The sequence below is a fragment of the Parenemella sanctibonifatiensis genome, from assembly GCF_002250565.1.
In the GTDB taxonomy this organism is placed as follows: domain Bacteria; phylum Actinomycetota; class Actinomycetes; order Propionibacteriales; family Propionibacteriaceae; genus Parenemella; species Parenemella sanctibonifatiensis.
In genome coordinates this window covers 57428-172770 of the sequence record NZ_NMVJ01000008.1, presented here as the reverse complement: position 1 = coordinate 172770, position 115343 = coordinate 57428, and the positions used below count along the sequence as shown (strand labels likewise).

The following is a 115343-nucleotide window of genomic DNA, read 5'->3' as shown; positions in this document are numbered from 1 at the left end:
CACGCATCGCCAGGTCCTGCACCACCAGCTCGGCACCCAGCGCCGTCGCGTACGCCTCCATGTGGCGCCGCTCGGAGGCGACGAATCCAGAATCGGCCAGGACCACGTCGAGCCGGAGCTGCGGTGCATGCTCGGCCAGGATCTCGAGGTGTTGGGCGGGGCTGACTCCCTGGGTCTCACCGGCTGGTTCCAGGTTGAGGACCAGACACCGATGGGCCTCGGTGGTGATGATGGCATGGGCCAGGTCGGGCACCAGCAGGTGCGGGATGACCGAGGTGAACCAGGACCCCGGCCCCAAGGTGACCCAGTCGGCCTCCATGATCGCGGCGATCGACTCCGGCGTCGACGGCGGCGAGTCCGGCATCAGGCGTACGGCAACGACCTCACCTGAGGTGGTGGCGACGGTGGCCTGCCCGGTGATGGTGACCGGGTCGTCGGGACGGTCCGGATCGTCGCCGATCACGTCCGCCTCGATCACCAACGGCACCGAGGACATTGGCAACACCCGGCCGCGGGCGCGCAGCAGCCTGCCGACCATGTCGAGGCCAGCCACCGGATCCAGTTGCTGCCACAACCCGGCGATCAGCAGGTTGCCGATGGCGTGGCCGGCCAACGGGCCCTCGCCGCCGAATCGGGACTGCAGCACCTTCGCCCAGGTGCGCCCGGTGTTGTCATCACCACACAACGCCGCCAGCGCCATCCGTAGGTCGCCGGGGGGCAGACAGTCGAGCTCGTCCCGCAGCCGTCCCGACGAGCCGCCGTCGTCGGCGACGGTCACGACGGCGGTGAGTTGGTCGGTGACCCGGCGCAGCGCGCTCAGATTGGCGTGCAGGCCGTGCCCGCCGCCCAAGGCCGTGACCCGGGGCAGCTCAAGCATCCCCTCGACCCTCATGCGCGCTCCAGGTCCCGGTGGATCACCGAGGTCGGGATGTCCTTGGAACGCAGCATCTCGGCGATGGCCTCCGACATCGCCACCGAACGGTGTCGGCCACCGGTGCAGCCCACCGCCAGCGTGACGAACCGTTTGCCTTCCCGCACGTAGCCTTCATGGGCGATCTGGATCAGGTCCTCCAGGCCGCGGAGGAAATCGCGGGCGCCGGGTTGGGCCAGGACGTACTCGCTGACCGGAGCGTCACAGCCGCTGTGGGGTCGCAACTCAGGCACCCAGTGCGGGTTGGGCAGGAAGCGGACGTCCACCACGGTGTCGGCGTCGATGGGCAGCCCGTGCTTGAACCCGAAGGACATCACCGCAACCCGAAGTCGATCCTCGTCGGGGCCGCCGTAGGCGTTGGTGACTCGGGCACTGAGCTGGTGGACGTTGATCGAGGACGTGTCGATGACCAGGTCGGCCGACGCTCGCATCGAAGACAGCAGAGCGCGTTCTCGGCGCAGCCCGTCGAGCAGGGTGTCATCGGCCTGCAGCGGCAGCGGGCGGCGTACCGACTCCTGCCGCCGCACGATCACCTCGTCACTGGCCTCCAGGAACAGAATCTCCGGGTCGGCGCCGGCCTCGGCCAGCGCCCTCAGACCACCAGCCAGGTCCTCGAACATCGCCCGGGTGCGGACGTCGGCGACCACCGCCAACTGGCGGATCCCCTTGTCGCTGACCACTTGGGCCAGTTCCAGCAGCATGCCTGGCGGAAGGTTGTCCACGACGTACCAGCCGAGGTCCTCGAGAGCGTGTGCCGCGGTGCGCCGGCCGGCACCCGAGACGCCGCTGACGATGACCACGCGCAACTCCGAGGGCAGTTCGCCCCCGGCGTCCCAGGTGTCGTCACCCACGTTCATCTCGGCTCCTTCCCTGACAGCCTCAGTCCTGGTCGACCTACGACCACGGTAGAGCGCAGCCTAGTTGGCTTGCTCCCCCGCGGTCAGTCCAGCACCTCACCGGTGGCCATGTTGACCGCTTCACCGGCCGGCTGGTCGCGCAGCGCGTCGACCACTGCTTGGGCGGTGGCCGGCCCGAAGCCGGGCAGCTCGGCAATCTCGGTCGCGGTCGCGGCGCGCAGCTTCCTCACCGAGCCGTAGCGGCGCATCAGCGTGGTGCGGCGCACCTCCCCCAGCCCCGGCACCGAGTCCAGCACGGACTCCACCATCGCCTTGGTGCGGCGGCCGCGGTGGTGGGTGATGGCAAACCGGTGCGCCTCGTCGCGGAGCCGCTGCAGCAGATAAAGGCCCTCGCTGGTGCGCGGCAGGATCACCGGGTGGTCGTCGTCAGGGACCCAGACCTCCTCCAGTCGCTTGGCCAGGCCACACAACGGGATGTCGATGCCGAGCTCGGCCATCGCCTGCTGGGCGGCCGCCACCTGGGGTTGACCGCCGTCGACCACGACCAGCCCCGGGGCGTACGCGAACTTCTTCGGCGCACCAGTGTCGGGGTCGCGCAGTTGAGGGGCATCGGCGCTGCCGTCGTCGCGGGCCTGCGCGGCGCTGTCCTGCTCGGCGAGCATCCGGCGGAATCGGCGGGTGATGACCTCGTGCATCGACTTCACGTCGTCGGAGTGATCCGTGCTGCGGATGATGAAGCGGCGATACTCGCTCTTGCGGGGCAGGCCATCCTCAAAGACCACCATCGATCCGACGATCTCCTGGCCTTGGGTGTGGGAGATGTCATAGCACTCGATCCGCAGCGGCGGCTCGTCCAGGTCCAAGGCGGTGGCGATCTCCTCGAGAGCCCGGTTGCGCGTGGTGAGGTCCGCGGCCCGTTTGACCTTGTGTTTGCTCAGGGTCTCACCGGCGTTGCGGGTGACGGTCTCGAGCAGGATCCGCTTGTCGCCGCGCTGCGGCACTCGGACCTTGACCGCCGAGCCGCGCAGTTCGGTGAGCAGTTCCGCCATCGCGTCCTCGCCACTGGCCGGAGCGTGGGAGACCAGCACCTCGCGGGGCACGGTGGGGCCGTCGGTCGCGTCCGTCTCGGCGTACAACTGGAGCAGGAAACTCTCCATCAGGCTGCTGGTGTCTGCGTCGTCGACCCGGTCAGCGACCCAACCGCGTTCGCCCCGCACCCGGCCACCGCGCACGTGGAAGATCTGTACGCCGACCTCCAACGGGTCATCGGCCAGGGCGACCACATCAGCGTCTGTGCCGTCAGGCAGCACGATCGCGTTCTTCTCGGTGGCCTTGCGCAGGGCGGCCAAGTCGTCACGCAGCACGCCGGCGCGTTCATACTCCATCGCCTCGGCCGCTCGGGCCATCTCCCGTTCCAGGCGGCCGATCATCGCCTTGCTGCGCCCCGACAGGAAGGCGACCATGTCGGCGGCAATCTCGCGGTGCTGCTCGGGTGACACGCGGCCGACGCAGGGGGCCGAACACTTGTCGATGTAGCCGAGCAGGCAGGGCCGGCCGGCCGCCTTCGCGTTGTTGAAGACGCCCTTGGAACAGGAGCGCATCGGGAACACCCGCAGCAGCAGATCGACCGTTTCGCGGATGGCCCAGGCCTGCCCGTAGGGACCGAAGTAGCGGGTGCCCTTGCGCTTGGCGCCGCGGCCCACGAAGATCCGCGGAAACTCCTCACTCCAGGTGATCGCCAGCCAGGGGTAGGACTTGTCATCGCGGTACTTGACGTTGAAGCGGGGGTCGTACTGCTGGATCCAGGTGTATTCCAGCTGCAGCGACTCAACCTCGGTCGCGACCACGGTCCATTCGACCCGTTCGGCGGTGCGCACCATGGTCTGGGTACGCGGGTGGAGTCCCGCGAGGTCGCCGAAGTAGGAGTTCAGGCGTTGTCGCAGGTTCTTCGCCTTGCCGACATAGATGACCTGCCCGGTCCCGTCGATGAAGCGATAGACGCCGGGCTCGGTCGGGATCGTGCCGGGCGCCGGACGATAAGTTGCCGGATCCGCCATTGCTTCAGAGTAGTTCGTCGCTGTGACATGGCGGACCTGAACGAGGTCGCCGGACCATCCTCGGATGCAGGATCAAAAGCTGCTGGTCAGGGCGGCTAGGTTTGACTCCGACCACAGGAGGAAGACATGACGCCGAGCCGCCGCATGATTCTCGGGAGCGCAGCCGCTCTCACCGCCGCCGTCGCCACGGGCTGCCAGCGCGGAGTGAAGCAGCCCGCCGAGGTGGCGCCGCTGACCATCAAGAAGTCCGACATCCCGGTCGGCCAAGCCGTCATCTTCACCGAGGGCTACGTCGTCTCCCAGCCCGTTGAGGGCGAGTTCCACGCCTACTCCAACATCTGCACCCACCAGCACTGCCCGATCGGCCGCATCATCGACGGCGTCGCCGAATGCAGCTGCCACGGATCCCGCTTCGACCCAACGGACGGATCGGTCGTCCAAGGACCCGCGACTGTCGGCCTCACCGAGGCACTCATCACCGATCAGGGCGAGGAGCTCAAGCTGCAGCTGTGAGGCTGCAATCGGTCCGACCACTCGCACGCCACCTGCACCTGGCTCGACGCTGCCGTGGCGCCGCGCCAGTGGAGTCGGCCGCGCAATCAAGGCCACGGGGCTCGGCGGCCGCATTCACCGACGGTCGACTCACCTCACGAGCAATCTGCACACGTTTGTTCGATTGCACACCCGAGGCTCTCGTTTTTGTCGGCGCCCCCAGGTAGACTGAAGGCATTCAATCGAACATCAGTTCGGCGCATCGATGGAGGTGAATCCCGTGACCGATCCACACACCGCAGCAGCGCTCGAGGTGATCTCTGAGATCCGTGCCGCTCGGCAGGAGAGGTTGGAGGCGGAGGCGCGGGAGTTCATGAAGGTCGCCGAGTTTGCCGACCTCTACGACGCCGACTGGTACGCCATCGAGTACCCGAACGGCCCCGGCCCGGTCGGGGAACGGTTGGTGCGTCCTGGCGGTGAGGGGACGCCGTTGGTCGGCGAGTTCTGTGTTCTCGAGTTGGGTGCGGCGCTGGGGATCTCGGGTGACGAAGCACACCTGTTGCTCGCGGATTCACTCGCGTTGCGGGGTCGGTTCCCGAAGACGTGGACAGTGCTCGGTGAAGGGAAGCTGCGGGTGTGGCAGGTACGCCGCCTCATCGGCGAAACCCGCGAGCTGCCCGTCGAGCTGTGCACCAAGATCGACGCCCAGGTCGCGGAGTTCGGGACCTCCATGGGCAAACAAGCCCTCAAGAACCTGATCGAAGCCATCGTCCTCGAACACTCACCCGAAACCGCACAGACTGCGCACGAGGCGCAGCTCGCCGGCCGGCATGTATCGATCGACCACCGCGGCGACGGCGTCGTCCGTGAAATTCATGCCAGCGTCGACGTGACCACCGCGATCCACCTGGACGCGCAACTGAATCGGATCGCGACGATCATCGGCCAGAGCCAACTCCGCAACCGCCAAGCCGACACCACTACAGGCGATGTGCCAGCGACCATGGACCCGCGCGAGATCCGCAGGGCCCTCGCGTTGGGGATCCTCGCCACGCCGGCCCGGGCCCTGCACCTGCTGCAGGACTCGCTGATCGACGAGCTTGATGACGCCGAGCTGACCGCCGCGCCAGGGGATGCGGATCTGAACCTTGGCGGTGGAGCTGCAGAGGGACAGGGCACTGGGTGCCCGATGGCGAGTTCACCCGCTCACACCTGCGGGCAGATCACTGTCGACCCGACCAAGCTCCTGCCGAAAGCCCAGTTGATCGTCCACGTGACCGATGCCAGCCTGAAGGACGGCGGCGTTGCCCGCGTTGAAGGCGTCGGCCCGGTCCTCACCAGCTGGTTGAAAGACCTCCTGGCTGACTCCCACGTGACCGTCCGGCCGGTGTTGGCACCGGACCAGGCCTGGGCGACCGAGACGTACGAGATCCCCGAAGCCATGCGCGAATGGGTGACACTCAGAAACCCGAGGTCGATGTTCCCGTTCTCGAACCGCAACAGCGGCCACCTCGACATCGACCACACCCAACCCTGGATCCTCCCGCCGCTGGCAGTCCTCCCCGACCCAGACACCCAAGACGGGGACCCGCCGGACCGGCATCCACCCGACGGCCATCCACCTGAAGATCTGCCACAGACCCGGCCCGGCAACCTCGCACCCCTCACTCGTAAGGAACACCGCGCCAAAACCCACGCCAGCTGGCATGTCGTCCAACCCAGCCCAGGCATCCTCCTGTGGACCTCACCACTCGGCTTCCACTACCTCGTCACCGCCAGCCACTGCTGGCTCATCCACGACCCCCACGACACCATCAACGAAGACGCCACAGCAGCCGCGGCCTGAACACCACCACCTGACAGCCCCCGCCCCACCGGGGCCATCAGGCTGCCCAGTCCACCGGCCAGTACTCTCCGTCACCGGCCATGGGGTCGGAGCCAAGCCGTTTCACCTCAGGCCACCGCGATGGCGTCCAACTCGACCAATTGGCCCGGCACCGCGAGTCCGGCGACGCCGAGCATCGTGGTGGTGGGCGCGACCCCTGCCTGAGCTCGCCCAAGGCGAGGAGGTCGGCGAGGTCGACCACACCCCGTACCCGGCGAGCAAGCTGGAGCTGGCCCTCCTGCCACCGGAGCTCATCACCGCGCCTGGCCCGGAGTACCACCCGTCACAGCTGGACTACGGCATGCAGCTCAGCCTCGAGGTCACCGCTGGCGACCGCTTGTGGGCGGCGTGGGCGGCCGGTGGCGACAGTGACTGGGCCTTCACCCTGCTGGCGCGCAGCGATGATCGCGGCGACACCTGGTCCGACCCGATCCTGGTGATCGACCCGAGCAATGGGCCCGAGCTGCGCCGCCGCACATTGGTGGCGAATCTGTGGTGTGACCCTGGCGGCCGGCTCTGGTTCTTCTTCGATCAGTCAGTCGGCTTCTTCGACGGGCGAGCTGGCGTGTGGGCCATCCACACCGACATCCCGGATGCCACGAAGCCCACTTGGTCGAAGCCCCAGCGGATCTGGCACGGCGCGGCCCTCAGCAAGCCTACGGTCGCCACCGACGGCACCAGGCTGCTGCCGGTGTCCCTGTGGAACCGCAGCAAAATCCACGACCCACGCATGGCCGACGAGCAGCATGAGCTCGACGAACTTCGAGGAGCGCATGTGCTCGCCTCCACAGACGAAGGACTCACCTGGCACCGCCGCGGTTGCGTTCGGTTCGAGGAATCCGCCGTCGACCGCGCTGAGGTTCGGTGCCCTACTTCGACGTCGCCTTGGCTCGCGCCTTCTTCGCAGGAGCCTTCTTGGCGGGCCCCTTCTTCGCAGGAGCCTTCGTGGCCGGCGCCTTCTTCTCCGCTCCCGCCTTGCTGGAACGAGCCGCCCGGGAGGTGGCTGAGGCAACCTGCTCACCGACCGGCACCGGCTGCTCATTGAGCACCTCAGCCAGGAACTGGCCGGTGTACGAGGCCGGGATCGCAGCAATCTGTTCGGGGGTGCCCTCGGCGATCACCTCACCGCCACCCGAGCCGCCTTCGGGGCCCATGTCGATGACCCAGTCGGCCATCTTGATGACATCCAGGTTGTGTTCGATCACCAGCACGGAGTTGCCGTTGTCGACCAGCCGGTTGAGCACGCCGAGCAGCTTGCGGATGTCCTCGAAGTGCAGACCCGTGGTCGGCTCGTCCAGCACGTACAGAGTGCGGCCGGTGCTGCGCCGCTGCAGTTCGCTGGCGAGCTTGACGCGCTGCGCCTCGCCACCGGACAGGGTCGGCCCAGCCTGCCCCAGACGTACATAGCCAAGACCCACGTCCACCAGCGTCTGCAGGTGCCGGGAGATCAGCGGCAGCGCAGCGAAGAAGTCGAGGGCCTCCTCGATCGGCATCGCCAACACCTCGGCGATCGACTTGCCCTTGTAGTGCACCTCGAGCGTCTCGCGGTTGTAGCGCGCACCGCCACACACCTCACATGGCACGTAGACGTCGGGCAGGAAGTTCATCTCGATCTTGATGGTGCCCTCGCCCATGCAATTCTCGCAGCGACCGCCCTTGACGTTGAAGCTGAATCGGCCGGGTTGGTAGCCACGCACCTTCGCCTCAGGGGTCTCCGCAAACAGCCGCCGCATGTGGTCGAACACGCCGGTGTAGGTCGCCGGATTGGACCGAGGTGTACGCCCGATGGGCGACTGATCAACGTGGATCACCTTGTCGAGCTGGTCGGTCCCCTCGATCCGCCGATGCCGGCCCGGCACGGTGCGGGCCCGGTGCAGTTCCTTGGCCAGCGCCCTGTGCAGGATCGAATTGACCAGGGTGGACTTGCCGGAACCAGACACGCCGGTGACCGCCACCAGCTGGCCCAGCGGCACGTCGACCGACACATTGCGCAGGTTGTTCTCCTGGGCCTCGACGATGCGCAGCGCCCGCTCCGGATTGCGACCGCGGCGAGCGGCGGGCAGCGGGATCGAGCGGCGACCGGTCAGGTACTGCCCGGTCAGCGAGTGCTCACAGGCCAACAACTCCGACACCGGACCACTGACCACGACATTGCCGCCGTGCTCGCCAGCACCGGGGCCGATGTCGACGGCCCAGTCGGCGACCCGGATGGTGTCCTCGTCGTGCTCCACCACGATCAGCGTGTTGCCGAGGTCCCGGAGCCGCACCAAGGTGTCGATGAGGCGCCGGTTGTCCCGTTGGTGCAGGCCGATCGAGGGCTCGTCCAAGACGTACAGAACCCCGACCAGGCCCGACCCGATCTGGGTCGCGAGCCGAATCCGTTGCGCCTCACCACCGGACAGCGTCGCTGCCGGCCGGGAGAGCGTCAGATAGTCCAGACCGACGTCCAGCAGGAACTCCAGCCGGATGTCGATCTCCTTGACCACACGCTGGGCGATCGCCGCCTCGCGCTCGCTCAGCTCGACTGTCGCCAGAAACTCACGCGCCTGCGCGATCGACAGGTCCGCCACCTCGGCGATGCTCTTGTCCCCCACCGTCACCGCCAGACTGGTCGGCTTCAGCCGAGCACCCTGACAGGTCGGACACGGCACTTCGCGCATGAAGCCACCGAACCGCTCCCGCGCCGAGTCCGTCTCGGCCTCACCGTGACGACGCTTGACGTAAGGGATGACGCCTTCGTACTTGGCGTTGTAGACCCGGGTGCGCCCCCAGCGGTTCTTGTGGCTGACCGTCACCTTCTCCGGGATTCCGTGCAGCAGCAGGTCCTGTATCGAGCGGGGCAAGTCCCGCCACGGCGTGTCCAGGCTGAAGTCATGCTCCTTGGCCAGGGCGCCGAACAGGTTCTGGAAGTAGCCAGCGATGTGAGCATGGGCCCACGGCGCGACCGCGCCGTCATTCAGGCTCAACGAGTCGTCGGGGACGATCAGGTCGAAGTCGACCTCCATCGTGGTGCCCAGGCCCGTGCACGCCGGACAGGCGCCCCACGGGCCATTGAAGGAGAACTGACGCGGCTCGAGCTCCTCCATCTGTACGTCGTGGCCGTTGGCGCAGGCGAGCCGCTCCGAATAGCGGCGTTCCCGCTCCGGGTCCGCGGCAGGCAGGTCGACGAAATCGATCGCCACCACACCGTCGGCAAGTCGAAGGGCGGTCTCCACCGAGTCAGTGAGTCGGCGTTTCGCAGACGGCTTGATCGCCACCCGGTCCACGACGACGTCAATGTTGTGTTTACGCTGCTTGTCCAGCGCCGGCGGATCCGTGAGCGGATGGACCTGATCGTCGATCCGGACGCGGGCGTACCCCTCGCTCGCCAGCCGTCGCAGCAGGTCGACGTGTTCGCCCTTACGGCCCCGCATCACCGGAGCCAGCACCTGCAATCGGGTGCCCTCGGCCAGTTCGAGCAGCCGGTCCACGATCTGCTGCGGGGTCTGTCGGGTGATCGGCGCACCACATTCAGGGCAGTGTGGCCGGCCCGCCCGCGCGAACAGCAACCGCAGGTAGTCGTAGACCTCAGTGATGGTGCCGACCGTGGAGCGCGGGTTGCGGTTGGTCGACTTCTGGTCGATCGACACTGCCGGCGACAGGCCTTCGATGAAGTCCACGTCAGGCTTGTCCATCTGCCCCAGGAACTGGCGGGCGTACGCCGACAGCGACTCGACGTAGCGTCGCTGCCCCTCGGCGAAGATCGTGTCGAAGGCGAGTGATGACTTCCCCGATCCCGACAGGCCGGTGAAGACGATGAGGGCGTCCCGGGGCAACTCCACCGACACATTGCGGAGATTGTGTTCCCGGGCACCACGCACGACGAGTTGATCAGTCACGGCGCCATCCTAGAACCCACCCACGACAGAAACTGTCCGGATCTGTGACGGCCCCGGTCGCGGTGGGTGGTCACGACCGCGGGCAGGGCCTAGGTTGGACCCATGTCTGCCCCCGACAGCCCCGGCACCGAATTCCCCGGTCCCGACATCGTCCGCCACCGTGTCCAGGAGGCGACCCAACGCCTGCTCGGGGACACGATCTCGTTGTCCGACGAGGACTGGCAGGCACCATCGGCGCTGCCCGGCTGGACCCGGGCCCACATCGCCAGCCATCTGGCTCGTAATGCCGAGGGCCTGGCGGGCTTGTTGGAACAGGTCCGGGCCGGCGAACCCGCGGCCGTCTACGACTCCGCCGACGCCCGCGACCTCGCCATCGAGCGCGGGTCGGAACGGTCCGGGCTCGACCTCCAGATCGACCTCGACACCAGCGCCGGTCAACTCGCCCAGGCCTGGAGCAACGTGCCCGCCGAACTGTGGCAGGAAGAGGTGACCATGGGCACCCGCCGGGTTGCGCTGGGTCTCGCCCCGCTGGCACGACTCCAAGAGGTGTTGGTGCACCACGTCGACCTGGCCTGCGGTTTCAGCTTCGAGGACATCCGCGCCGACACCGCCGTCTGGCTGCTGCGCTGGACCGGCCTGCAGCGGCGAATGCCACCCACCACCCTCACCACCGACGATGGTCAGACCATCGTGCTGGGTGGGACCGCTGACGACTCCGAGCAGCCGGTGGACGACAATGATGAACCACGCCGATTGGTGGGTCATCCGGCTCGGTTGCTGGGCTGGCTCACCGGTCGCGTCGATGCCAACGCGGTACAGGGCGCCGGCCCCTCCGGACGGCCTCTGTGAGGAGTGAGGAGCAGCTGTGACCTCGGAACACCATCCGGCTTTCCACACCGAGCCCGGCGCGGGCCCGGTGACCTTGGTCGAGTCTGCCGAGCTCACCGTCCGCAAAGTGGCGGTCGGCCCCATGGACAACAACGCCTACCTGCTTCGTACGCCGCGCACCAGCGCCCTCATCGATGCGGCGGCCGAGGCGGACACCATCGCCGCCGAGCTTGCTGGACGTCCGGTGGCGGCGATCATCACCACGCACCAACACCACGACCACATCGGCGCTCTCTCCGAGCTCATCCTGGCGACCGGAGCCGAACCGGTCTGTGGCGAAGCCGACGCGGATGCCATCCGTGAACAGACCCGGGTGCTGTGCCGGCCGGTGGTCCACGGCGAACGAATCGCGATCGACGATGGCCTCGAACTCGAAGTGATCAGCCTGGTCGGCCACACGCCTGGATCCATCACCTTGGTGCTGCAGACCCAGGACCGCACGCTGTTGTTCACCGGCGACTCGCTCTTTCCCGGCGGCCCGGGCAAGACCGGATCGCCGCACGACTTCGCCTCGTTGATGGACCATCTGACTGAACGCATCTTCGACCGTTTTGAGGACGCCGAAGTCCATCCGGGACACGGTGATTCGACCACGCTGGCCGCGGAGCGGCCACACCTGCACGAGTGGCGCGCCCGCGGTTGGTGAAATCAGGCCGCAGCGTCGCTCAGGCCACAGAATCGCGGAGGGCAACCGCCGCACGCAGCACGTGCCCAGCCTCACCGACATACCAGTTGTCCCCCCCCCCAGCCGGTCCCGTACCGCTCCCGCAGCGCATCGAAGAACCGCAGCACGTCAGCGCCGTCCCCCATCAGCACCGCGGAGCCGGGTCGTAGTCGTACACGAACACGGTGCCGGGGATGCCGTACGGATCCTGCTCTGCGGTGTTGAGGTGGTCCAGGTACCACTGAAGGTAGTTGGCCAACGTCGCCGGGATCTGTGGGTCGGACACCTGGGCGAGTCCCATCGGCCCCCAGGACACGAAATAGGGCGTGATGGTGGTGTCGTTCGGGGCCAGCAGCGCGCCGCTGGGCAGCCGCTTCGACAGGATGAAGTCGGCTTGCTCGTCGATCATGCGGTCGACCGATGAGGAAGTCGGACGCGGCGCCGCGTGAGCCCCGAGGGTTGGCGGGACCGCTGCGGCCACAGCCGCAAGTCCGGCCGCGCCGAGCACGCTGCGACGGGTGAGAGTTCGGCTCTCACGGCGCCATGGGTCGGGGTGGTGATTCATCAGGAGCTCCTTCGCTGGACGATGAACTGCTGACGACCCTAGCCTGCCTTCGCGCGTGTCGGAACCCTGCTTACTTCGTCGCCTCCACCATCTGTCGCAGCTCCTTCTTGAGGTCGGAGACCTCGTCACGCAACCGCGCAGCCAGCTCAAACTCGAGGTTCTGCGCCGCGGCATGCATCTGGTCGGTCAGCTGGTGCACCAGATCGGCGAGCTCTGCTGCGGGCAGTTCGGACCGGGCAGCAGAGTTCGGCAGCCCCGGCGTGGGCGCCACCGGCTTGTCCGAAGTGCGGGTCCGCTTCATCAACTCGTCGGTGTCGGCATCCTCGCGGGCCAGCATGTCGGTGATGTCGGCGATCCGCTTGCGCAGCGGCGTCGGGTCAATGCCGTGTTCCTTGTTGTACGCGATCTGGATGTCGCGGCGCCGGTTGGTCTCCTCGATCGCGCGTTCCATCGAATCGGTGATCTTGTCGGCGTACATGTGGACCTGACCGTTGACGTTGCGGGCGGCACGGCCGATGGTCTGGATCAGCGACCGATCACTGCGCAGGAAGCCCTCCTTGTCTGCGTCCAGGATCGCCACCAGTGACACCTCAGGCAGGTCCAGGCCCTCCCGCAACAGGTTGATGCCGACCAGCACGTCGTACTCGCCCATCCGCAACTCCCGCAGCAGCTCGACCCGACGGAGGGTGTCGACCTCGGAGTGCAGATAACGCGTCTGGACACCGTTCTCGAGCAGATAGTCGGTGAGGTCCTCGGCCATCTTCTTGGTCAGCGTGGTCACCAGCACCCGCTCGTTGCGGGCGGTGCGCTGCCGGATCTCGCCCATCAGGTCATCGATCTGTCCCTTGGTCGGCTTCACGACCACCTCGGGGTCGACCAGGCCGGTGGGTCGGATGATCTGCTGCACGACGCCATCGCTGCGGGCGGTTTCGTACGCCCCTGGCGTCGCTGACAGATAGACCGTCTGGCCGATACGTTCGGTGAACTCCTCGAACCGCAGCGGCCGGTTGTCCATCGCGCTCGGCAGTCGGAAACCGAAGTCGACCAGGGTGCGCTTGCGGGACATGTCGCCCTCATACATGCCGCCGATCTGCGGCACGGTCACGTGGGACTCGTCGATGACCAGCACGAAGTCCTCGGCGAAGTAGTCCAGCAGACAGTTCGGGGCCGACCCGGGCGCGCGGCCATCGATGTGGCGCGAGTAGTTCTCGATGCCCGAACAAGTGCCGATCTGACGCATCATCTCGATGTCATAGCTGGTCCGCATCCGCAGCCGCTGCGCCTCCAGCAGCTTGTTCTGGGTCTCCAACTCAGCCAGCCGCTCCTCGAGCTCGGCCTCGATGCCCGCGATCGCGCGCTCCATCCGCTCCGGCCCGGCGACGTAGTGGCTGGCCGGGAAGATGTACATCTCGGAGTTCTCCCGGGTCACCTCACCTGTGAGCGGGTTGAGGGTGGACATCTGGTCGATCTCGTCGCCGAAGAACTCGACCCGCCACGCCAACTCCTCCCACATCGGAAACACCTCGACCGTGTCGCCCCGGACCCGGAAGGTGCCACGGGTGGCAGCCAGGTCGTTGCGGGCGTACTGGATGCCGACCAGCTGGTGCAGGAAGTCGTCACGGTCCAGTGTCTCCCCCACCTGGAGCCGGATCATCCGGTCGACGTACTCCTGGGGCGTGCCCAGACCGTAGATCGCTGACACGGTGGCGACCACGATGCAGTCCCGCCTGGTCAATAGTGAGGCGGTTGCGGAGTGCCGCAGCCGCTCCACCTCCTCGTTGAGGGAGGAATCCTTCTCGATGTAGGTGTCGGTCTGCGGGACGTACGCCTCAGGTTGGTAGTAGTCGTAGTAACTGACGAAGTACTCGACGGCGTTCTCCGGGAAGAAGTGACGCAGTTCGTTGGCGAACTGGGCCGCCAAGGTCTTGTTGGGCTGCATCACCAGCACCGGACGCTGCAACCGCTCGGTGAGCCAAGCAACCGTCGCAGTCTTGCCGGTGCCGGTCGCACCCAGCAGCACCACGTCCTGTTCGCCGGCCCTGATCCGCTCCTCCAGCGCGTCGATCGCGGCCGGCTGGTCACCGGCGGGCTCAAAGTCGCTGTGGACGCGAAAGTCGGCCACCTTGCGCTGCAGATCGGTCACGGGTCGCATGACCAACAGCGTACGCGGGCTGGCCGACAGTTTTCGCTGGTAGCGCAGCGGCTCAGCCTTCGGCCAAGTCCTCGAGACCGGTGCTCACGATGCCGGCCCACTCGGGGCCGTACTCCTGGGTCTTGTCCGGGGAGGCGATGAGCACGCCGAGCAGGGCCTTACCGGTCTCCTTGTGGACGAAATAGACGGCGCTGACCCGGATCTTGGACGAACCGCCGCCCGTACTCGAGGTCCCGACAAGGTGACTCTCGGTGCCATACAAGGCCGGATGGATGTCGAGCGTGAGCAAGTCGCCCCGCTCGGCGTTCTGGACAGTCCCACGCTCCTCCAGCTGGTCGAGGTAGTTCGTCATTGCCTCGTCCGAGGTGTGCCCCGGCGCGAATCGGCCCGGCTGGATGTAGATCTGGGTGCCGTCCTTGGCCAGCGTCACCGATCGGTCGTCCTGCTTGACGATGTCCCAGTCCCTCGGCACCGTGAAAGTGATCCCGGAGATCGTGACTTCCTCGTCACCGCTTTGCGGCGTCTGGGTCGGCGGCGCCGATGTCGGCCCCGACGAGGTCGGCCCACTGGTGGGTTCGGTGGTCTGCGGAGCCGTGGTCGGCGGCATCTGCGGCGGTGGCGGATCCTCCTCCTTGGTGAGGAACCATGCCGCGCCTCCGATACCGGCGACCGCGATCAGCGCTGCCACCACGATGCCCACGATCATGGTGGTGGAGGCCCGCTTGGGGCCGGACGGCGGCCGCTGACCGTAGCCGCCCTGCGGGCCGAACTGCTGCTGCCCGTAGCCGCCCTGCTGGCCGTACTGCTGCTGGGGCCCGAAGCCCTGCTGCGGCTGTTGCTGGCCCCAGCCCCCCTGGTCCTGCTGGGGCCCGTAGCCCTGCTGGGGTTGCTGCTGGCCGTAGCCACCCTGACCCTGCTGAGGTCCGTAGCCCTGCTGGGGTTGCTGCTGGCCGTAGCCACCCTGACCCTGAGGTCCGGGCTGACCACCCTGGTTGTATCCGCCCCACTGACTCATCGGTCGCCTCCCTCAGTCGTGCTGTCCTGCGGGTTGTCCTGATCGCGCTGCTGCGACGGCGGGGCCGACTCGGCGGCTCCCGGGGATGCGTTCACGCCCACCGCTTCGGCGACCGGCGCAGCCTTCTTGTCCCGGTGTGGTTTGACCGCCGTACGCGTGTTCGAGCCGCAGGCATTGCAGAAGACTGCACCCTGGACCAACGGCATCTCACAGCGAGGGCAGAACTCCAGTTCGCCGTCGCCGACACCACCGCGTCGGGCAGCGCTCTCCAGCGCGGCCTCCATCAGGCCGTGGTGGAGGACGTTGCGGATCCGCAGGATCAGCACGCCCAAGATCGCCATCCCCCACAGCACCGCGACCATCACCGAGAAGGTCCGGCCATAGGGCAGGAAGGCGAACAGGTAGACACCGCCCTGGTAGAGGATGACCGCGAGCAGCGCCTCCGCGAGGCCCCGGAAGTACCGCGGCGTGAAACCGTCGTAGCCGCGCCCCAGCCCGGAAAACTCCGCACAGGCGATACCGCTGGCGGTGCCGTAGATGAGGGGCTTCACGAAGCCCTCCAGGAACATCAGGGTGGCCCACTGGGCCGGCTCCTGGATGCCGACGAAGCCGCCGGTGACCAGCGGCCAGTGCAGCACGATCGTCTCGAAGCAGGCGTACGCCACACCCGAGATGACACCGAAGGTGAGACCGTCCATCAGGTCGTCGAACTCGGGGCGGCTGGCCAGGATCAACGGACCGACCTGACGGATTGCCTCGCCGACGATCGGCACCAACAGCGCCGTGACCAGGAAACCCTGCACGGTCGGGCCGGCCGACAGGCCGTCGATGCCGGGCAGCACTGGCGCGTCGTTGCGCAGCATCAGCCAAGCCAAGGTCCAGGCGACGGTGAGTGCACCGGTCAGCACGAAGGTCAGTGCGGTGACCGGAATAGGCTCGTCCTCCCACAGGTTCACGTCGTACATGTAGACGATGTAGACGATCGGGATCGAGAAGGCCGCCAGCATCACTGCGAAGGGCAGCGCACCGAAGATCGCCGTCAGCAGCGCCGCTGTCAGGGCGACCAGCAAAGCGACCCGATAGGTCTGGGGCCGATCACCCGCACCGCGCGGCATGATCGAGGACACAATGGCAAAGGACGCCACCGGCTCATCCGGCTTGACGGCGAAAGTCTTGCGTCGGGCCAGATCCGGTGTCCGGACATCCTGACCACAGTTGTGGCAGAAGTGGGACACCTCCGGCATGGTCGCGTGGCAGCGTGGACATTCCACGGTTTTCTCCTCCCCTACGGGTCTGGCGACGAGTTCGGGGGAATCGCCAGCTCCGACCACTTACATGATGGCTCAGAACGCCGGCCCTGTCCGCTCCTGCGGGTCAGAATTCCTACCGCTGGGCCTGACGCTGCGCCAGCGGCGCTCGGTTCCAGTACCGACGGAGCACCTCGACTCTGGGCTCAGACAGACCACGGGCCGCCGCCCGAAGGCGACGACCCGTGGTCTGTGGGCCCGATGGGCCGGGCTTTCAGTCGGCGATCAGTTGCCGCCGCCGGTCAGCTTGTCGCGAAGCGCCTGCAGCGCCTCGTCCGACGCCAGCGAACCCTCGCCCTCGCTGGTGGAGCTGGAGGCGGAGTACGCCGAGCCGGCCTGCGCCGACGGAGCGGCAGCGGCCTCCTCGACGGCATTCTCGGCATCCTCGACCTGGCGCTTGTGAGCTTCCCAGCGAGCCTGGGCCTCGGCGTACTGCTGCTCCCAGGCGGCCTGCTGCTCCTCGTAGCCGGGCTTCCACTCGTTGGTCTCCGGATCGAAGCCCTCGGGGTAGATGTAGTTGCCCTGGTCGTCGTAGGAAGCGGTCATGCCGTACAGCGCCGGGTCGAAGTCGTCGGCGGTCACGTCGACGCTCTCGTTGGCCTGCTTCAGCGACAGCGAGATCCGGCGACGATCGAGATCGATGTCGATGATCTTGACCATGACCTCGTCGTTGACGGTGACGACCTGCTCGGGGATCTCCACGTGGCGCTGGGCCAGTTCGGAGACGTGCACCAGACCCTCGATGCCTTCCTCGACGCGCACGAAGGCACCGAAGGGCACCAGCTTGGTGACGCGACCGGGAACGATCTGGCCGATCTGGTGCAGGCGAGCGAACGCCTGCCACGGGTCTTCCTGGGTGGCCTTCAGCGACAGCGAGACGCGCTCGCGGTCCATGTCGACGTCCAGCACCTCGACGGTGACCTCATCGCCGACCTCGACAACCTCGCCCGGATGGTCGATGTGCTTCCAGGACAGCTCGGACACGTGGACCAGACCGTCGACGCCGCCGAGATCCACGAACGCACCGAAGTTGACGATCGAGGAGACGACACCCTTGCGGATCTGACCCTTCTGGAGCTGGGTGAGGAAGTTCATCCGCACCTCGGACTGGGTCTGCTCCAGCCAAGCGCGGCGGGACAGGACCACGTTGTTGCGGTTCTTGTCCAGCTCGATGATCTTGGCCTCGATCTCAGCGCCCACGTAGGGCTGCAGATCGCGGACCCGGCGCATCTCCACCAGCGACGCGGGCAGGAAGCCACGCAGACCGATGTCGACGATGAGGCCGCCCTTGACCACCTCGATGACGGTGCCGGTGACGACGCCGTCCTCTTCCTTGAGCTTCTCGATCGTGCCCCAGGCGCGCTCGTACTGAGCCCGCTTCTTGGACAGGATGAGGCGACCTTCCTTGTCCTCCTTCTGCTGGACCAGGGCCTCGACCTCATCGCCGACCTGGACCACCTCGAAGGGGTCCACGTCGTGCTTGATGGAGAGTTCCTTGGAAGGGATCACGCCTTCGGTCTTGTAGCCGATGTCGAGGAGAACCTCGTCGCGATCGACCTTGACGACGGTGCCGGTGACGATGTCACCGTCGTTGAAATACTTGATGGTCTTGTCGATGGCCTCAAGAAGGGCTTCGGGCGAGCCGAGGTCATCAACAGCCACCTGAGGGGCAGCCTCGAGGGAGGAGGTCATGTAGTGGGTGCTCCGGTTTTTTGGTGTTGTCGACGGTGCACCGTGACCCCTGACTGGATCACCCATCCCGGCCCTGGCGAGTTGAACTTCCCCTCGGCCGACTCGGCGGGAGAGAATTGAGACTCAACACAAACCCCGGCCCATGGATCGGGCCCAGTCACTGCGCAACCTGCTCGGTCCGAAGTCGCACAGGTCACAGCGCTCAGCTATCGTAACGATTCCTTGCCAGCCGGGTCAATCCGGTTCCCCGATCGCCTGTTCCCGGTTCGACTGGGGGTTGTCGGCATCGCCCCCTAAGATGGTCGCGGCGGGATCAATCTGAGCGGCAGATGAGAGGCGATCGTGAACGCAACCGAACTGTGGCAACGCAAAGGTGTACGCATCGGCACCGGCGTGGGTGTGATCGTCATCTGCCTGGCGTTGGCCCTGGGCTGGTTCCTGACCCAGAACAACAACCAGCCCTCCACGCTGCCGCCGCCTCCCACCACCACGGACACCCCGAGCAGCTCCGCGCCGGCACCGAGCCCGACCCCCGAAGAGCCCGAGCCCTCGACGCCGCCGGCGCCCGCCCCCACCGAGGAGCCCAGCGGCCCCCCGGAAGGCTGCACGGTCGGCGAAATCAACAACCCCAAGCGCTTCATCGTCGAGGACCGCGGCGTCAACTCCCCGGTGCTGTCGCTCGGACTGGACGAGAACGGGGCCGCGGCAGCCCCACCCAAGAACGCCTCCCACACGGTTGGCTGGTACAACGGCGGACCCAAGGTCGGTAGCGAGCAGGGCAATGTCGTCCTGACGATTCACACGTACCGCAACGGCGGTGCCCTCGGCAACGCCTTGGAGGACGGTCTGCTCAAGGCGGGCGACCGCATCGAGATGTCCGGAGACGGCGGCAGCACCGCGTGCTACGAGTTCCGCGAAATGGTGCACCTGAAGGTTTCAGACTACGATCCCGACTCGGACGTGCTGTACACTAACAGCGGCGATCCGCAGCTGGCGATAGTCATCTGTACTGACTTCAACAACTCCACCGGCGAGTGGGATGCGCGCTACATCCTCTATGCAGACCTGGTGACTGACTGAACGGCAAACTGAATGAACCGATTGGCCGCCGCCCTCGGAACGCGCCCCCGCCTCAGTGCGGGGGCGCTGTTGCTGCCCATCCTTGTGGTGGCGGTCGCAGGCTGGATCCAGCGCTGGGTCAGTGATGACGGCTGGATCAACATGCGCGTCATTATGCAGCTCCAGGCGGGCAACGGACCCGTGTTCAACATCGGTGAACGCGTCGAGTTGGGCACCAGCACCCTGTGGCTGTATTTGGTCTGGCTCTTCGACACGGTGGCGCCCTTCGGGTCGCCGCAAAAGTGGTCGATCGGCCTCGGCATCCTGCTGATGGTGGCGGGCATGGCCTTCGCCACGCTCGCCGCGCTGCGGCTGCACGACATGGTTCGCCGCGGCGGCCGGGGCGCCGGCGATCCTGAACTGAGCACCCCGCGCGGCGTCGTGGTCCCCTTCGGTGCCCTGGTCTTCGCGGTGCTGCCGCCGGTGTGGGACTTCACCACGTCCGGCCTCGAGACCAGTCTCACGATGGCCTGGATCGGCGCCAGCGCGTGGCTGGTGGTCCGCCGCTTCGACCGCGACCCGGACACGGTGCTGGAGGTCTGGCAGCCGTGGCCGGTCGCCCTGGTCATCGGGCTCGGCCCGCTGGTCCGCCCCGACATCACGGTGCTGGCCGCCACCTTCGCCATCGTCGTCCTCATCGACAGCCGCTTCTCGGTACGCAGTTGGCTGGTCGGTGCCGCCGTGGGCCTGGGCCCGTTCCTGGCGTACGAGATCTTCCGGATGGGCTACTACGCCGCCCTGGTGCCGAACACTGCCCTGGCCAAGGGCGCCTCGGAGAGCCGGTGGGGCTCGGGCCTGAAGTACCTGTGGGACTACGTCGGCACGTACGCCCTCTATGTCCCGCTGCTGATCGGCGGCACCGTGGCGGTGCTGTGGCTGCTGCGCCGGGTCGCCCCGATGCATGACTGGCGCACCTGGGCGATGCTGCTGGTGCCGCTGGCGGGTGCGCTGATCCACGTCGTCTATGTGGTGCGGGTCGGCGGCGACTTCATGCATGCCCGGTTCCTGCTCCCGGCGACCTTTGCGCTGCTGGTGCCGATGTTTGCCATCCAGATCCCCGAGCGCACCCTGCGCGTCACCTTTGCGGCCGCGACCGGCGCCATGGTGGCCTGGTCGGTGACATGTGGCGTGGTGCTGCGCTATCCCTACGTCGACTTTCCCAGCCCCTGGGGTATCGCCGACGAGCGCGGCTTCTACACCTCCCGGGTCGCCGACACCACCACCCCGAAGGGGTGGAAGGGCTACGAAACCTACGAGATCGGCACCCGCATGAAGGCGATGCAGGAGGCCGGTGAGTACCGCTACGTCGTCCAGCAGGACGGCGCCCCCTACCTCGAGATGCCCGGCACCATGGACCGGGTGGTGCTGGCGCACCACTCGATGGGGATGCCCAGCGTGGCTGCCGGGACCGAGGTCTTCCTCGCTGACCGATATGCCCTCGCCGACCCGATCACCGCTCGTACGGTCATGCCGGAGGGCTTTGAAGCCCGCGCCGGTCACGCCTACCGCGACGAGGCCTGGCGGGAAGCTCGCTATGCGCAACCGAACCCCGACGAGCCGCAGCAGGTCAAGGACGCCCGGGTGGTGCTGCAGTGCGAGCCACTGGTGGAGTTGCAGGCCGCCGTCAGCGAACCGCTGACCTGGGATCGGTTCTGGCGCAACGTGACGCTGGCACCCAAGCTGACGTCGCTGCGGTACTCGCACGACCCGGCGACCGCGATCACCGAGATGTGCTGAGCTGGGCCCGGACCGGGCTGGTTCAGCTCAGTGGGCGGCGTCGAACCAGCTCCGGCCGGCGCCGACCGACACGTCCAACGGCACGTTGAGGTCCATCGCCGAGGTCATCTGGGCGACCAGCAAGTCCTCGACCGCCGCCCGCTCCCCCGCGGCGACCTCAAGCACGAGTTCATCGTGGACCTGCAGCAGCATCCGGCTCGCGAACCCGCCCTCGCGCAGCTCCCGGTCGACCGCCAACATCGCCAGCTTGATGACGTCAGCGGCCGAGCCCTGGATCGGCGCATTCAGCGCGGCCCGCTCAGCCATGTCGCGCCGCTGGCGGTTGGAACTCATCAGGTCGGGCAGATAGCGTCGGCGCCCCAACAGGGTGGCGGTGAAGCCTTCCCTGCGGGCCTCCTCGACAACGCCGCCCAGGTAGTCCCGCACGCCACCGAACCGCTCGAAGTATTCCTCCATCAGCTCCTTGGCCTCGCCGGTGCTGATGCCGAGCTGCTGGGAAAGGCCGTACGCACTCAGCCCGTAGGCGAGACCGTAGTTCATCGCCTTGATCTTGGCGCGCTGGGCCGGGGAGACCTCCGCCGCATCGACGCTGAACACCCGCGACGCCATCTCGGTGTGGAAGTCCTCACCGGACACGAACGCCTCGATGAGGCCCTCGTCGGCCGAGACGTGGGCCATCAGCCGCATCTCGATCTGGGAGTAGTCGGCCGTCAGCAACTCCTCATGCCCCGCGCCGACCACGAAGGCCTGCCGGATCCGTCGCCCCTCATCGGTACGGATCGGGATGTTCTGCAGGTTCGGGTCGGTCGAGGACAACCGGCCCGTGGCCGCGATGGTCTGCAGATAGGTGGTGTGCACCCGGCCGTCGTCGGCAACTGCCTTGAGCAGCCCCTCGACCGTCTGCCGCAGTCGAATGGCGTCCCGGTGCGCCAGCAGATGCTGCAGGAAGGGGTGCTCAGTCTTGGCGTACAGGCCGGCCAGCGCATCGGCGTCAGTGGTGTAGCCGGTCCGGGTCTTGCGGGTCTTCGGCATCCCCAGCTCGTCGAAGAGCACCCCCTGGAGCTGCTTGGGCGAGCCGAGGTTGATCTCCTTGCCGAGCACCTCGTACGCCGCCTGCGCGGCCTGCTGGGTCTTGGCGTCGAAGTCCGACTCGAGCGAGCTGAGGTGGTCGATGTCGACGGCGATGCCGACCCGCTCCATGCCGGCCAGCACCCGCGCCAGCGGGATCTCGACGTCGTGGAGCAGTTCCAGCTCCTCCCGTTCGGCGAGCTCGGCGTCCAGAGCCGGCGCCAGGTCGATCAGGGCCCGTGCCCGGACCATGGCTGCTTCGGCGGCGCCGTCGTCGGCCTCCTCCTGGCCGAAGTCCAGCATGTCCTGGTCGGCCGGGCTGTCGTCGACCACGACGGTGTCGTTGGCCAACTCCCGCTGCAGGTGCCGCACGGTGAGGTCGGCCAGCGAGAAGGAACGCTGATCAGGACGCAGCAGGTAGGCCGCCAACAGCGTGTCGTTGACCACGCCGGCCAACGTCCAACCGCGTTCGGCAATCGCCAACAGTGGGCCCTTGACGTCGTGGATGACCAGGTGCACCTCAGGGTCGGCCAGCCATTCGGCGAAGACCCGATCGTCCTCGGGATCCAGCTCGGCGACGTCGAACCAAGCTGCCGCGCCCTCCTCGTCGGCGATCGCCACGCTGGCCAGGTCGCCCGTGCCGCCACGCCAGGAACCGGCGAAGTCCACGCCCAGCCGGCCGGTGCGATGGTCCGTGAGCCAGCCGGCGATCTCACCGCTGTGGAGCACCTGGCCTACCACCTCGAAGCCGCCCTCGGGCAACTGTTCGGCGGCCGGCAGCGCCTCCAACATCCGGTCGCGCAGGGTCCGCAGCTCCAGCGCCGCGAAGGTCGGATCGATCTGTTCCCGGGTCCAGGAGCGCCGTTCCAGGTCCGCCAGCCCGACGGGCAGCTCGAGATCGCGGCGCAGCCGGTTCAGGCGGCGGTTACGGCGTACGTCATCGAGTCGGTCACGCAGGTTCTGCGCGGCCTTGCCCTTGAGGTCATCGGCATGGCTGAGCAGGTCTTCCAGGTCCTCATACGCCGTCAGCCACTTCGCTGCGGTCTTCGGCCCGACTCCGGGCACGCCGGGCAGGTTGTCGGAGTCCTCCCCCACCAATGCGGCCAGCTCGGGGTAACGGGCCGGCGGCATCAGGTACTTCTCCTCCACTGCGGCCGGCGTCATCCGCGCCAGGTCGGAGACCCCCTTGCGCGGGTAGAGCACCGTCACGTTCTCGTCGACCAGCTGCATGGTGTCGCGGTCACCGGAGCAGATCAGCACCTCCATGCCGGCGTGCTCGCCGATCAGGGACAGCGTCGCGATGATGTCATCGGCCTCGAAGCCGGGCATCTCGAGGTGGCGGATGCCGAGCGCGTCGAGCACCTCCTTGATCAGCGGCACCTGACCGCGGAAGGTCTCCGGAGTGGCCTCGCGCTGGGCCTTGTATTCGGGGTACTCCTCGCTGCGGAAGGTCTGCCGAGAGACGTCGAAGGCGACCGCGACGTGGGTCGGCTGCTCGTCGCGCAGCACGTTGATGAGCATCGACGTGAAGCCGTAGACCGCGTTGGTGACCTGGCCGGTCCTGGTCGCCAGGGTGTCCGGCAGCGCGAAGAAGGCGCGGTAGGCGACGGAGTGCCCATCGATCAGCAACAGCCGGGGGCGCTCCACACTCTCGGATTCGTCGGTCGACCGGGCGGGGGTGTTCGATGCTTGTGCCACATCCGTGAGCCTATCGGCACCGGCCGACAATTCTCAGCCCGGCGGCGTACATCACCCTCAGGCAGTACGCGGGGTCCCGGAGAGCTGGACCAGCTGGCAGGTGAGTCGCCCGGACGCCACCAACTCATCCTCGTCGTTGCGCAGCCACACCTGGTAGGTGACGGTGCGACCACCCAGCCGAAGTGCCTCGGCAACGCCGTGGACTCGGCCCCGGGTGACGGACCGGTGATGGGTGACGTTGAGGTCGACGCCGACCCCAGCACGATCGGGGAATCCGTACGCCGCAGCGCCCAGCGAGGCGAGGCTCTCGACCAGAACGCCGCTGGCGCCGCCGTGCCACATCCCCATCGGTTGGGTGTTGCCGGCAACCGGCATCGAGCCGACGACTCGCTCCGGGGTGATCTCCTCGATCTCGAGACCCATCCGGACGTCGAGCTCGCTACGGAAGTCGTTGAGCCAGGCCGGCAGGCCCGGCCCGGTCGAGTCCTGGCTCACCTCAGGAACGCTTCTTGGGCATGCCGGACTGCTCCTGCAGCGCGTCATCACCCTTCTTGGACGTCTCGATGACGCCCTCGGCCACCTCACGCATCGACTTGCGCAGGTCCATGGCCGTCTTCTGGATCCACCGGAAGGCTTCCGGCTCGCTGAGGCCCAGGCCCTTGATCAGCAGCGCCTTGGCCTGGTCCACCTTGCGGCGGGCGAGCAGCCGCTCCTCGAGGTCGGCGACCTCGTCCTCAACTGCGCGGATCTCGGCGTGACGGGCCATGGCGACCTCGATCGCCGGGACCACGTCGGAGGCATCGAAGGGCTTGACGACGTACGCCATCGCACCCGCTTCACAAGCCTGCTGCACCAGGTCGCGCTGGCTGAAGGCGGTCAGCATGACGACGGGGGCAATGCGCTGATCGGTGATCTTGTCGGCTGCCGTGATGCCATCCATCTTCGGCATCCGCACATCCATCACGACCAGGTCGGGCTCCAGATCCTCGGCCATCTGCACGGCAGCTTCGCCGTCACTGGCCTGTCCGACAACCTCGTAGCCGTTCTCGGTGAGCAGCTCGACCAGGTCCAAGCGGATCAACGCCTCGTCCTCGGCGACAAGTACACGCGGCTTGGGAGCCGTCTCGGCTCCATTCTTCGTCTCGGTCACTCCCCTATCCTGCCGTGCGCGGCCCGGATCCACCAAGCCCGTCGGAAAATCAACACCAGCTCGACCGCCCGCTGCACAACTGGCCACCTCAATCGCGCAGGCAGTTGGCCAGTTGTGGCACAATGCTGGACGGCCCTTCAGCACTGCTGGAAGGCCCGACACCTGCCGGGGTGGCGGAATGGTAGACGCGGACGGCTCAAACCCGTCTGTCACGAGAGTGATGTAGGGGTTCGACTCCCCTCCCCGGCACAACTCCGAAACACACCACCAGCACGACAACGGGCGGCCTCCTGTGGGAGACCGCCCGTTGTGATGGCCAGAGGACTCTGGACCTGAGTGTCAGATCACTGCCCGGACTGCAACACCTTGTGCACCCGCAGGGTGTTGGTCTTACCAGGAACCCCGACCGGGCTTCCAGCCACGACCACCACCCGGTCACCGGGCTGGACACGACCGGTCTGCCCCAGCGCCTGGTCAACCTGGACGATCATTTCGTCGGTGCTCGCGGCATCCGGCACCATCTCGCACTCGATTCCCCACGACAAGCACAGCTGCTGCTGGGTGGCGTGCTCCGGGGTGAAGGCGATCATCGGGATCGGGCTGCGCAGCCGCGCCAAGCGGCGGGCAGTGTCACCGGACTTGGTGAAGGCAACCAGATACTTGGCTCCGACGCGCTGGGCCACCTCGGCAGCCGCCTTGGCGATCACGCCACCGGTGGTGTGCGGATCCCAGTCGATCGGCGCCATCTTGTCCAGGCCGTGTTCCTCGGTGGTGTCGACGATCTTGGCCATCGTCTCGACTGTCACGACGGGATAGTCGCCCACGCTGGTCTCGCCCGACAGCATGACCGCGTCGGCGCCGTCGAGGACGGCGTTGGCAACGTCGGAGGCCTCGGCGCGGGTGGGCCGCGGGTTGGACACCATCGACTCCAGCATCTGGGTGGCCACGATCACCGGCTTTGCCCACCGGCGGGCGGCCGCCACGATGCGCTTCTGCGCCAGCGGCACATCCTCCAGCGGCAGTTCGACACCGAGGTCACCCCGAGCGACCATCACGGCGTCGAAGGCGTCGACGATCTCTTCAAGATTCTCCAGCGCCTGCGGCTTCTCCAGCTTGGCGATGACGGGGAGCTTGCGCCCCTCCTCCTCCATGATCTGGTGGACCTGCTCGACGTCGGCAGCGTTGCGTACGAACGACAACGCGATCAGGTCGATGTCCTGGCCCAGCGCCCAGCGCAGGTCGGCGATGTCCTTCTCGCTCATCGCCGGCACGCTGACGGCCACGCCCGGCAGGTTGATGCCCTTGTTGTTGGAGCAGGGGCCGCCCACCAGCACGGTGGTGTGGACCTCGGTGTCGGTGACCTCGGTCGCCTCCAGCATCAGCTTGCCGTCGTCAATCAGCAGCCGGTCGCCGGGCTTCACGTCCTGGGGCAGGCCCTTGTAGGTGGTGGAGCACCGGTTCACGTCACCAGCGATGTCCTCGACAGTGATGGTGAACTTCGCACCGTTCTTCAGCTCAACCGGTCCGTCGGCGAAGCGCCCCAGACGGATCTTCGGTCCCTGGAGGTCAGCCAGCACGGCGACCGCACGGCCGGCGGCCTTGGCTGCGGCGCGAACGTTGGCGAGGCGCTCGCCGTGTTCGTCATACCCTCCATGACTCATGTTGAGGCGCGCAACGTCCATTCCGGCCTCGACGAGTTCTGTCAATCGCTCCAGGTCCGTCGTAGCCGGGCCGAGCGTGCACACGATCTTGGCTTTTCGCACACGGCGAGGGTAGCGCTTCTGGCCCTCAGGTCGAAGTCGGACCCCATTGGTGGAAGGCCGGACCGGAGCGCTACTGCTGCACCTGTTGCCAGGCGCCCGCGAGGTCGGGCGGATACTCGGATTGGAAGCGCACCTGTTCGCCGCTGCCGGGGTGCACAAAGCCCAGCTCGACCGCATGCAACCACTGCCGTTCCAGACCGAGCCTGCGGGCCAGCACCGGATCGCCTCCGTACATCGGGTCACCGACACAGGGATGGTTGATGGCCTGCATGTGGACCCGGATCTGGTGCGTCCGGCCGGTCTCCAGATGGACCTCCAACAAGGTGGTGGCCACCGATGCTTCCAGTACGGCGTAGTGGGTGATGCTCGGCCGACCGCCACTGGTCACCGCCATCTTCCAGTCCGAGCCCGGGTGGCGGCCGATCGGCGCGTCGATGGTGCCCACGAACGGGTCGGGATGTCCCTGCACCAGTGTGTGGTAGACCTTCTCGACCTCGCGGTCCCGGAAGGCTTGCTTCAACACGCTGTAGGCATGTTCGCTCTTGGCGACCACCATCAGACCCGAGGTGCCGACGTCGAGACGCTGCACAATGCCCTGACGTTCGGGCGCGCCGGAGGTCGAGATCCGAAAGCCTGCACCGGCCAGGTGCTCCACCACCGAAGGCCCCTGCCAGCCGAGGCTGGGATGGGCGGCAACGCCGGCCGGCTTGTCCACCACGACGATGTCGGCGTCGTCGTGAACGATGCGTACGCCTTCCACCACTGCCGGTTTCACCTGGGGGGTGGCCGCCTCGGTCAACTCCACCTCGAGCATGGCCCCGGCGCGTACCGGGTCGGACTTGGCCAGCACCTGACCGTCCATGAGGATGTTGCCGGCGGCGGCCAGATCTGCGGCCCGGCTGCGGGAGATCCCCAACATCCGGGCCACGGCCGCATCAGCCCGTTGACCGGCCAACCCGTCGGGCACCAGGTGGATGCTCACTTCTTGGGCTCCTCGTCCTGCATCCGCTCCCCGGTCCAACTGCGCTGGAAGATGACGCTGAGCACACCGACCAGGATCGCGGCGCCGACGATGCACATGTCAGCCACGTTGAAGATTGCCCAGTAGGGCAACTGCAGGAAGTCGATGACGTGCCCGTGCAGTGCACCCGGCGGCCGGAACAACCGATCGATCAAGTTGCCAGCCACCCCGGCCAGCAACAGGCCCACCGCGACCGCCCAGAAACGGTTGCGGGTCCGCGGCGCCAGCACCACCGTGACCAGCACGAAGACGGTGGCCGACAGCAGCGTGAAGACCGGCGTGATCCCTTCACCGAGGGAGAACGCGGCGCCGGAGTTGCGTACCAATTGCAGCCGCAACAGGCCGCCCAACAGGACCGGAGGGTTCATCGGGTCCAGATTCTCGACCGCCCAAGCCTTGCTGACCTGGTCGATCGCCACCAACACCACCGTCAGGCCGGCGATGATGCCACGCGCAAACCAGGGTGAGAGTACGCCGCGGGGCCGGTCCGGATCAGAATCCGCCGGCTGGTCCGCTCCGGACGGGTCCTGAGGACTCAGCGCCGCTCCAGTCGCTTCTTGCATGTCACACACATGGTCGCACGCGGGAACACCTGGAGCCGAGCCTTGGCGATCGGACCGCCGCAGTTCTCGCAGGTGCCGTAGGTGCCCTCGTCGATCATCCGCAGCGCGGCCCGAGACTGTTCCAGGGTCTCGCGGGCATTGGCGACCAAGGAGATCTCCTGCTCCCGCTCGAAGGCGCTGGAGCCGATGTCGGCGGCGTCGCCGACACCTGCCGTCCCGTCCTCGAGGAGGCTCTTGAGGGCCTCCTCGTTGGCCTGGAGACGCTCCTCGAGGTCGGCCACATCCCTCTCCAGTTCGGCTCGTACCTCGTCGAGCTCTGCCTGGGTCCACGTCTCCGACTCGGGCTGGGACGCGTCTGCTGCGGCATTGACGGCCGTGGACATGGTGCCTCCTCCTGAAGCGCATCTGGGGGCGGGCCTGATGGCCCGCGCCAATTGCCACCGACGCTGCGGGACAGTTCCGTCCCCCGGTGGTCCGGACGAGGGTACAGCAGGAGGGCCCTGTTGCCAGGGCCCTCCCGAAAGTCGTGCCATATTCTCAGCCAGCCGTCAGGTTCACCTGCGCCGGTGAGGCCTGACGTCACTGCTGCTGGCCGCGGTTCTCCCCCATCAGCGCATCCAGTCGCGGCGTACGCGAACCGCTGTCGGCCTGGTGCTGTGCGTTGCCACTCTGGTTGGAACCCTGCTGGTTGGAGCCCTGCTGATCGCCGTCGGCAGCGCCTCGGCGCGGCTGATCCAGCAGTGCGGGCTTGCTGCCGGGCTTGATCGGACCGGCATCGAGCTTCTCGACGTGTTCGCGCAGCTGGCTGGCGAAGCTGGCGCGGAACTCCTCCTCGTAGGAGCGCAGTTCCTCGACCGAGTCGAGCAGTTCGTCGCGCTCGGACTCCAGCTGGGAGAACAGCTCCTTGCGCTTCTCGCTGACCTCGCCGTCGAGCCGGTTGGCGCGGCCCTGGGCCTCGCTGGTGACCCGTTCGGCGTTCACCCGCGCCTCGGAGGCCAGTCGGTCGGACCGGGTCCGGGCATCCTCGCTGACCTCCTTGGCGTGGCGCTCTGCCTCGGCGATCTTGTTCTTGGCTTCCTCGTCAGCGTCGTTGACCAGACGCTCGGCCTCCTCGGTGGCCCACTGGACCAACCGGACCACGGCCGGGCTCGCCTCGGCGCTGGTGGTGACGACGATCTTGCCGCCGTCGGCGGCCGCACCCGAGGTCTGGCTCGGCGTAGCGGCCTGCTGCGGGGCGGCGGCATTGCTGTTGCTGGCCTGCTGCCGGGCCTGGCTCAGCTGCTGATTCAGGTCGTGATTCTCACGGCGCAGCCGCTCGAGTTCCTGACGGTCCTCGTCGCTGTCCTGCTGCTGTGCCCCAGCGGCGCCCGAGGGCGCCGAGGACTTGAGTGCATCCACCTGGCGACGGAGCATCTCGTTCTCCTCGCCCAGCTGCTGCAGGGTGGCTTCAACCTTGTCGACGAAAGTGTCGACCTCGGTCACGTCGTAGCCAGCCCGCTTGGCCAAGTGGAAGCCGGTTGCACGCACCTCATCCAGAGTCAGCGTCATCAGTTCACCTCAGGGGTCAATGTCGGTCAGTAACTACCGGCATGCCGGTAGACGGTGACCCACAGGCTAGTACAGCGTCGACGGTGGTTCTAGGAGGGGACCAAAGCCTCGACCTCGACTGGAGGGACGACTCAGACCAGCTGCAGCAGCATCACGACGCCCTGCATCGCAACCATGACGAGCACAAACAGCACCAAGAAGGCCACATCGAGTGCGATGTTGCCGATGCGTACCGGCGGGATGAACTTCTGGAGCACCTTCAGCGGCGGATCGGTGACGGTGTAGACGGCCTCGAAGACCACCAGCAGCACCCCACGCGGCGTGAACTGGGGCACAAACATCGGCACCCAGGACATGATGACGCGCGCCATCAGGATCCAGCTGTAGACCTGAAGCGTGTAGAACAGAATGATCAGTAGAAGTGCCATCAGCTCTGGTTGAAGAAGCCGCCTGCGATGCGTTCCTTGTCCTCGGCTGTGACGTTGACGTTCGCAGGTGAGAGCAGGAAGACCTTGCTCGTCACGCGCTCGATGTTACCGTGCAGCCCAAAGATCAGGCCGGCGGCAAAGTCGACCAGACGCTTCGCGTCGGCGTCCTCCATCTCCGACAGGTTCATGATGACGGGGACGCCGTCACGGAAGTGCTCACCGATGGTGCGGGCCTCGTTGTAGGTACGCGGGTGCACCGTGATGATGCGGGCCAGCGCCTCGGCTGCCGTCATCGGCTGCACAGCCACCGGGGCCTGTGGACGGCGCTGCGGGTCGCGGCCACCGCGACGCGGTTCCAGCGAGGTCACCGTGCCACGTCCATCGCGACGCTCCTCCAGAGCCTCAGGCTCATCATCGTCGTCGGGGTACACACCTTCGGTGAGTTCCTCGTCCTGGTCATACTCCTGGTAGTCCTCGTAGCGGTCGTCCGGAACGATGCCAATCCACGCCGCCGCCCTGCGCAACTTCTCGCCCATGGCCGTCCTTCCTCTGCTCCCGATTCCTGTGCTCCCGAATCCTCGGGTCGAGGCTACCTTCTGGCCGACCATCACCCGGGGGCGACACGCGCTGCCCGACCCCGGCCACTCAGTTCATCCACACGAAGCCGGCCAACCGGCCGGACCGGGCGCCGTCCCGGCGATAGGAGTGCAGTCGCGGTTCGGTGCGGGTGCAACCCTCGACATCGACGCTGACCACGCCCGCGTCGGCGAGCTGGGCTCGGGCACCGGCGGCGAGGTCCAGGGCCGGCGTACCCCAACTGGTCCGGCTCGAGGTCACGGGGATCTTCGCTGCGCAGTCGTCGTGCATGTCCTGAGGCACCTCGTAGCAGTCGCCACAGACATGGGGCCCGATCCACGCTCGGATCGACTCGGCACCCAACCGGCGCATCGCCGCAACGGTGGCGGGCAGTACGCCCGCGTACAGGCCTGGTCGACCGGCGTGCGCCGTGCCGATCACTCGCGCCTGCTCATCGGCCAGCAACACCGGCAGACAGTCGGCCACGCGCACCGCCAGCGCCACCCCGGGCTGGTCCGTGACGGCGGCGTCAGCTTCGACCAGCGGTCGGCCCGCGACAGCCCGACTGCCCAGATGACCATCAGCCGACCAAGCCGCGGCGACCTCGGCGTCGACGACAAAGACGTCGGCACCGTGCACCTGACTGGTGGTGATGATCACTGCGGGCAGGTCGAGCGCCTCGGCCACGGCACGGTAGTTGCCGGCGCTGACGGCGGGGTCCTCGGTGTCGAGGTGACCCAGGTTCAGCTCTCCGTAGCGCGACGACAGCCCACCGGCAGCAGCCGTGAAGGCCATGCCGATGCCGGCAAGCTCGCCATCAGGGTGGGCACGAACAGCAGTGGCGCCGCTCCCCTCGGTCGGACCGGGGTCGCGGCGCCACCAGAACTCGGCTGGCTTCACTTCAGGAAGTCGGGCACATCGAGGTCGTCGTCGCTACGCGGCTGCTGGCGTGGCTGGCTCCCAAACGGGTTGTTCTGCTGGCCGCCGGGCTGCGAGGGCTGCTCGGGGCGCGACGCGGGAGCGCTGGGACGCTGCCCGAACGGCGAGGACGGGGAGTGACCCTGCGACGACTGCCCCTGCTGGGACTGCCCCGACGCCTGCCCGGGCTGCCCGAACGGCGACTGCGGCTGGCTCTGCTGGGGCTGGCCCTGCTGCGACTGCTGCTGCGGCTGCTGCTGCGGCTGACCCAGAGAGGGCTGCTGCGACTGACCCTGCGACGACTGCGTCTGAGCGGGCTGCTGACCTCCGAAGGCCGGCTGCTGGGCCGGCCGCTGCGAGGACTGCTGGGCGGGTTGTCGGCTGACACCGGGTTGGCGTAGCGGAGGCTGACCACCGTCGAAGCCTGCGGCGATGACGGTGATGCGCACCTCATCGCCCAACGCATCGTCGATGACCGTGCCGAAGATGATGTTGGCGTCCTCGTGCGCGGCGGCCTCGATCAGATTCGCCGCCGAGGAGACCTCGAACAGACCCAGATCCGAACCGCCAGCGATCGACAACAGCACACCGTGCGCGCCGTCAATACTGGCCTCCAGCAACGGTGATGACACCGCCATCTCGGCCGCTTCCCGGGCCCGGTCCTCACCGCGGGCACTACCGATACCCATCAAGGCCGAGCCGGCATTGGACATCACCGACTTCACGTCGGCGAAGTCCAAGTTGATCAGACCCGGCGTCGTGATCAGGTCGGTGATGCCCGAGACACCTTGCATCAGCACCTGGTCGGCCTGCTTGAACGCATCCAGGATCGCGACCTTGTGGTCGGTCATCTGCAGCAACTTGTCGTTGGGGATGACGATCAGGGTGTCGACCTCTTCACGCAGAGCGGCGATGCCCGACTCAGCTTGGGTCGAGCGACGCTTGCCCTCGAAGCCGAACGGCCGGGTGACCACACCAATGGTCAGCGCGCCGAGCGCACGGGCGATCTTGGCCACGACGGGAGCGCCGCCGGTGCCCGTGCCACCACCCTCACCTGCGGTGACGAAGACCATGTCAGCACCCTTGAGTGCTTCCTCGATCTCGTCGGAATGGTCCTCGGCGGCCTGCCGGCCCTTGTCCGGGTCGGCGCCGGCGCCGAGCCCGCGGGTCAGCTCACGACCAATGTCCAGCTTCACATCGGCGTCGCTCATCAGCAGCGCCTGGGCGTCGGTGTTCACCGCAATGAACTCAACCCCGCGCAGACCCGACTCGATCATTCGGTTGACGGCATTGACGCCGCCACCGCCGACGCCCACAACCTTGATGACCGCCAGGTAGTTCTGAGATGCCGTTACCACCGACTACCGCCTTCTGATGTATCTCCCTGATCCGTGCCGATCAGGGGTCAAGTTCGGGTGCTTTCCCTGCCTTGTCTTCACACGTTGGCCTCAGGCTATGCAGTCGGCGTATCGAGTGTCCACCGACCCGCCCGAACAGGGTTCGACCCTCAACCTCGGGTGGAGAGTCCGACCAGTCGGCGGTTCAGCGGGTGCTCGGATGCCCCGGAGCCGTCACATTGATCCACGTTGCCGGGGTCCTGATCAATGCGGTGGCCACCTGGGACTTCAACTCCGAATCAGCCGCGCTGCCCCACTCCACGGTGCGCTTCTCCCTCAGGTTGAGGGTGATGCCGTCGGGAGATTCCGCCGTGATCGTCTCCACCTCAGCGCGCAACTCCGGCGACAACGACTGCACCACTGTGACGACATCGCTCAGCACCCGAGAATCCCCCAACGCGGCGTCCACCACGATCAGATCCGGTTCCGGATCACCCTCGACGGTGGTGTACGCCACGCCTTGGTCGTCGACATATCGGTCGACGTCGTCGGTGCGCACGATGAAGACCGGCTGCCGCTCCACCACCCGGATCCGGACGGTGTCGGGCCACACCACATCCACCTCGGCCTCGCGCACCACCGGCAGGTTCTGCACCCGAGCTGCGATCGCTTCGGTGCGCACTCGCACCAGCGGAACGTTCATCGGCGCCGCTGCGACCTGCTCGATCTCTTCGGGGCTCAACGCGTCGGTGCCTTCGACCGTCACCTTCTTGGTGACGATCAGGGGCGAGAATCCCACCAAATAGATCAGCCCACCCAGCGCCACCACGATCGCGGTCGCGATGGCGGTGATCTTCAGGACCCGACGCCGAGACCTGCGCCGCTTGCGCGCCCGGGCAAAGCTGGCGTCGACCGGCACCCGACGTTCAGGCATGCGGTCCCCCACCTGACCAGCGCTGCAGCGCGTCACGCAGGAGCGGCGCCAGGGCGGTCACATCACCGGCACCCACGGTCAGCACCACCGTCGGCACGCCGGGTTCCACGGCAGCCACCAGGTCCGCCAGTGCCTGATTCGAGTCGGGCTCAAACCTGACCCGATCATCAGCGAGGTCGGCGATGGTGGCGCCGGTGACGCTCGGATCAGGGTCCTCACGGGCGGCGTACACGTCGAGCACCCACGCCCGGTCGGCGAGTTCGAGCACCCGCGCGAAGTCCTTGGCGAAGTCGCGGGTCCGGCTGTAGAGGTGGGGCTGGAAGATCGCCAACACCCGACCGGTCGGTCCGACCTCAGCTCGGGCTGCGGTCAGGGTTGCCGCCACCTCAGTCGGATGGTGGGCATAGTCGTCGACGATTCGGACGTCCGCCACCTCGCCGATGGCCTCGTAGCGACGGCTGGTGCCGGCAAAATCCGCCAGCGCGGCGACCGCGTCGGCGGCCGGGATCCCCAGCCGGACCGCGCTCAGCACCGCCGCCTGGGCGTTCAGCAAAGAATGGTGGCCGGGGGCCGGAGCCCGCAGCACCACCCCCATGCTGGGCCAGTCGGCCTGCCAGCGGCCATCGACCACGTGGGCGTCGAAGAGCCGCTCGTCTGCCTCGGCGCTGGTGCCGTAGCTGGTGACCTGCTCCGGATCGAGCTGGCGCAGCCGTCCTGCGAGCGCCGCTGTCCCGGGGTCATCGCTGCACAGGATCACGTGTCCGGCGGCGGTCGCGAAGTCGAGGAAGCCCTGCCGGTAGGCCTGCGGGGTGCCCCAGTTGTCCAGATGGTCAGCCTCGATGTTGGTGATGACCGCAATCTCGGACTGGAACACCAAGAAGGAGCCGTCGCTCTCATCGGCCTCGACCACGAAGGGGGCAGTGGCGTCGCCCACATCGGCGGCGCGCCCGGCACCCGCCAGGGTCGCGCCGAGCGCATAACCGGGCCGTGGACCACCTCTGCGAGCGGCGTCGGAGCGCAGCAGCGCCGCGATCATGCCGGTGGTGGAGGTCTTGCCATGGGTGCCCGACACCGCGACGGTGCGCCGACCCAGGGTGAGCGCGGCCAGTGCGGTGCTGCGGTGCCAGACCTGCAGCCCACGCTCCCGTGCCGCGGCCAGCTCCGGATTGGACTCGCGGATCGCGCTCGAGACCACCACGGTCCGGGCCGCTCCGAGTTGCTCAGCGGCATGGCCGACGTACGCCCGGATGCCCCGGTCGCGTACCCGCTGCAGGGCGGCCGAGTCGGACCGGTCCGACCCGGTGACCGCAAGTCCGAGGTCGGCGTACAGCTCGGCGATGCCGCTCATCGAGGAGCCGCCGATCGCAATGAAATGGAAGGGCCCCGCCGCACGGGGGTCACTGGGCGCCGGGGGCTGCTGCAGTGCCATCAGCTCTCACCGCCCGCGATCCGCAGCGCCTCACGCGCCAGTCGGGTGGCAGCGTCGGCCGGGACCAGCTCGCGGGCGGCCTGGGACATCTTCGCCAACCGTTCCGGCGACCCGACCAACTCGGGCAGCAGCTCCCGAAGCCGGTCGGCCGTGCAGTCGCCATCGGGCAGCAGCACCGCGCCTCGGGCGCGCACCAGGCCCTCGGCGTTGCGAGCCTGTTCCCCGTTGCCGTGCGGCAGCGGGACGAAGATGGTCGGCAGTCCGACCGCAGCGGTCTCCTGGACCGTGCCGGCGCCGCTGCGGCCCAACATCAGGTCGGCAGCAGCGTACGCCTGGTCCATCCTGTCGCAGTAGGCCATCGGCCGGTAAACCGCGCCGCTGTCGTGGCCGATCGGCTGGTGGTCGTCGCTGAAGTTCTTGCGGCCGAGCACGTGCAGCACACTGACGCCGGCTGCCAGCAACGAGTCCAAAGCGCCGGCAACAGCCTGGTTGATGCTGCGGGCACCCAACGAGCCGCCGCTGACGAGCACCACTCGCCCCTCGGCGGGCAGGCCGAGCGCGGTCCGGGCCGGGATCCGCTCGGCGGCCCGATCCAAGGTCGCAATGGAGCGGCGCAGCGGAAGGCCGATCAGGTGGGCACCCGGCAGTGGGGTGTCCGGGAAGGTGGTGCCGACGAAGGCGGCCCGGCGGGCGGCGATCTTGTTGGTGATGCCCGGCAGCGCGTTCTGCTCGTGCAGCAGCAGCGGAATGCCGGCGGTCAGCGCCGCGAGCGAGACCGGCAGTGCGGCGTAGCCACCGAAACCGATCACCGCATCGGCGTGGCGTTCCTTGAGGATGGCGCGTGCCTTGGCAACCGCATTGCCCAGACGGAAGGGAACCGTGAAGAGCTCCGGCTTGATCTGGCGCGGCAGCGGCACGGCCGGCACCAACGCCAGCTCCAGGCCGGCCTCGGGAATCACGGTGGTTTCCAGCCCCTTGGCGGTGCCGACCGCGACCAGTTGCACCGACGGGTCGAGCGCTTCCAACTGCTCGGCGGTGGCGATCAGCGGAGAGGTGTGCCCAGCGGTGCCACCGCCGGCCAGTACAAGCGAAACCATGCTGCTCCTGTCAGGAACGGCTGCCGATGACGGTGGTCATCTTCGGCCGAGGTCGATGCGGATCCCGGGCGTGCTGGATGGCTCGGCGGGCGGCAGGTTCGTTGCGGGCACAGGCCAACAGCACCCCCAACGCCAACAGATTCGCCAGCAGGGCCGACCCACCATAGGACAGGAAGGGCAGCGGGATGCCCATCACCGGCACGAGTCGCAGCACGACGGCGATGTTGACCAAGGATTGGAAGCCGAACCAGATCGTCACGCCCGAGGCGGCGTACCGGCAGAACTTGTCGGTGCTGCGTTGGGCAACCCGCAGACCGCCGAAGATCAGCGCCAGGAAGAGCGCCAACACACCCACCGACCCGATCAGTCCGAACTCCTCACCGATGACGGCGAAGATGAAGTCGGTGTGGGCCTCGACCAGGCTGCCCCACTTGCCGCGGGACTGCCCCAGACCTTGTCCCCACCAGCCACCGGAGGCGAGCGAGTACATGCCTTGGAGCGCCTGGTAGTTGCCGGCCAGCTCACCCTCGCTGGGATTGATGAAGGCCAGGATTCGGCGCAGTCGGTTCGGCGAGGCGATCACCATTGCCGCCACTCCCGCGGCGCCGACCAGTCCGATTCCGAACAGCACCCGCTTCGGCGCACCGACCACCCACAGCAGGCCGACCATGATGGCGCCCATCACCAGGGCGGTGCCGAGGTCACGCTGGGCCACCACCAGTCCGGTCAGCACCGCTGCCACCGGAAGGTAGGGAAACAGCAGATGCTTGGGCTGGTCCAGCACCTTGTCCTTGCGGGCCAACACGTCGGCGCCCCACATGATCATCGCCAACTTGGCGAATTCGGAGGGCTGGATGCGCAACAGGCTGGTGCCGAACTGGACCCAGTTGCGGTTGCCGTTGACGTTGACGCCCAGTGGGGTGAAGGTGAGGATCAGCAGTCCGATGGCGGCGAACAACGCCAGCCACGCCAGCACCCGCAGCCGTTTCACCGAAGACTGGGACAACCACCACATCGCGACCAGGCCCACCACCAGGAAGACCAGCTGGCGCTTGACGAAGTAGTAGGCATCGCCGTAGTTGACCATCGCGAAGACGCTGGAGGCGGACAGCACCATCATGGTGCCCAGCGCCAGCAGCAGCACGGCGGCGCCGAGGATCAGGTAGTAATCGGCCAGCGGCTTGGCGAGAGCGGCTGAGACGAAGCCGCCGCGTCCCCGAGATGACTGATCTGTGCCGCGACGGGCGGCAGCCTCAGTCGTCCTGCCCGTCCGGGCCGACGTCACCTCGCCTGCGCTCATCCTGACCTTCCTCGCCCTCGTCGTTCCATTCCGCCACGTCGGCCCGCCACGCCTGCACCGCTGTCACGAATGCATCGCCGCGAGCGTCGTAGCCACTCCAGATGTCCTTGCTGGCGCATCCCGGTGCGAGCAACACCACGTCACCGGGTTGTGCCATCTCGACGGCCCGAGCCACGGCTTGGGCCATGACCCCAGTTTCCGTGCTCTCGAGCACGATCACCGGGACCTCGGGCGCGTGTCGGGCAAGGGCATCGGCAATGACTTGCCGGTCCACCCCGAAGAGCACCGCTCCCCGCAGCGTGTCGCGGTGCCGGCGTACCAACTCGTCGAAACTGGTGCCTTTGGCCTGACCACCGGCGAGCCACACCACCGACTCGTACGCCGCCAGCGAGGCCTCCACCGCGTGCGGATTGGTGGCTTTGGAGTCGTCGACGAATCGGATGCCGCGGACCTCCGCGACGGTTTCGATCTTGTGGGCGCCGACCTGGACCGCGCGCAGGCCGTCGCGTACGGCGGTCGGCGGCACCCCGAAGGAGCGTGCCAACGCAGCCGCGGCCAGGGCGTTGGCGACGTTGTGGGGCGCATTAGGCTGGACGTCAGAGACCGCTGCCAGTTCCTGGGCGGAACTGCGTCGCTCCGCAATGAACGCCCGGTCGACCAGATACTCGTCGACGACGCCCAGCATCGACAGTCCGGGTACGCCGAGGGTGAAGCCGATGGCGCGGGCGCCCTCGACCACATCGGCCTCCTCGACCATCGCCTCGGTGGCTCGGTCCTGGACGTTGTAGACGCAGGCGTGGCGGACCTGGTGGAAGATCCGGGCCTTGTCGTCGGCGTACGCCTGGTAGGGATCCTCGGCCCACTGGTACCACTCGAGGTGGTCGGGCTGCAGGTTCAGGACTGCGGCCGAGTGCAGCCGCAGCGAGGGGCTGTGGTGCAGCTGAAAGCTGGACAGCTCCACCACGAAGACGTCGTGGCTCACTTCGTCGGCCAGCGCCTCCAGCGGCGGCCGACCGATGTTGCCGACCTCCGCGACGCTCAGCCCGGCGGCGGTGAGCATCGCGGTGAGCATCTGAGTGGTGGTGGTCTTGCCGTTGGTGCCGGTGATGCCGAGCCACGGCACCACCCGGTCGGGATGCATGAAGCGCCACGCCAGCTCGACATCGGTCCAGATCGGCAGTCCGCGTTCGGCGGCCTGCACCAAGATCGGTGCATCTGGCTGCCAGCCGGGTGAGGCGATCACCAGGTCAACGTCCTGAGGCAATTCAGCTGTCGCATCCGGCCCCAGATGGACCGTGCCGTCGAGGGTGCGCACAATGGTCGCACGTTCCTCGAGCGCCGCACTCTGACCGCCGTCGACGACGGTGACCCGGGCCCCGACTTCCAGCAGCGCATCGGCCGCGGCCATGCCGGAACGGCCCAGCCCCACCACGAAGGCGTGCACCTCTGGCCACGGGCTGGAACGGTCGGCACTGGCGAGCCAGTCCACGCTCACGACCCCACCACCCATTCGGCGTAGAAGATGCCCAGACCGAGCGCCACACAGAGCCCGGCGATGATCCAGAACCGGATCACGACGGTCTCCTCCTTCCACCCCAGCAGTTCGAAGTGGTGGTGGATGGGCGCCATCTTGAACAGGCGTTTGCCTCGGCTGATCTTGAACCAGCTGGTCTGCAGGATCACCGACAGGGTCTCCATGACGAACAGGCCACCGATGAGGATCAGCAGCAGTTCGGTGCGGGTGGTGATCGCCAGGCCGGCGACCGCACCGCCCAGCGACAGCGAGCCGGAATCGCCCATGAAGATCTTCGCGGGTTTGCTGTTCCACCACAGGAAGCCGAAACAAGCCCCCGCCAACGCGAGCGCGACCACGGCCAAGTCGTGCGGGTCGCGTACCTCATAACAGCGTGGCCCCACCATCGAGGTGTTGGCGCAGTTCTGGTTGTTCTGCCACAGATTCACCAACGTGTACGCCGCGAACACCATCGCGGCGGCACCGGTCGCCAAGCCGTCGAGGCCGTCAGTGAGGTTGACCGCGTTGGTCGCTCCGGCGATCAGCAGTACCACCCACAGCACCGCCAGGACCACCGGCAACGTCAGCCAGGGGATGTCGCGCAGGAAGGAGATCGCATTCGACGCGGGCGTCACTCCCCGCTCGTCGGGGAAGTTGAGCGCCAGGACCGCGAAGGACACTCCCACCAAGGTCTGCAGGCCGAGCTTGGCCTTGGCGTCAAGCCCCAGCGAACGCTGCTTGGAGATCTTGCTCCAGTCGTCCAAGAAGCCGACCAGTCCCATGCCGGTGAAGAGATACAGCACCAGCAGCGCTGACAGCGTGACCGGGGTCCAGGTGATCAGGTGGGCGCCGAAGTAGGCGACCAGCACCGAGATGATGATGACCAACCCGCCCATGGTGGGCGTACCACGCTTGGTGTGATGGGAGGTCGGGCCGTCGTCGCGGATGAACTGGCCGTAGCCCTTGCGCACCAACAGGCCGATGGCCAACCGGGTGCCGAGCAGGGTGCCGATCATCGCCAACCCGCCGGCGAACAGGATCGCCCTCACCGCTCGACTCCCCTCTCCTGATCCACTCTCGCCTCGGCCAAAGTCGCCTCGTCCAGCCCAGTGACCACGGTTTCCAGGGCGAGACCGCGGGAAGCCTTGATGAGCACCACGTCCTGCGGTGCCACGCTCTCGGCAACGATACGGGTAGCCGCGTGTGGATCGGTTGCGGTACGCGCCGACACGCGCAGACCGACTCCGGCGACCATGTCCTCGGCATACTCCCCAACGGCCACCATCAGGTGCGCGCCAGCGGCATCAGCGAGTTCACCGAGCCGGCGGTGCTCGGCCTGGGCGCCCTCCCCCAACTCGAGCATGTCACCCAGCACGAGGATCAGCCGGCCGGCACCGCGGCGTCGGTGGATCGCCGCCGCGCTCGCGATGGCGGCCGCCATCGAGTCGGGGTTGGCGTTGTAGGCGTCGTTGACGATGGTCGCGGCGCCGCCGGCCAGCTGCAGTTCGCTGATCTCCATCCGCCAACGCGACTTCAGCTCCGCGTCCGCGAGCCCGGCCGCCACCGCTTCCAACGGCATTCCGAGCAGCCGTGCGGTGGTCGCTGCCGCCAACGCGTTGTCGACCTGGTGTCGCCCGCTGCTGGCCAGCTGCACCGCGGCCCGGTCATGGCTCTGACCGTCATGGGCATGAAGGACGAAGTGGTGCCGATCCCGGTCGTCGGCGCCGATCTGGTCGGCCCACAGCTGCAGTTCGGCCTCGGGCGCTGGCTGGTCCGAGCTGCGCCACAGTGCCGTTCGTACGCCGGCACCGCGCCGCTCGCGCATGCCCAGCACACGCGGATCATCGGCGTTGAGGACCACCCAGTCCGACGCGGCCTCGACCAATTCCCCCTTGGCCTGCGCGGTCGCGTCCAGACCTCCGAACTCACCGGCATGGGCCTGTCCGACATTGAGCACCATCCCGATGTTGGGTGGGGTGACCTGGCACAGCCAAGCAATGTGGCCCCGGCCACGGGCGCCCATCTCGGCCACCAGGAAACGAGTGGTGGCATCAACCGACGTCGCGGTCAGCGGCAGCCCGATCTCGTTGTTGAAGCTGCCGGGCGGCGCAATGGTGGCGCCGAGCCGCGGCAGCAACTGGGCCAGCAGGTCCTTGGTGCTGGTCTTACCGGACGACCCGGTCAGGCCCACCACAGACAGGCCGCGGCTGCATTCCTGGGCGACCAGCTCGCGGGCCAACCGGACCAGGCCTTCGGTCGGTTCGCCGGGCACCACCAGCTGCGCGACGGAGTCCGGCAGGCCCGGGATCGGCTCATGGGCCATCACACCGGCCGCACCTGCTGCGACGGCGGCGGCAGCAAAGTCGCGGCCGTTGACGCGCTCACCGGGCAACGCGATGAACAGCGCCCCCGCGGTGGCCTGACGGGAGTCCAGCACGACGCCGGGGCCCAGCGGCACGTCGGCGCCGAGCAGGTCCGCGCCGATCCGCGGCGCCAGCGCTGCTGCTGAGGTGACCCTCATCGGCCTGCTCCGGGATCCAACTGGGCCCACTGGCGTACGACCTCGATGGCGTCGTCGAAGTCGATGGTCTCCTCGGCCAGGATCTGTCCCGTCTCGTGGCCCTTGCCCAGAATCGCCACCGTGTCGCGTACGCCGGCCCGTGCCAGCGCCGCCCCGATGGCCCGGTCACGGCCGCCGACCTCGACCACGGTGATGACGCGGCCCCGTTCAGCCGAGCTCTGTCGCACCTGCTCCGCACCGGCCAGGACCGCTGCCCGGATGGCCGCGGGGTCCTCGCTGCGGGGATTGTCATCGGTGACGATGACCACCTCGGCCCATTCGGCCGCAGCCTCCCCCATCGGGCCCCGCTTGTCCGGGTCCCGGTCACCACCGGCGCCGAGAACGGCGATCAGGCGACCGCCGGGCACCGACAGTGCGGTCAGCGCCGCCGCGACGGCCTGTGGAGTATGGGCAAAGTCGACCACCACACGGGGGCCGCCGGGGACCTCGACCAGTTGCATCCGGCCCGGCACAGTCGCGGTCGCCAAGGCCTGGGCGGCCTGCTGCACCGGTTCGTCGAGCACCTCCCACAAACCCACGGCAAGGCCACTGTTGACCCGGTTGAACGTGCCGGGCATCGCCAACGGCACCGCAATGTCGCCGCTGGGGGTGTGGAGTCCGAGCTGTTCGGGATCCTGCGCGGTCGGATGGTCCACGTCATCGGTCAACGGATGGATGTCAGTGTGCGCATCGGCGAATCCACTGACGCTCAGAACCGGTACGCCGGCGGCGCGGCACTCCCCAGCGAGCCGGGCGCCCCACCCACCGTCGACCACGATCACCGCGGTGCCGGCCTGCTGGAAGAGCGACGCCTTCGCTTGGAAGTAGTCCTCCATGGTCGGGTGGAAGTCGAGGTGGTCCCGACCCAGGTTGGTGAAGCCCGCGACATCGAAATGAACCCCGGTGACCCGTTGCAGCGCCAACGCGTGGGAGGACACCTCCATCACAACGGTGTCGGCGCCGCGCTGCAGCATCACGGCAAACAGCGCGTGCAGATCACAGGACTCCGGCGTGGTCACCGTCGTCCGGTCCGAGGTCAGTTCCTGATCGTCCAGCCAGAAGCCAAGCGTTCCGATGGTGCCGACCACGTGCCCGGTGCCCCGCAGGCCGGCGGCAGTGAGGGCGGTGGTGGTGGTCTTGCCGTTGGTCCCGGTGATCCCGACCATCCGGAGCTGGCGAGTCGGGTGGTGATAGATCTCGGCGGCGGCGTACGCCATCGCGTCACGGGGGGCGGTGACCTCCAGCACGGGCAGTTGCCCGGCGACCTGCTCGGCGCCCTCGGAGTCGGTCAGCACCGCGACCGCTCCAGCAGCGGCAGCCTGGTCGGTGAACCGGGCGCCGTGCACCCGGGCTCCCTTGAGGGCAACGTAGAGGTCGCCGGGTCGCACCGCGCGGGAGTCCTGGGTGATCCCGGAGATCTCGACGCCGGCGTACTGGTCAGCCACCGCCGCCCCCACCGTGGCGGCAAGGGCGGTCAGCGCGATTGGTGCGAGACCCTCGGGTCGCAGCTGGTGATCAGTCACGCCGGGAACGCTACCGTGCGGCTCACCAGTAGAGCTTCCGGTTGGCCGGTGCGGTGGTCGACAGCGGTACGCCGTAGCGCGGCAGCGCGTACTGCATGATGTCCTTCCAGGCCGGCGCAGCGATCACGGTGCCGGAGTTCTGACCTTCGGGCTGGTCCAGCACGATGTAGGTCAGGATGGTCGGGTCTTCCAGCGGCGCGACCCCCACCCAGGACGAGGTGTAGCCGTTGTAGCAGCCGCAGTCAGGGTCGTACCGCTGCGAGGTGCCGGACTTGCCGCCTGCACGGAAGCCGTCCAGGGTCTGGTCGGTCGGCTCACCGTCGTGGGTGAGGACGGCCTCGCTCATGAACGTGACCTCGCGGGCAGCGTCCTCGCTGATGACCTGCCGCGGCTCCCGCACCGGCAGCTCGATCTCCTTGCCGTCGGGACCGATCGCGGACTTGATGATGGTCGGCGGCATGTACTGCCCGCCGTTGTAGATGGTGCCGATCGCGGCTGCCTGCTGGATCGCGGTCACCGACATCGACTGGCCGAAGAATGCGCGGTCCCACACGTACGAGGGCGATTCGGTGGTGGGAATCGATCCGCTGGCCTCACCCGGCAGCCCCACTCCGGTGGGCTTGCCGTAGCCGAACGCCTCCAGATAGCGCTGCATGGTCTCCGGGTCGGACTGCCGACCCAGCATCGCGGTGCCGATGTTGGACGACATCGCCAGGATGCCGCGTGCGGTCATGTTGACCTCGCCGTGGCCCCAGACGTCGCGGATGTTGGAGTCACCGGACTTGAGCAGCGGCGGCACCACCACGTGGGTCTGGTCCTGCAACAGCCCCTGGTCGGCCAGGGCCGCCATCGTGATGAGCTTCTGGGTCGAGCCGGGTTCATAGACCTGGGTGACGGCGTGGTTGCCGCGGGCATCGGCGTCGGCATCGCCGGGCCGGCTCGGATCGAAGGTCGGATAGGTCGCCATCGCCAGGATCTCGCCGGTCTTGATGTTGAGAACGATCGCGGTGCCGGTCTGGGAGCCACTGTCATCGACGGCCTGCTGCAGTCGCTGCTGCGTGGTCCACTGCAGTTCGGAGTCGATGGTGAGCTGATAGTCGATGCCGTCCTGGGCCGGCTGCAGCATGTTGGTGCCCAGTGGGATCCGGTTGCCCTGCGGCGAGGCTTCGTAGATCTCCTTGCCGGGCTGGCCGGTCAGTTCGCCATTGAGCGAATACTCCAGGCCGCCGCCGCCCTTGCCCTCACCGTTGACGAAACCGATGATGTTGGCGCCGGTCTGGCCGGCAGGATAGGTACGGATCGAGTCGGACTCGCGGAAGATGCCGTAGATGTTCTCCTCGGCCAGGGCGCGAGCGATGTCGGTGTAGTCGGCTGCCGGCACCTTGCGCGCGACGTACGCAAAGCGAGTGTCGGGTCGGGTCAGCGGTTCCAGGTATTGCTCCGGATCCGTGCCGAGCACTCGACCGATGATCTGGGCGATCTCCTCGGCGTTCTCGGCCGTGTGGGTCGGGTCGGCGGTGATCGCCACCGCCGGTTCGCTGGCCGCCAGCACCTGCCCGTTGCGGTCGCTGATCTGCCCTCGCTCGGGCATCAGGGTCTGGGTGCGGGTGACCTGCTTGGAGGCGGAGGCGGCGTACGCCTCGGTGTCAAAGGCCTGCAATTGCACCAGCCGACCTGCGCACACCGAGACGGCGATCGCCAGCACGACCATGATGGCCTGCAACCGGCGTGCCGGATGTCCCAGCGCGACCCGGGTGGGGCCTTGCTTGCGACGGGACTTCCTCCGCAAGCTGCCCGGCTGGATCGGTGCGCGACGCGATGCGGCCGACTGCCGGCTGCGCGGGGCACTCGAACGGGCGCTGGCCCGCGTACCCCTGGGCCGGTCGCTGCTGCTCCGACCAGTGCTGACTCGGCTGCTTCTGACTCGACTACTGCTGCTCGCCCCGGTTCGGCGCTGACCCGAGAGTCGGCGCTGGCCCGGCTGTTGGTTGCCGCGGGTCGCCATCATTGGCCTCCGTTGTCGACGGGCTGCTGTTCAGGATGGGGTTCACCCTCGGGTGCCGGCTGCTCCCCCTCGGGTGCGGGCTGTTCACCCTCAGGTGCGGGCTGCTCCCCTTCAGGTGCCGGCTGTTCACCCTCGGGCGCCGGCGGGTTCTGTTCGGCGTGTCGGCGCTCTGCTTCCAGGCGCTGTTCCTCGGCGATCCGGGCTTCCTCCGCCTTGCGCGCCTCGTCGGCCTTGCGGGCCTCCTCGGCGCGACGCTCCTGCTCGATCTGCTCGGGCGTCTTGATCACCGAGGAGGGCAACTCGTCGCCCTCGACGGCATTCGGTTCGCCGACGATGGTGCCGTCGGGCAGCACCAAATAGACGGTGTGGAGGTTGGGTCGCAGCCCCAGGGCCGACGCCTTGCGGGCGAGTTCCGGCGTGGACCGGGCCAGCTCGACCTCACCCTCCAGGCGGGCCTGCTGGTTGCTGAGGTCGGTGGCGCGCCGCTCGGCGTCGCGCACCTCCATGGCCTGGCTCTGCAGCTGGGTGTTGAGCAGCAACAGCCCTGCCATGCCGGCGGCCAGCACCAGCGTGAGCAACAACAGGAAGGGCAGTCGACCGGCGCGTTGGCGTCGGCCCCGCACCACCTTCAGGGGTGGTCGAGACCCGCGGTGGCGTTCCGGGGCGAGCAGTGCACTCATGCGGCTTCCTCCAGACGTTCGGCAGCACGCAGGCGTACCGATGCGGCTCGTGGGTTGGCGGCAACTTCCTCGTCAGTGGGGCGCTCGGCGCCCTTGGTCAGCAGGGTCAAGCGGGCGCGCAACTCGGGCGGCACGATCGGCATCCCGCGCGGCGCCCGGTCGGCGGCCTGGTCACGCAACTCGTTCTTGACCAGACGGTCCTCGCCGGAGTGGTACGCCATCACGACCAGCCGCCCCCGAGGCGCCAGCGCATCAATCGCCGCGGGCAGGGCCCGCTCCAACACGGCGAGCTCGTCGTTGACGGCGATCCGCAATGCCTGGAAGGTCTTCTTGGCCGGGTGGCCGCCCTGCTGGGCTGCCACCGGCACCGCGCCGCGGATGATGTCGACCAACTCGCCCGAACGCTCGATGCGATGGTCGGCGCGGACCCGCAGCACCGAGCTCACGATCCGGTCGGCGAACCGCTCATCGCCGTACCGGCGCAACAGCCGCACCAGCTCACCGCGGCCCAGATCGTTGAGCAGGTCGGCGGCGGTGGGGCCCTCCTCCCCCATCCGCATGTCCAGCGGCGCGTCGACGGCGTACGCGAAACCCCGCTCGGTGCGGTCGATCTGCATCGAGGACAGCCCGAGGTCCATCAGAATCCCCTGCACCTGACGGCCCTCGAGCACCTCGGGGATCTCGTCATAGACCGCCTGGTGCAGTTCCACCCGGTCCCCGAAGCGGGCCAGTCGCTCCGCGGCGATGTCGAGGGCGCGCGGATCGCGGTCGATCCCGATCAGGTGTGCCCTGGGGCAGGAGTCGAGGACCAACGAGGCGTGGCCGGCCAGGCCGAGGGTGGCATCGACGTAGATGGGGTTGCCCTCGGTGAGGGCCGGGGCAAGCAGCTCCAAGCAGCGTTGCGCCATCACCGGGACGTGCTGCGCGCCGGGCTCACGCGCCGAGTCCGACTCAGGTGGAGCGGAGTGGAGGAGCGCATCAGGGCAGCCAGCGACGTCATCTGACCGGTGGTCGGAGGCTGCCATCTGATCACCTCGTCTGCTGGAAGCTGCGGATGTTGCGGCGGTGCCACATGCGGTCCGGCTCCGGACCGAGGCGGTGGGAAGTCCGCCTGACACCGGGGAAGGTGCGCCAGGTGGCTGCCTCGGGCCGGAACCGCACCGCATGTGAGCGGTTCAGGCGAGTCGGGGTCATCACGCTTCCTGCTGCCACGTCTGACCCAAGATCTCTTCGTTCATGTCCGCGAAGTCGGACTCCTGCGCCTCGGAGTACGCCTCCCAGGCCTCGGCGTCCCATACCTCGATGCGGTTGATGGCCCCGACCACGACGATCTCCTTGTCCAGCCCCGCATACCTGCGCAGCTGGGGCGGAATCGTCATGCGGCCCTGCTTGTCCGGAGTTTCGTCGCTGGCACCGGCAGCCAGCATGCGCTGGAAGTCACGTACCTGCTTGACGGTTGCCGGAGCATTCCGCATCGACATCGTCATCTCCACGAACGTCTGCCGGGGATAGATGGCCAGACACCGGTCCTGCGCCCGGGTCACCACCAGCCCGTCAGCGAGCTCGTCTCGATACTTCGCCGGCAGAAAGAATCGGCCCTTCTCGTCGAGCTTCGGCGTGTGCGTACCCAAGAACATTGGGCACCACCTCCGAGTCGCCGATCACACCAATTCCCTCCACTGCGCTCCACTCTACTCCACTTTCCTCCACCAAGGTCAACAACCGCGGTGTTTTCCTCCCCGATCTGGCCTGACGGCCCAGACAGCAACCGGTTGGTCGGGTCCGCTAACGCCCACCGATCAGGCCTATTACTCTGGTGCGGGTACGCGAGCGGGCGTGCTCATACGCCGCGCCCCGCCAACTCCCGGAGGACACTCAGTTGAGTCAGACCAGCAACGCCCCAGCGCCGCAGCCGGCATCACTGGATGACGTCGTCAACGTCACCCAGAAGATCCGGTCCGCCATCGAGACCGTGATCGAGGGCAAGCGGCAGGCGATCGACCTGTCCCTGGTTGTCCTGCTGGCCGAGGGCCACCTGCTCGTCGAGGACGTTCCTGGCGTCGGCAAGACGATGTTGGCCAAGGCGATCGGCAAGTCGATCAACAGCTCGGTACGCCGCCTGCAGTTCACCCCTGACCTGCTGCCCGCCGACATCACCGGTGTCTCGATCTATTCCCAGGAGACCGGCGAGTTCGAGTTCAAGCCCGGCGGCATCTTCGCCAACATCGTCGTGGGCGACGAGATCAACCGCGCCTCCCCCAAGACCCAGTCGGCGTTGCTGGAGTCGATGGAGGAGGGACAGGTGTCGGTGGACGGCACCACCTACGTTCTGGACCGGCCCTTCATGGTGGTCGCCACCCAGAACCCGATCGAGATGGAGGGCACCTATCCCCTCCCCGAGGCCCAGCGGGACCGCTTCCTGGCCCGGATCGAGATGGGCTACCCGACCCCGCACGCCGAGCTCGACATGCTCGACCACCACGGCCAGCGCAATCCGCTTGATTCGCTGCAACCGGTCACCGACGCCGCCACCGTGCTGCGCGTCATCGAGGCCGTCAAGACCTTGCACGTGGCCACCGAGGTGAAGCAGTACATCATCGAGGTCATCAATGCGACCCGTAACACCCGTGACCTGCGCCTGGGCGCGTCGCCGCGCGCCAGCCTGGCGCTGCTGCGCGCCAGCCGGGCGTACGCTGCCGTCGCCGGCCGGGACTATGTCACCCCCGACGACGTGGCTGCCCTGGCGGTGCCGGTGCTGGCGCACCGAGTCCTGCCCTCGGCCGACGCGCAGCTGGGCAACCGTGGCACCTCCGACATCATCACCGCAGCGCTGGGAACGGTGCGAGTCCCCGACCGGCGGTGAATGTGCGAAACCCTTGGCGCATCCTCACCGGCCGCGGCCGGGTCTTCCTCATCGCCGGCCTCGTCCTGACGGTCGCGATGCTCGCCATCGGCCAGCGTGATGTCGTCTGGCTCGGACTGTTGTTGCTGATCCTGCCGATCGTGGCGCTGATCCTGATTGGCCGCTCCAAGCTGCAACTGTCGTGTGAGCGGCGACTGTCCGAGGGACAGGTCGCGGTCGGCGACGAGGTGACCGGCGAGTTGCTGCTGTCCAAGAGCGGCGCCCATCCCAGCGGACTGCTCCAGTTCGAGGACCGGGTGCCGCCGGAGCTGGGCATCCCGACCCGCTTCAGCATCCATCACGCCGAACCGAATTGGACCCGCGACATCGCCTACACCATGTACGCCTCCAAGCGCGGTCGTTTCCAGACCGGCCCACTGATGATCCGCAGCGTCGACCCGTTCGGGCTCGTCCGCACTGAGCGTCGTTTCAAGGCCACCTCGGAGGTACTCGTCACCCCCCGAATCCACATCCTGCCCTCGCTGCGCCAGCTGGCCGGCACCGGAGCCCAGGGCGACACCTCGCCACAGCGGCTCGGCGTCACCGGCCAGGACGACATCCTGATCCGCGAATACCGCCATGGCGACGACGTACGCCGGGTGCACTGGCGCCACTCGGCCCGTCGCGGTGAGTTGATGGTGCGTCGCGAGGAGCAGTCCTGGGATCCCAGCATCAACCTGCTGCTCGACAACCGCCTCGCCAACCACACCGGCGAAGGCGAACACGGCAGCTTCGAATGGGCCGTCTCCGCTGCCGCCTCGATCTCCAAGCACTTCGTGCAGGATGGCTACTCGATCTCGGTCTTCGACTCCAGTGGCGTGATCCACGACGGCGCCAATGACCCGGGCCACCCGGCCGCCCGGGATCGATCGCTGCTGCTGCAGTTCATCGACATCGACGTCCGCAACTCCACCACGATGAACAAGGCGATGGACGCCATCACCACCCACCGGCAGGGCCAGATGTTGGTCGCCGTGCTGGGCCGCATCACCGCCCAGGACGCGCAGCAATTGGTGCGCGCCGGGCGTACTCGTGGCCAGGGCGTCGCCATCGTGCTCGAGGTGGACAGCTGGGTGATTCGCTCCCAGCGCGCCTCCAGCGAGGCCCAGTTGGCCCACAAGGACGGCATCCGGGTGTTGCGCGAGGCCGGCTGGAAGGTCGCCGTCGCGCGGCACGACGTGACGGTCCCGCAGGCCTGGCAGCAGCTCGAGGCATTGGGGGTGGGCGCGTGAAGCTCCTGCACACCGACCGCATGGGTGCCGCCGTCATCGCGGCGTCCCTCCTCACCTCCCTCTCCCTGCTGCCGCTCACCCAGGAGGCTTCCTATCTGGGGCTGGCAGCCATCGGCATCGTTCTGGTGGGCGCCATCGGCATCCTGGGACGTCGCTTCGACGTCGACAACAGCCTGATCCTGGTCGGCCAGTTCATCCTGGCGGTCGTCTTCCTCATGAGTGTCGCCGGCAGCCTGATGTCAGAAGGCGATCTGTGGTGGCGCCCGATCGAGCTGTACGCCGACGCCATCCTCACGTTGCAGACCGAATCGGCGCCGCTCCCTCCCAACGCCGGCGTGAAGTTGTTGCTGGTCACCGCCGTGGTGGTGGTCGCGATCATGACCGACCTGTTGGCGATCGGCATCGACCGGCCAGCCTGGTCGGTGGCACCGCTGCTGACGATCTATCTGATCCCGGCGCTGGGCGTCTACACCGATGTGCCGTGGTGGAGCTTCGCCGCAGTCGCGATCGGCTACCTGGTGATCCTGGCGATGGAGGCCGTGCAGCGCACCGAGTTGTGGCAGCGCACGTTGGCGCGGGACTCCGCCGAACGTGGATCTGTGGTGCCGTTGGCAGCCCGGCTCGGCCTGGTGGTCGCGGTGCCCGCGATCGCGCTGTCCCTGGTGATGGGCATGATCATCCCGGCAATCTCGCCATTGATGTGGGGCGGCTCCCGACCCACCGGCGACCAGCCGATCCAGCTGACCGACCCGTCGCTGGACCTGCGTCGCAACCTCAACCAGCCGGACGACGTGCCGGTGCTGCGCTACACCACCGACCAGCCCGGCGGCGTCTATCTGCGGATGGCCTCGCTGCCCGCCTTCGATGCCCGCGGCTGGCAGAACGTCGGCATCCAATTGCGCAGCGGCAATGTGCTGCCCAGCATCCCGGGCATGACGAATCCGCCGCAGGAGATTCGGCGCACCCAGATCACCATCGACGACTTCGCCTCGATGTATCTGCCGGCGCCGTATGCGCCCCGCACGGTTGATGCTCCCGGCAGTTGGTCGCACGACCCGCAGTCGTTGGTGGTCATCAACACCGACGAAGACAACGAGACCGCGACTCGCGGACTCAGTTACGAGGTCACCAGTGCCGACATCATCCCCAATGGTGAGCAGCTCAGCGTTGCGGTGGCCGGGTCGCCTGCCGATCGGCAGTACACCACTGCCATCCCCGACGACCTGCCCCAGGAGATCATCGATCTGACCCTGGACATCACGCGTGAGGCGCCGACCCCGGCGCTGCGGGCAGCAGCCATCCAGAAGTATTTGCGGGAGGGCGGCGGCTTCACCTACAGCACCGATCCGCAGCCCGGCAGCGGCTATGACGCGCTGATGAACTTCCTGTTCGTCGACAAGATCGGCTACTGCGAACAGTTCTCCGCTGCGATGGCGCTGATGGCCCGCATCGTCGACATCCCGACTCGCGTGGCGGTGGGCTTCCTGCCCGGTGACCTGCAGGCCGACGGCAGCTATGTGGTGACCACTCACAACATGCATGCCTGGCCGGAGCTCTACTTCGAGGGCATCGGCTGGGTCCGCTTCGAGCCGACCCCGAGCGTCGCCACGGCACCGGTGTGGACCACGGTCAACGAAGAGGTGCCGCAGCCCTCGTCCGACCCCAGCGGCGGCAGTGACGTGCCCAGCGAAGCTCCCCCCGAGCCCTCGGTGGAACCGACCGAGCAGCCGAGCGAAAATCCGGACCTTCCGCCTGTCGTCAACGACGAGGGCGAAGGCACCCTGCTGGCACTGCTGGTCGACATTGCGCGGGTCGTGGTGACCTTGGTCGTGGTCGCCGCCATCTTGGCCATCCCCGGACTGGTCCGACGCCGGCTGCGCCACCGTCGCCTGCACGCCACCGATGCGCCGCCGCGCTCCCAGGTCCTCTACGCCTGGCGCGAGGTGCGCGACACCGTGCGCGACGTACGCCAGCCCTGGCCGAGCGGGACGCCCCGGCGAATCGGCTCCGAACTCAGCGGACGGCTGCCGGGAGCCGCTGCCGGAGCGATGCACGACCTGGCCCTGGCCGCCGAACGGTCCCGGTATGCGCCCAAGGTGGGCGATGTCGGTGATCTGGCCGAACAGGTACGCCTGGTGCGCGAAGGTCTGCTGTCGGACAAGAATCGCTGGCAACGCTGGCTGATCGCCCTGTTCCCCTACTCCCTGTGGCACAACGGCCGGCTGTCGCTGCGGCGGCTGCGCCGCAAGCTGCTGCCCGGCTCGCGCCAGTGAACTGGCAGACCCGGACATGAGAGAACCCCGCCACGATCGTGGCGGGGTTCCTTCTTCTCGGATCAGCTGGCCTTCAGATCAGCTGATCAACCATCACAGTGAGCCGTCCTGGCGGCGACGCCAGCGCTCCTCCATCTTGTTCATGAAGCTCTTGTCCGGACCGGCGCTGCTACGGCCCGCACCGGCGCTGGCCTTCGGCTTGGGTTCAGGAGTCGCGTCGTCGACATCATGCTTGGTGAATCCGGTCATGCCGAGCACCACACCGGCCAACATGACGACGAAACCCACCACGCTGATCGCGGGATGGCTGCTGATGCCGGCGACCAAGCCGACCAGGCCGACCGCGACGACCACTCCGCCGACGACCAGTCGACCACGGTTGACCGTGGGCGGCCGCACGTCGAGGCGCGGATCGGCACGCAGCGTTCGGTCAAGATGGGGATCATCGGCAGCCCAAGCTGCCTCCATCTGATCGAGCAGGCGCTGCTCCTCCTCTGAGAGTGCCATCACCCCTCCTGTGGTCGTCCATGGCCCTGTGGTCGTCCATGGCCTAGGGCACCAGTCTAGGCGTTCCCAGCGCCAGCTAAAAGACGGATCAAGACATCACCAACCCAGGCTCGCCAACCGACGGCGCTGCTCACTCAACTGGCGACCCCGATACGCCGGATGATGCAGCCGGGCCACCACCCGATCCCGAAACGACGTCGCATCACGCAGCAGGTCATCGGCCTCCCGGCTGCTCGGCTGTGCCCCGTCAAGGACCTCTCGGTGCCGGCCAGTCAGCGAGTCGAAGAACAGACCCCATTCGGCGTACTCGGGGGCGACCCGACACAGCACGCGCCAGATCCGCGACAGCGGGATCGCGCCGGGGCGATGCCCTGGCAGCCTCGCCGTCAGCACCAGGTCACCCACGGCGACGGCAGCGGCGTACGCCCGCAGGTGGCGTTGTGCGACGCTTCGGACCTGGTCCGCCTCCCACAGCAGTCCGTCGATCCGATGCCGTGCTTCGGGATCGCTGTTTGCCATCATCGGCCCCTTCGCTCAGTTGCCCCGTGAATCTGTCTGACCCGTGAATCTGTCTGACCGTGATCTTGTCGATCACAAGTCGAACACACGTTCGATACTCCTCCATCATGATCCCCCGACCCAGCGACGTCAACCCCTCAACCACACCATCCGCGACGCCGGGGGTCTACGCTGTCGGCCATGTCCGCCGAGCAGCCACCCGAGGCCGTCCCGGTTGCCGTGATCGGCTCCGATCTGGGCGCGGTGGCGACGGCGGCCAGACTGGCCCGACTGGGGCACCGCACGACGCTGCTGTCCGAGGAGGAGGTCCTGGTCCCGGAAGGTCGTGGGATCGCGCTCTCGACGTGGCCGGGCGATCTCGGACCGGCGCCGATGGTGGACGACCTACCGCTCACCACCGCATTTCCGGCGCCCTGGCGGGACCTGTTCAAGAAGACCGGGATGCCGCTGGAAGGCAGCCTTGCCAAGGCCGAGCTCGCCCTTTCCCCCGCCCCGGCTACCCGGCACCGGTTCAGCGACGGCAGCGAGCTGGTGCTGCCCAACGACCGCTCCACGCGTCAGGTGATCCTGCGGCGCAGGTACGGTGCCGCCGCCGCGCAGCGGTGGGAAACGCTGCTGCGGCAGCTCACCGATGTTTGGCAGCGGCAACGCGCGCTGGGCCTGGAGCAGGAACTGACCTCGAACGACCAGATCCGCCGGGCCGCGCTGCCGGGCGGCAGCATCGCCGGACTGGCGCGCAGCATCAAGGAGCCCCACTTGGCTGCGGTGATCCGTTCGACCGCATGGCTGGAGGGCAACGACCCGCGCCTCACCCCAGGTTTTCGAGCCACTCCGTTGGCCCTGGCTGCGGTCTTCGGCGAGTGGATGGTGACCCACCACGACCAGCCGGTCCGCTTTGGGCACGTCGTCGACGCACTGCTGGACCGGCTCGCCGTTCGCGGCGTCGAGATTCTGGCCCCGGCCGCCGTACTGGACCTCAGCCGGACTGTCGCGGGCAGGTGGCGCATCACCACCGCGACAGGCGAAGTGGAGGTTGCCGCGGCGACCCTGGCCACTGACCTGTGGCAGCAGGCGGAGCTGACCGGCGCTGCGGTGCCGGCGCTTCGCCGAGCCCGGGGCCTGCGACGCGCGATCGCGCCGCGAGTGCAGCACTGGTGGCAGGAGTCGCCGCTCGATGAGCCCGAGCACGTCATGGAGCACCACCGCGACGGCATCGTGGAGAGCTGGCGGCGGGCGTACGCGGGCGGCACCCTGGTCACCGAGCATGTCCGGCGTCGCGGCGGCCCGGACGCGACGGTCGCAGCCTGGCGACGCGGCAGCCACCACTGGCTGCGCCGGCCTCCGATCCGGCTCGACGCCAGCCTGACCACGGTGAGCGCCTCGGGTCGGGGCGGCGGGTCGCCACAGCAGGTGCTGCTCGCTGCGGCGCTGGCCAGCTATGCGCTGCACGAGGAATTGACCGGCGAGGATGTCCGACCCACCAACAAGACGCCACCGCCCCGACGGCCGCAGGCGCTGCCCCGTTGGGATCGCTGAGAGCTCTCTGAGCGAGGGGTTAGACTGGCTCGTCTGGTGCACGCGATGTGACCATCCGCACTGATCTGGAGCGCAAACTTGACCTCACCGTCGCCGACCCCCCAGTACGCCGCCGAGCTCGCCCTCGAGCAGGCCCACGTGGATCGGGTCTACCGGCAACTGGAGATTGCACGGACCTCAGCTCAGAAGCTCGCCAAGGAGGGGCAGTCCCTCTATCAGACCGAACGGGCTGACTTCGTTCGCGAAGAGGACAGCACCGGCATGCTGGAGCGCGACGTCTTCGTCTATCAGGCCGCGCGCCGGCTGGCCACGCTGGAGGCCGAACACGACGGCCTGGTCTTCGGCAAGTTGGACCACACCGACGGTGAGGTCCGCTACATCGGGCGGATCGGCGTACGGGATGAGGAGTACGAGCCGCTGGTGATCGACTGGCGCGCTCCGGCGGCCGAGCCGTTCTATCGGGCCACCCCCGCCGCGCCGATGGAGGTGGTCCGGCGCCGGGTGTTGCGCTGCCGAGGTGACCAGGTCGTCGGCATCGAGGACGACCTGCTCGCCGCCGACCACGCCAACGGCGATCTGGTGGTGTTGGGTGAGGGCGCCCTGATGGCCGCGCTGAGCCGGGCCCGTGGCCACACCATGCGTGACATCGTCGCCACCATCCAGGGCGAACAGGACGAGGCGATTCGCGCTCCCCATCAGGGCGTCACCGTCATCGGCGGCGGACCGGGCACCGGCAAGACGGTGGTGGCCCTGCATCGCGCGGCGTACCTGCTCTACAGCCATCGCAAGCGCTTCGAACGCGGTGGTGTCCTGGTGGTGGGGCCGAGCTCGGTCTTCATGAACTACATCGAACGGGTGCTGCCCTCCCTGGGTGAGGAATCAGTCACGTTGCGCCCCATCGGCGGCGTCGCCCATGACGTCCTGGGCCTGCGGTCGGAGGAGGTTGACACTCCCGCGGCGGCGGCCGTCAAGGGCAGCCTGCGGATGGCGACCCTGCTGCGCCGGCTGGTCGACGCACCGAGCATCGGGTCGGCACACCTGGACCTGCACGTCAGCATCGAGGGTGAGGTGCTGCGGCTGCGGTCCGAGGACCTCCGTGCCGTACGCCGGCGGGTGCTGTCCGAGACGAGGGCCAACCTGGCCCGTGACCGGGCGGAGTCTGCGCTGCTGGAGGAACTGTGGCAGCGCAAGCCCGACAGCGTCGACGTGAGCCGGGAGGTGTTTGCGGACCGCGTCTCCTCCCAGGCCAGCTATCGGATGCTGGTCAACGCCTGGTGGCCGACCCTGGACCCGATCGAACAGTTGCACCGGCTCTCCGATCCGGCGCTGCTGGCCGAGGTTGCCGAGGGGCTGTTGAGCCCGGCGGAGCAAGAAACGCTGGCCCAGGCGTTGACCCCGGAGCAGCCGTTGACGGTGGCTGATGTCGCCCTGCTCGATGAGTTGGTGGAGCTGATCGGGATGCCTCAGCCCGAGCCCGACGCCGAGGAGTCGCTCTTCCTGCCCGACGGCACCGAGGTCAATGAGGTCGTCACCACGGCCGACCGGCTCCGTCACACCGTCGAGGTCGACCCCAACGACGACCCCTTCGACACCTTCGCCCACGTGCTGATCGACGAGGCCCAAGACATCACGCCGATGCAGTGGCGGATGCTGCGACGGCGCGGCCCGCAGGCCTCGTGGACCATCGTCGGCGACCCTGCCCAGAGCACCTGGCCCGATCCCGCCGAGACCGAGCGGGCGTTGCAGCACCTGATCGGCCGCGGCCCCTCGCGACGATTCCGGATGAGCACCAACTACCGCTCGCCGGCCGAGGTCTATGACTTCGCCGCCGCGGTGGTGCAGCGGGACTATCCCGAGGTCGACGTGCCCGAGGCGGTACGCCGGACCGGCCGCGAGCCCGAACTGTTGGTCACCCCCGAGGCCGACCTGCCGGCGCACGTGACCGCCACCATCTCGGCACTGGCTGATGACGTGGAGGGCACGATCGGCATCATCTGCCCGCCGAGCCGGTTGGCGTCGCTGCAGGCGGAGATCGGCCGAGCCGACCTGCCGCAGGATCGGCTGGCCGTGGTGACGGCGATCCAGGCCAAGGGCCTGGAATATGACGCCGCCGTCGTGGTGGATCCGAGCGCGATCGTGGCGCAGAGTTCCGGCGGCACCCGGGTCCTCTACGTCGCCCTGACCCGCCCCACCCAGCGGCTGGTCGCCATCGACGTGGACGTCCCCGGCGATTGGCGGCCGAGCACGGCAGACTGAGTCGCGACCACCATCAGAGAGGACGGCCGCCATGCCGCAGATGCAGCCACCATTGTCGACCAACCCGATCATCACCCGCGTCAATGACGGCGCCCCGGTGCTGAGCCCCGAGCAGGTCCCCTACCCCTCGCAGACCGTTTTCAACGCCGGCGTGGCCTTCTGGCAGGGCCGCTATGTCATGGTCTTCCGCAACGAATGGGACTTCAACGGGGTGGGTCGGTTCAACGGCTCCAACCTGGGACTGGCGACCAGCAGCGACGGCATCGACTGGCAAGTCGCGCCCGAGCCGGTGTGGCAGGCCGAGTGGCTGAACGATCCGGAGATCACCCGGGTCTACGACCCCCGCCTGACGGTGCTGGAGGGCCGGCTCCACATGTGTTTCGCGGTCGACACCCGCCACGGCGTACGCGGTGGCATCGGCGTCTGGAACGAGGACCTGTCCGAGATCGAGATCCTGTCGATCTCGGTGCCGGAGAACCGCAACATGGTGCTCTTCCCGGAGAAGGTCAACGACCAGTTCGTACGCCTGGAGCGCCCGATGCCCGTCTATTCCCGCGGCGGCGACAAGTTCGACACCTGGCTGAGCCGGTCCAACGACCTGCGCTACTGGGGCGACTCGGCGCTGGTGCTGGGCATCGAACAGGTGCCCTTCTGCAACGACAAGCTCGGCCCCGCGGCACCGCCGATCCGCACCGACGCCGGCTGGTTGACGACCTTCCATTCGGTCGACCGGGACCGGGAGCGCGGCAAGTTCGGCTGGGAGGCGACCTGGCAGAAGCGCTACAGCGCCGGCATCATGCTGCTCGACCTGGCCGACCCGAGCCGCCTGATCGGGCTGTCGACCGAGCCGCTCATCTCCCCCGAGACCGAGTGGGAGGTGGAGGGCTTCCGCAGCAACGTCATCTTCCCCACCGGCATGACGCTGGTCGAGGACGAGGTCCGCATCTACTACGGCTGCTCCGACACCTGGATGTGCCTGGCCAGCGCCGACGTCAACGACCTGGTCGCCGCCTGTACGCCGGTGGGCTGAGCCGCTCTCAGTCGAGCCCGTGGAAGGCGCGCAGCGCGTCCGCGCCCTCGACCGTGATCGGCTCACCGCGGACGAGCGCGTCCGGGGTCAGGACGAGCTTGCGCTGGAGGGTGGGGCCGTCGGCTCGGTTGAAGCGCTCGGTGCCGTTGTCGGCGTACCCGACCTTGCGGCTGACCGACAGGGAGGCCGGGTTGTCGACGAACGCCCCCGAGGTCACCTCGGTGAGCCCGAGGTGGTCGAAGGCCAGCTCACAGACCGCCTGCCGCATCCGGGTGCCGATGCCCTGCCCGTGGAAGCGCTGCCCCAGCCAGGATCCGGTCTCGGCCGTACGCAGCGTGTCCACGTCGGCGCCTCCGAGCCCCTGGACGCCCACCACTCGCCCACCGAGCCGCACCACCAGCTGCAGGTTGAGTCGGCTCCGGCTGGTCTCGGTGACGGTCCGGGCGATCCATTGCAGGTAGTTGGCGGGCAGTTCGGCGGCCGGAGCCTGCGTCCACGGGAAGCTGAACGGCATCCGGTCGCGGGGATGAACTCCTTCGGCGACCAGACCGAGCAGCTCCGGGGCGTCGGATTCGCGCACCGGACGCAGCTCCAGGTCTCCCGCGGTGACGCGCAGCCCATAGGGCGGCCAGATGTCAGTCAGCGTCAGCGGCCGCTCCAGCGGCCCGGCGCCGTGGGCCACCGCAGCCACCCCGGGGCGGGCGGGTACGACCGGCGGCTCGTGGCGTTCGGGTCGCGCCACCGCGCTGCCGAGGCGGCGCACCGGCAGCGCGGCCTCGCTCGCGGCCGCCGGCACGGAGGTGTCGATGCCGAGCTCGTCGATCAGTTGCTGGTGAATCCGGCGGGTCGCCAGCGAACGGTTCTGGGTGTAGTAGTGCAGGCCGGGCGCCCCGGCGGCAAGGAGATCGCGGCACAGGTCCACCGCGGTCGCGATGCCAACCTCGGTGACCTGCTCGGGGTCGTCCTGGACGGCATGCAACTTGGCCACCAAATCCGCCGGCAGCGCGGCCCCGGACAGTTCAGCGAAGCGTTCAATCTGCTTGACCGACGTCACCGGCTGGATGCCGGGAATGATCGGGATGTCGCAGTCCAGCGCCCGCACCCGCGCCACCAGGTCGACGTAGGACTGCGGGTCGAAGAAGAACTGGGTGATCGCAAACTTCGCGCCGGCGCGGGCCTTGGCCACCAACAGCCGGGCGTCCAGGTCGGGATCACGCTGCTCGGGATGGACGTCGGGGAAGGCCGCGACGCCGATGCAGAAGTCGCCCAGCGAGGCGATCATCTCGACCAGTTCGGTGGCGTTCCGGAGCCCCTCGGGATGCGCCTGCCACGGCGCCGTTGGCCCGCCGGGCGGGTCGCCGCGGATCGCGAGGATGTGTTGGAGTCCGACGCTGGCGTACGCCCCGATGGTCCGGCGCAGGTCCGCCCGCGACTGGCTGACACAGGTGAGGTGGCCCATGGTGCGCAGGTTGGTGCCGGTGGCGATGCGTTCGGTGGCGCGGATGGTGCGCTCCCGGGTGGAGCCGTTGGCGCCATAGGTCACCGAGACGAAGTCGGGGCGGATCGATTCGAGCTCGCGGATCGCGCGCCACAGCGTCTCCTCGCCCTCGGGGCTGCGCGGCGGGAAGAACTCGAAGGAGAACAGCGGCCGGGTCGCCGTCGCCAACAGATCGGCGATGGTGGGCTGGTGCGGCGGCTGCTTGGTGATCACGCCAGAAACCCTAGCCCAGCCGATCTGCCCTCCTCCGCCATTCCGGCGCCCGGGCGCCTTTCACGTCTGCGGCCCTAGACTCGGGCCATGGCCAGTCATGTTGAGGAATCCGTCCTGACCGAGCTCGACCCTCACGATCCGCTGGGTGCCGCAATCCACGACGGTGTGGCCGCGCAACTGGAGCGGGTCTGGGAACACCAGGGCGCCGTGTTGGAGGACATCAGCCCCGAGCTGACGCCGGTGCTGGCCGCAGCCCGGGAGTTCTGCGCCGGCGGCAAGCGATTCCGGCCGGCCTGCGTGCTGTGGGGGTACGCCGCTGCGACCGGGTCCCGGCTGATGCCGGACTGGCTGGTCCAGTTGGCGACCTCGACCGACCTGCTGCACGCCAGCGCGCTGGTGCACGACGACATCATCGACCGTTCCGACACCCGCCGCGGCGCCCCGTCGATGCACCGCCGGTTCGAGGCCGAACACCGCACCGCCGGCCTGCTGGGTGATCCGGTCGAGTTCGGCCAGTCCAGCGCCGTGCTGCTGGGCGACTTGCTGCTGATGTGGTCGGTCGAACTTGCCGGTCAGGCCAGCCAGGATCCCGAGGTGCACGCCCAGTTGGCTGCCCTGCGCACCGAGGTGACCGCCGGTCAGCTGCTCGACGTGCTCGGCGAGCACCGCCCCCTCCCCACGAGCGAGGCGGAGTTTGCGACCGCGATCGAGCAGGCCGAGGCGGTCCTGGAGCGCAAGACCGCCTCCTACACGGTGCGTCATCCCTTGCTGATCGGTGCCCGCGCGGCGGGCACCGCGACCCCGGACCTGATCGAGGGACTCTCCCGGCTCGGGTCGGCGGTCGGCTGGGCCTTCCAGCTCCGCGACGACGTCCTGGGCGTCTTCGGCTCCGAGGACGAGACCGGCAAGCCCGCCGGCGATGACCTGCGCGAGGGCAAGCGGACCCTGCTGGTGTTGTACGCCCTGCAGGCCGCCGACGACGATCAGCGGACCCGACTGGCTGCGGTCCTTGGCCAGCCGGCCGGTGCCGCCGCGATCGCGGATGCCTCTGCCGTGATCGAGGAGACCGGCGCTCGGGACCGCGTGGAGGAGCGCATCGCCGCCCTCACCGCTGCCGCCCGGGACACCGTCGCCGAGCTCGAGGTGACCGAAGCCGTACGCCAAGGCTTGGGCGGGCTGGTGGAACTCGCCGTACGCCGCCGCGGGTGAGTCGGCAACGATGATCGGCGAACACGACCGCAATCCACCCAACCGGACCGTGTTCCTCTGCCCCGGGTACCACGACTTCGCGTTCGGTGCCCCGGGGCGCCCCGGCGCTTGGGGACAGCTGTCGCCCGAGCTCCGTCGCGACATCACGGCCTGGGACGAGCTCTTCCACCGACACTTCTACGACACCTGGATGCCCCCAGAAGTCGGCTACGCCTACCACGCCCAAGTCGGCGACCTCGTCCAACGCATCACCGAGGAACTCGACCTCGGACCTGAGGAGCTCGCCGTTGGCATCTGGCCGACCCACGGGCTCGACCCAGAGAAGGTCTGAAGACCGGCCGACAGGCCGCCATGTTCGATTCCAAGTGGGGATAGCGCCGGCGTCAGATCCATTGACGGGCCCATGTTACGGGAGTACCTTTGGCCCAAACTTCCAACACGGCAGCATCTACTGGACACCCCGCACTGGAGCCCACCCCGTCACCGGCCGCATCCGTGACACCTGGAGCACGGAAGGCTGGGAGAACAGCCCCTACGGCTATCCGACAACTGCAGAGCAACACCCCGGCCAAAACGCACCCAGCCACCACCGCATCCAATTCTTCGAAAACGGCTTCCTCTACTGGATGGACAGTACGTCACCGGCGAATGGCGCGACCCCGCGAACCCCCTCATCACCCACCGCACCACCCCCACCCCGCCAGTCGAAGGGCGACGTTGATGATCGGCGAACACGACCGCCATCCCCGGAACAATACGGTGCTCCTCAGCCCCGAGACTCAGATCGGCGGCGGCGGATTCTGGTGCCCCCGCCGCCCCGGCGCGTGGGAACAGCTCTCCCCCGAGCTTCGACACGACCTTGAAGCTTGGAACGACCTCTTCCTGAACCACTTCTACGGCACTTGGATGCCCCCAGAAGTCGGCTACACCTACCACGCCCAAGTCGGCGGACTCGTCCAACGCATCACCGAAGAACTCGACCTCGGACCCGACGAACTCGCCGTCGACATCTGGCCCACCGAGGGGCTCGACCCGGAGAAGGTCTGATCCGTTCCGCTCGGTCAAGGGCTGGTCAGGCCTCGGGGGCGGCGTACAGCACCACCACCGCGAACGGCACCTCGTCCTGGGTGTGACTGAAGAGCACCTGCGCGATCGACTGGAAGTCCTTGGGCGCCGACTCGGCCATCCGCATCCCGTCCACCCAGACCAGGGCGGTCGGTTCGGTCTGCTCAGCCAGACACTCGTCGAGGGCGTCGAGGTTGGCGCCGTAGTAGTCGGGGAAGTTCAGCGCCTGACCGATCTTCGCGAGCACCCCCCGCTTGTCCGCCGAGCCGCTGAGGATGGCCGTACGCCAGCCGACCCGCTCCAAGCGGTGCACGACGCTGTCGCGTTCGGCGGTGGTCGCGAAGACTCCCCCGCCATCGGTCGTGGTCGGGAGATTCAGTTCAGGCATCGCGGGATCAAATGACCCCGCCTCGTCCGACTGGTCGATGCCGAAGAACGAGGCCTCGCTCATGTCCGGATCCTTTCGAAGCTCTCGTAGTGGTCCGCTGTCCAGTAGTACTCGCCCTGCTCGCCGGCAACAATCCGTCTGGCTCCCCGGTCCCGCTCCCCCGGGGTGGGCACGGTGTATTCGCGGTAGTAGCCGCGCGGCTGGTCCGGCAGCAGGCCCTCGCGATTCTGGAAGGTGATGCCATCGCGATCGTAGGGGAAGGGCCCGTCCGATTCGATCAGCTCCATCATCTCCGCGGCCTCGGGCGGCAGGTCAGCCAGATCGACCCAGTCCAGACCCGAGTCCGGATCGGTACGCTCCTGCGGCGCGCTGCCCGTCGCCCCGGCGGCGGTCTCCTCGGTGCTGGGCGGCGCCTCGACCGTGAGGGTGCAGGCAGTCAGGGTGAGGCCGAGCACCACGGCCAGCAGTGCGGCCAGCAACCGCGTCGTCATCACCCTCATCGGAGGAAGCTCCCGCCAACGGTCTCCCCGGGCTTGGGCTCCCAGGCCGGCTGCAGCGCCCGCCGCAGCGCCGGCAACTGGGTGGCCGGATCGGTGAGGTCGGCCTGGCTCAGGCACAGCCGGCGTACGCCGCGCTCCACCAGGGAGGCGACCTCGGCCTGGTCCTGGTCGTCGCCGGTCAGCGCGAGCGTCGCAAAGAACGGCTGCTCCTGAGCCAGCGCCGCCTCCAGCAGTTCGGAGTCATCGGACAGGACGACCAGGTAGTCCGCTCCGGCAGCGGTGAGCTCGGCAAAGGCCTCGGCGTCGGTCGCGAGACCGCCCACCTGGGCATGTTCGTGCGACAGCCCCCGCTGGTCGGTGGCCGGCACCGAGTAAGGCGAGAACAGCGTCAGGTCGGGCCGGAACGCCACCGCCAGGTCGCGGTCCTCGGCCACGCCCACGAGGATCTGGTCCCGGAACAGACGTTGGTGCAGCGCCTTCAACCGTTCGACCGAGTCGTCGAGGCTGGCCCGGCCGGTCCCGAACCAGAACAGATCGGCACCGCTGCTCAGCAGCAGCGGCACCTGGTCGATCTCGTCGATGGATATCCAGACGCCGAGTCGCGACAGGCGCACCACCTCGGTCAGGCCCATGAGTGCTGTCATGGTCATCAGCGTAGGGCGCGAGCCATCCACCAGTCCGGGGTACACCCCGAGTGCCTCTCGCGTGTCGCCACCACGGATTTCTTGCCGTCGGTCCTACAGTGGGCAAAGGCTGACACGGCCTCCTTCCCCGACCGTGTTTGGAGCACCAGGTGAGCATCACCTCCAACGTGAACGACCGACTGGTCGGCCATGTCCTGGAGGGTCGCTACCGCATCGATGCGCGAATCGCGCGAGGCGGCATGGCGACCGTCTATCGCGGCACGGACATGCGCCTGACCCGAACCGTCGCCATCAAAGTCATGCACGACGGCTTGGGTGACGACACCGACTTCGCCCGCAAGTTCGACCGCGAAGCACGCGCCGCAGCCCGGTTGTCGCATCCCCACGTCGTGTCGGTCTTCGACCAGGGCATCGACAACGGCCGCCCCTTCATCGTGATGGAGTTCGTCGAGGGCTTCACGCTGCGCAACCTCATCACCGCCCAGGCCCCGATGACCCCCGAACGGGCCCTGGAACTCATCGATCCGGTGGTCGCGGCGTTGGCATCGGCCCACGAGGCCGGCCTGGTGCACCGCGACGTCAAGCCCGAGAACGTCCTGATCTCCGACCGCGGCCAGATCAAGGTGGCCGACTTCGGCCTGGCCAAGGCGCTCACCGGACAGACGGCGACCGCCACCCAGGGCCTGCTGATCGGCACCGTGTCCTACCTGCCGCCCGAGCTGGTCGTCGACGGTTCCGCCAGCACCCGCTCGGACGTCTACAGCGCCGGCGTGGTGCTCTTCGAGATGCTCACCGGCCGCAAGCCGCACACCGGCGACACCCCGATCCAGGTCGCGTACGCCCACGTCCACAACGACGTGCCGGCACCGTCCACCCTGGTGCAGGCATCCTGGCGGGACTCCCGCCGCGGCATCCCGCCCTACCTGGATGCGTTGGTGCAGGCCTGCACCGACCGTGACGTGGCCAATCGGCCCCCGGACGGTCAGGTGCTGCTGGAGAAGGTACGCCGGTGCCGCCGCGCGCTCAGCCAGGGCGTGATGGACGATCCCGACCTGACCCGCTCGATGGCGACTCCGGTCACTCCGGCCGACGAGGCCACCGAGATCGTGCCGCGGGCCACCGCCAACGCCCACGGGGCCGAGTCGACCCGTCCGGACCGTCTCGAGGACCATCAGAACACCGTGATGACCCGGTGGACCACCGCGTCCACGCCGGTGAGCCCGCTGGACCTGGAACATTCCATGGACGGGGTCGCCTCTCTGCCACCACGGGAGGATCTGCCGCGTACGGTGCTGCAGCCCGCCGTCAGCTCCGCTGCTCGAGCGACGCGGCAGCGCCGTAGTCCCAGCACCCCGGAACAGGCTGCTCGGGCGCCCCACTGGGATGCCGAATGGGATGAGCCTCGGCCGACGAAACGGCGCCGCCGTCCGTTGCGCCGTCTGGTGGCGATCCTGTTGGTGCTCGCCGTGCTCGGCGGCGCCGGTTACGGCGGCTGGTTCTGGCTGGAGGGCCGCTGGACCACGGTGCCGGCCATGGCAAACCAGACCGAGACCGATGCGGCACGCACCGCTGAGGGTGCCGGAGTCGTGGTGACGTTCGAGCAGGAGTACAGCGAGACCATTCCCAAGGGACGTGTCATCCGCACCGATCCGGCGGCCGGCGACCGGCTGCTCGACGGCGGCAGCATGACGGCGTACGTGTCGCTGGGCCCGGAGCGCTATCCGGTCCCGACCGTGGTCGGGATGGGCGTCGACGACGCCGAGGCGGCGCTCACCGAGGGGCGCCTCGCGCTGGGCGAGGTGACCGAACGCTGGGATGAGCAGGCACCGGCCGGTGAGGTGGTGGAGGCTTCCATCGCCCCCGAGGAACTGGTCAAGCCGGGCACCCCGGTCGACCTGGTGGTGTCCAAGGGCCCCGAACCGATCGCGATCGACGACTGGTCGGGCAAACCTGCCAAGGACGCGCAGGCCGAGCTCGAGGGTCGTGGTTTCTCGGTGAAGCGCAGCGAGCAGTTCTCCAACTCGGTGCCCGCAGGCGTGGTCATCTCGCAGACCCCGGCCGACGGAACCGGCAAGCGTGGCGACAGCATCGAACTCGTGGTCTCCAAGGGACCGGAACTGGTCACCGTGCCGAATGTGCGCTCCAGCGGAGCGGACGAGGCCCGGAAGAAGCTCGAGGACGCCGGCTTCAAGGTGCAGGTGTCGTACGTGGTGAACAACGGCCTGGGACTGGTCCTTCGGACCGACCCCGACGGTGGCGCCAAGGCACCGAAGGGCTCCACTGTCACAATCTTCGTCGTGTGAGGCACAGGTCATGGAAGTACTGCTCATCTTCGGTCTCGTCATCCTGGTCGTCGGCGGCGGGATCGGCCTCTACTTCGGCATCCGGCGCTACCAGTACGTCAAGGCCCTCGAGTCCCGCGGCTGGACCTTCGTCACCAACCCCGACATCAGCATCGCCAACGGGCTGAACGTGCCGCCCTTCGGCGTCGAATACGACCGTTCGGTGGATGACCAGATCATCGGCAAGACCGCTGACGGACTGCCCTTCCAGGTCTTCGAGTACCAGACCCGCAACCAACGCGAGATCCGGGTGACCTGCATCCGGCTGCCGTACGCCCTGCCCGAATTCGTGCTCGGCAACGGCCCGGTACGCCCCCACTTGGTCGCCTATGAGTTGGATGCGCCCGGTGCGCTGCGGGCCTTCACCAGCGACACCGACTTCGGCCGGGAGGCACTGCGCCGGATCCTGCCCTCGCTGCCGACCAACACCCCGATCGACATCAGCATCGACGGCAACCAGCTGGTCTCGCTGCACTGCCCCGAGCCTGCCGAGGAGATGAACTCCCACATCGAGCAGGCCGCGACCTACGCCAAGGCCCTGATGGCCGGCGGCGGCCCCGAGCAGTTCAAGCAGCCCGACCCGGAGCCCAAGCTCGGCTTCTACCACACCAAGTGGACCTACTTCCCGCGTGCGGACCACTTCCTTGAGATGGTCTCGACCACCGGCGGAGGTCAAAACCACCGGGCCCAGGACGTCGTCATCGCCGACAATGACGGGCTCCCCTTCATCGCGCTGGCGCATCACTGGGAGACCACCCACACCACCAGCAATGGCAACGGCGGCACCACCACCACGACCCAGCACCACGTCGAATACATCGTCGAGATGCAGCCGCCCTTCCCGTTCCGATTCATCTCCCTCAACTGGGGCATCTTCTCCGAGGGCAAGGAGTATGAGTACGAGTCGGAGAAGTTCAACGAGAAGTTCAAGATCCGCACCCACGACCCGAAGTTCGCCTCCGACGTGATCCACCCCCGGGCGATGGAATGGCTGATGGCCTACCACCCGGTCCCATTCGCGATCCGCGACGGCGTCATCCGCTTCAAGGTCAACGACCACGAGCCGCCCACGATCATCTATGTCGCCAATCAGATGCACGGCCTGTTCGGGTGGGTGCCCAGCTTCGTGTGGGCCAACCTCGGCGTACGCCCCTCGCCCACCTTCCGGGAACTGCCGCCGATCCCCGGCGCCCCGCAGATCCCCCGGGCCGGCACCAACTGAGCTGACCGCCCGAGGGCCCCGCCCTCCGGCCTACGCCGGGAAGTCCATCGGGGCGTGATCGCGGCTGTCGACCATCGTCGTCGGGCCCATCTCGGCGATCCGGGTGAAGGCCAACTGCCAGCCGCGCTCGGACAGCAGGGCCTCGTGGATGCCGAAGCCGTGGCTCGCGCCCAGGGCGCGGACGAAGTCGATGTGTTCCTTCATCGCCGCCCACGGCCCGTGCAGCGGGACGGCGATGACGTCGACCCCGGCCGGGGTGGTGTCCAGCATGTCGCCGGGATGGAAGAAGGTCGGCTCACCTTCCTGCTGCAGCAGCACCCCGGTGTTGCCGATCCGGGCCAGGTCGGCATGAATCACCGCGTGTTGGCCGCCCACTCCGGTCACGGTGAGGCCGCCGAGCGTACGCCTTTCCCCCGCGGCCAGCGGTTCGGCCCGGTCGGCCAGCTCAGCCACCTCGACCTGCTGCAGCACGCTCGGTTCGGTCCACACCCGGGCGTCGGGATTGCGCTGCAGCAGAGCGCCGACGTGGTCCGGATCGATGTGGTCGGGGTGCTGATGGGTCACCAGCACGGCTGACAGGTCGGTCACGCCATGCCATTCCTGGCTGAAGTTGCCGGGGTCGATGAGGATCCGGTCGCTGTCAGTCTCGACCAGGACGGCCGCATGGCCCAGATGGGTGATCTTCATGTGCCCACCGTAGGCCAGGCCTGCCAGACCCGGATGACAACCCCGTGAACTCTTGGAGCAACCCGTTACTGGTGGTGTTCACCCCAGTGGCGCGCCGGGTTCACGTTCAGTCGATACGGATGGTCTGACCCCACGTGGAAGGACCACCATGACGACCCATCACCGCCCTCCGGCGGCGCCACGCAGGTCTGCACTGTTCGGTGCAGCCGTGCTGGCACTGTTCGCGCTGGTCGCGAATGTCGTGCCCTCGACCGCCGCTCCCGCGGTCGACTGGATGCCCGACCAGCTTGAGCGTTGGAGCACCATCACTGAACGAGAGACCACCGAGCCGGTGGGCATCACCAACGGCTTGGAATTCTCCACCGAGACCATCAAGTCCATCGACGGTGTCGTGCCGATCCAGGTGCTGACCGGCGACACCACTGACCCTAATCTGGCGGTCCGGGTCGTCGGATCCGCCGACAAGGTCATCGACCCGGCCAATGAGACGGTCACCTCGATGGCGCAGCGCACCGGTGCGGTCGCCGGTGTCAACGGCAGCTACTTCCAGATCAACGCCTCTGGTCAGCCCAATCTGGGTGAGATCATCGACGGCGAGATCTGGAAGAGCCCGGCTGCCAACCAGGAGGGCACCTTCTCGGTGCTGGATGACGGCTCGATGGTGATCGGCAAGCAGGAGTTCTCCGGCACCATCAGCGCAGGCGGTCAGGACCGTGCGCTGGACTCGATCAACTGGGTCGACCGCGCCAAGGATGACGCCATCACCATGGTGACGCCGCGGTTGGGCGAGGTGGCACCGGCGTGGCTGGGCGGGGAGCACGTGCTCGCGCTCGGCACCTCCTCCGATGAGGGCGCCACCATCACCATCACCGAGGTCCGTACCGTCAGCGAGCTCCCGCAGTTGCCCGAGGGCAGCTATGGGCTGCTGGCCGGCGCCCCCGCCTCGGCCGGTGCGCAGTGGTTGACTGCCAACGCGGCGGCCGGTGTTGAGGTCACCGTCGAGCACCAGATCTCCCCCAACAACAACATCGACCAGATGATGCAGGGACCGGGTCGGATCCTCAAGGACGGTTCCCTGTTTGACGACCCGAATCACCAGATGCCCTCCACCCTCAACCCGGAGACGGTTGTCGGCACCACTGCCGACGGTGAGATCGTGCTGGCCACCATGGATGGCCGCGGCACCGCCGACACCGCCCTCGGTGTGAACCCGATGCAGGTCGCCAGCTATCTCCAGTCGCTGGGCATCGAGGATGCCGTGCTGCTGGACGGCGGCGGCTCCAGCACGATGGTGACCCGGATGCCGGGTGATGATGCCGTCTCCATCGCCAACTCGCCCTCCGACGGCGGGGTCGAGCGTCCGGTCGCCAATGGCATCTTCCTCTACAGCACCGCCACTGAGGCCGGCCCGGCCGAACGGGTCGTGCTGCACGACGGCCAGCAGGTCACCGCGGCGGTCGGCGCCTCCACGCCGGTCGTGGCGTACGCCGTGGATGCCCACGGCAATCCGGCCCACACCACCGAGCAGGTGTCGGTTACGGTCAGCCCCTCGAGCTTGGGCACCTGGCAGGACGGCACCTTCACCGCACGCGAGGTCGGCACCGGCACCATCACCGCCACCGTCAACGGCGTCACGGCGGAGGTGGACGTCCAAGTGGTCGACGAGTTCGACTCGCTCACCATCTCCCCGGCCACCAGCCGGGTCGCCAACGGCGCTGAGCAGACGCTCACCGTCGAGGCCGCCATCGATGGTGGCGACAGCGCCGCGGTTGACCCAGCATCGGTGGTCTGGTCCGTGGACCGCGCCGATCTGGGCGCCGTCTCCCCCGAGGGTGTCTTCACCGCCGCCGAGCAGGGCGCCGGTGTGGTCACGGTCACCGCGACTGTCGGTGAACAGTCGGTGTCGGCCACCATCAATGCCGGTTCCACCCGAGAGACGATGTTCGTGGCCGATGACCCGGCGAAGTTCACCACCCGCAACGAGGACGGCACCACCACGACTCCGGAGACCGGTTTCGCGCTGTCCGACGATGTCCCCGAGGGCTCCGACCAGGAGCATTCGGTGACCCTGGACTACACCTTCCCGAACAGCCCCTCGCAGCATTCGATCCGGATCTGGGCCACCGACGAGAAGGACTTCGAGGTGCCGCGCAACGATCAAGGCATCGCGCCGGAGCTGGCGTACATCACCATGAAGGTCGAGAACGACAGCCCGCAGCCGGAATGGATCGTGGTCGACCTCGAGGACCAGGCCGGCAACCTGCAGGCACTGTGGATCAAGATCGAGCCGGAGATGTACGGCAAGTGGGTCACCCACGCCAAGAAGGTCCAGTGGGGCAAGCTCACTGAATATCCGCTGTACTTCAAGGACATGCGGTGGGTCGGCCAGAACGCCCAGGCCGGCAGCTCCGGCAAGTTCAGCCTGGCCGGGGTGGAGCTCAGCTATCCGGCTGCCCCGCCCAGCGAGGACTACCAGCCGATCGCCGAGAACAATCCGGAGTGGCTGCAGTACGAGCAGTCGACCGAGGACTTCAAGCCGGGCGGCACCACCTATGTCATGGGAGATGACGGTCACCTCGTCGCGGCCCAGCCCAACTCCTCCAGCGCCGTGAACGTCCGCAACATGGTCCAGCGCAGCAAGGGTGAGGCCTACGACAGCCAGGTCGGTCAGCGGGTCGAGCCGTTGGCGGTCGAGGGCAGGCCCGAGCTCGCGGTCAGCCTCGGTGACATCTCCGACACCGGCGAGATCCCCGATCTGGAGTTCGCCAAGGAGCAGTGGGAGATGTTCGGGGTGCCGCTGTGGGATGTGGTCGGCAACCACGAGATCAGCCAGGGTTCCTACCCGGCCGACGGCAACTTCTACGAGGTCTTCGGTCAGGACACCCATTTCTCCTTCACCGAGGGCGACTCCACCTTCATCGCTCTGGACAGTTCCACCGGTTCGATCCAGGGTTCCGATGGCCAGCAGGTGCCCTCCGAGCCGCAGTACCCGTGGCTGGTGGAGCAGCTGGAGCAGGTCGACACCGAGGTGGTCTTCATCGCGACGCACTGGCCGGCGTACGACCCGCTGCCGAACAAGTCCAATCAGTTCCAGAACCGGTGGGAGGCACGCCAGTTCCTCGAGGTGATCGACAACTACAAGCAGGCCAACCCGGACAAGAAGGTCGTCGTCTTCTATGGCCACTCCCGCGGTTTCGCCAGCCAGTTCATCGATCCCCAGGGCAATCCGGGCACCGCTGAGACCGGCATCCCGCAGTTCACGATCGCCGACATCGGTACGCCGCCCTACACGGCTCCCGACCAGGGTGGCTTCTATCACTTCGCGCTGTTCCATGTGAACACCGACGGCACCGTGCAGTACACCGTCGAGCCGTTGCTCCAGTCGATCGAGGTCGACCAGGGCGACAAGCAGGGTGTGGTGGACGGTCGCTCGACCAATGTCGACACCGAGCCGTTGCAGATCGGCGACAGCCGCACCTACAGCGCCACCGCGCTCAACACGGCGGGCGAGGGGGACAACGCTCCCCCGCAGATGCCGGTCGCCGATCCGCTGTCCCATGTCTGGGCCAGTTCGGATGAGTCGGTGGCAGTCGTGGACCGCGTCACCGGTGAGGTGCAGGCGGTGGGTGCCGGTGAGGCGACCATCACCATCACCAGCGGCGGCATCACGGCCCAGATCGACATCGTGGTGGCGCAGGACGCCCCGACTCCTGAGCCCACTCCGGAGCCGACCGAGCCCGCCCCGAGCGAACCGGCCCCGAGCGAGCCCGCACCCAGCGAGCCCGCACCCAGCGAGCCCGTCCCGACTGAGCCGGCCCCCAGCGAGCCGACTCCGACGATGACCCCGACCCAGCCGGAGCGTCCCGGGCTGCCCGACACCGGTGCGGTGCCTGCGGCCGCGGTCATCATCGGCGGTGGCGCTGCTGCGGTCGCGACCGCAGCGGTGATCCGGCGACGGCGGCGTCAGTGATCTGAGTCCGTCCCTGCGGCCCCCGTCGACTTCAGTCGGCGGGGGCCGTCTGGCGTGCGCAACTACACGATGCCGCAGCCACGCAGGCGAAACGGGCCAGATCGCCTGCGTCACGGCTGGATGCTGTCGTTGTGCAGGTCACCCGAACCGGCCAATTCACCCGCCAACCTCACGAGCTGAGGTTCGGTCGGCGTACGCCTGCTGCCAGGTCACGCCGATGCTGGCCAGCATCACGCAGGCGATCGATCCCCAGCCCAGCCACGACAGCTGCTGGTCCAGGATCAGCAGGCCCATCAGCGTCGCCACCGCAGGCTCCACACTCATGAGGATCCCGAACGTGCCGGCCGGCAGCCAGCGCAGGGCCCGCAGTTCGGCGCTGTAGGGAATCACCGAGCTGAGCACCGCGATCCCGAGGCCGACGGCCAACAGGCGCGGATCGAGCAGCGCTGGGCCGCCGACCACGACCATCGGCACCACCGTTGCCGCGGCACACATCAGGCTGGCGATCGCCAAGGTGGTGCTGGGACCCAGCTCCGTGGCGGCGATCCGGGAACCGGCCCAGATGTAGCTGGCCCAACCGGCCGCGGCGATCACCGCCAAGGTGACTCCCCACCAGTCGAGGTCCAGTGTCGGCGACAGTCCCAACCCCAGTACGCCGGCAGCCGCCAGCGCCACCCACAGCAACCCCCACCAACCCTGCCGGCCGGCGCGGATCGCCGACACCAGGGCGACAGCGATCGGCCCGAGGAATTCGATCGTCACCGCCACGCCCAGCGGAATCCGGGAGAACGACTCGTAGATGGCGACGTTCATCACCAGCAGGCTGCCGGCGTACCACCACAGCAGTTGCCAGTCCCGCCGGGAGTGGCCACGCAGCCGGGGACGTACCACCACTCCCAGCACCGCCGCGGAGAACATCAGGCGCAGCCCGACCAGCACGATCGGGTCGGTGACACCGAACTGGGTGCCGGCGATCGCGGCACCCGCCTGGACCGAGAAGATGCCCACCAGAACCAGACCGACCGGCCCCATCCATGGGGACCGGCCGGTGCGGGCACTGGTGAATCTGCGTCGGGTCAATGTCAGTCGGGCAAGTTCGCGCCGACGGCCACCGGCGGCGGGGCCGGGACGGGCAGCTTGCCGGACCGCTCGATGCGGCCGTCCGACAGCCGCTGGGCGATCAGGAAGGCGAGCTCCAAGGACTGGTTGCGGTTCAGTCGCGGGTCACAGGCCGTCTCGTAACGCTGACTCAGGTCCACCTCGTCGATCTCGTCAACGCCGCCGACGCACTCGGTGACGTCCTCACCGGTGAGCTCGACGTGAACGCCACCCGGCCAGGTGCCGAGCTGGTGGTGAACGTCAAAGAATCCGTTGACCTCCTCGACCACATCGGTGAAGCTGCGGGTCTTGTAGCCGTTGGAGGTGGCGAAGGTGTTGCCGTGCATCGGGTCGCAGATCCAGGTCGGCTTCCGGCCGGTCTTCTCGACTCCCTCGATGATGGCGGGCAGCAGTTCGCGCACCTGGGAAGCGCCGACCCGGGTGATGAAGGTGATCCGACCGGGCTCCCGCTCCGGGTCCAGCCGATCCGCGATGGCCACGGCGTCCGCGGCGCTGGCGGTCGGGCCGAGCTTGATGCCGATCGGGTTGCGGATGTTGCGCATCAGCTCCACATGGGCGCCGTCGAGCTGACGGGTCCGCTCCCCGATCCAGATCATGTGACCCGAGGTGTCGTAGGGCAGGTCGCTGCGGGAATCGATCCGGGTCAGCGCGTGCTCGTACTCCAGCAGCAGGCCCTCGTGGGAGGCAAAGAAGTCCACCGTACGCAGGCTGGCATCGTCCACCCCGCAGGCTTCCATGAAGGCCAGCGCCGACTCGATGCCTTCGGCGAGTTGCAGGTACTTCTCGCCGGCGTTGGTGTGGCGCGCGAAGTTGGCGTTCCAGGAGTGCACGCTGCGCAGATCGGCGAATCCCCCGGTGACGAAGGCGCGGACCAGGTTCAGCGTGGCCGCCGAGGAATGGTAGATCTCGAGCAGTCGGGCCGGGTCGTGGCGGCGGGCCTCCGGGGTGAAGTCGATCCCGTTGATGGCGTCGCCGAGGTAGGAGGGCAATTCGACGCCGTCGCGTACCTCGGTGGGCTTGGAGCGCGGCTTGGCGTACTGGCCGGCGATCCGGCCGATCTTGACGACCGGGACCTGCGCGGCGTACGTCATCACCGACGCCATCGACAGCAGCACCCGCAGCTTGCGGGAAACGTTGTCGGCGGTGACACCCTCGAAGGTTTCGGCGCAGTCGCCACCCTGCAGCACGAAGGCCTCACCGCGGGCCACCGAGGCGAGATTGTCGCGCAGCGAGTCGACCTCGCCGGCAAACACCAGCGGGGGCAGGGCACGGAGCTTGTCCAAGACCGCGGCGACCTCGTCGGCGTCGGCATAGTCCGGCTGATGCTTGGCTGGCAGGGACTTCAGCGCGGACAGCGAGGGCAGAGATGACATGGTGACCAGCTTATGGGGTCGCCGGTAGCGGCCTCAGCGGTTTTCAGATCCTGAGCCCACCGAGATGATCCCGGCGCGCTGCCCCCACAAGGTCAACTCGACCCGGTTGGCGGTGCCGGTCTTCGCGAGCATGTTGTGGACGTGATTCTGCACGGTGCGGTGGGAGACGCTGAGCTCCTCGGCGATCTGCCGGTAGGGAAGGCCTCGCGCCACCCAGGCGAGCAGTTCTCGCTCCCGTGCGGTCAGCACCGGGTCGACCGGCTCCGGATGGGGCGCGGCCGGTGGGTTGCGGAAGTCCTCCAGCAGGGCGGCCGACACCTCCGCAGCGAAGACGGCCTCACCGGCCAGGGCTCGCTGGATGCCGGCCAGGATCTCTCCGGGCCGGGCGGTCTTGAGCAGATAGCCCATCGCGCCGGCCGCCACACAGCGGCGTACGTCCTCGGGCCGGCTGGAGGCCGCCAGCATCACCACTCGTACGTCCCGGTCCTCGCCCACCAACGCTTCGGTGCAGGCGGCACCGTCAGGAGTGGGAATGTCAAGGTCCATGACGATCAGATCGGGCCGCGTGGCCCGGGCCCGGACCAGCGCATCCGCGCCACTCTCGGCGATGGCGGCGATGTCGAAACCTTCGTCCTCGAGTACGCCGGCCAACGCTTCGATCCACAACGGATGGTGGTCGACCAGCATCACGCTCGGCATCAGCGCTGCTCGGAGTCGTCCCCGGCCTCGACCGGCGCCTTCCAGCCCGGGTGGGGCAGCACCTTGGCGTCGACGTCGCCGGCATAGCTGCCCGACTTCACCACGGCGCCGTAGAGGTCGACGTACTCCTGACCGGTCAGCTTCTGGATGTCAGCCATGATCGCGTCTGTGGCGTCGCGCAGCACACCGGCATCGATCGGACGACCCCGGAATCGGGACAGGTCCACCGGCTTGCCGATCAGGACGCCGGGGCGATCCATCCGCGGCAGCCCCCGACCCTTGATGACCTCGGTGTTGCTCATCCCGACCGGGATCACCGGACAGCCGGTCTCCAGGGCGACGCGCGCAGCTCCGGTCTTACCCTTGTAGAGGCGACCGTCCGGGGATCGGGTGCCCTCGGGGTACATCGCCAGCAGGGTGCCGCTCTTGACGATGTCGGTCATCGCGGTCAGCGCCTCGCTGCTGGCCTTGCCGCCGCCTCGGTCGATCGGCAGAATGCCGGCCTGCTTGAGGAACCAGCCGACCAGCCGGGCACCAGGACTGGTGCCGTTGAAGAGTTCGGCCTTGGCCGGGAAGGTCACCCGCCGGCGCAGCATCACCGGCAGGATGATCGTGTCACCCCAGGAGATGTGATTGCTGACCAAGAGCCCACCTCCTGCCCTGGGGACGTTCTCGTGGCCCTTCGTCCAAGGTCGGCACACCAGCCGGAACACCGGCACGAACAGCAGATACTTGAACAGCTGGTAGAACACGCTTCCTCCCTCGAATCACCGCCACACTAGTGGGTAGGATGCCGGTGTGGCGGATTCCGGACACGACCCGCGGGAGGACACCGCGCGGACTCAGCACGTCGACGAGTCGAAGTCGGCAGTGCTGCTGTGTCACGGCTTCACTGGATCGCCGGTGTCGATGGAACCGTGGGCGCAGGCGCTGCGGGAGGCTGGCCATGAGGTCAGCGTGCCGCTGCTCGCCGGTCACGGCACCAGTTGGCAGGACCTGGCCCAGACCGACTGGGCGGATTGGTATGCCAGCCTCGCCGTCGCCCACGCCGAACTGCTCGGCCGGCATGACCGAGTGGTGTTGGGTGCCTTGTCGATGGGTGGTGCCCTGTCGCTGCGGCTGGCGGCCCGCTTCCCTGACCGGGTCGCAGGGCTGATGTTGGTCAACCCGGCGGTGGGCAGCAAGGATCCTCGGATCCCGCTGGCCGGCCTCCTGAAGCGGCTGGTGGCCACCACCCCGGCGATCGCCAATGACACCAGCAAGCCCGGCACCAACGAGGGCGCATACTCCCGCACTCCCACCGCGGCCGTGGAGCAGTTGCACGACCTGTGGCAGGATCTGCGGCCGCGACTCAGCGGCGTACGCCAGCCGGTCCTGCTGCTCCGATCAACGGTGGACCATGTGGTCGATGACCGGTCCGAGGAGCTGTTGATGACCTCGCTGGCCAGCGAGAACCTGCGTCGGGTCAGCCTGCCGAACAGCTACCACGTCGCGACCTTGGACAACGATGCCGACGTCATCGCAACCGAATCGGTGCGTTTCCTCGCCGAGTTGGACCAGGCGGCCGACCGTGGCTGACTCCCCTGACCGCCCCGGCAGCCCGGACCGTGACGTCGACGCGATCGACCGCGAGTTTCGCGCCATGATCGAGGCCAGCTTCCCCGACGCTCCTGCGGCTCCGCAGCCGAGCGACCGCAGCCCCCGCGACCACCGCACCGACGAGGACGGCCTGCCGATCTGGCTCGCCGACCCTGACGACGAGGACGACTTCGACGACGAAGCAGACGGGTGGGAGGACGTACCACCGGGCCAGGTCGGCGAGCCGCTGCCCCCGATGCGAGCCTGGACCTTCTCCGCCGTGCTCGGCGCCATCGGCGTGGCCTGGTCAGTGACCGCTGTGATCCTGGTGCTACTGGGCGTGACCTTGCCCGGCTGGGTCGGTTGGCTGACAGTCGGCGCCTTCGTCGGCGGGTTCGTGTTGCTGATCTCGCAACTGCCCCGCTCCCGACCGCCGGATGACGACGGCGCGGTCGTCTGACCCAGGTGCCCCAGACACGGCCCACGGCCCCGGCAGTTGCCGGGGCCGTGGTCGTCGTAGCTGGTGGTGAGTGAGGTGTCGGGCTTGGCGGTTGCCCGCACCCGCGGGTCAGCGCCAGATCGAATCGCCCACGTACTTCGCCCAGATCTTGCCGAGCCCGAATGTGTCTCCTGCCCGGGTGGCGGCGACGACGATCATGGCGGCTGCCTCCAGCCAGTGGCTGGTGGTGATGGGGTTGGTGGCCCCGGCAGCGCCGAGCGGAAAGGTGGCCAGATACATCATCGCCACCAGCACGGTGCCAGCGATCGCTGCGATCTTGACACCGGCTCCGGTGACCAGGGCAACGCCCAGGCCGAGCAGACCGATCATGAAGATCCAGTCGAGCACCGGGGCGGCGCTGGCCATCGACTGGAAGGTAGCTCCGAACGGGCCCTCGGCGTTGGCGAGGAAGCCTGCGGTCGGGCTGCCGCCGTTGAGCCAGGCTCGCTCCACCGGGGTGGCGTGGTTGAGGCCGAACAACTTGTCGAGGAAGGCCCACAGGAACAGCCATCCGGTGACGATCCGCATGAAGGCCAGTGCACCACGGGCGAACGGGCTGCGGACGATGTCGGTCTGCATGGTGACCTCAGCGGCCCCAACGGGGGCCTCGGCCTTGACTTCGCGCGTGTCCTGGACCTGCTCAGCGGTCTCTCGCTGCTGAGTGCCCTCGGATCGGTGGTGGATGGCGGTCATGTCGTTTCTCCCTCCTGGAGAAGTTCCTTCGGACAACTACTATGTTACGTAGTAGTCATCTCGATCCGCCAGCAGCCGCGGTGTGTTTCACCTCACACATGAGATGTCGCCCTCCAGCGCCGCCTACCTCACGCGTGCAGCTGCGGCGTTGATCTCCTCGAGGCCCACCCCGGCCCGCCTCAGCCCGCGGTCGAGCTCACCGCGGTAGGCCGCCGCCACCACGGCCTCCAGTGCGTCGACACCGACCAGCTCCTCGAGCGCCAGCATCGCCGACCAGGCACGGGCATAGGCGACGTCGAGGTCGGTAGCACTGAAGTCAGCGTCCTCAGGCACGGCCGGGTCCCCGCCCTGCCACCGCGGCAGGACCCGCTCGCGTATCAATTGCGCCGAGCCGGGGGAACCAGCCAAGGCGTGCCATTCGGCGTACCCCTCGATGATCCACAGCGGCGCGGCAGCATCGGGGGACCCACTGACCGCGTGGATCAGCTCGTGGTGCAGCAGTGTGATCGCCGGCTCGTCCTCCTGATCGGCGAGCTGGTCGGCCGCCAGCGTGATGGTGTACGCCGGCGGCTCGCCCGCCACCCTGGACGTGCGCGCCGCGAGCCCGCCCAGATCCTCGCCAGAGCCGAGCTCCAGGACCACAGGCCACCCCTCCGCCAGCACGCCATCGCGCCCCCGCTCGGCCAGCCGTTGACCGGCAGCAGCCCAGCGCTCCGTCCATACCGGGGCCAGGTCCACGCCGGGTCCGGGCCGGGCGACGACGACGCTGCTGACACCACCGGCGAGGTCGAGCGGCCGGATGGACTCGACCGCGCCACTCCACCAGGCCGGTGCTGACGCGACGGGCACCAGCCCGCCGACGAGCCAGCGCTGCCCCCGGCGTACGAGTGTCATCGGCAGCTCACTGACCGCCCCAGCCGCCACCCCGGAGCCGGCCCGCATCGGATCGTCGGGCCAGCGCCAGTGCCAGCGGCAGTCCACTCCGGTGCGACCATCGATCTCGCGCCAGCCGATGACCTCGATCCGATCGATCTGCAGTGGCGCTCCCAATCCGGTCACCTGCCACAGCTGTTCCAGCGCTTCGGCGGACCCCGCCGCCTCGAATCCGGACCGGTCCCGTGCCGCCATCGCCGCACAGAGCGCATCGGCCACGTCCTGGATCTGGGCCAGCCCGTCGCCGTCAGCTGGCCCGGCGTCGGGCGTACAGCCGACAACGACGCCGCCCACCAGTCCAACCAGGAGTGACCGCCGGGCCAAGACGACTCCACCCCGGCCCTGATGGACCGGGGTGGAGAACGATGAAGACCTGCTCACGAGGCGGGGTCGCTCACGGGCGACTCATCAGCCGACGCGGCGAGCCGAGACCGGCTTCATGCCGCCATAGCTCACCGGAGCGTAGGAGACGCTCTTGCCCGAGCTCGGTGCGTGAATGACCTGGCCGCCACCGACGTAGATCGCGACGTGGCTGATCGGGCTGTAGTAGAAGACCAAGTCGCCCGGTTGCAGGTTGCTCAGCGAGACGGACTGGCCGGCTCCGGCCTGGGCGCGGGAGGTGCGCGGCAGGCTCACGCCGGCCGCCTTCCATGCGGCACCGGTGAAACCGGAGCAGTCGTAGGAGCCAGGGCCGGTGGCGCCGTAGCGGTAGGGCTTGCCGAGCTGGGACTTGGCGAAGGCCACCGCGGCCTGGGCGCGGCTGCCGCTCGGGGGCGGTGCCACCTCACCGGAGTCGCCCGAGTCACCGGAGTCGCCCGAGTCACCCGAGTCACCCGAGTCGCCCGAGTCACCGGAGTCGCCGGAGTTGCTCGAGCCACCCGAATTGCTGGACTCGGAGCCGCCGCCAGTGCGAGAGGAACCGGACCGCGAGGAACGCTCGGAGCGGCCGTTGTCCTGGGAACCCCCGGAGGTCGACTCGACCTGCTGCTGAGCAGCCTCGGCACGCTCCTGCGCCTCGCGCTCACGCTGAGCCTCCTCCGCGGCCAGCCGCTGGCGCTCTTCCTCGGTGAGGCGATCGAGGACCCGCTCGGCCTCGACGAGCTTCTCCTCGGAGGCCTCACGCAGCTCGCCCATCTCGCGCTCGCTGGCGGCGATCTTCTCGGTCTCGGCCTGCGCGCTGCGCTCCAGATCGGCCAGATCAGCCTGCGCGGCCTGGAAGCGCTGCAGGGCGGCGTTCTGGTTGCGGCTCAGCTGCTCCATGGTGGAGGCATGGCCGAGGTAGCTGTCCTTCTCCGAGGAGAAGACGAGCGACAGAGTGGGATCCACCGAGCGCTGCTGATAACGGAGCAACGCGACCTGGGTGGTCTGGGCGCGCAATTCGTTCACCTTGGCGCGCTGCTCCCCCAGGTCTTCCTGCTGGGTGGCGAGGCTCTGCTGGGCCTGCACGAGGCGCTCCTGCACCCCGGCGTACTCCTGGTCCAGGGCCGAGGACTCCATGCGGAGCTTCTCAACCTGCTGCCGGGCCTCCTCGAGGGTGCTCGGCTGTGCCCAAGCGGCCTCAGCGGTCAGGGACAGGGACAGCGCAACGGCAGCGACACCGGCCCCCAGTCGTACGCGGAACGGAACGTTCACACACACTCCTCGATCAACACCCGGCACCGTGGGGGGAAGTCCTGATGCCGACTCGCGCAGCTCGGGCCCTGGCTGGAACCCAATCCGACTGACGCTGAGAAAACCATAAGTGACGTCTCAGTTCAGGGCAAACCCTTGGCCGGACCTTCACGCGGCCGGTTCCGGCCATCTTTGGCTCAGCCCGTCGGTCGGGACCGCCCATCGGCCACCATGCGCAGCGGCGGCAGCAACCCGCCGCGATTCAGCACCCCCAACGCGTGATCTTGCTCTTGGTCCAACAGCAACCCTTCGCTCAGGTAGGGACGCGCCAGCTTCCGGACCGCAGCTCCGGGCTGTTCGAAGCCCAACAGGACCGCCACGACACAATCCTCACAGCCCGAACCACGGACGGCACACTGCCCACAATCAATGCTCATTGACTCCATGTGGGCAGCGTGCCCGCCACCTCCGACACTTTTGTGTCGACCTGAGAGATTCTTCGTCTCTCAGCGGCACAACAGCTCCCCCATGTCGACGAAGTCAGCCATCTCGTCGTACGCCGGCGCATCGGCGGCAGCGATCCGGATCGCCTTCGCCGCCAGTTCTCCACCGGCCCGCTCGGCCCGCTCAGCCAACGCGCCACCGGCGGCCTTCGCTGCGAAGTCGTCCGTGGCGGCAAAGACCGCCGTCGGGGTGACGTCGGCACGCAGATAGCTGAACAACGGCCGCAGCGCGTGCTCCAGCGCCAGCGAGTGTCGCGGCGTCCCGGCAGTGGCGCCCATCAGGACCGGCTTGCCACCGAAGACCTGCGGGTCGATCACGTCCATGAACGACTTGAACAGCCCGGCATAGCTGGCATTGAAGATCGGCGTGGCGGCGATGACGCCGTCGGCCTCGGTGATCGAGCGGATGACCGCCCCCAGCTCGTCGCTGGGAAACCGGGTCAGCATCGCATCGGCGATGGCGTGAGCGTGATCGCGTACGTCGATGACCTCGGTGGCCACCTCTGCACCGGACTCCCGCACCGCCCGCGCGCTGGCGCGCACCAGCAGGTCGGTGAGCATTCGCGTCGAGGACGGCACCGCCAGGCCGGCCTGGATGGCGACCAGCCGCACCGGCCGGGTCGGGGTCTGGTTGATCTGATGGTTGGCGCTCATGCTCGGTCCTCCTCGTCAAGAAGCTGGGTCCAGTTGCTGCCGGTGGAGAATCGGTAGCGCTCATCCCACGGGCCCTCGGCCGCGTCCCGGGCGGCAACCCGAGCGGCGTGGGAGGGGGCATCCGGCACACCAGCGGGACGGTCCTTCTCCATCTCCTTGCGAAGCTCGGGCACGATCTGCGTGCCCAGGATCTCGATCTGCTCCTTCACCGTCGAGGCCGGCAGGCCGGCGTGGTCGATGAGGAAGAGCTGCCTCTGGTAGTCGCCCATCAGCTCGCGCATCGTGAGGTAGCGCTCGATCACCTGTTGCGGCGAACCGACCGTCAGCGGAGTCTGGGCAGTGAAGTCCTCCAGCGAGGGCCCGTGGCCATAGACCGGGGCGTTGTCGAAGTAGGGCCGGAATTCCTTCACCGCATCCTGCGAGTTGGGCCGGGCGAAGAACTGGCCCCCCAGACCCACGATCGCCTGGTCGGCCGAACCATGACCATGGTGCTCATAGCGCTGACGGTAGAGATCAATCATCTGCTTGGTGTGACTGGTGGGCCAAAAGATGTTGTTGTGGAAGAAGCCGTCGCCGTAGTACGCCGCCTGCTCGGCGATCTGCGGGGTCCGGATGGACCCGTGCCACACGAAGGGAGGCACACCGTCCAGGGGTCGTGGCGTGGCGGTGAACTGCTGCAGAGGCGTACGGAAGTTGCCCTCCCAGTCCACGACGTCCTCGCGCCACAGGCGGTGCAGCAGCTCGTAGTTCTCGATGGCGAGTTCCAGCCCCTTGCGGATGTCCTGACCGAACCAGGGATAGACCGGTCCGGTGTTGCCGCGCCCCAGAGTCAGGTCGATCCGACCACCACTGAGGTGCTGGAGCATCGCGTAGTCCTCGGCGATCTTCACCGGGTCATTGGTGGTGATCAGCGTCGTCGTGGTCGTGAGCTGGAGCCGCTCGGTCTTGGCGGCGATCCAGGCCAGCGTGGTGGTCGGCGAGGAGGTGACGAAGGGCGGGTTGTGGTGCTCACCGATGCCGAACACGTCCAGGCCGACCTGCTCAGCCAGCACGGCCTCGTCGACCAGCTGGCGCAGCCGCGCCTGCTCGGTGGGGACCTTGCCGGTCACCGGGTCGGGAGTGATGTCCACAATGCTGAAGATGCCGAACTGCATGATCTCCTCCGGGAGCTTCTGGTGCCGGGTTGGTGACATGTCAACTCTATCCCCCTCGCGATTATTCCGACACTCCTCGGCGGTTTGTGTCAGTGCCTCCACCTACGTTGCCCCCATGCCTGCCACCGCCCCGCATTCCTGGCCAACGTCCCAACCCACGCTCGCCGAGACCGGACAGTTCCTTGCCGAGGTGACCTTCTGTGTGGTCGACCTGGAGACCACTGGCGCCGGCGCGGACGCCGAGATCACCGAGTTCGGCGCGGTGAAGGTGCGCGGCGGGCAGCGACTGGGCGAGTTCCAGACCTTGGTCCGACCGAGCGCCGGGATCCCGGCGCTGATCACCGCACTGACCGGGATCAGCAACAGCATGGTGATGCAGGCACCGCCGCTGGCCACGGCGCTGCCCAGTTGGCTGGAGTTCAGTCGCGGCGCCACGCTGGTCGCGCACAACGCGCGCTTCGACGTCGGCTTCCTCAAGCGAGCGTGCGCCGACGCCGGTGAACCCTGGCCCGGCAACCCGGTGCTCGACACCGTCGCTTTGGCGCGCTCGATCCTCGGCCGGGAGGTGCGCAACCACAAGCTCGCAACCCTGGCCGCACACCTGGGAGCCACCACCACCCCGGATCACCGCGCTCTCACCGACGCCCGCGCCACCGTCGAAGTGCTGCATGCCCTGATCGAGCGAGTGGGCAACCTGGGCGTGCACACCCTGGAGGACCTGCAGGAATTCAGCCGCCAGGTGTCGGTGACCCGTCGCGTGCGCCGGCGCTGGGCCCAGGATCTGCCCGAGCGGCCCGGCGTGTACTGGTTCTGGCGCACCAACCCGGACTCCCCCGGTGGCCGGGAAGTGCTCTACGTCGGGACCTCCCGCAATCTGCGGCGCCGGGTCGGCAGCTACTTCACCGCAGCAGAACGGCGCCGACGGATGGAGGAGATGATCCGGGTCGCCGAGGGCGTCGACCACGTTGTCTGCCCGACCCCACTCGAGGCCCAGGTCCGCGAGATCCGGCTCATCCACGCCCACCGTCCTCGCTACAACCGACGCTCCACCCGCCCGGAGAAGGCCAGCTGGCTGCGACGCACCCAGGAACCCTGGCCGCGGCTGTCGGTGGTGCGGACGCTGCGCGATGACGGCAGCAGCCACCTGGGCCCGCTACGCAGCCGCACCGAGGCGGAGGCCTGCCTGGACCTGCTGCACGACACCTTTCCGATCCGCCGCTGCACCACTCGGCTGGCGGCCAGCAAGGCCAGCCCCAGTTGCGCACTGGCCGAGCTGGATCGCTGTGTCGCGCCCTGCACGATGCAGGTCGAGCCATCTGCGTACGCCGAACTCGTCGCCGCCGTCGAGTCCGCCTGGCAGTGCGATCCGGAGCCGGTGCGGGCCCGGGTGATGGATCGGCTGCGCCGACTCGCCGAACAGGAGCGATACGAGGAGGCGGCCGCGCTGCGAAACCAACTGGAGACCTTTGCCGCGGTGCTGCGACGCCACCACCGCACCACCGCCCTGACCCGACTGCCTCAGCTGGTCGCAGCCCGCTGGCAGGCCAGCGACCACGGCCGCACCCGACCCGGTTGGCAGCTCCACGTGATCCGCCACGGCCGACTGGTCGGCTCGGGGTTTGCCGGAGTCGGCACCGACCCGCTGGATCTGGTCAGTGACCTGCTCGCGGTGGCAGAACCGGTGCCGGCACCCAAGCTCGAGGGCGAGCTCACGGCCAGCCTGGACGAGGTGCTGTGCGTCGCGGACTGGCTGGAACAACCCGGCGTTCGCTTGATCGAGGTCGACGGCGACTGGAGCTGGCCGCTGCGGATCGGTCACGCCCAGCCCGACACCGCCAGGCCGGGAAGCCGACTCAGCCGAGCGTGACGATCACCTGATGCCTAGACTGCTCGCATGATTACCGCGATCGTTTTCGTCCATGCCGATGTTGCCCAGATCCCTGAGGTCGCCGAGAAGATCGCGGGCTTGGACGGCGTCACCGAGGTCTATTCCGTCACCGGCGAGATCGACCTCATCGCAATGGTGCGGGTCCGCGACCACGAAGCCGTGGCGACGGTCGTGGCCGACCATCTGAACAAGATCCCGGGAGTCGTGGAGACATTGACCCACATCGCCTTCCGCGCCTACTCGCGCCACGACCTCGAGGCGGCCTTCGCCCTCGGCCCGCAGGCGTGAGTCGGAGCCTGTTCGGCACCCTGGCGGCACTGGTTGCCGCCTTGGCCGCGATGGGCTTTGCCTGGTGGTCCACGCAGCCCGCTGAGCTGCCACCGGCGACGGTGGAACCGACGACCGCCGTCGGTACGCCGACGCCCTGATCCACGCCACCGCCCATATGGGGCAACTCGATCCCGGCTGTTGGCCCCGGGATGCGCATTCAGGCTGTCGAGTTGACCAATGCGCGCGGCCGACACCCGAGGTCCCCGGCTGGCGCAGGGAAGCCGACTGCCCTATCGTTCTCTACGTTTTGTAGAGAAAGGCACCGCCGTGGTCAGCGACCTCATCCTCCCATGGCTGCTCACCGTCATCTTCGGCCTCAGTGCTCTCCATCTGGGCGCCCGCGCCGTCACCGATCGCGGCCAGCCGATTCTGGTGGCATCCCACCTGTGGCATCTGCTGATGGCCCTGGTGATGGTCGCCATGGCATGGCCGTGGTGGTGGAACCTGCCATGGCTGGCGCAGTTGATCGCCTTCACCCTGGGCGCGGCATGGTTTGCCATCCTCGCCGCCCGCGAGGCGGTCGGCCAGCACCATCGCGGGGGCGTCTGGCACCAGCTGCTGCATGTGGTCATGATGCTGGCCATGGTGTGGATGGTCGCGGTGATGCCACCGAGCCACGCCCCTGGCGGCGGTGGGCACGACATGCACGGTGGGCACGACATGCACGGTGGTCACGACATGCACGGTGGTCACGGGGCCGACATGCCAGGGATGGACATGCCCGGCACGGACATGGGAATGAGTCCGCTGGCGCTCGGCCTGGGGGTCGTGGTGACTCTGGCGATGCTCATCGGAGCCGTCGCTGTGGTGGTGATCTGGGTGCGTCAGCGGCGTCAACCCACGGACGACACGCCCCGCCGGTGGGCCTGGAACGGCGCCGGCCCCGACGCCCTGGTCATGCTCGCCATGCTGTTGGGCATGTCCGCCCTCAACATCATGATGTTCTGACGGAGCGCGGTGGCTCACACCTGGAGTGCCGCCGGCAACCCACGTGGCAGTTCCTGCTGGCTGTGCCCGCGCAACCGCACCGCGCGCTCCGCGGCGCCAGGAGCACCCCCCTCATCGGCCAGGGCCTCCAGAGCGGTGGCCAACTGCTCCGCGCCGACCTGACGAGCCGCGACATCATCGGCGGCCAGTTCGATCAGGAGCCTGGTGGCTCGCCGAAGGCGGTCGGCGGCGGGCAGGAAGGGAAGGCAGGCTGCATTCAGCTCGGCCAGCCGCATCAGCACCCCGTGGCGGCCGCGCAGATGGGCGTACTCATGGGCCAGCACCGCCTGCAGCTGACCGCGCGACAACAGTGACTCCAAGGAGTCCGAGACCATGATCTCGGGGCGCCGCCCAGGCACTGCGATCGCCACTGGAGCCGGATGCGCGAAGCGGACCAAGGTGAAGGTGCCCCGGTCCAGACGTTCGGTGGCGATCGGCGCGAGCCGCCGCAGCGACCATCGCTCGGCGTCGGCCATCGGCCCGCTCAGACCGCTGACCAGCCCGACCACAGCAATGGCCCCAGCCACACCGACCCAGGCCCACAACCAGGCCGCCCACGATCCCGGTCGCCCTTCACCCGCAGCGGCGACCGCCGCGACAACCGAGGCAACCGCACAGCCACCCCCCAGCACCAGGGCCGCAAACCAGGCCGTCAGCGCCAGCTTGGGCCGGTCGACCTGCCAAGCTCCAACCAAGGCGACCGGGACCCCGAGCACCGTCAGCAGGGCCGCCAGGAACAGGGCCGCCGGCAGCAGCAACGCCGTCATCGGGGATCGCGGCGCGCCACCGCGCTGCGCAAGAAGTCGACGTCGGCGGCGTCCAGGTTGCCGGCAAACTTCAGCAGCACAGCCTCCCGGTCAGCGCCGCTGAGTCGGGACAACGCTTCACTGGGATCAACGAACGCCGCCGGGGCGGCCAGCCAGCGCACCCGGCGGGGGCTGAACTGCTGGCGCTCCACCAAGCCCTTGGCTCGCAGCCGGTCCAGGACGGTCAACACTGTGGTGCCCGCTGGCCGTGGCTCACCGCATGCCGCAACCAGGTCAGCGGCAGCGACGGGCTCGGATCGGGACCGAAGGATGCCGAGCAACTCGGCCTCCAGCGCCCCGTGTTCTCGTCGTCCGCCTGCCATGGGACCGATGCTAGCGGCGCACCACCCGCGAGGTCACGCGCGAGAAGACCGAGCGTGAGAAAACGTCCATCGGCGATGCACACCCGCCCATTCAGCTGCCGCCCAACTCGCCACCCCGACGCTCTCAGGCTCAACCAGACATCGGTTTCTGTTGGGATCCAACGCGTGAAGCAGACATGGAATGCCGGTCGGCAGCGTCAAGCTGACGCTCCCGGTCATCGCCAACGGACAACACCTCCACCCAAACGGACAACACCTAACCCTTGCCCGGTGACACTTCCGATCGTTGGAATGGACCCTGAACCCGTCACCCCCGACGGGTCATGCGACAAAGGAGCACCCATGCTCACCACACTGATGACACCGTTGCCACCGGTTCCGGACAATGCCGACGACGACCTGCACCTGTGGGTGCCGGCTGCTCCGGTCCGCCACCGACTCCAGTTCTTGGCCAGCGCACTGCGACTGTCACCGGCGGCCGTGGCACTGAGCTGCAATCTCACCTCGCCGATCATCCGACGGCTGGTCAGCGGCGTACGGATGCCCCGGCGGTTGCCGGCTGCGTACGCCCGGCAGATTGCTGACGTGCCGATCGAGCGGCTCGCCACCCGACTGGCACTGCGGGTCCCGGTCGGGCTGTTGGTGCGGTCAGTCGGCGAACTGCTGCGGCGCGGCCACCGGCTCGATACCATCGCCGACCTGCTCGGCGTCACGCCGACCACCTTGGCCGCCACCTTGACCGGCCCGGACCGCTACCAGGGCAGCACCAGCCTGCGCACCCTGGTCACCGCGATGGCTGCCTGCTGGGACATCGGCGCCGACCTCCCCGGCAGCGAGAGCGCCGACGTCCTCAACATGTTGTGGGGTGGCGAAGACGACGACGAGCCGGCGGTGGATACCCCCGACGGCCCATGATGCTGCTCATCGCGGCTGCCCTCATCGCCTGCGTCGGGTTGGGGCCGGCACTGCGACTGTTGCCTGAACCGCCTGCCGACACCCCGGGAGCCGAGACCAAACTGCCCTATGCCGACCTGCCCGGGCGGTGGCGCTGGGCCACCCGGTTGGTGATCGTGGTGGCAGCCGCACCGCTGGCGCTGCGACTGGACCCAGCGATGGCGCCGGTGTGGGCGGTGGTCGTCATGGTGGCGGTGCCATTGGCCTGCATCGATGCCGCGACAACGTGGCTGCCCCGCCTGCCCTGCCAGATCGGATGGGCCATGACGGCACTCGCGCTGATCGCATCAGCGTGGGCCAACGATCGCATCGACATCATCTGGATGGGCGCGGTCGGCGGCGGTGCGGCAGCCGCGATCCTGTGGCTGGTGTGGCGCCTGCGCGCGGGGTTGGGATTTGGCGACGTCAGGTTCGTGCTCATCACCGGCGCCGCCCTCGGCGCGCTGGGGTGGCCAGCCTGGTGGTGGGGCATGGTGGCCGGCACCGCCCTGGGTGCGGCGACCGGCATCATCTGGCGCTCACGGGGTCGCCGAGACGGCTTTCCCTACGCTCCAGGCCTGGCGGCCGGGGCCTGGTTGGCCGCGCTGGCGGGCTGAGCCGCGGGGCTCGGCTCAGCTGGCCCGCTCAGAGGTGAGCGCCACCCACCGCTCCAGCACCTCGCTGGCGGCCCCCTCATCAATGGCGCGGGCGGCCGCCTCGAACTGCACTCGGAACTGGTCGGCGATCGGCTCATCCAGATCGGGACCGTGGAAGGCCAGCAACGCCGCGGCCGCATTGATCACGACGATGTCGCGGACCGGGCCCTGGGCGCCCGCGAAGACCTCGCGCATCACGCCCGCATTGTGCGCCGGATCCCCGCCGACCAGGTCAGCCGGGGCGGCCGGGCGTACGCCGAGATCGGCCGGGTCCAGAACCGTCTCCACGATCCGGCCGTCGCGGAACAGCCAGACCTGTGAGGTGGTCGTGGTGGTCAGCTCGTCCAGACCGTCCTTGCCGTGGAAGACCATGCCGCGGTTGCCGCGACGGGACAGCACCCCGGCGACAAGAGCGGCAACCCGCTCGTCGGCGACGCCGATCGCCTGGGCGACCGGCCGGGCCGGGTTGGCGATGGGGCCGAGGAAGTTGAAGACCGTCCGGATCCCCAACTGACTGCGGGTGGGGCCAGCGTGGCGCAGCGATGGGTGGTAGTGCGGCGCGAACAGGAAGGCGATGCCTGCTTGGTCGAGCACCTCGGCCTGGGCCTGCGGCGGCAGATTGAGGGCAACCCCGGCAGCCTCGAGGCAGTCAGCCGAACCCGACGCCGAGGAGGCGGCCCGGTTGCCGTGCTTGACCACCTTGGCGCCGGCTGCTGCCGCGACCACCGAAGCCATCGTCGAGATGTTGACGGTGTTGGCACGATCGCCGCCGGAGCCGACGATGTCGACTGCCTCGGTGTCGAGCTCGATCGGGGTGGCCCGCTCGAGCATGGCATCGGCCAAACCGGTCAGTTCGTCAACGGTCTCACCCTTGGCGCGCAGCGCCACCGCAAAACCGGCCAGGTGCACCGGATTGGCATTGCCCGTGAGGATCTCTCCCATCGCCCACCGGGCGGTCTCCGGCGAGAGGTCCTCACCGTCCACCAAGCTGGTGAGGATGTCGGGCCAGGTCGGCGCGGTCACGCGTTCGCCTCGACCCCCAGGCCGGCTCGCCGCATCATGTCGGCGACCTGCCCGGGCAGGCGAATCGGATCGACCGGGTGCGCGGCGACGGCCTCGGCTCGCGACCAGGTCGCCAGCCAGGCGTCCTGCTCTCGGGCCACGATCACCATGATCGGCGGACAGTCGGGGATCTCGTCGTGCATCTGCCGGCACAGACCCATGCCGCCGGAGGGCACCGCCTCGGCGTCGAAGATGGCGACGCTGATCTTGCCCGAGTCCATGGCGTCCAGGACGGCCGGCTGGGTGGCCGCCTCGACCACCCGCAGCTCGGGCAGGTCAGCGCTGAGCCGGCGGCCGAGAGCGACCCGAACCTGCTCGCGTACGCGGCGGTCGTCGGAATACACAAGAACGTCGACCGTGGGCGTCGAGGTGTCAGCGTGCGACTCGTTCATCACTCATCCTGCTCGAAGTAATTTAGGCAACCAATCCGTCATCTAAACCCACTGCCCGAGGTGCAGAAAACACCCTTTTTGAGCAGATGGGCCCAGCCTTCGGACCGCTTCGGTGACACCCTACTCGTCACAGCACCGACGCGCTGCCGGGATGGCGTCGGCGGGCGGCAGTCGTCACGAAAGTGTGGCAACATGAGCCCGTGGCAAACTCGGCAGAGATCAAGGATGGGCAGATTCCCAGTGGCGCCCTGCATCCCATTGCACGGGCCCGTATGTATGGCGTCCCCGGACGACCCGACATGGTCTCCGTGGGCACGTTCGTGTGGCTCGCATCGGAACTGATGTTCTTTGCGGCGTTGTTCGCTTCGTACTTCACGATTCGCAACGTCACCAACCAGCGAGCCCTCGAATCCGGCACCACCTCATTGTGGGAATCCGCCACGGCGCACCACGACATTGTCTTTGCGAGCATCAACACCACCGTGCTGGTGCTCAGCTCGATCACCTGCCAGGCCGGTGCCAACGCTGCCGAGGCCGGCCGGGTCGGGCGCACCGGAGGCATCCTCAACGTGACCAAGTGGGGCCTGCGTGAGTGGTTCATCCTGACCTTCCTGATGGGCGCCTTCTTCATCGGCGGCCAGGCCTACGAGTACGCCACCCTGGTCAGCGAAGGCTTCGCGCCGCAGACTGACGCCTACTGGTCGGCCTTTTTCCTGGCCACCGGCTTCCACGGCATCCACGTCATCGGCGGCCTGTTTGCCTTCCTCTACGTGCTCGGCCGCACCTACATGGCGCGCACCTTCACCCACGAGCAGGCCGTCAGCGCCCACGTCGTGTCCTACTACTGGCACTTCGTCGACGCCGTGTGGATCGTGCTGTTCGCCGTGATCTATCTCGTCAAATAGTTGACCCTCCTCGAGCAAAGGTGAGTTCGTTGTCATTCCTTGCAGCCCGACGTCGACACCCCGCCGCGCGGCCGTTGCTGATCTTGGCGGCTCTGCTGCTGGTCGGCGCCGCGTACACGCTGGTCCTGCCCACCAACAGCGTCGAGGCGCAGGGCGCCACCGACCCGCAGGTCGTCCAGGGCGAGGAGATCTTCGTTGTCAGTTGTTCCTCCTGCCACGGCATGAACGGCGCGGGCACCAGTCAGGGCCCGAGCCTGGTCGGCGTCGGCGCCGCGTCGGTGGACTTCCAGATGGGCACCGGCCGGATGCCGATGAACAAGCCCGGGCAGCAGTTCCCGCGCAAGGCCTCCGACTTCACCCCCGAGGAGATCGCGGCCGTCGCCGCGTACGTACAAAGCCTCTCCCCCGGCCTGGCCATCCCGACCGAGGAGCAGTACTCGCCGGAGGGCCTGACCGCTGAGGAGATCGCCCGCGGTGGCGAGATCTTCCGCTCCAACTGCTCGGCCTGCCACAACATCATGGGCATGGGTGGCGCCATGCCGGAAGGCAAGTACGCCCCGTCGCTGCACGGTGTCGAGTCGCGCCACATCTACGAGGCGGTCCGGATCGGACCCCAGCAGATGCCCCGTTTCGCTCCGGGCACCATGAGCGATGAGGACGTACGCCAGGTCATCGCCTATCTGCGCACCGTCGAGGAGGCCCCCAACTACGGCGGCAACAACCTCGGCGGCACCGGCCCGGTCGGCGAAGGCCTGTTCATCTGGACCATCGGCCTCGGCGCGCTCGTCGGGTTTGCGATGTGGATCGCAGCGAAGGGAGCACGCGCCAAGTGACCAGGTCAGAGCACCCCACCGGGTCCTCGCTCGAACAGATTGATCCCACCGATCCCACTGTTGCCGAGCCGGCTGCCCTCGAGCAGCCCGTCGACAACCCGGGCATCGAGGAACATGTCGAGCGCTGGACCGACGCGGACGAAGCGGCCGGCAATCGCGCCTACCGTCAGGTCGTGGGCATGTTTGCCCTCGTCCCGGTGCTGGCCATCGCCTTCGTGGTGATCTACTTCGCCGTCCCCAACACGCTGCGCATCAACCTGCTCGGCATGACCGTTGGAGCGCAGCACTTCTGGCTCGGCCTGACGCTGGGCCTGGCCATCCTGCTGATCGGTGTCGGCCTGGTCCACTGGGCCAAGCAAATCATGGACGACAACGAGATCTCCGAGGAGCGGCATCGGATCCCCTCCACCGACCAGGTGCGCGAAGCTGCCCTGGCTGAGGTGGACGAGGGTGTCGAGCAGACCCGCCTGGACCGCCGTCGTCTCATCGGCGGCAGCCTGCTGGGTGCCGTCGGCATCGTCGCGGTGCCCGCCCTGGTCACCCTCGCCGACCTCGGCCCGTGGCCGACTCCCTCCAAGATCCGCGAGACCTTGGAGAAGACCGTATGGGCCGAGGATGTCCACCTGGTCACTGACGCCTCCTACCACCGGCTGCGCCCCGAGGACATCCGCATTGGAACCTTGGTCAACGCGCAGCCCGAAGGCATGACTGACCTGGAGCCGACCGAATACCAGCGGGCCAAGGCGAAGGCCTCGATCGTGGTGGTCCGGATGGACGTCAACGACATCAATGTCCCCGAATCGCGCCAGGACTGGCACGTCGGCGGCATCTTGGCGTACTCCAAGATCTGCACCCACGTCGGCTGCCCAATCGCGCTGTGGGAGGACCAGACGCACCACCTGCTCTGCCCCTGCCACCAGTCGACCTTCGACCTCGGCGATGCCGGCAAGGTCGTCTTCGGTCCGGCTGCGCGTGCGCTGCCGCAGCTGCCGATCCGGGTGAACGAGGAAGGCTTCCTCGTCGCCCGCAGCGATTTCACTGTGCCGGTGGGACCCAGCTACTTCGAGCGGGATCTCTACCCTGAGGACGAGGGGCGATAAGCCGTGGCCAAGCCCAGCAAGGTCGACACGACCACCGAGAACCCCCAGGCCCACAAGCCCGAGGGCAAGCACGCCATGTCCGGCCTCGCCGGCCCCGCCAAGTGGGTCGACGAGCGGGTCGGCATCGCCGGTCTGTCCAAGGGCAACCTGCGCAAGGTCTTCCCCGACCACTGGTCCTTCCTGCTCGGTGAGATCGCGCTCTACAGCTTCATCATCTGCCTGCTCACCGGTGTCTTCCTGACGCTGTGGTTCAAGCCGTCGATGGCGGAGATCCACTACGACGGCTCCTACCAGTTGCTCAAGGGCCTGGCGATGTCGGAGGCGTACGCCTCGACGCTGGAGATCAGCTTTGACGTCCGCGGTGGCCTGCTGATGCGTCAGATCCACCACTGGGCGGCGCTGCTCTTCATCGCCTCGATCTTTGCCCACTGCCTGCGCGTCTTCTTCACCGGAGCCTTCCGCAAGCCGCGCGAGATCAACTGGCTGATCGGCGTGGGCCTGATGGCGTTGGCGATGGTTGAGGGCTTCGCCGGCTACTCGCTGCCTGATGACCTGCTGTCGGGCACCGGTCTGCGCTTCGTGGACGGTCTGGTGCGCTCGATCCCGATCATCGGCACGTGGGCGGAGTTCTTCGTCTTCGGTGGCGAGTTCCCCGGTGACATCATCGTGGCCCGCCTCTACATGGTCCACATCCTGCTGTTGCCGGGCCTGCTGCTCGGACTGATCGCCGCGCACATGGCGCTGTTGGTCTTCCACAAGCACACCCAGTACGCCGGCCCCGGCCGCACCGAGCGCAATGTCGTCGGCTACCCGCTGTTCCCGGTCTACATGGCCAAGGCGGGCGGCTTCTTCTTCATCGTCTTCGGTGTGATCGTCCTGATCGCGGCACTGATCCAGATCAACCCGGTGTGGACCTACGGCCCCTACAACCCCTCCCAGGTGACCGCCGGCTCCCAGCCGGACTGGTACATGGGTCCTGCCGAGGGTGCGGTTCGACTGATGCCGGGCTGGGAGTCGTATCTGTTCGGCACCACGTGGTCGTGGAACATCGCGGTCCCGGGCCTCGGCTTCCTGGGCCTGCTGTTCACCGGATTGGCGATCTATCCCTTCTTCGAGCAGTGGTTCACCGGCGATCGCGCCGAGCACCACATCCTCGACAAGCCCTACCAGGCGCCGACCCGTGCGGCCTTCGGCGTCGCCGGCATGACGATGTACGCCGTGGTCTGGTTGGGCGGTGGCAACGACCTCATCGCCACCAACTTCTCGCTCAGCATCAACACGATCACCATCGTGTTGCGGTGGGCGTTCTTCCTGGCTCCGATTGCTGCTTTCATCATCACGAGGCGGATCTGCATCGGGTTGATGAAGCGGGATCTGGATCGGCTGCTGCACGGCGCCGAGTCCGGCACCCTGCGGATGTCGCCGGAGGGTGGCTTCTCGGAGGACCATCTGCCGATCAGCCAGGACGAGGCGTACGCCCTCACCCAGAAGGCTCAGCTCACCGCCCTGGAGGCGAGCCCGACCGAGGACAAGCGCGGCGTACGCCACGAGGCTGCGGTCAGCAAGCGGCGGGCACGCGCCAGCCGTTGGTGGTTCGGCGGGGTGCCTCCGAAGGTCACCCGCGAGCAGCTTGAGGAGGCCGCCGCGCATCATGCTCACGCGACCGATGGCCACGCCTCCAGTGATCACGCGAACCATGCTCGGCACGAGGAGGAGCACTCCGACCAGGAGTCAACCCTGACTCACTGAACGAGGTGACTCACTGAGCACACCTCAAACGCCGATGCCCCCGGATTTGTCCCGGGGGCATCGGCGTTTTTCCGTCCCTGGCAGTCGCGGTTGGCCAACGCTCAGCTCCGCGGCAGTGGAGTGTGGTCCTCGGGCACCCGCTCCCCCGCTGACACCGGCCCCGGCGCGGCGCCGGCACCGAACGGCGAACCGCCCAGCGACTCCCGGCCGTGGGGCTCCAGCCAGTTCTCCAGCTCGGGGCCCTGCGGCATCACACCGGACGGGTTCACGTCGCGCTGGGTGAGATAGTAGTGCTGCTTGATCTGCACGAAGTCGACGGTGTCGCCAATGCCGGGGGTCTGGAACAGGTCGCGGCTGTACGCCCACAGCACCGGCATCTCGGTCAGCTTGCTCCGGTTGGTCTTGAAGTGTCCGTGATAGACCGGGTCGAACCGGAACAGCGTCATCGCGAGCCGAATGTCGGCCAGCGTGATGTGATCCCCCACCAGGTAGCGCTGGCTGCCGAGGATCTCACTGGCACGGTCCAGGGCGTCGAAGAGCTCGGCGTACGCCTTGTCGTAGGACTCCTGGGAGCCGGCGAAACCGCATCGGTAGACGCCATTGTTGATGCTGCGATAGACCCACGAGTCGATCGCGTCGATCTCCTCACGCAGCTCCGCCGGATAGAGGTCGGGCGCACCGGGTCGGTGGAAGTCGGCCCATTCATCGATCATGTCGACCTCGAGCTGGCGGAAGTCGTTGCTGACCAGCTTGCCGGTGGTGGTGTCGACCCAGGCCGGCACCGTGATGCCGAGCGGATAGTCCGGGTCCAGGGCGAAGTACGCCTGCTGGAGCCGTTCGTAGCCCAGCACCGGGTCCTTGCCTCCGGGGTCCAGGTCAAACGTCCAGCTGTTGACGTCGTGGACCGGACCGGCCAGTCCGAGGCTGATCGCCTCCTCCAGACCGAGCAGCCGGCGCAGCACGATCTGTCGGCTCGCCCACGGGCAGGCGCGGGCAGCGATCAAGCGGTAGCGACCAGCTTCGGGGACGAAGCCGTCGCGGCCGTCACGGGTGATCCTCGTGGTGACATACTGGGCGTCTCGGACGTACTCCGCGCCCGGCTTGACGTAATTCTCCTCAACCATGCCGCCATTGTCCCCGGTCGGCACCAGCGCATCAGGGGCGGGGCGGTCCCGCAGCGGGTCAGGCCCAGGTGAAGGTCAGCGCCCAGTCCACGTGGCTGGGGCCCTGGCCCGCCTCCACCGGGTACACCGGAGCCATCAGGGTGACCACCGCGGGGCGACCTCCGATGATCTTGGACCGGTGCAGCGCAATGTCGGCGTCGACCACCTCCGGCGGCACGGAGTCCAACCAACCGCCTCGCTCCTCCAACACGGCATCGATCCGAGCCACCTCGGCGTCGATCGCGTCCCTCGACGTCGCAATCTCGATGCCGCCGTCGGCAACGATCCGATAGGGCTGCGAGTCATCGCCGGGGATCTCCTTCGGCGTCCCACCGAGGCTCTCGATGATCGCGAAGGCTTCCTTGCGCAGCGGGTTGTCCTCGCCCGGCTGGTTGGTGCTCGCCAGATACACCACGGCCGCGACGATCAGTGCCAACACCACGCCGAGGGCCACCAGCACCACCGTCAGCCGACGGGGTCGCCGCGAGTTGGCCTGCTGCTCAGGTGCCGGATCGGTGGACTGGGGTGCTGCCTTGGTCATGCTCCCAGTGTGCCCGTTTGCAGCGAGCGCGGCAGCCGCTGCCCTAGAGTGAGGCCGACAGCGCCGACGAGGGCCCGTGGAGGACCGATGGATGACCTTGCCGACCGGAATGCCAGCATCACCGACCCACACGGCGTCACCCCACGCCGGCCCGGCCTGACCTGGTCGCTGCTGCCGGCGCTGCTGATGTCCAGCTCGGCCTTCTTCCTGTTCGCGCTGGAGTGGCGTCCGATCGGGTACGCCGTGATGACGCTCGCCCTGGCCCTGTGCGTGTGGCTGGACCGGGAACTGTTGCGGGACCTGCTGCTGATCGGGGTCGGTTTGATCATCGTGTCAACCGTGTCCGTACGCGCCAACGTCAGCTGGGAGAACATGTTGCTGCTCGGCTGCGTCCTCACCATGGCAGTCGCGGTGCCCTATCTACTGTCCAGATTCGGCTACGGCGACCACGCGATCCGCTTCCAATGGCTCTCCGGTGAGAAGTGGACCCGATGGATGTGGGCGTACATCGTCGCGGTGCCGGTGATCGGCTGGCTGGTGCTGCCCTACTACTTCATCTCCAGTGGCACCTATCTCAACTGGCCGCCGCTGGAGTCCGGCAGTGAGATCGCCCGATTCTTTGCCGGCGTCAACTACGTCGGGTCCTGGGACGAGTTCTTCTTCATCTGCACGATCTTCGCGCTGCTGTCACGGCACTTCAGCTTCTGGGCAGCCAACCTGCTCCAGGGCGTCATCTTCGTCAGCTTCCTGTGGGAGCTCGGCTACCAAGCCTGGGGGCCGCTGTTGACCGCTCCGTTCGCGCTGCTGCAGGCGTACCTGTTCACCAAGACCCGTTCACTGCTGTATGTGCTGTGCGTCCACCTACTCTTCGACGTGGTCGTCTTCCTGTCCATCATCCACGCCCGCTACCCCGACGCGCTGCCGATCTTCCTGATCTGAGCCGGCCCTCTCACCCCGAACGGCCAGAACAGAGCCCGGTCCGCGCACGTCGGCGTTCCTGCCAGAAGCTGACACAATGGGGGCGTGCGATTTCTCAATGAGCCTCAGTACGACCTGACGTACTCCGATGTCTTCATGGCCCCCAGCCGTTCGGGCGTCTCCTCCCGGCTGCAGGTCGACCTGACCTCCACTGATGCGTTGGCGACCCCGCTGCCGCTCGTGGTGGCCAACATGACCGCCGTCTCGGGCCGCCGGATGGCCGAGACGGTGGCCCGCCGCGGCGGCATCGCGATCATCCCTCAGGACATTCCGGCAGCGGTGGTGGGCGGCACCATCGCCAAGGTGAAGGCCTCCCACACGATCTTTGACACCGCCGTGACGGTGACCCCCAGCACCACCACCGGCGAGGCGATGAGCCTGCTCACCAAGCGGTCTCACGGGGTCGTGGTGGTCGTCGAGGACGGTCATCCGATCGGCCTGGTCGGCGCTGCTGAAACCGCCGAGACGGACCGCTTCACCCAGGTGCATGAGGTGATGAGCACCGACCTGTTGTTGGTCTCCCCCGACGATGCCCCCGAGACGGTATTCGAGCAGCTGCTCGAGCGTCACCAGCAGGTCGCGATCGCCGTCCGCGACGGCCAGTTGGTCGGCGTGATGACCTCGCGAGGTGCGCTGCGGTCCACCATCTATCAGCCGGCGGTCGACTCTCAGGGCCAGTTGCGGGTGGGTGCCGCGGTCGGCATCAACGGTGACGTCACCGGTCGTGCCGAGCAGCTGTTGCGTGCCGGCGCCGATGTGTTGGTGGTCGACACCGCCCACGGCCATCAGGAGAAGATGATCGAGTCGCTGGCCCGGATCCGTGAGGTACGCGACCAGCTGGCCGGCGAGGTCGGCCGGATCCCGCTGGTGGCCGGCAATGTCGTCACCCGCGAGGGCGTCGCCGATCTGGTCGAGGTGGGCGCCGATGTCATCAAGGTCGGTGTCGGCCCGGGCGCGATGTGCACCACCCGGATGCAGACCGGCGTCGGCCGGCCGCAGTTCACCGCCGTGCTGGAATGCGCCGAGGCGGCCCGCGAGGCCGGCGCGTCGGTGTGGGCCGACGGCGGCGTACGCCATCCCCGCGACGTCGCCCTCGCGCTCGCAGCCGGCGCCGGCAGCGTGATGATCGGATCCTGGTTGGCCGGCACCCACGAGTCCACCGGTGACCAGCGCACCGACGCCGAGGGCCGGTCCTACAAGGAGTCCTTCGGGATGGCGTCCGCCCGTGCAGTGAAGAACCGCACCCGCGAGCAGAGCGCCTTCGAGCGGGCCCGCGCGGGTCTGTTCGAGGAGGGCATCTCCTCCTCGCGGATGTACATCGATCCGCAGCGACCGGGCGTGGAGGACCTGCTGGACTTCATCACCTCCGGTGTGCGCAGTTCCTGCACGTACGCCGGCGCTGCCAGCCTGCCCGAATTCCACGACCGGGCCGTGGTCGGCATCCAGTCCCCGTCGGGCTACGAAGAGGGTCGCCCGCTGCACGCCAGCTGGAGCTGATCCGACCAGGAGCCGTCAACAGCACAGGGCGGGCCCCGATGTGGGGCCCGCCCTGTGCTGTCGGTGAAGTCGTGCTGTTCGGTCAGGTTGCCGTCAGCGGCTGACCGCAGGGATCAGTGCGCGTAGTCGCCGCGGTAGAACTCGAAGACCCAGCCCGCTGCAGCGCCGAGCACCATGCCGATGCCGACGATCGTCAGCCACCAGCCGAAGATCGGGCCCAGGAAGACGATGGTCATCGACAGCGCCAGCCAGAACGGCCAGATGCTCTGCGGCGGGAAGAAGCCGAGCTCGCCTGCGCCCTCGGCGATCTCGCCGTCCTTGCGGTCCTCGGGGCGGACGTCGATCTTGCGCCCCACCGCGAAGCGGAGGTAGAGGCCGACCATCGCACCGAGCACACCGCTCAGCCCCAGGGCGAAGGTGCCGGCCGGCTCCTGCGCCATGAACCAGTAGACCGGGGTGACGATCGCGAAGTAGATCGTCAGGAAGAGGAATATCCAGGACTCAGCCTTCACTTCTCCGCCTCATTTCCCTCGCCCTGCTTGTCTTCGATGGCCGCTTCCAAGGCTTCAAACCTGCCCGCGTCATCTGGCTTGTCGCCGACCTCGCCGGGCGCCATGTGGGCGTACTCCAGCGCCGCCACCTCAGGGTGGTGCAGGTCGAAGGCCGGCGACTCGGAACGGATCAGCGGCAGTTTGGTGAAGTTGTGGCGTGGCGGCGGGCAGGAGGTCGCCCACTCCAACGAACGACCCCAACCCCACGGATCATCCACGGTGACCTTGGCCGCCTTGCGGGTCTTCCAGACGTTGTAGAAGAAGGGCAGCATGCTGACGCCCAGGATGAACGCACCAACGGTGGAGACCTGGTTGCCCAACGTGAAGCCCTCGTCAGGGCGGTAGTCAGCGATCCGTCGCTGCATGCCCTCGACGCCCATCCAGTGCTGGATCAGGAAGGTGGTGTGGAAGCCGATGAAGACGAGCCAGAAGTGCACCTTGCCCAGCGTCTCGTCCAGCATCCGACCGGTGAACTTGGGCCACCAGTAGTAGAAGCCGGCGAACATCGCGAAGACCACCGTGCCAAAGAGCACGTAGTGGAAGTGAGCCACCACGAAGTAGGTGTCAGACACCTGGAAGTCCAGCGGCGGGCTCGCCAGGATGACGCCGGTCAGACCACCGAAGAGGAAGGTCGTCAGGAAGCCCATCACCCACACCATCGGGGTGTCGAAGGTGATGGATCCGCCCCACATGGTGCCGATCCAGTTGAAGAACTTCACACCGGTCGGGACGGCAATGAGGAAGGTCATGAAGGAGAAGAACGGCAGGTTCACCGCTCCGGTCACGAACATGTGGTGGGCCCACACCGACACCGACAGCACCCCGATCGCCATGGTGGCGGCGACCAGGCCGACGTAGCCGAAGATCGGCTTGCGGGAGAAGACCGGGAGAATCTCGGTCACGATGCCGAAGAAGGGCAACGCGATGATGTAGACCTCGGGGTGCCCGAAGAACCAGAACAGGTGCTGCCACAGGATCGGTCCGCCGTTGGCGGCGTCGAAGATGTGCGTGCCGATCATCCGATCAGCACCAAGCACGAGCAGGCCAGCGCCGAGCACCGGGAAGGCGATCAGGACCAGCAGCGAGGTGACCAGAATGTTCCAGGTGAAGATCGACATCCGGAACATCGTCAGGCCCGGGGCCCGCATGCAGATGATCGTGGTGATGAAGTTGACCGCACCCAGGATCGAGGACAGACCCAGCAGATAGAGGCCCAGCACCCACAGGTCGCCACCGGCGCCGGGGTTCTGGACACCGTTGGACAACGGGGCGTACGCGGTCCAGCCGAAGCTGGCAGCGCCCTCAGGGGTGAGGAAGCCGGCGCAGGCCATCAGGCTGCCGAAGAGGAACAGCCAGTAGGAGATCATGTTCAGTCGCGGGAAGGCGACGTCAGGGGCACCGATCTGCAGCGGCATGATCCAGTTGGCGAAGGCCGTGAACATCGGCGTCGCGAACATCAGCAGCATGATCGTGCCGTGCATCGTGAAGAACTGGTTGAAGCTCTCGTGCGACAGGTACTGCATGCCCGGGAAGGCCAACTCGGCGCGGATTCCCAGTGCCAGCAAACCGCCGAAGCAGAAGAAGGCGAAGGCGGTGACCATGTACATCGTGCCGATCAGCTTGTGATCGGTGGTCGTCATCATCTTCCAGATGAGCGACCCGAGACTCTGCTGCCGAGCCGTGGTCTGTGCTGCGGGGTTGCTGACCCGCTCCAGGGTCGTCATCGGTGACCGCCTCCTGCCTGCTCGCTGGTGTCGGGCAACGTGTTGCCCTCCGGACCCCGGATCTCACCGACGTCGCCTCGATCACGCAACTCCTGCACGTACGCGAGGTATTCGGCCTCGGAGACCACGCGCACCTCGAAGAGCATGGCCGCGTGGTAGGTGCCACACAGCTCGGCGCACTTGCCCAGGAACTCGCCCTCACGGGTTGGGGTGAGGTCGAAGGACGCCTCCCGACCGGGGATAAGGTCAAGCTTGAAATAGAACTCCGGCACCCAGAACGAGTGGATCACGTCGGGCGAGTGCAGGTTGAAGCGGACCGGCTGGTTGACCGGCAGCACCAGTTCGGGGGTGTCCTCGATGGTGCCGACCCGGTGCACGACCTCGCCGACCTCGGGGTTGTCCGCCTCCATGTAGTTGAAGGCCCACGACCACTTCTGGCCCACCACATTGATGGTGAGGACAGCGTCGTCGTTCTCCTCCTCCAGCACCGCATCCTGGGTCTGGATGGTGTACACGAACAGCACCCCGATGATGAAGAACGGGATCACCGTGTACATGATCTCCATCGGGAGGTTGTAGCGAGTCTGCTTGGGCGTGTCCTCGTTGACCTTCCGGAAACGAATCGCGGCGTACCCCATCAGGCCCCACATCAGGACGCCGATGGCGAGCGCGGTGACCCAAAATCCGAACCACAGCTCGCCGATCTCGACTGAGCGGTCGCTGGCCGGTGCACGAAGCCCGAACCGGGTCCACTGGTCCAGCACCTCTGGGCTGCAGCCCGTCAGTCCCAGCACCAGTACAGCCGTCCCCAGCACCATCGCCCACCGGCGTGGCTTCATCCACCGATCTGAGTGGCTCACCTGTCGCCTTTCTGTGCGCCGCGACACAGCATCGCGGAGAATCATCACGCCTCGTACCCTAGCCGAAATCATCGGCTCGGGGCGTACGTGCTGACCTTACGACCCCGCTTCGAGGACAGCAAAGCCGACCGGCTGAGGTGGACAGCAGAAACGGCCACCCTCCGAGGAGGATGGCCGTTGCGGGTCCCTGTGAAGCGTCGATCAGTGGAAGCTGTCGCCGCAGGCGCAGGAGCCGGTCGCATTCGGGTTGTCGATCGTGAAGCCCTGCTTCTCGATGGTGTCCACGAAGTCAATGGTGGCACCGCTGAGGTAGGGATAGCTCATCTTGTCGGCCACCACCTCAACGCCGCTGAAGTCCTTGACGACGTCGCCGTCGAGCTTGCGGTCATCGAAATAGAGCTGGTAGCGCAGGCCGGAGCAGCCGCCGGGCTGTACGGCGATGCGGAGCTGGTAGTCGGTGGCCTCGCCCTCGGCAGCCAGCAAGGACTTCACCTTGGTCGCGGCCCCGTCGGTCAGCACGATGCCGTCGATGGTGGGGTTCTCGGCTTCAACCTGGGTATCGGTCGACATGTCTCTCCTTGCCTCGGATGGATTCATTCTAGGTTCTTGTGGCCGACAGGCCAATCTGTGTTCACAGCGCGTACGCCCTCAGCGCAACCAGCCGCGTACGACGCGTGAGACGGTCTCGCTGACCGCTTGCTCCGCCGCCGGGTCACCGTTGGCCGGGCCGAAGGCGGCCGCTGACTCAAAGCCGCGCAGCCGCAGTTCCCGGGCTGCGATCGCGACCACTGGGCTGATGCCGACGACCGGGACCATCGCCTCGGCTGCCATCGCGAGCACCATGTCAGTCACCGGTCCCGGCTCGGATGCGACGTCCAGACTGGGCACCGCCAACAGCACCAGATCGCTGCGGCGCAGGCTCTGATCCAGCCGCAGGGTTTCGGCCAGGTACGCCGGCCCCGACACCAACCGGGCGCCGAGCAGGGCCGCGGCGAACCCCAGGCCGCCCTGGGCACCGGAGCCCGGCAGGGACGCGGCGTCGTCCTGCGCGGCGTGGGCCGCGGTCAGTTCGGCCGCAGTGGCCTCCGCCTGCCGCTCCAGAGCGAGTACCTCGCCCACGGCGAGCCCAGCGGCGTACCCGGCCTTCGCAGTGGCGCCCTGCAGCCCCAGCAGCGGCAGATCGGTCTGGTCCGAGGGCAGGATGCCGACCAGTTCAGTGCTGGCCAAGCCGGCGCCGGCGACGGCGGTCAGGAAGCCGCGCCCCAGGTCATGGCTGTCGGTGCCGGTCAGGTCCAGGACCACCCGCGAGGGCATTCCGCCGGACAGTTCGGCGACCAAGTGCTCCCCCAGCAGCGCGGAACTGACCGGCGGCGGGAAGGTGTCTTCGACGCCGAGCCGGCTCACCCCGACCGCGAGGCTGTCCCGGGAGGGCACCGACCACCGTTCGGCCGGTTCGTCGGTGATGGAGCGTTCCAGTGGCTGCCCCTCCAGCGCCGCCCACACCTCTCCGAAACCGGGGCCCGCCTCGGCCAACGGCACCGCCGCCAGATTTCCGGCCGGACAGCCAGCCGCCACCGCGCCTCGGGCGAGGGCGGTGGCGGCGTGTGCTGCTGCGAGGGGGCCGATCGCCTCGGCGATCGCCAGGATCCTCATGCTTCGGGGATGAGCCCTTCGTCAGCCTTGCTCTCGGCGAGCATGGCGCGTACCTCAGCCACGGTGGCGTCAGTATTGGGCAGGATCAGGTCGGAGTCGACGAGTTCGTCGTCGGGAACCTCGGTGCCAACAGCGCGGACCCGGTCGTGCAGGCCATTGAGGGCCTGGCTGAGCTGGTCCTGGTTGTCGGCGTTGACCGCGTTCTCCACGGCCTCGTCGAGCTGGTTCAGGGACTCCAGAGCGGCTGCGTCGATCCGCCACTGGCCCTCACCCATGATGCGAATGATCACTGCTGGCCACCGTCCTCAACGATCTCGGCATCGGTCGCCTGCTGCGGCGACCCCTGCGCGAAGGGCTGACCGCCCGCCTGCTGACCGGGCTGGGAGGCCACTGGCGGCGTGGTGGGAGCCTGGCCACCGGCGGACTGGTTGTACTGCTGCTGTTGCTGAGCAGGGGCCTGACCGGCGGGGAGCTGCCCCGGCGCGGCGCTGGGGCCCTGACCGATCGCGGCCTTCATCTGGGCGAGCTCGTCCTCGACCTGGCTGCCCGAGGCGAGCGCGTCGAGCTCACGGGTGATGTCGTCCTGGGCGGACCCGGTCGGATCCTCCAGGGCGCCGGTCGCGATGAGCTCGTCGATGGCGGAGGCGCGGGCCTGCATCTGCTGGGTCTTGTCCTCGGCGCGCTGGATGGCCATGCCGACATCGCCCATTTCCTCGCCGATGCCGGAGAAGGCTTCGTTGATGCGGGTCTGGGCCTCGGCCGCCGAGTAGGTCGCCTTGATGGTCTCCTTGCGGGTCCGGAAGGCGTCAACCTTGGCCTGCAGGCGCTTGCTCGCCTGGACCAGCTTGTCCTCCTCGGCCTGCAGGGTCTGGTGCTGGGTCTGCAGGTCGGCCAGCTGCTGCTGCAGGCCGGACTTGCGGGTCAGCGCCTCCCGTGCGAGGTCCTCGCGCCCCTGTCCGAGTGCCCGCTGCGCGGCGGTGGTCAGCTTGTCCACCTCGGCGTTGAGCTGGTTGGCCTGGAACTCCACCCGCTTGCGGCTGGTGGTCACATCCGCAACACCTCGTCGCACCTTCTGCAGGAGCTCCAACTGGCGCTGGTAGGAGTAGTCGAGTGTCTGCCGAGGATCCTCAGCCTTGTCCAGGGCCTGATCAGCCTTGGCGCGGAAGATCGTGGACAGCCGTTGGAAGAATCCGCTCACGAGGTCGATGTCCTTTCGAGGTGGCACCGGTGTACCGGCACCCAGCCTAGGGGGTCGGTCACAACCATGCACCCCCCGGGGCGGTCCGGATCAAGACGATCTGGCAGATCCGGCGTACTGACGACCACGGTTCCAACAGTTAGACTGGCCTCTCCCACCTGAGGCGTACGCCGTCGTGCACGCCCTTGGGGAAATCCCGGAGGTTGGGGGCCTCCCGCACATCGCTGCATGCCAGGAGTTCACACCGTGGGTTTGTTCAAGCCGTACGAGCGCCAGTCTGCCGACGCCAAGGAGGGTCGGACGAGTCTGGTCCGCACCGACGAGCCGTCGACGAAGAAGGCCAAGGTGGTCACGGCCCCGGCGCCGGAGCCGAAGCCCGAGCAGGTGCCCGGCGCCAAGAAGCCTCACCCCACGCGGAGCCGCAAGGACGCCGAGCGGGAACGCCGCGAGGCCCTGCACCCGACCCTGTCGAAGGCCGAGCGGCGCAAGCGGGAACGGCAGGCCAAGTTCGAGAACCGTGACAAGGCGCTGCAACTCACCGAGAAGATGCCGTCGCGGGAGCTGATGCGCAACCACATCGACTCGCGACGCAACCTCGCCGAGTTTGCACTGCCGGTGATGATCGTGATTCTGGCGGTGCTGTTGCTCGGGTCGCAGTTCCCGGTGCTGCAGGTGATCGCCTCGCTGGCGACCTGGCTGCTGCTGGTGCTGGTGGTCCTGGACATGTGGGTGATGTGGCGCCGCTACAAGAAGCTGCTCAACGAACGCCTCCCCAATGAGCACACCCGAGGCCTGTTCATGTACGGCCTGAATCGCGCCATGCAGATCCGCCGCTTCCGCCAGCCCGCGCCGACCATCAAGCGCGGCGAGAAGTTCTGAGGGCTCACTCCGAGGAGGCTTCGGCCACCTCGGGTTCGCGTTCCTCCGGGCTCTGGACCGTACGCCCGCGGCGGACTTCCTGCACGGTGAGCGCGGTGCCGAAGCCGGCCACCAGGATGCCTGCGCCGATCATGAACGGTACGCCCAGCAGTGCGGCGCTGCGCCGTTCTTCGTAAGTCTGCACCGCACCGCTCTGGGTGCCGTCGAAATCAAGCTTGTTGCACAGGTCGCCGGGGTTCATGACGTTCCCGTGGCAGGAGATCTGCGGGTTCTGACCCGCGGTCAGGCCCCAGACCACCGTGCCCAGACCGATGACGATCAGGGCGACGTGGGCCGCCAGGCGTACCGCGTGTCGATTCGCCGCGTGTCGATTCGCCGCGTGTCGATTCGCCGCGTGTCGATTCGCCGCTTGTGGATTCACCTCGCGTCCTCCCGCATTCAGCCTTCCCTCACCCGGGCCGCCACGAACGGCGGCTTGGTCAGGGTGAAGGATTCCTGCCGGTTGCGTACCTCGACGTTCACCTGGGAGCCGTCCGGGTTGCCGACAGTGATCAGCGCCAGGCCGATCCCCTTCTTCAGTGTCGGGGAGAACGTACCCGAAGTGATGGTCCCGATCGGCTCACCGGCCTCATTGGAGACGGTCATGCCCGGCCGCGGGATGCCACGGCCGTTGGCGACCAGCCCGCGCAGGAGCCGGGTCGGCTTGTCGGCTCGTTGCTGGCGCAGCGCCTCGTGACCGGCAAAGCTCGGCTTGTCCCAGCCGATGGCCCAGCCCAGCTTGGCCTCGAGCGCGGTGATCTCGGGGCTGAGGTCCTGACCGTGCAACGGATAACCCAGCTCCGTACGCAACGTGTCCCGCGCGCCGAGTCCGGCCGGCTGCATTCCATAGGGCTTGCCCGCCTCGATCAGGCGCTGCCACACCGCCTTCGCGCCGTCGGCCGGGGCCACCACCTCATAGCCGCGTTCACCGGTGTAGCCGGTGCGGCAGACCGTCACCGGCACTGCGCCGGCGTCGGTGGCCAGTTCAGCCTCGGCAAACTCCATGTAATCGTGTCCGGCGGGCAGTCCTGCCTCGCGCAGCACCTCATCTGATTGGGTGCCCTGGACCGCGATGATCGCGCGATCGCGATGCTCGTCGGTGAGTTCGACGGCATCGGGCAGCTCGGCGGTCAGCGCCCCGATCACGGCAGCGGCGTTGGCCGTGTTGGGGACCAGCAGCAACTCCTCGTCGCTGAAGAGGTAGACGATCAGATCATCGATCACCCCGCCGGACTCGTTGCACAACAAGGTGTACTGGGCCTGTCCCGGCGCGATCCGGCCCAGGTCGTTGGTGAGGATGCCGTTGGCGTGGTCCTTCGCGCCCGGGCCGCGCAGCCAGACGGTGCCCAAGTGACTGACGTCGAAGATCCCGACGCCGCTGCGGACCGCGGCATGCTCGCTCAGGATGCCGGCACCGGCGTACTCCAGTGGCATCGACCAGCCGCCGAACTCGGCAAACTTGGCTCCTGCTTCCTCGTGCCAAGCGTGCAGGGGCGTGGTCAACAGGTCTGACACTGTGCCTCCTCGTCGGGGTCGGCGCCACCGCCGGTCGCGGGGTCCGGTTCCTTCCCGGCAACATACCCGATCCGCACCGATCGCCCGGTTGGTGGGGAGCGCCCCCGAAACTGTCCGGGCGGGCCACTAGGCTGGCAAGCCAGTAGTTCGCTACTCGTATCTCTTTGTTCGTCTTGCTAGCACTGTTTGGAGAACCATGTCTTCGACCGTCACCCTGCCCGGCCTCACGCTCGCTTCCACCGTTCCCGATGGCGCTCCCGTCGTCGTCGGATATGACGGAAGTTCGCTGCAGGGTCTTCCGAGCAAGACCGCCAAGAAGTGGGAGAAGGCTGGCGATCTGGCCGCCGCCGCTGCGATGGTCGGTGCCGGCGCCAAGCTGGCCGAGACCACGGTGCTGCCGGGGCCTGATGGTGCCGTCGTGCTGGTCGGCCTGGGCGAGTCGCCCGCCGACCTCTCCCCCGAACAACTGCGCCGTGCCGCCGGCGCTGGTCTGCGGCGCGCCGCGAAGCTGGGCACCACTACGGTGACGCTCGCGCTGCCCGCCGGCGAGGCCGAGCAGGTCCAAGCGATCGCCGAGGGTGCGCTGCTGGCCAGCTACAGCTACACCCCCATCACTGCCTCGCCCGAAAAGTCAGCCCTCACGGCGATCACTGTGGTCGCCTCGGCGGATGCCGCGACCGCCAGCACCGCCGCCACGGTCGCCGAAGCCGTCTGCGTGGCGCGCGAGTGGGTCAACATTCCGGCCAATCTGCTCTATCCCGAGACCTTCGCCAGCGCCATCAAGGAGCACCTGCGCGGCACCAAGGCCGATGTCGAGATCCTCGACGACACGCAGCTCGCCAAGGGCGGCTACGGCGGCCTGATGGCGGTCGGCGGCGGCTCGGACCGCAAGCCCCGCCTGGTCCGCGCCAGCTACGCGCCGCGTGGCGCCAAGGCCCATCTGGTGCTGGTCGGCAAGGGCATCACCTTCGACTCGGGCGGCCTGGACATCAAGCCGCCGGCCGGCATGTACACCATGAAGTGCGACATGGGCGGCGCCGCCGCCGTCGTGGCCGCGCTCGGTGCGATCGCCTCACTCGGCCTCAAGATCAAGGTCACGGCGTACGCCTGCCTGGCCGAGAACATGCCCTCGGGCAGCGCCTACCGCCCCTCCGACGTCCTGACGATGTACGGCGGCACCACCGTCGAGAACGTCAACACCGACGCTGAGGGCCGGCTGGTCATGGCTGACGGTCTGGCCCGTGGCACCGAGGACAAGCCCGATGTCATCATCGACGTCGCCACGCTGACCGGTGCGGCTGTCGTCGGTCTCGGCGAGTCCGACTTCGGCGTGCTGGGCAACGACGACGAGCTGGTCGACCGGATCCTCGCGGCCGCCGAGAGCGCCGGCGAGGGCGCGTGGCCGCTGCGGATCGGTGAGGACGCGGACGAGCGGCTCGCCTCCAGCGTCGCCGACCTCAAGTCCGGCGACAACAAGTCGCGCGGTGCCGGCACCCAGATGGCTGCCGCCTTCCTGCGTCGCTTCGTGGGCGACCACACCTGGGGCCACCTCGACATCGCGCCGACGGCGTACAACACCGGCGGCCCGAAGGACTACACCCCGGAGGGCGGCACCGGCTCGGGCGTCCGCACCCTGGTGAAGCTGGCCCAGTCGCTGGCCGGCTGAGACCACCCCGCCGATGGGACTGTTCGACCGCTTCCGCCGCCGCTCCGGTGCACGCCGGGGCGGCGGTGCGGCGCGCAGCAGCGCTTCCTTGGACCACCTACGGTCCTGGGCGGCTGACCGCGAGGGTGTGGAGGCGTGGCTGGAACCAGCCACGACGATCGGACCAGCCTCGATCCTGTTGGTCGCCCACGACGGCGAATGGACCCGACGCAGCATCCCCGACACCAAGCAGGGACGCGCCCTCGCCAAAGAACTGAAGCTGCCGGTCCACCAGGCCGGCGTCGTCCCCTACCCGCAACGGATGCGGGACTGGAACAACCGCCACGGCAAGGGCGCATGACCGGGACCGCGCGCCTTCAGCCGCGCGCCTTCTTGCCCGCCGGCCAGTAGTCCAGGATCGACTCGTACGCCGCCCCAGCCCGGTCGTCGTGGCGACCGGCGCCCAACGCCATCGCATCGGCACGGCCGGGCTGGCTGAACAGCTGCGCCAGCGGATGGGTCCACAGTCGGGGCCGCATCACCAACTGCCACACATCGGCGCCGAATCGCTCCAGTGCATCGGCGAAGAACCGCTCCGCTCCCCTGCCGACCTGGTCCCGAATCGGGTCCCCCTGCGGTGTCGCGCCGAGCTGCGGGCGTACCCCGCCGGGCGCGTCGGCATCATCGACGAAGCCTTCACACTCAGGCAAGAAGCCCGGCGTGATGAGCCATTCCAGCAGCGCTCCGGCGGTGAAGAAGGCCGGTTCCTGACTGAACTCGGCGACCTCGAGATCGTTGATCCAAGCGTACTCGGTGTTGTGCTCCATGGTCGTGAAATACAGGCCCGCGACCTTCGGCTGTCCGCCCACCGCGAGGTTGACGGCCCGCTGTGAGGACCCCGAATAACCCAGGTCGACCACCGCCGGACGTTCGGCCTCCCCAACGGCGTGGCGGTAGTAGCGCTCGGCCCGATCAGCGGCCGGCGCACACTGCTCGGCGATCTGGTCGGCGAGCCGACCCAGCACCGCCAGGAACTCCTGCCGGCGCGGGCCGCCGATGGGACGCTCGGGTGCAAACCCGGCCGCCGTGACTGACGGCAGGAGCCGGGCGGCCGCCTCGGTGCCGAGCCGGGTCTCCAGCACGGTGCGAGGGGTGTTGTTCGGATTCAGGCCGTGCACGAACTCCGTGTACGCCGCCCGCGCCGGATCGGCGCTGAACATCGGCATGATCGCGGTGCGGGAGCTGAACAGGTAGTGCATCTGCGGCAGTCCGGCCGGTGCGCCGTCGAGCGCCGCCAGCTGCTGGGCCCACTGCAGCGGCCGATAGCCGTCCCGGGAGCAGAACAGCAGCCGGTCGATGCCGCGTCCGGTGGCCTCGGTCAGCAGCCAGCGGGTCCAGCCCAGCAACGCCGGACCGACCGCGGCATAACCGATCGTCTCCGGGTCGGCGCCAACCATCGCCTCGTCGAGGTCGAGCCGGTCCGGGTTGTCGAAGACGTGGCTCTCCACCAGGCCGCGGACCAGGCCGGTGCCGCGCTCATGGCGTACGTCCTGCCACAGTTGCGGCAGGGCCGCCTCAGCTGCGGCGGCCGGGGCTGGCAACTGCGCCCCCTGCCAGCCGGCAGCGATCGCGTTGGCGACATCATGGTCGGCCTTGTCGCCGACGTGCAGCAGCTGCTGCGCCGGTACGCCGCGTCGGGCCGCCACCTCACCGAACAGCGCGCCCGAGGCCTTGGTCGTCTGAAACGCCGCGGAGGCGTACACCGCGGGCTGGCCGTCAGCGTCGAGCGGCAGGTCGGGCAGCTTGCTCAACGCGATCCGGTCCAGCTGCTCACCGTCCAGGTAGGTGTCGGTGGTGATGAACCAGGGTTTCTGCGCAGCCTGCGCGGCCGCCACCAACCCCCAGCCGGCCTCGCGCAGCACGACGGCGCGGGTCTCAAGGTCGAGTTCGGCGGCCATCGCTTGGTCGCGCTGGGACTCGTCCCACCCGAGCCTGCGGGCGAGGAAGGCGTACAGCTCGGTCAGGCTGGTCTCGGCGGGAGTCTCCTCCTGCGCCAGTGCCGCATCGGCGGCCATCCGGGAGAACACGGTCCGGCGGGCATCGGAGAACCGCTGGAAGGCCGGCACCGTGTCCCGCAGCGGCTTGTCCAGCAGCCACCACAGGTCCGCGCCCTCGTGGGCGGGCCGGGTGACCAGCGTGTCGAAGAGGTCGAAGGAGACCTCCTCGGTGTCCTCGCTCATCACCTGGCGCACCCGTCCGGCGTAGTCGGCGCCGAAGTCGCTGCTGGCCAACGCCTGCAGGCCGCGATCACGATCGGTGGGCGGCAGTGCGTGGATCCGCTCCCACATCGGCGCCGCAGTGGGCTCCCCCAGGTCGGGCAGCGCGGACACGTCCGGCAGCCGGGCTGTCATCGCCACGTGGTTCCAGACCATCCCGCGGGTCTCCACGGGCAGCCCACTGGCCACCCGTAACGGCGCATCGGAGGCAATCCGGTATGCGGGGATGTCGAGGAAGTGCGGCACCGTCAGCAGACTCGTGGAGTTGATCGCGACCACTGCGGCGGCCGGCCGGGCCAGCAGCCGCTGCTCGACCATCCCGCCGCCGGGCAGCGCCTCCACCCGGCTGCGATGTCCCTGCGGCAGCTGGCCCAGGATGTGGTCCAGCAGCGGCGTTGATTCGCGCGGATGCGGTTTGTAGAGCACCCGGTAGCCGCGCTGGATGATCTGGGCGATCGCGGCGGCGTACTCGGCGGCGAGCTCGTCGATGCTGACCGACTCGCCCTTCTTGAAGAGGTACTGCTCCAGCACGACCACTGCATCCAGGTCGCGGGTGTCGGGCTCGGCCGGCTCCAGGGTGCTGGCCGCCAGGCTGCGCAGGAAGGCGGCCTTGTCGATGCCACCGAAGCGGTCCGGGTGCAGGTTGGTGTCGACCGGGACATACCGGCCCAGATAGTTGTGGGTGCGGACCGCGTCGACCCGGTCCCAGGCGTGGATCCGGTCGACCAGGCCCGGATAGTACGAGGCCAGACCTTCCTCGTACAGGGTGATGCGGGCGTTCGGATAGTGCTTGAAGAGGCGGTTGTGCAGCCAGGTCTGGTGGGTCAGGAACATCCGCACCTCATCGGGTACGGAGCACAGCTTCTTCGCCCAGTCGCGATTGTTGAGGACGCTGCGGTACTGCTCCGGGTCGTGCAGGAAGCGGATCTGGTCGACCTTGCGGATCATCCGGATCTGGCGAGTCAGGTCGCGCACCTGGTCACGGCCACAGAAGAGCACCAGCACCGTGATGTGGTCCTCGGCATTCACCCGCCCCGAGATCAGGGCGTTGATGAAGGAAAAGGCTCCGGTGACCACAAAGAGCCGCTTGCGGGCCGTGACCTGCCGGTCGGCGGCGATGTGGGCTCGGCCACCGGTCTTGTCGGTGCTCAACGCAGCCTCCTCAGCTGACGACGCAGGGTACGTTTCACGCGCAGCGAAAAGTTGTACGCCTCGTTGCCGGCGGCCTTGATGTACTGTCCGTCGGCGAGCAACGCCTTCGAGAGGGTACGCCGGGTGCCGGGCGAGTCGGGACGCTGCCGGATCGACTGCTGCGCGATGGCGATCGCGGCCTTGGGGTCCTGACCGTTGAGGGCCCGCTCGGCCATGTGGCTGAGGCCCTCGTTGGGCAGCCGCATCAGCCGCTGGGCTCGGGACAGCTTGCCGTTGTCCTGCTGGGCGGAGAACTGGCGTCGCTGCCACAGCAGGAAGTCGATCTTCTCCTGCTCACTGAGATGCCCGAACCAGAGCCGGTCCAGCGCGGTCCAGCTGGAATCGGGCTGCACCTGCCAGGGCTTGTCACCGACGTAGTGCAGCACCGAGGTCTGCTCCAGCTCTGCCACGTCGGGATAGCGGGAGGCAGCGCGCCGCAACGTGTTGATGCCCAGCGGCAGCCACTCGATCTCGTCGCCGAAGTAGGCGTTGAGGAAGCCTTGGTCGCCGCCGTCGTAGGACTCCAGCTGCGGCACCTTGTCGACCATGTCGGCAAACAGCCGCGAACTCGGTCGGCAGGCGAAGACACCCGAGTTGAAGCTCTGGTGCTCGATGTGGATGCCGATGTCGGGGGCTGCTGCCATCCGTTCGTGATCAAAGAGGTGGTCGACCTCCCCCAGCACGATGGTGTCGGCATCCAGATAGACCATCCGGTCCAAGAAGCTGAGCCCGAAGACCGCCAGCTTGGTGTACGTCGTGAGGAACCGAGCCTGGTGCTGTCGCGACAGCTTCGGGCTGGCCAGCGCAGTGGTGCGCAGGATGCGTACGTTGTCGTGGGCAAACCGCAGGCCCCGGGTGTCCAGCTTGGGAGATGCCAGCAGGATCAGCGGCACGTCGGAGTACTCGGCCAGGCTGTTCGCCAGCGCGCGTACCCCCCACAGATAGTCCGGTGAGTCACAGACCGTCACGAAGGCACAGCGTTGGCTGATGCCGTCGACGGTGCGTTCCACGTACGCCTGGGCGCTGCTGCCGGGGCTGAGCAGCGGCGCCTTCGGCAGCGGCGCGAGCGAGTCGGCGACGTCGAGGACCGGCGCCCGCTCCACCAGTACGCCCAGGGTGCCAGTCGTGCTGGCGTCCAGAATCGCGTCGCCGCGGGCCTTGAACCGGGCCAGCAGGCCCAGGTCGAGGTTCCGGCGATCGAGGCCGCCGTGGCCGATCCGGCTGGCCGGGGCCTCGTCGAGCGCTGCCGGCGGCTGGTCGGTGCGCGGCGCGCCGACCAGGAAGGTACGCCCGCGGCTGATCGAATCCAGCTGGGAGTCGATGACCAGCACCTGCTGGTAGCCGGCCGCCAGCGCGACAGCCGCCATGATCCAGGTGATCGAGGGGCGCACCTCGGCCATCAGCACCCGGGCCAAGTCGCTGTCGCGAGCCAGCAGCGGGGTCCAGTCCAGCCAGCGGACCGGACCGTGCGGCGTGAGCGGGGTGGGGCCGGTGCGTCGGCGACGACCATCCAGGACCACGGCCCCGATCCGGTAGTCGCCGCGGGTCAGTTCCCCGTCGACGAAGCTGTCGGGCAGGTCGTCGGTGAACCAGGCGGTCACCTCGCGGCCGAACCAGTAGGAGTCCTCGGCGCTGAACGCGCCGGCGCGGAAGATCGCGGCATCCGCCGGGATGCGGCTGTGGTCGATGTCGAGCTGGTGGACGCCGGGCGCCACCACCACCGCCACTTCGCCGGGCAGCGCACCCTCGGTCAGCGGCTGCAGCCGCTGGCTCGCCAGCGAGCTGCTGGGCGCGGCGGGTGCCTCTCGGGACATCTCGTTCGGGGACGACACGGCTTCAGGGTAGCGGCTGGACCCGTTGCTGCCGGGAGAATCGCGGGCCAGGTGGTCAGGCTCGGCACCGACCCGGGCGGGACGAGCCTTGGCCCCGGCCGGCGGGGTGCCAAGATGGCGCCATGTCATTGACGGCTGCTGAGACCACGAACACCGACAGTTTCGACCTGATCGTCCTGGGTGGCGGTTCGGCCGGCTACTCCGCTGCGCTGCGGGCCAGTGAGCTGGGCATGGCGGTGGCGCTGGTGGAGGCCGACAAGATCGGCGGCACCTGTCTGCACCACGGGTGCATCCCGACCAAGGCGCTGCTGCATTCGGCCGAGCTGGCCGAATCCATCCGGCAGGCCGAGCGGTTCGGTGTCTCGGCGACGCTGACCGGGATTGACGGGGCGGCGATGCTGGAGCAGCGCGCGACTGTGATTGCCACCCTTCACCGCGGCGTACGCGGCCTGATCCGGGCCCGGAAGGTCACCGTGGTCGAAGGCCGTGGCGAGTTGCGACACGACGGCAGCCACCCGTCGGTGGTGGTCACCGAAGGCGACCAGACCCGTACGCTGCGCGCCGCCCACGTCGTGCTGGCCACCGGCGCTCGCAGCCGCATGCTGCCCGGCGCGGTGCTGGACCGACGCCGAGTGCTCGACTCGACCCAGGCGCTGGCGTTGCCGGAGGTGCCCGGCA

Annotated in this window: 103 protein-coding genes, 1 tRNA gene and 4 pseudogenes (2 of these 108 running past the window's edge); 40 read left to right on the top strand and 68 right to left on the bottom strand. The window is 68.0% G+C overall.

Features of this window, described 5'->3' with window-relative positions:
• The 3 genes from CGZ91_RS10165 to uvrC all read right to left on the bottom strand — a co-directional run.
• Positions 1-877, bottom strand: partial view of a gluconeogenesis factor YvcK family protein gene (locus tag CGZ91_RS10165; RefSeq protein ID WP_229116562.1) — the 5' portion only. The gene continues 68 nt to the left of window position 1, outside the view; the window shows 877 of its 945 coding nt (coding positions 1-877); it begins with the start codon at positions 875-877; the stop codon falls past the left edge of the window.
• An 11-nt stretch (positions 878-888) separates the two neighbouring features.
• Positions 889-1788 carry an RNase adapter RapZ gene (rapZ, locus tag CGZ91_RS10160; RefSeq protein ID WP_094450291.1) on the bottom strand — a complete coding sequence of 300 codons (900 nt, stop codon included), beginning with the start codon at positions 1786-1788 and terminating at the stop codon, positions 889-891.
• A gap of 83 nt (positions 1789-1871) precedes the next feature.
• On the bottom strand, positions 1872-3845 hold the full coding sequence (uvrC, locus tag CGZ91_RS10155; protein WP_094454858.1) for an excinuclease ABC subunit UvrC: 1974 nt from the start codon (positions 3843-3845) through the stop codon (positions 1872-1874).
• Between the two features lie 126 nt (positions 3846-3971).
• Between uvrC and CGZ91_RS10150 the strand changes: the two genes are divergently transcribed.
• The 3 genes and pseudogenes from CGZ91_RS10150 to CGZ91_RS15000 form a co-directional block, all read left to right on the top strand.
• On the top strand, positions 3972-4358 hold the full coding sequence (locus tag CGZ91_RS10150) for a Rieske (2Fe-2S) protein (RefSeq protein ID WP_094454856.1): 387 nt from the start codon (positions 3972-3974) through the stop codon (positions 4356-4358).
• A gap of 259 nt (positions 4359-4617) precedes the next feature.
• Positions 4618-6183 carry a DUF222 domain-containing protein gene (locus tag CGZ91_RS10145; protein WP_179229313.1) on the top strand — a complete coding sequence of 522 codons (1566 nt, stop codon included), beginning with the start codon at positions 4618-4620 and terminating at the stop codon, positions 6181-6183.
• A 340-nt stretch (positions 6184-6523) separates the two neighbouring features.
• Positions 6524-7039, top strand: a pseudogene (locus tag CGZ91_RS15000) (sialidase family protein); the annotation flags it as partial.
• Positions 7040-7091: 52 nt separating this feature from the next.
• Here the strand turns inward: CGZ91_RS15000 and uvrA are convergent.
• Positions 7092-10100 (bottom strand): excinuclease ABC subunit UvrA, encoded by a 3009-nt coding sequence (gene uvrA / locus CGZ91_RS10130; protein ID WP_094454850.1) that lies wholly within the window; start codon positions 10098-10100, stop codon positions 7092-7094.
• Positions 10101-10202: 102 nt separating this feature from the next.
• Here uvrA and CGZ91_RS10125 point away from each other — a divergent pair, with 102 nt between their 5' ends.
• On the top strand, positions 10203-10949 hold the full coding sequence (locus tag CGZ91_RS10125; protein WP_094454848.1) for a maleylpyruvate isomerase family mycothiol-dependent enzyme: 747 nt from the start codon (positions 10203-10205) through the stop codon (positions 10947-10949).
• A 16-nt stretch (positions 10950-10965) separates the two neighbouring features.
• A complete protein-coding gene (locus tag CGZ91_RS10120) occupies positions 10966-11634 on the top strand; it encodes an MBL fold metallo-hydrolase (protein WP_229116561.1) in 669 nt (222 codons plus the stop codon).
• 163 nt (positions 11635-11797) lie between these two features.
• On the opposite strand, the gene CGZ91_RS10115 is transcribed toward CGZ91_RS10120, so the two are convergent.
• The 5 genes from CGZ91_RS10115 to rpsA form a co-directional block, all read right to left on the bottom strand.
• A complete protein-coding gene (locus CGZ91_RS10115) occupies positions 11798-12061 on the bottom strand; it encodes a hypothetical protein (RefSeq protein WP_094454846.1) in 264 nt (87 codons plus the stop codon).
• 226 nt (positions 12062-12287) lie between these two features.
• Complete coding sequence (gene uvrB / locus CGZ91_RS10110) at positions 12288-14369, bottom strand: excinuclease ABC subunit UvrB (RefSeq protein ID WP_094454844.1); 2082 nt, start codon at positions 14367-14369, stop codon at positions 12288-12290.
• A 52-nt stretch (positions 14370-14421) separates the two neighbouring features.
• Entirely contained in the window at positions 14422-15384 is a 963-nt protein-coding gene (locus CGZ91_RS14335) for a hypothetical protein (protein WP_179229312.1), read from the bottom strand.
• On the bottom strand, positions 15381-16655 hold the full coding sequence (locus tag CGZ91_RS10100) for a PrsW family glutamic-type intramembrane protease (protein ID WP_094454842.1): 1275 nt from the start codon (positions 16653-16655) through the stop codon (positions 15381-15383). The genes CGZ91_RS14335 and CGZ91_RS10100 overlap by 4 nt, the downstream gene beginning before the upstream one ends.
• 261 nt (positions 16656-16916) lie before the next feature.
• Positions 16917-18383, bottom strand: coding sequence for a 30S ribosomal protein S1 (rpsA, locus tag CGZ91_RS10095; RefSeq protein ID WP_094450304.1), 1467 nt, complete (start codon positions 18381-18383; stop codon positions 16917-16919).
• 342 nt (positions 18384-18725) lie between these two features.
• Between rpsA and CGZ91_RS10090 the strand changes: the two genes are divergently transcribed.
• Together CGZ91_RS10090 and CGZ91_RS10085 are read left to right on the top strand one after the other, a co-directional pair.
• Entirely contained in the window at positions 18726-19463 is a 738-nt protein-coding gene (locus CGZ91_RS10090; RefSeq protein ID WP_094454840.1) for a class F sortase, read from the top strand.
• 69 nt (positions 19464-19532) lie between these two features.
• A complete protein-coding gene (locus CGZ91_RS10085) occupies positions 19533-21239 on the top strand; it encodes a hypothetical protein (RefSeq protein ID WP_144276866.1) in 1707 nt (568 codons plus the stop codon).
• A gap of 27 nt (positions 21240-21266) precedes the next feature.
• Here the strand turns inward: CGZ91_RS10085 and polA are convergent, their stop codons facing one another.
• The 3 genes from polA to CGZ91_RS10070 are packed head-to-tail and all read right to left on the bottom strand — an operon-like array spanning position 21267 to position 25191.
• Positions 21267-24005 (bottom strand): DNA polymerase I, encoded by a 2739-nt coding sequence (gene polA, locus CGZ91_RS10080; protein WP_094454836.1) that lies wholly within the window; start codon positions 24003-24005, stop codon positions 21267-21269.
• Positions 24006-24062: 57 nt separating this feature from the next.
• Entirely contained in the window at positions 24063-24500 is a 438-nt protein-coding gene (locus CGZ91_RS10075) for a PaaI family thioesterase (protein ID WP_094454834.1), read from the bottom strand.
• A gap of 1 nt (position 24501) precedes the next feature.
• The gene (locus tag CGZ91_RS10070) at positions 24502-25191 is read right to left on the bottom strand and encodes an ANTAR domain-containing response regulator (protein WP_407670862.1); all 690 of its coding nucleotides are present in this window, start codon (positions 25189-25191) and stop codon (positions 24502-24504) included.
• A 128-nt stretch (positions 25192-25319) separates the two neighbouring features.
• On the opposite strand from CGZ91_RS10070, the gene CGZ91_RS10065 reads away from it, so the two are divergent.
• Positions 25320-25404: transfer RNA gene (locus CGZ91_RS10065), tRNA-Leu, on the top strand.
• Between the two features lie 95 nt (positions 25405-25499).
• Here the strand turns inward: CGZ91_RS10065 and pyk are convergent.
• The 22 genes and pseudogenes from pyk to mraZ form a co-directional block, all read right to left on the bottom strand.
• Positions 25500-26918: a pyruvate kinase gene (gene pyk / locus CGZ91_RS10060; RefSeq protein WP_094450308.1), complete on the bottom strand. Its 1419-nt coding sequence runs from the start codon at positions 26916-26918 to the stop codon at positions 25500-25502.
• A gap of 70 nt (positions 26919-26988) precedes the next feature.
• Complete coding sequence (locus CGZ91_RS10055) at positions 26989-27900, bottom strand: RluA family pseudouridine synthase (protein WP_094450309.1); 912 nt, start codon at positions 27898-27900, stop codon at positions 26989-26991.
• Positions 27897-28502 carry a signal peptidase II gene (lspA, locus tag CGZ91_RS10050; protein WP_094454829.1) on the bottom strand — a complete coding sequence of 202 codons (606 nt, stop codon included), beginning with the start codon at positions 28500-28502 and terminating at the stop codon, positions 27897-27899. The genes CGZ91_RS10055 and lspA overlap by 4 nt, the downstream gene beginning before the upstream one ends.
• Positions 28475-28885, bottom strand: coding sequence for a TraR/DksA family transcriptional regulator (locus tag CGZ91_RS10045; RefSeq protein ID WP_094450311.1), 411 nt, complete (start codon positions 28883-28885; stop codon positions 28475-28477). The genes lspA and CGZ91_RS10045 overlap by 28 nt, the downstream gene beginning before the upstream one ends.
• A gap of 196 nt (positions 28886-29081) precedes the next feature.
• Complete coding sequence (locus tag CGZ91_RS10040; RefSeq protein WP_094454827.1) at positions 29082-30050, bottom strand: DivIVA domain-containing protein; 969 nt, start codon at positions 30048-30050, stop codon at positions 29082-29084.
• 131 nt (positions 30051-30181) lie between these two features.
• Entirely contained in the window at positions 30182-30478 is a 297-nt protein-coding gene (locus CGZ91_RS10035; protein WP_094454825.1) for a YggT family protein, read from the bottom strand.
• Complete coding sequence (locus CGZ91_RS10030) at positions 30478-31014, bottom strand: cell division protein SepF (protein WP_094454823.1); 537 nt, start codon at positions 31012-31014, stop codon at positions 30478-30480. The genes CGZ91_RS10035 and CGZ91_RS10030 overlap by 1 nt, the downstream gene beginning before the upstream one ends.
• A 109-nt stretch (positions 31015-31123) precedes the next feature.
• Positions 31124-31954, bottom strand: a complete 831-nt coding sequence (locus CGZ91_RS10025) for a polyphenol oxidase family protein (RefSeq protein ID WP_229116560.1) — start codon at positions 31952-31954, stop codon at positions 31124-31126.
• The gene (gene ftsZ, locus CGZ91_RS10020; protein ID WP_094454820.1) at positions 31951-33330 is read right to left on the bottom strand and encodes a cell division protein FtsZ; all 1380 of its coding nucleotides are present in this window, start codon (positions 33328-33330) and stop codon (positions 31951-31953) included. The genes CGZ91_RS10025 and ftsZ overlap by 4 nt, the downstream gene beginning before the upstream one ends.
• Positions 33331-33514: 184 nt before the next feature.
• Positions 33515-34243, bottom strand: coding sequence for a cell division protein FtsQ/DivIB (locus CGZ91_RS10015; protein WP_094454817.1), 729 nt, complete (start codon positions 34241-34243; stop codon positions 33515-33517).
• Entirely contained in the window at positions 34236-35672 is a 1437-nt protein-coding gene (gene murC / locus CGZ91_RS10010; RefSeq protein WP_094454815.1) for a UDP-N-acetylmuramate--L-alanine ligase, read from the bottom strand. Before murC ends, CGZ91_RS10015 begins: the two co-directional genes overlap by 8 nt.
• A complete protein-coding gene (gene murG / locus CGZ91_RS10005) occupies positions 35672-36769 on the bottom strand; it encodes an undecaprenyldiphospho-muramoylpentapeptide beta-N-acetylglucosaminyltransferase (RefSeq protein WP_094454813.1) in 1098 nt (365 codons plus the stop codon). The genes murC and murG overlap by 1 nt, the downstream gene beginning before the upstream one ends.
• 10 nt (positions 36770-36779) lie before the next feature.
• Positions 36780-38069, bottom strand: coding sequence for a putative lipid II flippase FtsW (gene ftsW / locus CGZ91_RS10000; RefSeq protein ID WP_094454811.1), 1290 nt, complete (start codon positions 38067-38069; stop codon positions 36780-36782).
• A 52-nt stretch (positions 38070-38121) separates the two neighbouring features.
• Positions 38122-39579, bottom strand: a pseudogene (murD, locus tag CGZ91_RS09995) (UDP-N-acetylmuramoyl-L-alanine--D-glutamate ligase); the annotation flags it as partial.
• Complete coding sequence (gene mraY / locus CGZ91_RS09990) at positions 39561-40631, bottom strand: phospho-N-acetylmuramoyl-pentapeptide-transferase (protein WP_094454807.1); 1071 nt, start codon at positions 40629-40631, stop codon at positions 39561-39563. The gene mraY and the pseudogene murD, both read right to left, overlap by 19 nt.
• Positions 40628-42103, bottom strand: coding sequence for a UDP-N-acetylmuramoyl-tripeptide--D-alanyl-D-alanine ligase (locus CGZ91_RS09985; protein ID WP_094454805.1), 1476 nt, complete (start codon positions 42101-42103; stop codon positions 40628-40630). The genes mraY and CGZ91_RS09985 overlap by 4 nt, the downstream gene beginning before the upstream one ends.
• Positions 42100-43665, bottom strand: a complete 1566-nt coding sequence (locus tag CGZ91_RS09980) for a UDP-N-acetylmuramoyl-L-alanyl-D-glutamate--2,6-diaminopimelate ligase (RefSeq protein WP_094454803.1) — start codon at positions 43663-43665, stop codon at positions 42100-42102. The genes CGZ91_RS09985 and CGZ91_RS09980 overlap by 4 nt, the downstream gene beginning before the upstream one ends.
• A 22-nt stretch (positions 43666-43687) precedes the next feature.
• Complete coding sequence (locus CGZ91_RS09975) at positions 43688-45454, bottom strand: peptidoglycan D,D-transpeptidase FtsI family protein (RefSeq protein WP_179229311.1); 1767 nt, start codon at positions 45452-45454, stop codon at positions 43688-43690.
• 215 nt (positions 45455-45669) lie between these two features.
• Positions 45670-46350, bottom strand: a complete 681-nt coding sequence (locus CGZ91_RS09970; RefSeq protein ID WP_094454799.1) for a hypothetical protein — start codon at positions 46348-46350, stop codon at positions 45670-45672.
• Positions 46347-47375, bottom strand: coding sequence for a 16S rRNA (cytosine(1402)-N(4))-methyltransferase RsmH (gene rsmH / locus CGZ91_RS09965; protein ID WP_094454797.1), 1029 nt, complete (start codon positions 47373-47375; stop codon positions 46347-46349). Before rsmH ends, CGZ91_RS09970 begins: the two co-directional genes overlap by 4 nt.
• Before the next feature lie 4 nt (positions 47376-47379).
• Positions 47380-47544: a hypothetical protein gene (locus CGZ91_RS14330; protein WP_179229310.1), complete on the bottom strand. Its 165-nt coding sequence runs from the start codon at positions 47542-47544 to the stop codon at positions 47380-47382.
• The gene (mraZ, locus tag CGZ91_RS09960) at positions 47544-47987 is read right to left on the bottom strand and encodes a division/cell wall cluster transcriptional repressor MraZ (protein WP_094454795.1); all 444 of its coding nucleotides are present in this window, start codon (positions 47985-47987) and stop codon (positions 47544-47546) included. The genes CGZ91_RS14330 and mraZ overlap by 1 nt, the downstream gene beginning before the upstream one ends.
• A 242-nt stretch (positions 47988-48229) precedes the next feature.
• Between mraZ and CGZ91_RS09955 the strand changes: the two genes are divergently transcribed.
• Genes CGZ91_RS09955 through CGZ91_RS09945 form a run of 3 tightly spaced genes read left to right on the top strand, consistent with a single transcriptional unit; the run spans position 48230 to position 52757 of the window.
• Positions 48230-49213, top strand: coding sequence for an AAA family ATPase (locus CGZ91_RS09955; protein WP_094454793.1), 984 nt, complete (start codon positions 48230-48232; stop codon positions 49211-49213).
• A gap of 2 nt (positions 49214-49215) precedes the next feature.
• Positions 49216-50484, top strand: coding sequence for a DUF58 domain-containing protein (locus tag CGZ91_RS09950; protein WP_094454791.1), 1269 nt, complete (start codon positions 49216-49218; stop codon positions 50482-50484).
• On the top strand, positions 50481-52757 hold the full coding sequence (locus CGZ91_RS09945) for a transglutaminase family protein (RefSeq protein ID WP_094454789.1): 2277 nt from the start codon (positions 50481-50483) through the stop codon (positions 52755-52757). Before CGZ91_RS09950 ends, CGZ91_RS09945 begins: the two co-directional genes overlap by 4 nt.
• A 93-nt stretch (positions 52758-52850) precedes the next feature.
• On the opposite strand, the gene CGZ91_RS09940 is transcribed toward CGZ91_RS09945, so the two are convergent.
• Positions 52851-53264, bottom strand: a complete 414-nt coding sequence (locus CGZ91_RS09940; protein WP_094454787.1) for a DUF3040 domain-containing protein — start codon at positions 53262-53264, stop codon at positions 52851-52853.
• A gap of 96 nt (positions 53265-53360) precedes the next feature.
• Complete coding sequence (locus CGZ91_RS09935) at positions 53361-53783, bottom strand: SAV_6107 family HEPN domain-containing protein (RefSeq protein WP_144276865.1); 423 nt, start codon at positions 53781-53783, stop codon at positions 53361-53363.
• Positions 53784-53963: 180 nt separating this feature from the next.
• Here CGZ91_RS09935 and CGZ91_RS09930 point away from each other — a divergent pair, with 180 nt between their 5' ends.
• From CGZ91_RS09930 to CGZ91_RS09920, 3 genes are all read left to right on the top strand, one after another.
• On the top strand, positions 53964-55319 hold the full coding sequence (locus CGZ91_RS09930; RefSeq protein ID WP_094454783.1) for a hypothetical protein: 1356 nt from the start codon (positions 53964-53966) through the stop codon (positions 55317-55319).
• A 78-nt stretch (positions 55320-55397) separates the two neighbouring features.
• Positions 55398-57575, top strand: a complete 2178-nt coding sequence (locus CGZ91_RS09925; protein ID WP_094454781.1) for a HelD family protein — start codon at positions 55398-55400, stop codon at positions 57573-57575.
• Between the two features lie 31 nt (positions 57576-57606).
• On the top strand, positions 57607-58605 hold the full coding sequence (locus tag CGZ91_RS09920; RefSeq protein WP_094454779.1) for a glycoside hydrolase family 130 protein: 999 nt from the start codon (positions 57607-57609) through the stop codon (positions 58603-58605).
• Between the two features lie 7 nt (positions 58606-58612).
• Here the strand turns inward: CGZ91_RS09920 and metF are convergent, their stop codons facing one another.
• Positions 58613-60316 carry a methylenetetrahydrofolate reductase [NAD(P)H] gene (metF, locus tag CGZ91_RS14850; protein WP_179229309.1) on the bottom strand — a complete coding sequence of 568 codons (1704 nt, stop codon included), beginning with the start codon at positions 60314-60316 and terminating at the stop codon, positions 58613-58615.
• An 87-nt stretch (positions 60317-60403) separates the two neighbouring features.
• Between metF and CGZ91_RS09910 the strand changes: the two genes are divergently transcribed.
• From CGZ91_RS09910 to CGZ91_RS14620, 4 genes and pseudogenes are all read left to right on the top strand, one after another.
• Positions 60404-61525, top strand: coding sequence for a polyprenyl synthetase family protein (locus tag CGZ91_RS09910; protein ID WP_094454777.1), 1122 nt, complete (start codon positions 60404-60406; stop codon positions 61523-61525).
• A gap of 10 nt (positions 61526-61535) precedes the next feature.
• Entirely contained in the window at positions 61536-61856 is a 321-nt protein-coding gene (locus CGZ91_RS14625) for a hypothetical protein (RefSeq protein WP_229116559.1), read from the top strand.
• 34 nt (positions 61857-61890) lie between these two features.
• Positions 61891-62040: pseudogene (locus tag CGZ91_RS14995) on the top strand (hypothetical protein); the annotation flags it as partial.
• Positions 62041-62245: 205 nt separating this feature from the next.
• Positions 62246-62572, top strand: coding sequence for a hypothetical protein (locus CGZ91_RS14620; protein WP_094449864.1), 327 nt, complete (start codon positions 62246-62248; stop codon positions 62570-62572).
• A gap of 25 nt (positions 62573-62597) precedes the next feature.
• On the opposite strand, the gene CGZ91_RS09900 is transcribed toward CGZ91_RS14620, so the two are convergent.
• The 3 genes from CGZ91_RS09900 to CGZ91_RS09890 are packed head-to-tail and all read right to left on the bottom strand — an operon-like array spanning position 62598 to position 64122.
• Positions 62598-63041 carry a barstar family protein gene (locus CGZ91_RS09900; RefSeq protein WP_094454773.1) on the bottom strand — a complete coding sequence of 148 codons (444 nt, stop codon included), beginning with the start codon at positions 63039-63041 and terminating at the stop codon, positions 62598-62600.
• Entirely contained in the window at positions 63038-63469 is a 432-nt protein-coding gene (locus CGZ91_RS09895) for a ribonuclease domain-containing protein (RefSeq protein WP_229116558.1), read from the bottom strand. The genes CGZ91_RS09900 and CGZ91_RS09895 overlap by 4 nt, the downstream gene beginning before the upstream one ends.
• Before the next feature lie 5 nt (positions 63470-63474).
• On the bottom strand, positions 63475-64122 hold the full coding sequence (locus CGZ91_RS09890; RefSeq protein WP_144276864.1) for a hypothetical protein: 648 nt from the start codon (positions 64120-64122) through the stop codon (positions 63475-63477).
• A gap of 167 nt (positions 64123-64289) precedes the next feature.
• Here CGZ91_RS09890 and pknB point away from each other — a divergent pair.
• From pknB to CGZ91_RS09880, 3 genes and pseudogenes are all read left to right on the top strand, one after another.
• Positions 64290-66218: pseudogene (gene pknB, locus CGZ91_RS09885) on the top strand (Stk1 family PASTA domain-containing Ser/Thr kinase); the annotation flags it as partial.
• Positions 66219-66425, top strand: a complete 207-nt coding sequence (locus tag CGZ91_RS14990) for a PASTA domain-containing protein (protein WP_407670869.1) — start codon at positions 66219-66221, stop codon at positions 66423-66425.
• Positions 66426-66435: 10 nt separating this feature from the next.
• On the top strand, positions 66436-67686 hold the full coding sequence (locus tag CGZ91_RS09880; RefSeq protein WP_094454765.1) for a hypothetical protein: 1251 nt from the start codon (positions 66436-66438) through the stop codon (positions 67684-67686).
• Positions 67687-67716: 30 nt separating this feature from the next.
• Here the strand turns inward: CGZ91_RS09880 and CGZ91_RS09875 are convergent, their stop codons facing one another.
• Positions 67717-68373, bottom strand: coding sequence for an MBL fold metallo-hydrolase (locus CGZ91_RS09875; RefSeq protein WP_094454763.1), 657 nt, complete (start codon positions 68371-68373; stop codon positions 67717-67719).
• A gap of 208 nt (positions 68374-68581) precedes the next feature.
• Here CGZ91_RS09875 and CGZ91_RS09870 point away from each other — a divergent pair, with 208 nt between their 5' ends.
• Positions 68582-72343 carry a phosphodiester glycosidase family protein gene (locus tag CGZ91_RS09870; protein WP_179229308.1) on the top strand — a complete coding sequence of 1254 codons (3762 nt, stop codon included), beginning with the start codon at positions 68582-68584 and terminating at the stop codon, positions 72341-72343.
• A 156-nt stretch (positions 72344-72499) separates the two neighbouring features.
• Here CGZ91_RS09870 and CGZ91_RS09865 read toward each other — a convergent pair whose 3' ends face one another.
• The 4 genes from CGZ91_RS09865 to CGZ91_RS09850 form a co-directional block, all read right to left on the bottom strand.
• Positions 72500-73351 (bottom strand): EamA family transporter, encoded by an 852-nt coding sequence (locus tag CGZ91_RS09865; protein ID WP_229116557.1) that lies wholly within the window; start codon positions 73349-73351, stop codon positions 72500-72502.
• Positions 73352-73425: 74 nt separating this feature from the next.
• Entirely contained in the window at positions 73426-74835 is a 1410-nt protein-coding gene (locus CGZ91_RS09860) for a class II 3-deoxy-7-phosphoheptulonate synthase (RefSeq protein ID WP_094454757.1), read from the bottom strand.
• A 33-nt stretch (positions 74836-74868) separates the two neighbouring features.
• A complete protein-coding gene (locus CGZ91_RS09855) occupies positions 74869-75534 on the bottom strand; it encodes a response regulator (RefSeq protein ID WP_094454755.1) in 666 nt (221 codons plus the stop codon).
• Positions 75534-76286 carry a lysophospholipid acyltransferase family protein gene (locus CGZ91_RS09850; RefSeq protein WP_094454753.1) on the bottom strand — a complete coding sequence of 251 codons (753 nt, stop codon included), beginning with the start codon at positions 76284-76286 and terminating at the stop codon, positions 75534-75536. The genes CGZ91_RS09855 and CGZ91_RS09850 overlap by 1 nt, the downstream gene beginning before the upstream one ends.
• Before the next feature lie 46 nt (positions 76287-76332).
• Between CGZ91_RS09850 and CGZ91_RS09845 the strand changes: the two genes are divergently transcribed.
• Together CGZ91_RS09845 and CGZ91_RS09840 are read left to right on the top strand one after the other, a co-directional pair.
• Positions 76333-77112, top strand: coding sequence for an alpha/beta hydrolase (locus CGZ91_RS09845; RefSeq protein ID WP_094454751.1), 780 nt, complete (start codon positions 76333-76335; stop codon positions 77110-77112).
• Positions 77105-77572, top strand: a complete 468-nt coding sequence (locus tag CGZ91_RS09840; RefSeq protein WP_094454749.1) for a hypothetical protein — start codon at positions 77105-77107, stop codon at positions 77570-77572. The genes CGZ91_RS09845 and CGZ91_RS09840 overlap by 8 nt, the downstream gene beginning before the upstream one ends.
• A gap of 108 nt (positions 77573-77680) precedes the next feature.
• Here the strand turns inward: CGZ91_RS09840 and CGZ91_RS09835 are convergent, their stop codons facing one another.
• The 6 genes from CGZ91_RS09835 to CGZ91_RS09810 form a co-directional block, all read right to left on the bottom strand.
• Positions 77681-78304 (bottom strand): hypothetical protein, encoded by a 624-nt coding sequence (locus CGZ91_RS09835; RefSeq protein ID WP_229116556.1) that lies wholly within the window; start codon positions 78302-78304, stop codon positions 77681-77683.
• 123 nt (positions 78305-78427) lie between these two features.
• The gene (locus CGZ91_RS09830) at positions 78428-79531 is read right to left on the bottom strand and encodes a hypothetical protein (protein ID WP_094454747.1); all 1104 of its coding nucleotides are present in this window, start codon (positions 79529-79531) and stop codon (positions 78428-78430) included.
• Positions 79532-79645: 114 nt separating this feature from the next.
• A complete protein-coding gene (locus tag CGZ91_RS09825) occupies positions 79646-80869 on the bottom strand; it encodes a C40 family peptidase (protein WP_094454745.1) in 1224 nt (407 codons plus the stop codon).
• Positions 80870-81045: 176 nt separating this feature from the next.
• Positions 81046-81228, bottom strand: coding sequence for a hypothetical protein (locus tag CGZ91_RS09820; protein WP_229116555.1), 183 nt, complete (start codon positions 81226-81228; stop codon positions 81046-81048).
• A 126-nt stretch (positions 81229-81354) separates the two neighbouring features.
• On the bottom strand, positions 81355-82005 hold the full coding sequence (locus tag CGZ91_RS09815; protein ID WP_094454741.1) for a CE1759 family FMN reductase: 651 nt from the start codon (positions 82003-82005) through the stop codon (positions 81355-81357).
• Positions 82002-83159: an LLM class flavin-dependent oxidoreductase gene (locus tag CGZ91_RS09810; RefSeq protein ID WP_094454980.1), complete on the bottom strand. Its 1158-nt coding sequence runs from the start codon at positions 83157-83159 to the stop codon at positions 82002-82004. Before CGZ91_RS09810 ends, CGZ91_RS09815 begins: the two co-directional genes overlap by 4 nt.
• 115 nt (positions 83160-83274) lie before the next feature.
• Here CGZ91_RS09810 and CGZ91_RS09805 point away from each other — a divergent pair, with 115 nt between their 5' ends.
• From CGZ91_RS09805 to CGZ91_RS09795, 4 genes are all read left to right on the top strand, one after another.
• Positions 83275-85026, top strand: a complete 1752-nt coding sequence (locus CGZ91_RS09805; RefSeq protein ID WP_094454739.1) for a DEDD exonuclease domain-containing protein — start codon at positions 83275-83277, stop codon at positions 85024-85026.
• 27 nt (positions 85027-85053) lie between these two features.
• The gene (locus CGZ91_RS09800) at positions 85054-85335 is read left to right on the top strand and encodes an Lrp/AsnC family transcriptional regulator (RefSeq protein ID WP_094449846.1); all 282 of its coding nucleotides are present in this window, start codon (positions 85054-85056) and stop codon (positions 85333-85335) included.
• Positions 85332-85475 (top strand): hypothetical protein, encoded by a 144-nt coding sequence (locus CGZ91_RS14320; protein ID WP_179229306.1) that lies wholly within the window; start codon positions 85332-85334, stop codon positions 85473-85475. The genes CGZ91_RS09800 and CGZ91_RS14320 overlap by 4 nt, the downstream gene beginning before the upstream one ends.
• A 169-nt stretch (positions 85476-85644) precedes the next feature.
• The gene (locus CGZ91_RS09795) at positions 85645-86325 is read left to right on the top strand and encodes a DUF5134 domain-containing protein (RefSeq protein WP_179229305.1); all 681 of its coding nucleotides are present in this window, start codon (positions 85645-85647) and stop codon (positions 86323-86325) included.
• Positions 86326-86339: 14 nt separating this feature from the next.
• Here CGZ91_RS09795 and CGZ91_RS09790 read toward each other — a convergent pair whose 3' ends face one another.
• Positions 86340-87131 (bottom strand): M56 family metallopeptidase, encoded by a 792-nt coding sequence (locus CGZ91_RS09790; RefSeq protein WP_094454735.1) that lies wholly within the window; start codon positions 87129-87131, stop codon positions 86340-86342.
• Positions 87128-87493 carry a BlaI/MecI/CopY family transcriptional regulator gene (locus CGZ91_RS09785; RefSeq protein ID WP_094449843.1) on the bottom strand — a complete coding sequence of 122 codons (366 nt, stop codon included), beginning with the start codon at positions 87491-87493 and terminating at the stop codon, positions 87128-87130. The genes CGZ91_RS09790 and CGZ91_RS09785 overlap by 4 nt, the downstream gene beginning before the upstream one ends.
• A 342-nt stretch (positions 87494-87835) precedes the next feature.
• Between CGZ91_RS09785 and CGZ91_RS09780 the strand changes: the two genes are divergently transcribed.
• Together CGZ91_RS09780 and CGZ91_RS09775 are read left to right on the top strand one after the other, a co-directional pair.
• Positions 87836-88408: a hypothetical protein gene (locus CGZ91_RS09780; protein ID WP_094454733.1), complete on the top strand. Its 573-nt coding sequence runs from the start codon at positions 87836-87838 to the stop codon at positions 88406-88408.
• On the top strand, positions 88405-89043 hold the full coding sequence (locus CGZ91_RS09775) for a hypothetical protein (RefSeq protein ID WP_094454731.1): 639 nt from the start codon (positions 88405-88407) through the stop codon (positions 89041-89043). The genes CGZ91_RS09780 and CGZ91_RS09775 overlap by 4 nt, the downstream gene beginning before the upstream one ends.
• Positions 89044-89058: 15 nt before the next feature.
• On the opposite strand, the gene trpD is transcribed toward CGZ91_RS09775, so the two are convergent.
• Positions 89059-90105, bottom strand: a complete 1047-nt coding sequence (gene trpD / locus CGZ91_RS09770; protein WP_094454729.1) for an anthranilate phosphoribosyltransferase — start codon at positions 90103-90105, stop codon at positions 89059-89061.
• Complete coding sequence (locus CGZ91_RS09765; RefSeq protein ID WP_094454727.1) at positions 90102-90536, bottom strand: response regulator transcription factor; 435 nt, start codon at positions 90534-90536, stop codon at positions 90102-90104. The genes trpD and CGZ91_RS09765 overlap by 4 nt, the downstream gene beginning before the upstream one ends.
• 200 nt (positions 90537-90736) lie before the next feature.
• Between CGZ91_RS09765 and ctaE the strand changes: the two genes are divergently transcribed.
• Genes ctaE through qcrB form a run of 4 tightly spaced genes read left to right on the top strand, consistent with a single transcriptional unit; the run spans position 90737 to position 95123 of the window.
• Positions 90737-91441 carry an aa3-type cytochrome oxidase subunit III gene (gene ctaE, locus CGZ91_RS09760; RefSeq protein ID WP_094454725.1) on the top strand — a complete coding sequence of 235 codons (705 nt, stop codon included), beginning with the start codon at positions 90737-90739 and terminating at the stop codon, positions 91439-91441.
• A gap of 29 nt (positions 91442-91470) precedes the next feature.
• Positions 91471-92274 carry a cytochrome bc1 complex diheme cytochrome c subunit gene (qcrC, locus tag CGZ91_RS09755; RefSeq protein ID WP_094454723.1) on the top strand — a complete coding sequence of 268 codons (804 nt, stop codon included), beginning with the start codon at positions 91471-91473 and terminating at the stop codon, positions 92272-92274.
• Positions 92275-92312: 38 nt separating this feature from the next.
• Positions 92313-93374 carry a cytochrome bc1 complex Rieske iron-sulfur subunit gene (qcrA, locus tag CGZ91_RS09750; RefSeq protein ID WP_094449875.1) on the top strand — a complete coding sequence of 354 codons (1062 nt, stop codon included), beginning with the start codon at positions 92313-92315 and terminating at the stop codon, positions 93372-93374.
• A 3-nt stretch (positions 93375-93377) separates the two neighbouring features.
• Entirely contained in the window at positions 93378-95123 is a 1746-nt protein-coding gene (gene qcrB / locus CGZ91_RS09745; RefSeq protein ID WP_407670861.1) for a cytochrome bc1 complex cytochrome b subunit, read from the top strand.
• Positions 95124-95224: 101 nt separating this feature from the next.
• On the opposite strand, the gene CGZ91_RS09740 is transcribed toward qcrB, so the two are convergent.
• Both CGZ91_RS09740 and CGZ91_RS09735 read right to left on the bottom strand, forming a co-directional pair.
• Complete coding sequence (locus CGZ91_RS09740) at positions 95225-96247, bottom strand: glutathione S-transferase family protein (protein WP_094454976.1); 1023 nt, start codon at positions 96245-96247, stop codon at positions 95225-95227.
• Between the two features lie 58 nt (positions 96248-96305).
• Positions 96306-96827 carry a hypothetical protein gene (locus CGZ91_RS09735; protein ID WP_094454721.1) on the bottom strand — a complete coding sequence of 174 codons (522 nt, stop codon included), beginning with the start codon at positions 96825-96827 and terminating at the stop codon, positions 96306-96308.
• A gap of 87 nt (positions 96828-96914) precedes the next feature.
• On the opposite strand from CGZ91_RS09735, the gene CGZ91_RS09730 reads away from it, so the two are divergent.
• Positions 96915-97766, top strand: coding sequence for a CPBP family intramembrane glutamic endopeptidase (locus CGZ91_RS09730; RefSeq protein ID WP_144276599.1), 852 nt, complete (start codon positions 96915-96917; stop codon positions 97764-97766).
• Positions 97767-97850: 84 nt separating this feature from the next.
• Positions 97851-99302: a GuaB1 family IMP dehydrogenase-related protein gene (locus tag CGZ91_RS09725; protein WP_094454719.1), complete on the top strand. Its 1452-nt coding sequence runs from the start codon at positions 97851-97853 to the stop codon at positions 99300-99302.
• 113 nt (positions 99303-99415) lie between these two features.
• Here the strand turns inward: CGZ91_RS09725 and CGZ91_RS09720 are convergent, their stop codons facing one another.
• The 7 genes from CGZ91_RS09720 to CGZ91_RS09690 all read right to left on the bottom strand — a co-directional run bounded on the left by CGZ91_RS09720 (position 99416) and on the right by CGZ91_RS09690 (position 105288).
• Entirely contained in the window at positions 99416-99814 is a 399-nt protein-coding gene (locus CGZ91_RS09720; protein WP_094454717.1) for a cytochrome c oxidase subunit 4, read from the bottom strand.
• Positions 99811-101577, bottom strand: coding sequence for an aa3-type cytochrome oxidase subunit I (gene ctaD / locus CGZ91_RS09715; RefSeq protein ID WP_094454715.1), 1767 nt, complete (start codon positions 101575-101577; stop codon positions 99811-99813). The genes CGZ91_RS09720 and ctaD overlap by 4 nt, the downstream gene beginning before the upstream one ends.
• Positions 101574-102437: an aa3-type cytochrome oxidase subunit II gene (ctaC, locus tag CGZ91_RS09710; protein ID WP_229116554.1), complete on the bottom strand. Its 864-nt coding sequence runs from the start codon at positions 102435-102437 to the stop codon at positions 101574-101576. Before ctaC ends, ctaD begins: the two co-directional genes overlap by 4 nt.
• A gap of 201 nt (positions 102438-102638) precedes the next feature.
• Positions 102639-103007: a HesB/IscA family protein gene (locus CGZ91_RS09705; protein ID WP_094449831.1), complete on the bottom strand. Its 369-nt coding sequence runs from the start codon at positions 103005-103007 to the stop codon at positions 102639-102641.
• A 78-nt stretch (positions 103008-103085) separates the two neighbouring features.
• Entirely contained in the window at positions 103086-104090 is a 1005-nt protein-coding gene (locus tag CGZ91_RS09700) for a glycerate kinase (RefSeq protein WP_094454711.1), read from the bottom strand.
• On the bottom strand, positions 104087-104380 hold the full coding sequence (gene pspAA / locus CGZ91_RS09695) for a PspA-associated protein PspAA (RefSeq protein WP_094449829.1): 294 nt from the start codon (positions 104378-104380) through the stop codon (positions 104087-104089). Before pspAA ends, CGZ91_RS09700 begins: the two co-directional genes overlap by 4 nt.
• Positions 104377-105288: a PspA/IM30 family protein gene (locus tag CGZ91_RS09690; RefSeq protein WP_094454709.1), complete on the bottom strand. Its 912-nt coding sequence runs from the start codon at positions 105286-105288 to the stop codon at positions 104377-104379. Before CGZ91_RS09690 ends, pspAA begins: the two co-directional genes overlap by 4 nt.
• Positions 105289-105534: 246 nt before the next feature.
• On the opposite strand from CGZ91_RS09690, the gene CGZ91_RS09685 reads away from it, so the two are divergent.
• On the top strand, positions 105535-106167 hold the full coding sequence (locus tag CGZ91_RS09685; protein WP_179229304.1) for a DUF3043 domain-containing protein: 633 nt from the start codon (positions 105535-105537) through the stop codon (positions 106165-106167).
• Between the two features lie 4 nt (positions 106168-106171).
• Here CGZ91_RS09685 and CGZ91_RS14315 read toward each other — a convergent pair whose 3' ends face one another.
• The gene (locus tag CGZ91_RS14315) at positions 106172-106588 is read right to left on the bottom strand and encodes a hypothetical protein (RefSeq protein ID WP_094454705.1); all 417 of its coding nucleotides are present in this window, start codon (positions 106586-106588) and stop codon (positions 106172-106174) included.
• A 17-nt stretch (positions 106589-106605) separates the two neighbouring features.
• On the bottom strand, positions 106606-107721 hold the full coding sequence (gene gcvT, locus CGZ91_RS09675) for a glycine cleavage system aminomethyltransferase GcvT (protein WP_094454703.1): 1116 nt from the start codon (positions 107719-107721) through the stop codon (positions 106606-106608).
• 196 nt (positions 107722-107917) lie between these two features.
• Here gcvT and CGZ91_RS09670 point away from each other — a divergent pair, with 196 nt between their 5' ends.
• Positions 107918-109387, top strand: a complete 1470-nt coding sequence (locus tag CGZ91_RS09670; RefSeq protein ID WP_094449824.1) for a leucyl aminopeptidase — start codon at positions 107918-107920, stop codon at positions 109385-109387.
• Positions 109388-109400: 13 nt separating this feature from the next.
• Complete coding sequence (locus CGZ91_RS09665) at positions 109401-109727, top strand: hypothetical protein (protein WP_094454701.1); 327 nt, start codon at positions 109401-109403, stop codon at positions 109725-109727.
• 16 nt (positions 109728-109743) lie between these two features.
• On the opposite strand, the gene CGZ91_RS09660 is transcribed toward CGZ91_RS09665, so the two are convergent.
• Together CGZ91_RS09660 and CGZ91_RS09655 are read right to left on the bottom strand one after the other, a co-directional pair.
• Positions 109744-112794, bottom strand: a complete 3051-nt coding sequence (locus tag CGZ91_RS09660) for a polysialyltransferase family glycosyltransferase (RefSeq protein WP_094454699.1) — start codon at positions 112792-112794, stop codon at positions 109744-109746.
• Complete coding sequence (locus tag CGZ91_RS09655) at positions 112791-114794, bottom strand: glycosyltransferase family 8 protein (RefSeq protein ID WP_144276862.1); 2004 nt, start codon at positions 114792-114794, stop codon at positions 112791-112793. The genes CGZ91_RS09660 and CGZ91_RS09655 overlap by 4 nt, the downstream gene beginning before the upstream one ends.
• Here CGZ91_RS09655 and lpdA point away from each other — a divergent pair.
• Positions 114788-115343, top strand: partial view of a dihydrolipoyl dehydrogenase gene (lpdA, locus tag CGZ91_RS09650; protein ID WP_094454695.1) — the start only. It continues 869 nt past the right edge of the window; only the first 556 of its 1425 coding nucleotides appear in the window; the start codon lies at positions 114788-114790; its stop codon lies beyond the right edge, outside the window. The two genes, CGZ91_RS09655 and lpdA, sit on opposite strands and share 7 nt — an antisense overlap.

Excerpts from the sequence above, each read along its gene's own strand:
- CGZ91_RS14330 (WP_179229310.1), bottom strand. The coding sequence starts at position 47,544 with ATGACCCCGACTCGCCTGAACCGCTCACATGCGGTGCGGTTCCGGCCC.
- CGZ91_RS09800 (WP_094449846.1), top strand. The coding sequence starts at position 85,054 with ATGATTACCGCGATCGTTTTCGTCCATGCCGATGTTGCCCAGATCCCT.
- CGZ91_RS10150 (WP_094454856.1), top strand. The coding sequence starts at position 3,972 with ATGACGCCGAGCCGCCGCATGATTCTCGGGAGCGCAGCCGCTCTCACC.
- ftsW (WP_094454811.1), bottom strand. The coding sequence starts at position 38,069 with ATGAGCGCAGGCGAGGTGACGTCGGCCCGGACGGGCAGGACGACTGAG.
- rpsA (WP_094450304.1), bottom strand. The coding sequence starts at position 18,383 with ATGACCTCCTCCCTCGAGGCTGCCCCTCAGGTGGCTGTTGATGACCTC.
- CGZ91_RS09855 (WP_094454755.1), bottom strand. The coding sequence starts at position 75,534 with ATGCCGAGCGTGATGCTGGTCGACCACCATCCGTTGTGGATCGAAGCG.
- CGZ91_RS09785 (WP_094449843.1), bottom strand. The coding sequence starts at position 87,493 with ATGGCAGGCGGACGACGAGAACACGGGGCGCTGGAGGCCGAGTTGCTC.
- CGZ91_RS09860 (WP_094454757.1), bottom strand. The coding sequence starts at position 74,835 with ATGTCATCTCTGCCCTCGCTGTCCGCGCTGAAGTCCCTGCCAGCCAAG.
- ctaD (WP_094454715.1), bottom strand. The coding sequence starts at position 101,577 with ATGACGACCCTGGAGCGGGTCAGCAACCCCGCAGCACAGACCACGGCT.
- CGZ91_RS09700 (WP_094454711.1), bottom strand. The coding sequence starts at position 104,090 with ATGAGGATCCTGGCGATCGCCGAGGCGATCGGCCCCCTCGCAGCAGCA.
- CGZ91_RS09900 (WP_094454773.1), bottom strand. The coding sequence starts at position 63,041 with ATGAGCGAGGCCTCGTTCTTCGGCATCGACCAGTCGGACGAGGCGGGG.
- CGZ91_RS10045 (WP_094450311.1), bottom strand. The coding sequence starts at position 28,885 with ATGTCCACGGCCGTCAATGCCGCAGCAGACGCGTCCCAGCCCGAGTCG.
- CGZ91_RS09810 (WP_094454980.1), bottom strand. The coding sequence starts at position 83,159 with ATGCAGTTCGGCATCTTCAGCATTGTGGACATCACTCCCGACCCGGTG.
- CGZ91_RS09790 (WP_094454735.1), bottom strand. The coding sequence starts at position 87,131 with ATGACGGCGTTGCTGCTGCCGGCGGCCCTGTTCCTGGCGGCCCTGCTG.
- CGZ91_RS09735 (WP_094454721.1), bottom strand. The coding sequence starts at position 96,827 with ATGACCAAGGCAGCACCCCAGTCCACCGATCCGGCACCTGAGCAGCAG.
- CGZ91_RS14625 (WP_229116559.1), top strand. The coding sequence starts at position 61,536 with ATGATCGGCGAACACGACCGCAATCCACCCAACCGGACCGTGTTCCTC.
- CGZ91_RS09740 (WP_094454976.1), bottom strand. The coding sequence starts at position 96,247 with ATGGTTGAGGAGAATTACGTCAAGCCGGGCGCGGAGTACGTCCGAGAC.
- CGZ91_RS10030 (WP_094454823.1), bottom strand. The coding sequence starts at position 31,014 with ATGGGCGAGAAGTTGCGCAGGGCGGCGGCGTGGATTGGCATCGTTCCG.
- CGZ91_RS09875 (WP_094454763.1), bottom strand. The coding sequence starts at position 68,373 with ATGAAGATCACCCATCTGGGCCATGCGGCCGTCCTGGTCGAGACTGAC.
- murC (WP_094454815.1), bottom strand. The coding sequence starts at position 35,672 with ATGGCACTGCAGCAGCCCCCGGCGCCCAGTGACCCCCGTGCGGCGGGG.
- CGZ91_RS09935 (WP_144276865.1), bottom strand. The coding sequence starts at position 53,783 with ATGGCAAACAGCGATCCCGAAGCACGGCATCGGATCGACGGACTGCTG.
- uvrB (WP_094454844.1), bottom strand. The coding sequence starts at position 14,369 with ATGCGACCCGTGACCGATCTGCAGCGCAAGGTGGCCGACTTTCGCGTC.
- CGZ91_RS09880 (WP_094454765.1), top strand. The coding sequence starts at position 66,436 with ATGGAAGTACTGCTCATCTTCGGTCTCGTCATCCTGGTCGTCGGCGGC.
- CGZ91_RS10040 (WP_094454827.1), bottom strand. The coding sequence starts at position 30,050 with ATGACGCTGACTCTGGATGAGGTGCGTGCAACCGGCTTCCACTTGGCC.
- CGZ91_RS14335 (WP_179229312.1), bottom strand. The coding sequence starts at position 15,384 with ATGAGTCAGTGGGGCGGATACAACCAGGGTGGTCAGCCCGGACCTCAG.
- murG (WP_094454813.1), bottom strand. The coding sequence starts at position 36,769 with ATGGTTTCGCTTGTACTGGCCGGCGGTGGCACCGCTGGGCACACCTCT.
- CGZ91_RS09805 (WP_094454739.1), top strand. The coding sequence starts at position 83,275 with ATGCCTGCCACCGCCCCGCATTCCTGGCCAACGTCCCAACCCACGCTC.
- CGZ91_RS09775 (WP_094454731.1), top strand. The coding sequence starts at position 88,405 with ATGATGCTGCTCATCGCGGCTGCCCTCATCGCCTGCGTCGGGTTGGGG.
- uvrC (WP_094454858.1), bottom strand. The coding sequence starts at position 3,845 with ATGGCGGATCCGGCAACTTATCGTCCGGCGCCCGGCACGATCCCGACC.
- rsmH (WP_094454797.1), bottom strand. The coding sequence starts at position 47,375 with ATGGCAGCCTCCGACCACCGGTCAGATGACGTCGCTGGCTGCCCTGAT.
- CGZ91_RS09910 (WP_094454777.1), top strand. The coding sequence starts at position 60,404 with ATGGCCAGTCATGTTGAGGAATCCGTCCTGACCGAGCTCGACCCTCAC.
- CGZ91_RS09970 (WP_094454799.1), bottom strand. The coding sequence starts at position 46,350 with ATGAGTGCACTGCTCGCCCCGGAACGCCACCGCGGGTCTCGACCACCC.
- CGZ91_RS09920 (WP_094454779.1), top strand. The coding sequence starts at position 57,607 with ATGCCGCAGATGCAGCCACCATTGTCGACCAACCCGATCATCACCCGC.
- CGZ91_RS10115 (WP_094454846.1), bottom strand. The coding sequence starts at position 12,061 with ATGATCGACGAGCAAGCCGACTTCATCCTGTCGAAGCGGCTGCCCAGC.
- CGZ91_RS09890 (WP_144276864.1), bottom strand. The coding sequence starts at position 64,122 with ATGACAGCACTCATGGGCCTGACCGAGGTGGTGCGCCTGTCGCGACTC.
- mraZ (WP_094454795.1), bottom strand. The coding sequence starts at position 47,987 with ATGTTCTTGGGTACGCACACGCCGAAGCTCGACGAGAAGGGCCGATTC.
- CGZ91_RS09930 (WP_094454783.1), top strand. The coding sequence starts at position 53,964 with ATGTCCGCCGAGCAGCCACCCGAGGCCGTCCCGGTTGCCGTGATCGGC.
- CGZ91_RS09940 (WP_094454787.1), bottom strand. The coding sequence starts at position 53,264 with ATGGCACTCTCAGAGGAGGAGCAGCGCCTGCTCGATCAGATGGAGGCA.
- CGZ91_RS09665 (WP_094454701.1), top strand. The coding sequence starts at position 109,401 with ATGGGACTGTTCGACCGCTTCCGCCGCCGCTCCGGTGCACGCCGGGGC.
- rapZ (WP_094450291.1), bottom strand. The coding sequence starts at position 1,788 with ATGAACGTGGGTGACGACACCTGGGACGCCGGGGGCGAACTGCCCTCG.
- CGZ91_RS10125 (WP_094454848.1), top strand. The coding sequence starts at position 10,203 with ATGTCTGCCCCCGACAGCCCCGGCACCGAATTCCCCGGTCCCGACATC.
- CGZ91_RS09985 (WP_094454805.1), bottom strand. The coding sequence starts at position 42,103 with ATGAGGGTCACCTCAGCAGCAGCGCTGGCGCCGCGGATCGGCGCGGAC.
- CGZ91_RS09730 (WP_144276599.1), top strand. The coding sequence starts at position 96,915 with ATGGATGACCTTGCCGACCGGAATGCCAGCATCACCGACCCACACGGC.
- CGZ91_RS09780 (WP_094454733.1), top strand. The coding sequence starts at position 87,836 with ATGCTCACCACACTGATGACACCGTTGCCACCGGTTCCGGACAATGCC.
- CGZ91_RS09765 (WP_094454727.1), bottom strand. The coding sequence starts at position 90,536 with ATGAACGAGTCGCACGCTGACACCTCGACGCCCACGGTCGACGTTCTT.
- CGZ91_RS10035 (WP_094454825.1), bottom strand. The coding sequence starts at position 30,478 with ATGGCACTTCTACTGATCATTCTGTTCTACACGCTTCAGGTCTACAGC.
- CGZ91_RS09705 (WP_094449831.1), bottom strand. The coding sequence starts at position 103,007 with ATGTCGACCGATACCCAGGTTGAAGCCGAGAACCCCACCATCGACGGC.
- CGZ91_RS09895 (WP_229116558.1), bottom strand. The coding sequence starts at position 63,469 with ATGACGACGCGGTTGCTGGCCGCACTGCTGGCCGTGGTGCTCGGCCTC.
- CGZ91_RS09670 (WP_094449824.1), top strand. The coding sequence starts at position 107,918 with ATGTCTTCGACCGTCACCCTGCCCGGCCTCACGCTCGCTTCCACCGTT.
- lspA (WP_094454829.1), bottom strand. The coding sequence starts at position 28,502 with ATGCAAGAAGCGACTGGAGCGGCGCTGAGTCCTCAGGACCCGTCCGGA.
- CGZ91_RS09815 (WP_094454741.1), bottom strand. The coding sequence starts at position 82,005 with ATGAGCGCCAACCATCAGATCAACCAGACCCCGACCCGGCCGGTGCGG.
- CGZ91_RS10015 (WP_094454817.1), bottom strand. The coding sequence starts at position 34,243 with ATGCCTGAACGTCGGGTGCCGGTCGACGCCAGCTTTGCCCGGGCGCGC.
- CGZ91_RS09655 (WP_144276862.1), bottom strand. The coding sequence starts at position 114,794 with ATGACATGGCGCCATCTTGGCACCCCGCCGGCCGGGGCCAAGGCTCGT.
- CGZ91_RS14620 (WP_094449864.1), top strand. The coding sequence starts at position 62,246 with ATGATCGGCGAACACGACCGCCATCCCCGGAACAATACGGTGCTCCTC.
- CGZ91_RS09835 (WP_229116556.1), bottom strand. The coding sequence starts at position 78,304 with ATGACCGCCATCCACCACCGATCCGAGGGCACTCAGCAGCGAGAGACC.